Origin of the sequence: Xanthomonas sp. NCPPB 1062 (genome assembly GCF_041481705.2) — a bacterium.
GTDB lineage: Bacteria > Pseudomonadota > Gammaproteobacteria > Xanthomonadales > Xanthomonadaceae > Xanthomonas > Xanthomonas euvesicatoria.
Map to the genome: position 1 here is coordinate 1,990,667 of NZ_CM192987.1, position 115,343 is coordinate 2,106,009.

At 64.3% G+C, this 115,343-nt stretch carries 81 protein-coding genes, 2 tRNA genes and 5 pseudogenes (2 of these 88 running past the window's edge); 56 read left to right on the forward strand and 32 right to left on the reverse strand.

Translation table 11 applies throughout. The features are described 5' to 3' along the window. From ACCQ16_RS08945 to ACCQ16_RS08960, 4 genes are all read right to left on the reverse strand, one after another. A protein-coding gene (locus ACCQ16_RS08945) for a PhoH family protein (RefSeq protein WP_008574750.1) crosses the window boundary here: on the reverse strand, positions 1-153 show its start. 1,245 nt of this gene lie to the left of the window's left edge; the window shows 153 of its 1,398 coding nt (coding positions 1-153); it begins with the start codon at positions 151-153; the stop codon falls past the left edge of the window. 82 nt (positions 154-235) lie between these two features. Further along, positions 236-718: a peroxiredoxin gene (locus tag ACCQ16_RS08950; RefSeq protein WP_008574748.1), complete on the reverse strand. Its 483-nt coding sequence runs from the start codon at positions 716-718 to the stop codon at positions 236-238. Positions 719-754: 36 nt separating this feature from the next. Continuing rightward, positions 755-1,105 carry a ribonuclease E inhibitor RraB gene (locus ACCQ16_RS08955; protein ID WP_136733773.1) on the reverse strand — a complete coding sequence of 117 codons (351 nt, stop codon included), beginning with the start codon at positions 1,103-1,105 and terminating at the stop codon, positions 755-757. Between the two features lie 11 nt (positions 1,106-1,116). Next, positions 1,117-1,743, reverse strand: coding sequence for a glycine cleavage system transcriptional repressor (locus ACCQ16_RS08960; RefSeq protein WP_002813792.1), 627 nt, complete (start codon positions 1,741-1,743; stop codon positions 1,117-1,119). 93 nt (positions 1,744-1,836) lie between these two features. Between ACCQ16_RS08960 and dapA the strand changes: the two genes are divergently transcribed. Both dapA and ACCQ16_RS08970 read left to right on the forward strand, forming a co-directional pair. Next, complete coding sequence (gene dapA, locus ACCQ16_RS08965; RefSeq protein WP_011347123.1) at positions 1,837-2,745, forward strand: 4-hydroxy-tetrahydrodipicolinate synthase; 909 nt, start codon at positions 1,837-1,839, stop codon at positions 2,743-2,745. Between the two features lie 16 nt (positions 2,746-2,761). Continuing rightward, positions 2,762-3,280, forward strand: coding sequence for a hypothetical protein (locus ACCQ16_RS08970; RefSeq protein ID WP_008574742.1), 519 nt, complete (start codon positions 2,762-2,764; stop codon positions 3,278-3,280). 119 nt (positions 3,281-3,399) lie between these two features. Here ACCQ16_RS08970 and fdxA read toward each other — a convergent pair whose 3' ends face one another. The 5 genes from fdxA to ACCQ16_RS08995 form a co-directional block, all read right to left on the reverse strand. Beyond that, complete coding sequence (fdxA, locus tag ACCQ16_RS08975) at positions 3,400-3,723, reverse strand: ferredoxin FdxA (RefSeq protein WP_003481917.1); 324 nt, start codon at positions 3,721-3,723, stop codon at positions 3,400-3,402. Between the two features lie 83 nt (positions 3,724-3,806). Then, positions 3,807-4,685, reverse strand: a complete 879-nt coding sequence (locus tag ACCQ16_RS08980; RefSeq protein WP_008574741.1) for a 2-dehydro-3-deoxygalactonokinase — start codon at positions 4,683-4,685, stop codon at positions 3,807-3,809. After that, positions 4,682-5,593 (reverse strand): SMP-30/gluconolactonase/LRE family protein, encoded by a 912-nt coding sequence (locus tag ACCQ16_RS08985; RefSeq protein ID WP_277572923.1) that lies wholly within the window; start codon positions 5,591-5,593, stop codon positions 4,682-4,684. The genes ACCQ16_RS08980 and ACCQ16_RS08985 overlap by 4 nt, the downstream gene beginning before the upstream one ends. After that, the gene (gene dgoD / locus ACCQ16_RS08990) at positions 5,587-6,735 is read right to left on the reverse strand and encodes a galactonate dehydratase (protein ID WP_008574447.1); all 1,149 of its coding nucleotides are present in this window, start codon (positions 6,733-6,735) and stop codon (positions 5,587-5,589) included. The genes ACCQ16_RS08985 and dgoD overlap by 7 nt, the downstream gene beginning before the upstream one ends. Continuing rightward, the gene (locus ACCQ16_RS08995; protein ID WP_008574445.1) at positions 6,732-7,364 is read right to left on the reverse strand and encodes a 2-dehydro-3-deoxy-6-phosphogalactonate aldolase; all 633 of its coding nucleotides are present in this window, start codon (positions 7,362-7,364) and stop codon (positions 6,732-6,734) included. Before ACCQ16_RS08995 ends, dgoD begins: the two co-directional genes overlap by 4 nt. A gap of 414 nt (positions 7,365-7,778) precedes the next feature. On the opposite strand from ACCQ16_RS08995, the gene ACCQ16_RS09000 reads away from it, so the two are divergent. The 12 genes from ACCQ16_RS09000 to ACCQ16_RS09055 all read left to right on the forward strand — a co-directional run bounded on the left by ACCQ16_RS09000 (position 7,779) and on the right by ACCQ16_RS09055 (position 32,738). Next, the gene (locus tag ACCQ16_RS09000) at positions 7,779-8,750 is read left to right on the forward strand and encodes a LysR family transcriptional regulator (protein WP_007966740.1); all 972 of its coding nucleotides are present in this window, start codon (positions 7,779-7,781) and stop codon (positions 8,748-8,750) included. A 254-nt stretch (positions 8,751-9,004) separates the two neighbouring features. Beyond that, positions 9,005-11,941 (forward strand): TonB-dependent receptor, encoded by a 2,937-nt coding sequence (locus ACCQ16_RS09005; RefSeq protein ID WP_014089998.1) that lies wholly within the window; start codon positions 9,005-9,007, stop codon positions 11,939-11,941. A 338-nt stretch (positions 11,942-12,279) separates the two neighbouring features. Further along, positions 12,280-15,000, forward strand: coding sequence for a TonB-dependent receptor (locus ACCQ16_RS09010; RefSeq protein ID WP_218539630.1), 2,721 nt, complete (start codon positions 12,280-12,282; stop codon positions 14,998-15,000). Between the two features lie 111 nt (positions 15,001-15,111). After that, complete coding sequence (locus ACCQ16_RS09015; RefSeq protein ID WP_277572924.1) at positions 15,112-17,367, forward strand: WD40/YVTN/BNR-like repeat-containing protein; 2,256 nt, start codon at positions 15,112-15,114, stop codon at positions 17,365-17,367. Positions 17,368-17,455: 88 nt separating this feature from the next. Further along, positions 17,456-19,372 carry a sialate O-acetylesterase gene (locus tag ACCQ16_RS09020; RefSeq protein ID WP_218535558.1) on the forward strand — a complete coding sequence of 639 codons (1,917 nt, stop codon included), beginning with the start codon at positions 17,456-17,458 and terminating at the stop codon, positions 19,370-19,372. 11 nt (positions 19,373-19,383) lie between these two features. Beyond that, entirely contained in the window at positions 19,384-21,126 is a 1,743-nt protein-coding gene (galD, locus tag ACCQ16_RS09025; protein ID WP_033478848.1) for a GH35 family beta-galactosidase GalD, read from the forward strand. A gap of 101 nt (positions 21,127-21,227) precedes the next feature. After that, positions 21,228-24,131 (forward strand): TIM-barrel domain-containing protein, encoded by a 2,904-nt coding sequence (locus ACCQ16_RS09030; RefSeq protein WP_372380318.1) that lies wholly within the window; start codon positions 21,228-21,230, stop codon positions 24,129-24,131. A 91-nt stretch (positions 24,132-24,222) separates the two neighbouring features. Then, positions 24,223-26,595, forward strand: a complete 2,373-nt coding sequence (locus ACCQ16_RS09035) for a glycoside hydrolase family 95 protein (protein WP_218559829.1) — start codon at positions 24,223-24,225, stop codon at positions 26,593-26,595. Continuing rightward, entirely contained in the window at positions 26,592-28,085 is a 1,494-nt protein-coding gene (xylB, locus tag ACCQ16_RS09040; RefSeq protein ID WP_071118199.1) for a xylulokinase, read from the forward strand. Before ACCQ16_RS09035 ends, xylB begins: the two co-directional genes overlap by 4 nt. 46 nt (positions 28,086-28,131) lie before the next feature. Continuing rightward, the gene (gene xylA, locus ACCQ16_RS09045) at positions 28,132-29,469 is read left to right on the forward strand and encodes a xylose isomerase (RefSeq protein WP_277572926.1); all 1,338 of its coding nucleotides are present in this window, start codon (positions 28,132-28,134) and stop codon (positions 29,467-29,469) included. An 85-nt stretch (positions 29,470-29,554) separates the two neighbouring features. Then, positions 29,555-30,982, forward strand: coding sequence for a sugar porter family MFS transporter (locus tag ACCQ16_RS09050; RefSeq protein WP_008571269.1), 1,428 nt, complete (start codon positions 29,555-29,557; stop codon positions 30,980-30,982). 256 nt (positions 30,983-31,238) lie between these two features. Then, on the forward strand, positions 31,239-32,738 hold the full coding sequence (locus ACCQ16_RS09055) for an MASE1 domain-containing protein (protein WP_277572927.1): 1,500 nt from the start codon (positions 31,239-31,241) through the stop codon (positions 32,736-32,738). On the opposite strand, the gene ACCQ16_RS09060 is transcribed toward ACCQ16_RS09055, so the two are convergent. Beyond that, positions 32,722-33,156, reverse strand: coding sequence for a hypothetical protein (locus ACCQ16_RS09060; protein ID WP_029819235.1), 435 nt, complete (start codon positions 33,154-33,156; stop codon positions 32,722-32,724). The two genes, ACCQ16_RS09055 and ACCQ16_RS09060, sit on opposite strands and share 17 nt — an antisense overlap. Before the next feature lie 703 nt (positions 33,157-33,859). Here ACCQ16_RS09060 and ACCQ16_RS09065 point away from each other — a divergent pair. Then, positions 33,860-35,035, forward strand: coding sequence for an N-acetylmuramoyl-L-alanine amidase (locus tag ACCQ16_RS09065; protein ID WP_277572928.1), 1,176 nt, complete (start codon positions 33,860-33,862; stop codon positions 35,033-35,035). 36 nt (positions 35,036-35,071) lie between these two features. Beyond that, complete coding sequence (gene folE2 / locus ACCQ16_RS09070; RefSeq protein WP_277572929.1) at positions 35,072-35,989, forward strand: GTP cyclohydrolase FolE2; 918 nt, start codon at positions 35,072-35,074, stop codon at positions 35,987-35,989. 487 nt (positions 35,990-36,476) lie between these two features. Here the strand turns inward: folE2 and ACCQ16_RS09075 are convergent. Further along, positions 36,477-36,551: transfer RNA gene (locus ACCQ16_RS09075), tRNA-Glu, on the reverse strand. 49 nt (positions 36,552-36,600) lie between these two features. On the opposite strand from ACCQ16_RS09075, the gene pcnB reads away from it, so the two are divergent. The 8 genes from pcnB to ACCQ16_RS09115 all read left to right on the forward strand — a co-directional run bounded on the left by pcnB (position 36,601) and on the right by ACCQ16_RS09115 (position 43,340). Continuing rightward, the gene (gene pcnB, locus ACCQ16_RS09080; RefSeq protein WP_008571264.1) at positions 36,601-37,968 is read left to right on the forward strand and encodes a polynucleotide adenylyltransferase PcnB; all 1,368 of its coding nucleotides are present in this window, start codon (positions 36,601-36,603) and stop codon (positions 37,966-37,968) included. A 3-nt stretch (positions 37,969-37,971) separates the two neighbouring features. Continuing rightward, positions 37,972-38,457 carry a 2-amino-4-hydroxy-6-hydroxymethyldihydropteridine diphosphokinase gene (folK, locus tag ACCQ16_RS09085; RefSeq protein ID WP_277572930.1) on the forward strand — a complete coding sequence of 162 codons (486 nt, stop codon included), beginning with the start codon at positions 37,972-37,974 and terminating at the stop codon, positions 38,455-38,457. A gap of 35 nt (positions 38,458-38,492) precedes the next feature. After that, positions 38,493-39,308 carry a 3-methyl-2-oxobutanoate hydroxymethyltransferase gene (gene panB / locus ACCQ16_RS09090; RefSeq protein WP_029819238.1) on the forward strand — a complete coding sequence of 272 codons (816 nt, stop codon included), beginning with the start codon at positions 38,493-38,495 and terminating at the stop codon, positions 39,306-39,308. Next, on the forward strand, positions 39,305-40,147 hold the full coding sequence (gene panC / locus ACCQ16_RS09095; RefSeq protein ID WP_011347142.1) for a pantoate--beta-alanine ligase: 843 nt from the start codon (positions 39,305-39,307) through the stop codon (positions 40,145-40,147). The genes panB and panC overlap by 4 nt, the downstream gene beginning before the upstream one ends. A gap of 175 nt (positions 40,148-40,322) precedes the next feature. Then, on the forward strand, positions 40,323-40,703 hold the full coding sequence (gene panD, locus ACCQ16_RS09100) for an aspartate 1-decarboxylase (RefSeq protein WP_008571260.1): 381 nt from the start codon (positions 40,323-40,325) through the stop codon (positions 40,701-40,703). After that, positions 40,700-42,214, forward strand: coding sequence for a glucose-6-phosphate isomerase (gene pgi / locus ACCQ16_RS09105; RefSeq protein ID WP_031422349.1), 1,515 nt, complete (start codon positions 40,700-40,702; stop codon positions 42,212-42,214). The genes panD and pgi overlap by 4 nt, the downstream gene beginning before the upstream one ends. Positions 42,215-42,368: 154 nt before the next feature. Continuing rightward, the gene (locus ACCQ16_RS09110; RefSeq protein ID WP_014090016.1) at positions 42,369-42,713 is read left to right on the forward strand and encodes a type II toxin-antitoxin system prevent-host-death family antitoxin; all 345 of its coding nucleotides are present in this window, start codon (positions 42,369-42,371) and stop codon (positions 42,711-42,713) included. A 3-nt stretch (positions 42,714-42,716) separates the two neighbouring features. Then, a complete protein-coding gene (locus tag ACCQ16_RS09115) occupies positions 42,717-43,340 on the forward strand; it encodes an ATPase (protein WP_277572931.1) in 624 nt (207 codons plus the stop codon). A 215-nt stretch (positions 43,341-43,555) separates the two neighbouring features. Here the strand turns inward: ACCQ16_RS09115 and ACCQ16_RS09120 are convergent, their stop codons facing one another. After that, complete coding sequence (locus tag ACCQ16_RS09120) at positions 43,556-45,511, reverse strand: PhoX family protein (protein WP_014090018.1); 1,956 nt, start codon at positions 45,509-45,511, stop codon at positions 43,556-43,558. 434 nt (positions 45,512-45,945) lie between these two features. On the opposite strand from ACCQ16_RS09120, the gene ACCQ16_RS09125 reads away from it, so the two are divergent. From ACCQ16_RS09125 to ACCQ16_RS09135, 3 genes are all read left to right on the forward strand, one after another. Continuing rightward, entirely contained in the window at positions 45,946-48,558 is a 2,613-nt protein-coding gene (locus tag ACCQ16_RS09125; RefSeq protein WP_039419191.1) for a glycoside hydrolase family 3 protein, read from the forward strand. Between the two features lie 41 nt (positions 48,559-48,599). Then, a complete protein-coding gene (locus ACCQ16_RS09130) occupies positions 48,600-48,734 on the forward strand; it encodes a hypothetical protein (protein WP_008571254.1) in 135 nt (44 codons plus the stop codon). Positions 48,735-48,814: 80 nt separating this feature from the next. Further along, positions 48,815-50,377, forward strand: a complete 1,563-nt coding sequence (locus ACCQ16_RS09135; RefSeq protein ID WP_136733163.1) for a sodium/sugar symporter — start codon at positions 48,815-48,817, stop codon at positions 50,375-50,377. Between the two features lie 202 nt (positions 50,378-50,579). Here the strand turns inward: ACCQ16_RS09135 and ACCQ16_RS09140 are convergent, their stop codons facing one another. Next, a complete protein-coding gene (locus ACCQ16_RS09140) occupies positions 50,580-52,436 on the reverse strand; it encodes a putative bifunctional diguanylate cyclase/phosphodiesterase (RefSeq protein WP_277572932.1) in 1,857 nt (618 codons plus the stop codon). Positions 52,437-52,889: 453 nt separating this feature from the next. Between ACCQ16_RS09140 and ACCQ16_RS09145 the strand changes: the two genes are divergently transcribed. Next, a complete protein-coding gene (locus ACCQ16_RS09145) occupies positions 52,890-53,876 on the forward strand; it encodes a cellulase family glycosylhydrolase (protein WP_029819244.1) in 987 nt (328 codons plus the stop codon). A 177-nt stretch (positions 53,877-54,053) separates the two neighbouring features. On the opposite strand, the gene ACCQ16_RS09150 is transcribed toward ACCQ16_RS09145, so the two are convergent. Both ACCQ16_RS09150 and ACCQ16_RS09155 read right to left on the reverse strand, forming a co-directional pair. Next, positions 54,054-54,620: a response regulator transcription factor gene (locus tag ACCQ16_RS09150; protein WP_011347151.1), complete on the reverse strand. Its 567-nt coding sequence runs from the start codon at positions 54,618-54,620 to the stop codon at positions 54,054-54,056. After that, positions 54,617-55,843: an ATP-binding protein gene (locus ACCQ16_RS09155; protein ID WP_008571249.1), complete on the reverse strand. Its 1,227-nt coding sequence runs from the start codon at positions 55,841-55,843 to the stop codon at positions 54,617-54,619. Before ACCQ16_RS09155 ends, ACCQ16_RS09150 begins: the two co-directional genes overlap by 4 nt. A 323-nt stretch (positions 55,844-56,166) precedes the next feature. Here ACCQ16_RS09155 and ispG point away from each other — a divergent pair, with 323 nt between their 5' ends. Together ispG and ACCQ16_RS09165 are read left to right on the forward strand one after the other, a co-directional pair. Beyond that, positions 56,167-57,432, forward strand: a complete 1,266-nt coding sequence (gene ispG / locus ACCQ16_RS09160) for a flavodoxin-dependent (E)-4-hydroxy-3-methylbut-2-enyl-diphosphate synthase (protein WP_277572933.1) — start codon at positions 56,167-56,169, stop codon at positions 57,430-57,432. Continuing rightward, the gene (locus ACCQ16_RS09165) at positions 57,413-58,144 is read left to right on the forward strand and encodes a phosphatase PAP2 family protein (protein WP_277572934.1); all 732 of its coding nucleotides are present in this window, start codon (positions 57,413-57,415) and stop codon (positions 58,142-58,144) included. The genes ispG and ACCQ16_RS09165 overlap by 20 nt, the downstream gene beginning before the upstream one ends. Here ACCQ16_RS09165 and ACCQ16_RS09170 read toward each other — a convergent pair. From ACCQ16_RS09170 to amaB, 8 genes and pseudogenes are all read right to left on the reverse strand, one after another. Next, positions 58,141-59,423 (reverse strand): annotated as a pseudogene (locus ACCQ16_RS09170) (MFS transporter). The gene ACCQ16_RS09165 and the pseudogene ACCQ16_RS09170 sit on opposite strands and share 4 nt — an antisense overlap. Positions 59,424-59,616: 193 nt before the next feature. Next, entirely contained in the window at positions 59,617-60,321 is a 705-nt protein-coding gene (locus ACCQ16_RS09175; RefSeq protein WP_029819247.1) for an aspartate/glutamate racemase family protein, read from the reverse strand. 139 nt (positions 60,322-60,460) lie between these two features. Beyond that, positions 60,461-61,372 carry a DMT family transporter gene (locus ACCQ16_RS09180; protein ID WP_029819248.1) on the reverse strand — a complete coding sequence of 304 codons (912 nt, stop codon included), beginning with the start codon at positions 61,370-61,372 and terminating at the stop codon, positions 60,461-60,463. Continuing rightward, positions 61,366-62,418 carry a UDP-N-acetylmuramate dehydrogenase gene (gene murB, locus ACCQ16_RS09185; protein WP_277572935.1) on the reverse strand — a complete coding sequence of 351 codons (1,053 nt, stop codon included), beginning with the start codon at positions 62,416-62,418 and terminating at the stop codon, positions 61,366-61,368. Before murB ends, ACCQ16_RS09180 begins: the two co-directional genes overlap by 7 nt. Then, entirely contained in the window at positions 62,415-63,470 is a 1,056-nt protein-coding gene (locus ACCQ16_RS09190) for a quinone-dependent dihydroorotate dehydrogenase (RefSeq protein ID WP_005923429.1), read from the reverse strand. The genes murB and ACCQ16_RS09190 overlap by 4 nt, the downstream gene beginning before the upstream one ends. Before the next feature lie 5 nt (positions 63,471-63,475). Continuing rightward, on the reverse strand, positions 63,476-64,243 hold the full coding sequence (locus ACCQ16_RS09195; RefSeq protein WP_008571242.1) for a class I SAM-dependent methyltransferase: 768 nt from the start codon (positions 64,241-64,243) through the stop codon (positions 63,476-63,478). Positions 64,244-64,245: 2 nt separating this feature from the next. Further along, on the reverse strand, positions 64,246-64,530 hold the full coding sequence (locus tag ACCQ16_RS09200; protein WP_011347158.1) for a DUF4190 domain-containing protein: 285 nt from the start codon (positions 64,528-64,530) through the stop codon (positions 64,246-64,248). 494 nt (positions 64,531-65,024) lie between these two features. Continuing rightward, positions 65,025-66,557, reverse strand: coding sequence for an L-piperidine-6-carboxylate dehydrogenase (gene amaB / locus ACCQ16_RS09205; protein ID WP_127167743.1), 1,533 nt, complete (start codon positions 66,555-66,557; stop codon positions 65,025-65,027). 131 nt (positions 66,558-66,688) lie between these two features. Between amaB and ACCQ16_RS09210 the strand changes: the two genes are divergently transcribed. Continuing rightward, a tRNA-Arg gene (locus ACCQ16_RS09210) sits at positions 66,689-66,765 on the forward strand. 284 nt (positions 66,766-67,049) lie between these two features. On the opposite strand, the gene ACCQ16_RS09215 is transcribed toward ACCQ16_RS09210, so the two are convergent. Continuing rightward, positions 67,050-67,601: a CPBP family intramembrane glutamic endopeptidase gene (locus tag ACCQ16_RS09215; RefSeq protein WP_218561287.1), complete on the reverse strand. Its 552-nt coding sequence runs from the start codon at positions 67,599-67,601 to the stop codon at positions 67,050-67,052. A 297-nt stretch (positions 67,602-67,898) separates the two neighbouring features. Continuing rightward, positions 67,899-68,539: pseudogene (locus ACCQ16_RS09220) on the reverse strand (VOC family protein). Between ACCQ16_RS09220 and ACCQ16_RS09225 the strand changes: the two are divergent. The 6 genes and pseudogenes from ACCQ16_RS09225 (at position 68,447) to ACCQ16_RS09250 (ending at position 88,998) form a co-directional block, all read left to right on the forward strand. Then, positions 68,447-69,328: an AraC family transcriptional regulator gene (locus ACCQ16_RS09225; protein ID WP_240495957.1), complete on the forward strand. Its 882-nt coding sequence runs from the start codon at positions 68,447-68,449 to the stop codon at positions 69,326-69,328. The pseudogene ACCQ16_RS09220 and the gene ACCQ16_RS09225 sit on opposite strands and share 93 nt — an antisense overlap. A 784-nt stretch (positions 69,329-70,112) precedes the next feature. Then, complete coding sequence (locus ACCQ16_RS09230) at positions 70,113-71,813, forward strand: ShlB/FhaC/HecB family hemolysin secretion/activation protein (RefSeq protein WP_277572936.1); 1,701 nt, start codon at positions 70,113-70,115, stop codon at positions 71,811-71,813. 70 nt (positions 71,814-71,883) lie between these two features. Further along, a complete protein-coding gene (locus ACCQ16_RS09235; RefSeq protein WP_372380320.1) occupies positions 71,884-85,899 on the forward strand; it encodes a two-partner secretion domain-containing protein in 14,016 nt (4,671 codons plus the stop codon). Beyond that, complete coding sequence (locus tag ACCQ16_RS09240) at positions 85,900-86,811, forward strand: hypothetical protein (protein WP_372380321.1); 912 nt, start codon at positions 85,900-85,902, stop codon at positions 86,809-86,811. 248 nt (positions 86,812-87,059) lie between these two features. Then, positions 87,060-87,827 (forward strand): annotated as a pseudogene (locus ACCQ16_RS09245) (hemagglutinin repeat-containing protein); the annotation flags it as partial. Between the two features lie 68 nt (positions 87,828-87,895). After that, positions 87,896-88,998 (forward strand): IS3 family transposase gene (locus tag ACCQ16_RS09250; protein WP_094030629.1). Its coding sequence is split into 2 segments (ribosomal slippage): positions 87,896-88,154 and positions 88,154-88,998, totalling 1,104 coding nucleotides; the frame shifts between segments, so codons are not numbered across the junction. Between the two features lie 31 nt (positions 88,999-89,029). Here ACCQ16_RS09250 and ACCQ16_RS09255 read toward each other — a convergent pair. Next, positions 89,030-89,644: pseudogene (locus ACCQ16_RS09255) on the reverse strand (IS1595-like element IS1595 family transposase); the annotation flags it as partial. Positions 89,645-90,105: 461 nt separating this feature from the next. Here ACCQ16_RS09255 and ACCQ16_RS09260 point away from each other — a divergent pair. The 6 genes and pseudogenes from ACCQ16_RS09260 (at position 90,106) to ACCQ16_RS09285 (ending at position 97,519) form a co-directional block, all read left to right on the forward strand. Next, a complete protein-coding gene (locus ACCQ16_RS09260; RefSeq protein ID WP_277573478.1) occupies positions 90,106-90,360 on the forward strand; it encodes a hypothetical protein in 255 nt (84 codons plus the stop codon). 702 nt (positions 90,361-91,062) lie between these two features. Then, positions 91,063-92,457, forward strand: a pseudogene (locus ACCQ16_RS09265) (hemagglutinin repeat-containing protein); the annotation flags it as partial. Positions 92,458-92,598: 141 nt separating this feature from the next. Continuing rightward, positions 92,599-92,883 carry a hypothetical protein gene (locus ACCQ16_RS09270; protein WP_223866278.1) on the forward strand — a complete coding sequence of 95 codons (285 nt, stop codon included), beginning with the start codon at positions 92,599-92,601 and terminating at the stop codon, positions 92,881-92,883. 28 nt (positions 92,884-92,911) lie between these two features. Beyond that, complete coding sequence (locus tag ACCQ16_RS09275; RefSeq protein WP_209260800.1) at positions 92,912-93,412, forward strand: TspO/MBR family protein; 501 nt, start codon at positions 92,912-92,914, stop codon at positions 93,410-93,412. A 589-nt stretch (positions 93,413-94,001) separates the two neighbouring features. Continuing rightward, complete coding sequence (thrA, locus tag ACCQ16_RS09280) at positions 94,002-96,509, forward strand: bifunctional aspartate kinase/homoserine dehydrogenase I (protein ID WP_277573143.1); 2,508 nt, start codon at positions 94,002-94,004, stop codon at positions 96,507-96,509. Further along, the gene (locus ACCQ16_RS09285; protein ID WP_011347177.1) at positions 96,506-97,519 is read left to right on the forward strand and encodes a homoserine kinase; all 1,014 of its coding nucleotides are present in this window, start codon (positions 96,506-96,508) and stop codon (positions 97,517-97,519) included. The genes thrA and ACCQ16_RS09285 overlap by 4 nt, the downstream gene beginning before the upstream one ends. A 74-nt stretch (positions 97,520-97,593) precedes the next feature. Here ACCQ16_RS09285 and ACCQ16_RS09290 read toward each other — a convergent pair whose 3' ends face one another. Next, entirely contained in the window at positions 97,594-97,908 is a 315-nt protein-coding gene (locus ACCQ16_RS09290; RefSeq protein ID WP_039419324.1) for an EthD family reductase, read from the reverse strand. 155 nt (positions 97,909-98,063) lie between these two features. Here ACCQ16_RS09290 and thrC point away from each other — a divergent pair, with 155 nt between their 5' ends. After that, positions 98,064-99,374, forward strand: a complete 1,311-nt coding sequence (gene thrC / locus ACCQ16_RS09295; RefSeq protein ID WP_372380322.1) for a threonine synthase — start codon at positions 98,064-98,066, stop codon at positions 99,372-99,374. Positions 99,375-99,475: 101 nt separating this feature from the next. Then, complete coding sequence (locus tag ACCQ16_RS09300) at positions 99,476-100,219, forward strand: murein L,D-transpeptidase catalytic domain family protein (protein ID WP_014090040.1); 744 nt, start codon at positions 99,476-99,478, stop codon at positions 100,217-100,219. Between the two features lie 85 nt (positions 100,220-100,304). Here the strand turns inward: ACCQ16_RS09300 and ACCQ16_RS09305 are convergent, their stop codons facing one another. After that, the gene (locus ACCQ16_RS09305) at positions 100,305-100,970 is read right to left on the reverse strand and encodes a Crp/Fnr family transcriptional regulator (RefSeq protein ID WP_008571434.1); all 666 of its coding nucleotides are present in this window, start codon (positions 100,968-100,970) and stop codon (positions 100,305-100,307) included. A gap of 203 nt (positions 100,971-101,173) precedes the next feature. Here ACCQ16_RS09305 and hisS point away from each other — a divergent pair, with 203 nt between their 5' ends. The 11 genes from hisS to ACCQ16_RS09360 all read left to right on the forward strand — a co-directional run bounded on the left by hisS (position 101,174) and on the right by ACCQ16_RS09360 (position 112,045). After that, positions 101,174-102,610 (forward strand): histidine--tRNA ligase, encoded by a 1,437-nt coding sequence (gene hisS, locus ACCQ16_RS09310; RefSeq protein ID WP_136733172.1) that lies wholly within the window; start codon positions 101,174-101,176, stop codon positions 102,608-102,610. A gap of 214 nt (positions 102,611-102,824) precedes the next feature. Continuing rightward, complete coding sequence (locus ACCQ16_RS09315) at positions 102,825-103,151, forward strand: YerC/YecD family TrpR-related protein (RefSeq protein ID WP_014090043.1); 327 nt, start codon at positions 102,825-102,827, stop codon at positions 103,149-103,151. Positions 103,152-103,160: 9 nt separating this feature from the next. After that, positions 103,161-104,075, forward strand: a complete 915-nt coding sequence (gene hisG, locus ACCQ16_RS09320) for an ATP phosphoribosyltransferase (protein ID WP_014090044.1) — start codon at positions 103,161-103,163, stop codon at positions 104,073-104,075. Continuing rightward, positions 104,072-105,367 carry a histidinol dehydrogenase gene (gene hisD, locus ACCQ16_RS09325; RefSeq protein ID WP_372380323.1) on the forward strand — a complete coding sequence of 432 codons (1,296 nt, stop codon included), beginning with the start codon at positions 104,072-104,074 and terminating at the stop codon, positions 105,365-105,367. The genes hisG and hisD overlap by 4 nt, the downstream gene beginning before the upstream one ends. Beyond that, the gene (hisC, locus tag ACCQ16_RS09330) at positions 105,364-106,455 is read left to right on the forward strand and encodes a histidinol-phosphate transaminase (protein WP_277573142.1); all 1,092 of its coding nucleotides are present in this window, start codon (positions 105,364-105,366) and stop codon (positions 106,453-106,455) included. The genes hisD and hisC overlap by 4 nt, the downstream gene beginning before the upstream one ends. Then, positions 106,452-107,579, forward strand: a complete 1,128-nt coding sequence (gene hisB, locus ACCQ16_RS09335; protein ID WP_277573141.1) for a bifunctional histidinol-phosphatase/imidazoleglycerol-phosphate dehydratase HisB — start codon at positions 106,452-106,454, stop codon at positions 107,577-107,579. The genes hisC and hisB overlap by 4 nt, the downstream gene beginning before the upstream one ends. After that, positions 107,576-108,178, forward strand: coding sequence for an imidazole glycerol phosphate synthase subunit HisH (gene hisH, locus ACCQ16_RS09340; protein ID WP_209260806.1), 603 nt, complete (start codon positions 107,576-107,578; stop codon positions 108,176-108,178). Before hisB ends, hisH begins: the two co-directional genes overlap by 4 nt. After that, on the forward strand, positions 108,175-108,909 hold the full coding sequence (gene hisA, locus ACCQ16_RS09345; RefSeq protein WP_071117286.1) for a 1-(5-phosphoribosyl)-5-[(5-phosphoribosylamino)methylideneamino]imidazole-4-carboxamide isomerase: 735 nt from the start codon (positions 108,175-108,177) through the stop codon (positions 108,907-108,909). Before hisH ends, hisA begins: the two co-directional genes overlap by 4 nt. Beyond that, entirely contained in the window at positions 108,903-109,679 is a 777-nt protein-coding gene (gene hisF, locus ACCQ16_RS09350; RefSeq protein WP_008571446.1) for an imidazole glycerol phosphate synthase subunit HisF, read from the forward strand. The genes hisA and hisF overlap by 7 nt, the downstream gene beginning before the upstream one ends. Then, positions 109,669-110,289, forward strand: a complete 621-nt coding sequence (gene hisIE / locus ACCQ16_RS09355) for a bifunctional phosphoribosyl-AMP cyclohydrolase/phosphoribosyl-ATP diphosphatase HisIE (RefSeq protein ID WP_008571447.1) — start codon at positions 109,669-109,671, stop codon at positions 110,287-110,289. Before hisF ends, hisIE begins: the two co-directional genes overlap by 11 nt. A gap of 169 nt (positions 110,290-110,458) precedes the next feature. Further along, a complete protein-coding gene (locus ACCQ16_RS09360) occupies positions 110,459-112,045 on the forward strand; it encodes a calcineurin-like phosphoesterase C-terminal domain-containing protein (protein WP_277573140.1) in 1,587 nt (528 codons plus the stop codon). A 461-nt stretch (positions 112,046-112,506) separates the two neighbouring features. Here the strand turns inward: ACCQ16_RS09360 and ACCQ16_RS09365 are convergent, their stop codons facing one another. The 4 genes from ACCQ16_RS09365 to ACCQ16_RS09380 all read right to left on the reverse strand — a co-directional run. Then, positions 112,507-113,583: a C13 family peptidase gene (locus ACCQ16_RS09365; protein ID WP_057680759.1), complete on the reverse strand. Its 1,077-nt coding sequence runs from the start codon at positions 113,581-113,583 to the stop codon at positions 112,507-112,509. A gap of 184 nt (positions 113,584-113,767) precedes the next feature. Beyond that, positions 113,768-114,466 (reverse strand): acireductone synthase, encoded by a 699-nt coding sequence (gene mtnC, locus ACCQ16_RS09370; protein WP_008571450.1) that lies wholly within the window; start codon positions 114,464-114,466, stop codon positions 113,768-113,770. Between the two features lie 2 nt (positions 114,467-114,468). Next, on the reverse strand, positions 114,469-115,035 hold the full coding sequence (locus tag ACCQ16_RS09375) for a 1,2-dihydroxy-3-keto-5-methylthiopentene dioxygenase (protein WP_008571451.1): 567 nt from the start codon (positions 115,033-115,035) through the stop codon (positions 114,469-114,471). Positions 115,036-115,070: 35 nt separating this feature from the next. Beyond that, positions 115,071-115,343: the 3' portion of a methylthioribulose 1-phosphate dehydratase gene (locus ACCQ16_RS09380; RefSeq protein WP_029819274.1), read on the reverse strand. It continues 381 nt past the right edge of the window; 273 of the gene's 654 nt are visible here — the last part of the coding sequence; its start codon lies beyond the right edge, outside the window; its stop codon occupies positions 115,071-115,073.

Here is a 115,343-nt window from a genome sequence, read left to right on the forward strand (position 1 = left end):
GCTGACTTCGGAGGTGCCCTTCTTGGCGTTGTCGAGCTCCTCGATCACCTGCATCGGCAGGAACACATCGTGTTCCTCGAACTTGAACAGCGCGGTGGGATCGTGCATCAGCACGTTGGTGTCCAGCACGTAGATGCGCTTGCCTCGGGTCATTGGGTCTTCCAAGTGATGGAGCAGGGGCGAGCCATCACGCCTGCAGCTGCAGGGTGATGGAGGACGCGGGAAGCGAGGGGTGTCACTGTTTGGCGTGCGCCTTTACTGCGGCCAGCACGGCCTCGGCATGGCCGGCGACCTTGACCTTGCGCCATTCCTGCACGACATGCCCCTCGGGCGACAGCAAGAAGGTGCTGCGCTCGATGCCGAGCACCTGTTTGCCGTACATGTTTTTTTCCTTGATCACGTCGAAGGCGCGGCACAGCGCTTCATCGCTGTCGCTGATCAACGGGAAGGCGAAGCCTTGCTTGGCGCAGAAGTTGTCGTGCGACTTCACCGAATCGCGCGAAACGCCCAACACCATCGCGCCCGCTTTTTTGAACTGCGGCAGCAAGGCATTGAAGTCCAGGCCTTCGGTGGTGCAGCCGGGCGTGCTGTCCTTCGGGTAGAAGTACAGCACCAGCCATGTGCCGGCATGGTCGCGCAAGGTGGTGTGGGTGCCGCCGGACAGCGCCAGCGGCAGGTCGAAGGTTGCAGCGGGTAATTCCAGCACAGCGTCGGTCATCGTTGCTCAGCCCAAAGTGGAGGGGCGACGGCGCGGTCAGGCCGGGCCGACGTCCATCCCATCATAAGCAGCCACATGGAAGCGTTTGGCAAGTGCGTCGAACTGCACATTGCGCTGATTCAGCGACTCGATGGTGTGGTGTTCTTTCTTGTCCACATGCAGGAAGTACGACTCTTCGTCATCGCCGTCGTCTTCGTCGCGTTCGCCGAGGAAAATGTCGATGACGCGATAGCCGTCCTGGTTCAGTTGCTCGGCGAGCTTCTGCAGAGGCTCCTGCGCAGGATCGGCGAAGAAGTATTCCCAGCGCAGCGGGCCGTCGAGATTCCAATCGGTCTCGGAGCGGATGTGGTCGAACATCTGTTTTAGCGCAGAGATCGCGATGGCCATTGATGGGTGCCTCAGAATTTCATCGGGTCCATGATCGCGTCGAGATTGAGGTGATCACAGAATTCCAGGAAATCATCGCGCAATGCGGCGATGTGCATGTTGGCCGGCACGCCGATCGTCACCTGCGCCGAAAACATCTCCGCGCCGGTCTGCATGGCGCGGTAGCGCGTGCTCTGCAGGTTTTCGATGGTGATGCCCTGGCGGTCGAAGAAATCGGCCAGCTGGAACAGGATGCCCGGCTTGTCGGCGGCGATCACTTCGACGATGTAAGGCAGCAGGTTGGACTGGGTCTGCTTGGGGCCGGTGCGATACCACACCAGTTTCAATCCTTCTTCGCGTTCGAGCCGGGTCAGCATGGCTTCGAGCTTGGCGACCGAATCCCAGGAGCCGGTTGCCAGTGCGGTGACCGAGACGTCGCGCCCCACCGTGGCCAGACGGGCGTCCACGAGATTGCAGCCGCTGTCGGCGATGCGGCGAGTGACGGGCAACAGGGGGGACTCCGGATGCGTCGTGTAGGCGTTGATCAGGAGGTGATTTTCGGTCGGCGAAGGCCGGGGTGTAGAGTCGGTCAAAGGGGCTTCCGGCATTGCATCAGGCTGAATGGCCGCCCGGGCAGGCGCCCTGGCGGTGACCAGCATACTTGCCCGTGGTTTCGCGCCGCAAGTAACATGCAGGCGGTCGCAACCCGCGTGCGCGCGGGCCTTTTCCTGTCACGTAAGAGCAGCAGAATCTTGTCCCTTTCCGGCATCATCACCGCGCTGGCGACCCCCTTCGGTCCCGATGGCGCACTCGACCTGGATGCCTGGCGGCGGCTGCTGGAGCAGCAGTTGCACGGCGGCGTGCAGGGAATCGTGGTTGCCGGCTCCACCGGTGAAGCGGCCGCACTGAGCGACGACGAATACGACACGCTGCTGCGCGCGGCTGTGGCACAGGTCGCCGGCCGGGTGCCGGTGCTTGCCGGCACCGGCTTGTCCGGCACGGCAAAGACCATTGCGCAGACACGTCGCGCTGCGGCGCTGGGCGCGCAGTACGCGCTGGTGGTGACGCCGCCGTATGTGCGTCCGACCCAAGCCGGGTTGAAGGCGCACTTTCTGGCGGTGGCCAACGAAGGTGGCCTGCCTGTGGTGCTGTACAACGTGCCGGGCCGTACCGGCTGCGACCTGCTGCCGGAGACGGTGGCCGAGCTGGTGGGTCATCCGAACATCGTCGGCATCAAGGAAGCACGTAGCGAGCCCGAGCGCATCGCTGCACTGGTGGCGCTACGCAGCGACAGTTTTGTGGTGCTCAGCGGCGACGATGGCAGCGCGGCGCACGCGATGTTGTCCGGCGCTGCCGGGCTGATCTCGGTCGCTTCCAATGCCTTGCCGGCGGCGTACCGGCGCCTGTGCGATCTGGCCCGCGATGGACAGCGCGATGCTGCCACCGCCTGGGACGCGCGGTTGAGCGAATACCACAGCTTCTGCGGAATCGAATCCAATCCCATTCCGGTCAAGGCGCTGCTGCAGCGCGCCGGGATCGGCCACGGCCTGCGCTTGCCGCTGCTGCCTCTTTCTGCGGCGCACCAGCCTGCTGCCGACCGCCTTGCCGCCGACGCCATTGCGTTGGAAGCGCTTTCCAGCCGCGAAATGCTCGCGGCCTGACCCAGGAGATCTATCGATGCGTCATTCCGTTTCCCCCGTCCGCGTGCTGTCGCTCGCGTTGCTGGCGACCGCCACTGTCGCTGCCACGAGCGGTTGCAGCTGGTTCCACAAGGGCGCGCGCGGCGACTATGCGCTGGCGCCGGAAGCCCGTCCGCTGGAAGTGCCGCCGGACCTGAACCTGCCCGACACCTCCGGTGCGATGAAGGTGCCGACGCTGGCCTCCACCACGCAGCAGAACAGCAACACGCCGCCGTCGGCGAGCGCCAACAGCGGTTTCACCGTGCCGGGCGAGCGCGACGAGGTGTTTGCCAAGGTGGGCGCGGCGCTGGCCGATATCCCGGGCCTGACCATTGCCAGCAAGGCCCAGATGCTCGGTTCCTACGATGTGAGCTACGAAGGTTCCAGCTTCCTGGTGCGCGTGGTCAAGGTCGATGCGGGCAGCTATGTGTCGGCCGTGGACCCGCGCGGCATGCCGGCCACGGCGGCTGCGCCGGTGGCGGTGATCTCCTCGCTGAAGAGCAAATTGGGCGGCTGAGGCCGGTTCGGTTTGCTGGATGGCAAACGGGCGCCTTGGGCGCCCGTTTTGCGTTAGTGCCGAGTGCACTGTGAGGTGCGTGCAGCGGTGTAGCTCCGGGCCGCGCCCGGTCGTGCAGCTCAGCGCTGCAGCAGCGGCAACTTGTTGGGCTTGCCATCCCATTCGGCGGCATCCGGCGCCGGCTCCTGGCGCACGGTCAGCACCGGCCAGGCCTTGGCGAGTTCGGCGTTGAGTGCCACGAAGGCTTCCTGGCCCGCCGGCACGTCGTCTTCGGGGTAGATCGCGTTGGCCGGGCATTCCGGCTCGCACAGGGTGCAGTCGATGCACTCGTCCGGGTCGATGACCAGGAAGTTCGGGCCGACGTGGAAGCAATCCACCGGACAAACCTCGACGCAGTCGGTGTATTTGCACTTGATGCAGTTTTCGGTGACAACAAAAGGCATGGCGGAATCCGGCGTTTAGCCTTCCAATTCTAAAGCAGTCGCGTGATGGGTGTGGAATTGTCGGCGCTTTTCGTGCCGGGCTGTCAGGCCAGTCCGCGCTGCCTGGCCAGCGCGAACAACCCTGCTGCAGCCAGATCTTCCGGATGCAGCCGGCTTTCGACGCCCAGGTGCTGCAGTGCCAATGCGTAGCGTTGCGCCAGCGCAGGGCTGCCGACCAGATGCACGATGGCGTGGGCGCCGCGGTGCGCGCGCAGTTCGTGGCCGATCAGCACGCCCGAGAGGTAGGACGGCAGCGCCGCGGAGGACAGGCGTTCGAACAGGCCGAGCGTGCGGGTGCCGAACAGGTGGTGGCTGAGGCCGCCGGGGTCGTTGCTGCGGTCGACACCTTGGAGGAATGCGTCAGCGTCCAGCGCGGCATGATCGTCGTCCATCAGCTTGCCCAGGATGCTGTGCTGACGCAGCACGGCGTACAACTCGCCGGTCATGACGGTGGCAAAACCCGTCAGCTGGCCGTTGGCGATCTGCGCCCATTTGCTGTGCGTGCCGGGCAGGCAGGCGACATGCGCGCCGTCGCCGAGCGCGGCGATCAGCCCGACCAGTTGGGTTTCTTCGCCACGCATCACATCGGGCACGCCGGCCTGTTCGCCGGTGCTGACGCCGGGCACGAACCACAGTGCGCGGCCGGGCAACAGGGCGTCGTAGCAGCGCATCGCCTGGGCGAGCGCGGCGGTGTCGGCCGGGCAGGGCAGGTAAGGTTGCTCGACCCAGCCATTGCGGCTGCCGATCATGCCCGAGAGCAGCAGTGGGCCGTCCCAGCCGTCGACCAGGCCAGCCAGCACTGCGTCGAAGCGGCCCTGGCAGGCCAGGATGCCGTCGCTACCGCGGCGCTGCGCAACGACCTTGCCGTCGGCATCGAGCAGATAGCCACGCAGGCTACTGGTGCCCCAATCGATGGCGATCATGCGCTCGCCACCCGGCTTTCGGGCAGGCCCGCGATGGCGAGGTCGCAGACAAACAGGCTGCCGGCTTCGGGCATGCGCGCGAGTTCGTCGGCGCTATGGTCCAGGCGCGAGCTGATCACATGCAGGCGGTCCAGTGCCGCGCCGCCGAAGGCGCTGCAGGTGGGATGCTTGATCGGCAGCTGCACGATGCGCTCCACGCTGCCGTCGGGGCGATAACGCACTACGCGCGACGCACGCCATTGCGCGTTCCACAGGTGGCCTTCGCTGTCGATGATCGAGCCGTCCGGCTCGGCGTCATCGCGATCGAGGGTGGTGAACACACGCGTGTTGGTGGTTTGCGCCGTCTGCGGGTCGTAATCGCAGCACAGGATCTGCGGGCGCACCGAATCGCAGTAATACATGGTGCGGCCGTCGAGGCCGAAGCAGATCGAATTGGGGATCGAAACGCCCGGCAGCGGCAGGGCGCGCAAGCCGTGCTTCAGCGAAAATTGGTAGAACGCACCGCGTGCGGCCTTGCTGTCGTGCTCGTCCATGGTGCCGAACACCAGGTTGCCATGCCGGTCGACGCGGCCATCGTTGCTGCGCGTGAGCGGGTTGTCCGCTTCCACGTCGGCCAGTTTTTCGAAGGGCAGCGCGTCTTCTTCGACGCTGTCCGGATCGACAATGCCGATCGCCTTGGCCAGCGCGACTAGCACGCGGCCGTCGTCCATCAGGCCGATGCAGCCGGGGCGGTCGGGCAGCGTCCAGTAGCGCGACTGCGCGCTGGCCGGGTGGTGTCGCCACAGGCGTTTTTCGCTGATGTCGACCCAGTACAGCGCCTGGCGCTGCTCGCACCACAGCACGCCTTCGCCATGCGTGCAGCGACTGTCGACCGCCAGCACGGCGGTGTGTTCGGGCGTGCTTACCATTCGGCGATGCTGCCATCACTGTGGCGCCACACCGGGTTGCGCCAGTCCGGCGGATTTTCGTTTGCGCGCTTGAGCATCTCTTCGTCGATCTCCACACCGAGCCCGGGTTTGGGCAGGGCCGCAATGCTGCCATCCACGCAGTGAAAATCGTCTTTGTTGATGACGTAATCGAGCAGGTCGGCGCCTTCGTTGTAGTGGATGCCGATGCTCTGTTCCTGCAGCACGGCGTTGTGCGAAACGAAGTCCACGTGCAGGCACGCGGCCAGTGCGATCGGGCCGAGCGGGCAGTGCGGGGCAAAGCCCACATCGTAGGCTTCGGCCATTGCGGCGATCTTGACGCATTCGGTGATGCCGCCGGCATGCGACAGGTCCGGTTGCACCATGCCGATGCCGCCGGCGCACAGCACGTTCTTGAATTCGAAGCGCGAGAACATGCGCTCGCCGGCGGCAAGCGGAATGGAAGTGCTGGCGGCCAGGCGTGGGTAATACTCGGCCTGTTCGGCCAGCACCGGTTCCTCGACGAACAGTGGCTTGAACGGTTCGAGCTCGCGCAGCAAGGCCTTGGCCATCGGCGCGCCGACGCGGCCGTGGAAGTCGATGCCGAAGTCGATGCTGTTGCCGAAGGCCTCGCGAATTTCCGCCACCTTGACCACCGCCGCATCGACCGCGCGCGCGCTGTCGATCAGCTTCATTTCTTCGGTGCCGTTGAACTTGAAGGTGTCAAAGCCCAGCGCGCGATAGTCGGTGATCTGCTGGATGATGGCGCCGGGGCGGTCGCCGCCCACCCAGCGGTAGGTCTTCATGCGGTCGCGCACCAGCCCGCCCAGCAACTCGTACACCGGCACGCCCAGCGTCTTGCCCTTGATGTCCCACAACGCCTGGTCGATACCGGCGATGGCGCTCATCAGGATGGCGCCGCCACGATAAAAGCCGGCGCGGTAGAGGGTCTGCCACAGGTCGTTGATGCGCGCCGGATCCTTGCCCACGACATAGCCGGCCAGTTCGTGCACGGCGGCCTCCACCGAACGCGCGCGGCCTTCGATGACCGGCTCTCCCCATCCGGTGATGCCCTCGTCGGTCTCGACCTTGAGGAACAGCCAGCGCGGCGCGGCGTGGTAGGTGGTGAGGCGGGTGATCTTCATCCTTGCAGTTCCTGGTAGGCCTGCACGAAGGCGCGTGCATGCGTCTGGGTTGTCTGGAGCGATTGGCCGGGCTTGTACAGTTCGCCACCGATGCCGGCGCCGGCAGCGCCCTGGGCGATAAAGCCGGCCAGGGTCTGCGGGCTGACGCCGCCCACCACGTAGACCGGGATGTGCGTGGGCAGCACCGAGCGCAGCGCGCGCACATGCGCGGCGCCATAGGTCGCGGCCGGGAACAGCTTGAGAATGGTTGCGCCGGCGTCGATGGCGTCGAACGCCTCGCTGGCGGTGGCGAAACCAGCCACCACGGTCAGGCCGCGCGACACCGCGTGACGGATCAGGCTGGGGCGCGTATTCGGGGTGACGATAAAGCGCGCGCCGATCTCGACCAGGGTGTCGACATCGTCATTGCGCAACACGGTGCCGGCACCGATCCAGGCGCGCTCGCCATAGGCCTGTTGCGCCAGCGCGATGCTCTGCTCCCAGCGCGGCGAGTTGAGCGGGATTTCGATCGCATCGAAGCCGGCGTCGATCAGTGCGCCGACATGGTCGAGCGTCTCTTCCGGCGTGATGCCGCGCAGGATGGCGACCAGGGGCAGGACGAACGGGCTGGCGGTGGTATCTGAAGTCATGCGGTTACTCGCGGTAGAGCGGAAAGCGGCGGTTGGCGACCGGGTGGCCGGCAACGTCGGGGGAGGCTGCGCGACTGCGGGTCGTGGCATGGCGGCCGATGCGCAATATGGCAAGAGAGCGTGTAACGACGAAGGCGATGGATTCCGACCTTGAGGGAGCGCCGCCTGGACACGCGTGCGCCGTCCTACGGCCTGCAATCGGCGGGCATGATGCCGTCATCGTTCTCCACCTCCGCATATTTGGCCGCGTGTTGCCGCCCGCGGACGGGCAGGTCACGTCTGTTCTGACCGCGCCCGGGAGGTAGGGGCTCCTGCTGCGGCGTTCGATAGCCTCGCGCGGGGAGATATGTGCTGCAAATGAAATTTTCGGCATATTCTATTCCTCCGACGAATACACGGCCGCAACCGCACGCTATGGCAAATTCCGGTACTCCCTGGTTCAACGCAGCCCGGCTCAAGACGCGCCAGCTCCTGCTGCTGCTGCATTTGCACGAACAGCGCTCGGTATTGCGCGCGGCTGAGGCCGCTAGCATGACGCAACCGGCCGCGTCCAAGCTGCTGGCAGAAATGGAAGACATGCTGGGGGTGAAGTTATTCGAGCGGCATGCCCGTGGCGTTGAGCCCACCTGGTATGGCCATGTGCTGATCCGGCGCGCGCGCGCGGCCATGTCGGAGATTGGGCGGGCGCAGGAAGAAATCGCCGCGCTACGCGCCGGGCGCATGGGCCAGGCTTCGATCGGCACGGTGGTCAATCCGGGCACCAACCTGGTGCCGCAGGCCATCGCCGAGGTCAAGCGCGAGTTTCCGGACATCCTGGTGCGTGTGGAAATGGACTACAGCCGTCCGCTGGTGGCCAAGTTGCTGGACGGGCAGCTGGACATCGTGATCGGGCGCATCCTCGGCCCGGAAGGGGTGGGCGAACTGGAGTTCGAACCGCTGGCCGACGAGCCGCATTCGGTGATCGCGCGTGCCGGGCACCCGCTGGCCAGCCGCGCCGGCCTGCAGCATGCCGATCTGGTACGGCATGGCTGGATCTTGCCGCCCGCCGACAGCGTGTTGCGCGCGCGCCTGGATTCGATGTTCATGGAGCACGGCGTGCAGACGCCGACCAATGCCATCGAAACCTCATCCCTGCCGGTCACCTCGACCCTGCTGCGCGGCACCGACATGCTGACCGCCCTGCCGGTGGAATCGGTGGCGCCGTTGATCCAGGCGAAATTGCTCACCGTGCTGCCGATCGAACTGGGCGTGCGGATGGAATCGTTCGGCATCATCCGACGACGCGACTACATCCTGCCGCCCGGTGCCGAGCGCATCTTGCAGGCGTTGCGCACCACGGCCCGACGTCTGTATCCCGCGCTACGCGTGCCGGACTCCCTTGCCTGACCAATGCGTCCCTCGCTATTCCGCAGCGGAATAGCAGCCTGTGAAATTTTCATTGGCTGGCGCTGCGTGGTGCGCCTATACGTGTGAGCCAGATCGCATGCTGAAGCGCACGTAACGTCGGGCACGCGATCGGCGGCCAAGCCGCCTGCTGGAGGGAATTGACGGGCGACATCGCCCGTTTTTTGCGTGATCACGCCGCGCGTCTGCGCGGCGACAACCCGTTTCAATCGTCTTGCGTCCTGGGAGGGATTCAGATGTACCAGTGTTCCAGCCATGCCTCGGCAGGTACGGGCGTGTTCGCCCGTCGTTTGCCTTCGTTGCGCCGTTCCGCCATGGCCATCAGCATCGGGCTCTTGCTCGCTGCGCCGGTCTATGCGCAGCAGGCGCAGTCGTCCCAGAATGCTTCCTCGAGCACCGCGAGCAAGGCCACCGACCTGGATGCGGTCGAAGTGCGCGGCGTGCGCGCCAGCCTCATCAAGTCGCAGTCGATCAAGCACGATGCCGAACAGATCGTCGATTCGGTCAGTGCCGAGGACATCGGTGCGTTGCCCGACCGCAGCGTCACCGAAACCCTGCAACGGGTGAGCGGCGTGACCATCGATCACTTCATGGCGCGTAACGATCCGGACCACTTCTCTGCCGAAGGCAGCGGCGTGATGATTCGCGGCATGACCCAGGTGCGCGGCGAGCTCAATGGCCGCGACAGCTTCAGCGCCGCTAGCGGCCGCGGTCTGAGCTTCGAGGATGTGCCGGCCGAACTGATGGCAGGCGTGGACGTCTACAAGAACCCGTCGGCCGAGATCATCGAAGGCGGTCTGGGCGGGACGGTCAACCTGCGCACGCGCATGCCGTTCGACCAGCCGGGCCGGGTGATCGGTGCGACCGCCGACGTGAACTACGGCGATTTCAGCAAGACCTACAAGCCATCGGGCTCGTTTCTCTTCAGCGATCGCTGGAACACCGGCCTCGGCGAGATGGGCTTGATGGTGGATGTGGCGCATTCGGAACTGGCCACGCGCAGCGATGGCATCCAGGTCGAGCCGTTCGTGCGTCGCACCGATGCGGCGCTGCTGGAAGGCACCAGCTTCGACAAGGTCTACGTGCCTGGCGGCGTCAACTGGCGGCAGCTCGATTTCGAGCGCAAGCGCAATGGCGTGGCCGGCGCGTTCCAGTGGCGGCCTAGCGACGACACCGAGATCTACGTGCAGTACATGCGCTCCAGTTACGACATGAACTGGCAGGAGCGCGCGGCGTTCTTCAACGACGACACCAACGCGATTGGCCCGGCCCCCGGAACGCAATTTACCTACGATGCCGACGGCCGCTTCGTCAGTGGCTCGCCGGCATCCAGTTCCTGGCGCGGCAACGTCACCGGCAACGATGGCGTGCGCTTCTACACCAACAACCGCTACGCGCAGCAGAGCACGACCACCTCGGATTTGTCCGGCGGCTTTACCCACAAGCTCACCGGCAACCTCACCGTGCGCGGCGATATGCAGCTGGTGCGCTCGGAAAGCGATTCGCTGGACTTCACCCTGTTCGATTCGATCTACCTGCCGGGCCTGACCTTCGATCTGAGCGGCAAATATCCATCGGTCGGGATTGCCGACAGCACCTACACCAGCAACCCCTCCAATTATTTCTGGAGTGCGGCCATGGACCATCTGGCGAAGAATCGCGGCCGCGAACTGGCCACGCGCTTCGACCTGGAATACGCATTCGACGACAGTGCCTGGCTGCGCACCTTCCGTGCCGGCATCCGCGCCACCGACCGCACCCAGATCAACAAGAACTCCGGCTACAACTGGGGTGTGATCAGCGATAACTGGGCGCAGATTCCCGACACCGCCAATGGGACCGGACTGGCCGATCTGGCCACCTACATGACCGGCACCTCGCAGCTGTATTCGTATTCCAATCTGTTCCGCGGCAAGATCGATGTGCCCAACAGTCTGTATTTTCCGAGCAACGCCGCAGTCAAGGACTACGCCGGTACCTCGAAGATGATCGAGCAGATCGTGGCGCTGCGCGGGTCGGGCTGGGCGCCGGACAAGTACCAGCTGCAGGACATCAACCGCCAGTTCGAACGCACCCAGGCCGCCTACGCGGTGATGTACTTCGGCAACGACGAAGCGCTGGGCGTGCCGGTGGACGGCAATATCGGCGTGCGCATCGTGCAGACCAAGACCGAGGCAAATGGCTACGGCCAGTTCCCCGACCTGTCGGGAAGCGCGGGTTCGGAAGAGCTGCGCGAGCAGTACACCGGGCAGTACTTCGCCAACAACGCCAAGGGCAGCTACACCAACGTGCTGCCGAGCTTCAACATGCGCTTCAAGTTCTCCGACGCGCTGCAGTGGCGTATCGCCGCATCCAAGGCGATGGCGCGCCCGGACTACACGCAGTTGCAGCCGTACCTGCTGCTTGCGGCAAACACCGAGTCCAACGGCACCGTTTCCAGGTGGACCGGTACTGCCGGCAATCCGAATCTGCAGCCGATGAAGGCCAATCAGTACGACACCGCGCTGGAGTGGTACTTCGACACCAGCGACATGATGTACCTGACGTTGTTCTACAAGAGCGTCAAGGATTACTTCTCCAACCAGACCGTCACCGAAAATTACGGTGGGCAGGACTGGCTGGTGACGCGTCCGTACAACATGGACAAGGGGCGCATCCGCGGCTTCGAATACGGCTACACGCAGTTCTTCGATTCTTGGCCGGGTTGGCTGAGCGGGTTCGGCGTCAATGCCAACTTCACCTTCGTCGACAGCAGCGGCGGCGCGAACACCGCCACCGACCCATACACCCAGACCACCGTCACCGGTGTGAGCCTGCCGCTGGAAGGCTTGTCGCGACGCAGTTACAACCTGGCCGGCATCTACGAAAAAGGGCCGCTTTCGTTGCGCCTGGCCTACAACTGGCGTTCGCGCTATCTGCTCACCGCCAGCGACGTGTCGACCAAGTTGCCGACCTGGTCGGACGATTACGGCCAGCTCGACGCCTCGGCGTTCTATCGCTTCAACCCGCATGTGCAGCTCGGCGTGCAGGCCAACAATCTGACCAACACGGTGACCAAGGTGTTGATGGGGCCGACGTCCTACACGGGGGGCGAGGTCGATAACCATCTGTATACGCGCAGCTGGTTCGTCAACGATCGGCGCTACTCGCTGGTGCTGCGCATGAACTGGTAAGTGCGGGCGATCACGCAGGCGACGTGCGCGGGCTCTCAGAGTTGAGCCCGCCACGTTCAATCTTGCGCCGTCACCCTGCGATGCCAGAGTTGCCGGGTTTTCTGGGGTTGTTATAGTTTTAGCGAATACCTTTCCAGGAATATTTCATTGGTCTGGCATGACGGCCGCGCCCTATGCTCCGGCCGCAGCTACCAGGTAAGCCCGCTCGGGTTTACACCGCATCTACGCAGCCACGGTCTTGCCGTCGGCAGATGCCAAGCCAGCACCAACGACGGGTCGGGCGCTCGCGCACCGGCCCGCTAAAAACTAGAAGTACATGCGTCCTGGGAGGGAGCACCATGTCAGTGCAACATCGCCACATTCCGGCAGGCCGGACTGTGGGTCAGCGTTCGATCCGTGATTTCCGCCGCTCCGTGATGGCCATCAGCGTGGCCACGCTGCTGAGCGCGCAGGCCTATGCGCAGGATGCGACCACCACCGCTACGCCGGCCTCGGCTGCGACCACGCAACAGCTGGACACCGTGCAGGTCACCGGTACCCGCAGCAGCGTGACCAAGGCGCAGTTGGTCAAGCAGAACGCAGAGCAGATCGTCGATTCCATCGTTGCCGAAGACATCGGCAAGCTGCCCGACAACAATGTGGCCGAAGCGCTGCAACGCATCTCCGGTATCCAGATTTCGCGCAACTATGGCGAAGGCAGCGCGATCGCCATCCGCGGCCTGACCCAGGTACGCACCGAACTCAATGGTCGCGACATCTTTACCGCCAACGACGGCCGGGGCCTGAGCTTCGAAGACGTGTCTGCCGAATTGCTCGGCGGCGTCAACGTCTACAAGAATCCGTCTGCCGACATGATCGAAGGTGGCCTGGGCGGCACCGTGGACCTGCGCACGCGCCTGCCGTTCGACTACGACGGCCGCAAGATCGCCGGCAGCGTGCAATACAACTATTACGACCTCGCCGACGACGGCAAGCCGGCGTTCTCGGGCCTGTTCAGCGATCGCTGGCAGACCGGCATCGGCGAGATCGGCATCCTGGTGAACTACTCGCAGCAGAAGAGCCCGTTCCGCCAGGACACCATTTCGATCGAGCCGTGGTACACCCAGACCGATCTGCCGGGCTACGAAGGGCAGGGCGTGTCGGTGCCGCACGGCGCCGGCATCAACACCACCGTCGGCGAGCGCGAGCGCAAGACCGGCGCCTTTGCGATGCAGTGGCGTCCGAACGATGCAGTGGAGGTCTATACGCAGGTGCTGCGTTCGGACTACGACTTCAGCTGGCACGATTATTCGTTCTTCGCGCTGACCGGCGCCAACCCGATGCAGGGCTTGCCTGGCATCCAGGTCAATAACCGCAACGAGTTCGTCAACGGCTCGTTCCAGAATGTGCCGACCGAATCCAATACCAGCCTGACCGAGCGCCACTCGGTGACCACCGATTACTCGCTGGGTGCCAAGTGGACGGTCAACGAAAAGCTGACCCTGAGCACCGACTTCCAGTATGTCGATGCCACCACCACCGGCACGCGCTACATCCTGTCCACCGGTCAGGTCACCAGCCCGCAGTTCAACGTCGATTTCCGGGGCGATCTGCCGCGCTTGTCGGTGACCGATGCCAGCGGTGCGGAAGGCTACCTGGCCGACGTCAACAACTACAACGGCTGGCGCTATCACCTGGACAACAAGGACGACAACAAGGGCACCGAATTCGCCTGGCGTTCGGATATGGATCTGGCCTTCGACAGCGACTTCGTGCGCAGCTTCAAGGCCGGCGTGCGTTACACCGACCGTGATGCCGAGACCAAGGGCAACATCTATCGCTTCATGTGCATCAACAACTGCGACGGCGCACCGTTTTCGCAGTACCCCGGCATCGGTGTGATGACCAATCCGATCACCGACTTCTTCCGCGGCCAGAGTCATGCCTTCGGGCCGACCCTGACGGCATCCGATGCGGCAGTGGCGAACTATCAGCAGACCCTGGCTGCCTTCGGTGCCAGCCCGCTGGAATTTGCCCCCAACAACATCAACACGCAGAACGAGAAGACCTACGCGGCGTATGGCGTGCTGCGCTTTGGCGTGGATGGCGACATTCCGTTCGATGGCAACATCGGCGTGCGCGTGGTGCGTACCGAAGTGGGCTCGCAAGGCGTGCGCACCGGCACCGATGCCGAAGGTGGTGGCCTGATTCCGGTGGATGCGCAGCAGACCTACACCGACGTGCTGCCCAGCTTGAACCTGCGTTGGATGCTGAGCGATCAGCTGCAGTGGCGGTTTGCCGCCTCGCGCGGTATTTCGCGTCCGACCTTCGACAAGCTCAACCCGAACCTGAGCCTGAGCACCGGCACCTCGAACGGCGCTTCCACTTTCACCGGCACCGCGGGTAACCCGAGTCTGGAAGCGGTCAAGGCCGACCAGTTCGACACCGCGCTGGAATGGTACTTCGGCCAGGGCTCGATGATGTACGGCACCCTGTTCTACAAGAAGGTGGAAGGCTTCATCGCCAACGCCGTCTTCAACGAGGTGTACGACGGCCAGGTGTGGCAGATCACCCGTCCGGTCAATGGCGATTCGGGCAAGATCCGCGGCGCCGAACTGGGTTACACGCAGTTCTTCGACTTCCTGCCGGGCTGGTTGAGCGGCTTCGGCCTGCAGACCAACTACACCTACGTCGACAGCGAGGCGCCGAGCCCCACCGCCACCGACACCAACGGCCAGTCGCTGACGGTGCCGCTGGAGGGCCTGTCCAAGAACAGCTACAACGCGATCCTCAGCTACGAAACGGCGCGCTTCCAGGGCCGTGTGGCCTACAACTGGCGCAGCGACTGGCTGGTGACCACAGCGGGCAACGGCACCGGCAACCTGCCGGTCTACAACAAGGGCTTCGGCCAGCTGGATGCCTCGCTGCGTTTCAACATCAATGATGTGTGGTCGATTTCGCTCGATGGCGTGAATCTGCTCGATACCCGTCGCGAAAGCTATCTGGGCACCGAGTCGCGCTACCGCGATTTCGTGATCAACGATCGTCGGTATGGCCTGACGTTGCGGGCCAGCCTGTAGAACGCGCCGTAGGAAGTGCGTCGCCGGTCCGGCGAGCTGTGCAGGCAGCTCGTTGGGCCGGTGTTTTTCCTATCGATGGCCAGGCCATCGATCGCGAGGGGAGCCGGAGGAATGATCGCCGTGATCGATCCGCCTACTAAGCGCCGTTTTTCCGCAGCACATGCGTGGCTGACTGCTGTCTGCCTGACGCTGGTGGTGCTCTTCATGCCGTCCGAGGGATCTGCGGACGAGCCCGGCACGCCGGCACCGTATCAGTGGCACAGCGTGGCCATCGGGGGGGGCGGTTTTGTCACCGGCGTGCTGTTTCATCCCGCCGAACGCGATCTTGCCTATGCACGCACCGATGTCGGTGGTGCCTATCGCTGGGACGCGCAGGCGCAGCAGTGGGTCGCGCTGACCGATTGGTTGGGGGCCGACGACTGGAATCTGATGGGAATCGACGCCTTTGCGGTCGATCCTGCCGACCCGAACGCGCTGTACCTGGCTGCTGGCACCTACATGCACGAACGCGCCGGCAATGCGGCTGTGTTGCGTTCGTTCGATCGCGGGAAGCATTTCGAACGCGCCGATCTGCCGTTCAAGCTCGGTGGCAATCAATTGGGCCGCGCCAATGGCGAGCGGCTGGCGGTGGACCCGCACGACGGCCGTGTGCTGTTGCTTGGCTCGCGTGATGCAGGCCTGTGGCGCAGCGACGATCGCGGCGCGCACTGGACGCGGGTGGAGACCTTTCCAGCCGATGCACTGGCAGGGGCCACGGCACGCAACCATGTCGGAAACGAACAGGCCGTGGGCATCGCCTTCGTCGTCTTCGACGCCGCCAGCGGCCGTGCTGGCAATCCGACACCACGCATCTATGTGGGCGTTTCCACTGCGCAAACCAGCCTGTACGTCTCCGAAGATGCGGGGCGCACCTGGGCGGCCGTGGCCGGGCAACCCAAGGGGCTGCGCCCCAACCACATGGCCGGTAACAACGCTGGGCAGTGGTACCTGAGCTATGGCGATCACCCTGGCCCGGATCTGATGGCCGGTGGCGCGCTGTGGAATTACGACGCGACGCAGGGCCGCTGGCGCGAGATCAGCCCGATCCCGCAACCGGCGAGTGGCGATGGCTTCGGCTGGGGGGCGGTGGCAGTGGATCCGCAACATCCGCAGGTGCTGCTGACCAGCACCTTCCGCCGCCGCGCGCCGCGCGATGAGGTGTTCCGCAGCGATGACGGCGGGCGCAGCTGGGTTCCGCTGTTGGCGGGTGCGCAGTTCGATCACAGCGCCGCGCCGTGGACCGCGCACGCAACGCCGCACTGGATAGGCGCGCTGGCGATCGATCCGTTCGACGGCAACCACGCCCTGTTCGTCACCGGCTACGGCATCTGGGCCTCGCGCAACCTGCAGACGTTTTCAACGCAGCCGCCGCTGCAGTGGTGGTTCCAGGACCGTGGGCTGGAAGAAACCGTGCCGCTGGATCTGCTCAGCCCGATGGCCGGTGCGCACCTGCTCAGCGCGCTGGGCGATATCGATGGCTTCCGGCATGACGCGTTGGACACCGCACAGTTGCAGTATCTGGGCCCGCGCCTGACCAATGGCGAAAGCATCGACGCCGCCGGCCAGGCACCGCAGTGGGTGGTGCGCAGCGGCACCGTGCGCGATCGCCGCAACAACGAGATCCGCGCGCTGTATTCGCAGGACGGTGGCACGCACTGGGCTGCATTCGCCAGCGAACCGCCGCGCGGGCAGGGGGCAGGCACCATTGCCATTGCCGCCGATGCATCGCAAGTGGTGTGGGTGCCGGACCAAGGCGGGGTGTGGCGCACTGGCGATTTCGGCAAGCACTGGCAGCGCGTGCAGGGCTTGCCCGATACCGCGGTGGTGGTGGCCGACCGCGTCGATGCGCAGCGCTGGTATGCGGCCGATCGGGTGAGTGGGCGCCTGTACGAAAGCAGCGATGGTGCGGCCAGCTTTCGCGATACCGGGCAGCGGGTCGGCACCCCGGCGCGCGATGAACGTGCGCGCCCGCAACTGCGGCCCGACCCATGGCGTGCGGGCGTGGTGTATCTGGCCAGCCCGACGCTGGGCGTGATGCGTTGGCAGAACGGCCAGTTGCGCACGCTTTCCAAACCCGATGAAGCGCGCTCGTTGGGCATCGGCAAGGCGCTGCGTGCCGGCGCGCCGGCGGCCCTGTATTTGGCCGGGCGCGTGGCGGGCGTGGATGGCATCTTCCGCTCCGACGACGAAGGCGCCCATTGGCGACGCATCAACGACGATGCCCATCGCTTCGGCAAACCGTATGGCGTGACCGGCGACCCGCGGATTGCCGGCCGCGTGTACTTTGCCACCGGTGGCCGTGGCATCTTCTATGGCGATCCACGATGAGCGCCGCGTCGCTGCGCGCGTCATCGCGCTGTCTTACCGTGTACGGCGCTGCGCGCCGCCTGGCTGCGCCGACTTTGGAGATCACTGCATGACCGCTTCTTTCGTTCGTCGTGGCTGCCTGCTGGGCCTGGTGCTGGTCAGTCCGGCGGCCTGGGCGGTGCCAACGCTGCCGCTGCTGTTCGCCGATGGCGCCGTGCTGCAGCGCGATCAGCCGATGCCGGTATGGGGCTGGTCTTCGCCCAACGCCGCGATCACGGTCAGCTTCGACGGCAAGCGCGCCACCGCCAAGGCCGACGCAACAGGGCAATGGAAGGTCAGGCTGCCTGCGCACGCTGCCGGTGGCCCCTACGTGCTGCGTGTGCAGGGCGACGGGGGGGAGCTGCAGGTGCGCGAGGTGCTGGTCGGCGATGTGTGGCTGGCCAGCGGGCAATCGAACATGGAATGGCCGCTGGCCCAGGCCAGCGACGGCCCGCAAGCGGTGGCCGCTGCCAACGATGCGCAGCTACGGCATTTCAAGGTGCCCAAATCGTGGTCGGTGCAGCCGCAGACGCGCCTGACCGGCGGCGAGTGGAAGGCCGCAACGCCTGCCAACGCCGGTGAATTCACTGCGGTTGGCTATTTCTTCGCCAAGGAGCTGCGCGCCAGCACCGGCGTGCCGATCGGCATCGTCAACAGTACCTGGGGCGGCAGCGCGATCGAAGCGTGGATGGACGCTACGTCGTTGGGCCTGAGCGCCGATCAGAACAAGGGCGCGATCGAGGCGATCAAGCAACGCGACGCCGCAGCGCAGGCCGCCACCGGCAAGCGCATCGCGCGTTGGCCCAAGGTGGAAGGCGAGATGCCGCAATGGCGCGAAGCGGCGTTCGACGACAGCGACTGGGACAGCATCCCGGTCACCAAGCAATGGGAATCCAGCGGCTACGACGGCATGGACGGCATCGCCTGGTATCGCACGACCATGACGCTCAGCGCTGCCGAGGCCAAGGCCGGCATCACCTTGGGCGTGGGCCAGATCGACGATTCGGATACCACCTACGTCAACGGCCAGCAGGTCGGCAGCACCGAAAAGCAATGGAACCTGCCACGCGTATATCAGGTGCCGGCTGCAGCGCTCAAGGCCGGCGTCAACCACATTGCGGTCCGCGTGGAAGACCTCAGCGGCGGTGGCGGCATGCATGGCCCGGATGAACAACGCTTCGTGCAGACCAGTGCCGGTGCCAAGCGTGCGCTGGGCGGCTGGAAATTCCGCCCGGCCGCGGTACGGGTGTCGTTGACCGACAACAAGAATCAGCTGCCCACGTTGCTGTACAACCAGATGATCCATCCGCTGCAGCCGTTCCCGGTCAAGGGCGTGATCTGGTACCAGGGCGAAACCAATGCCACCGACACCGGCGCGGTGAAATACCGCGAGCAGTTCGCAGCGATGATCCGACAATGGCGTGCCGAGCGCGGCGACAAAACGCTGCCGTTCCTGTGGGTGCAGCTGGCCAACTTCAAGGCCGGTGGCGACACGGGTGAGCTGAGCCCGTGGGCACTGTTGCGCGAGTCGCAGTCCAAGACGCTGGCGCTGCCGGCAACCGGGCAGGCGGTGATCATCGACATCGGCAACCCCACCGACATCCATCCCACCAACAAGCGCGATGTCGGTCATCGCCTTGCGCTTGCTGCACGCCATGTGGCGTACGGCCAAACGCTGGTGTACAGCGCGCCGGTATTCAAGCGCGCGCGCTTTGACGGCGGCAAGGCGGTGCTGAGCTTCGACTTGCAGGGCAGTGCGCTGCAGGTGCGTGGCGGCGGTGCCGTGCAGGGATTTCGTATTGCCGGCGCCGATCACCGCTTTCACCCGGCCAGCGCGCAGATCGAGGGCGACCGCGTGATCGTGCGCAGCGATGCCGTCGCCACACCGGTCGCGGTGCGCTACGGCTGGAGCGAAAACCCGGACGACGCCAACCTGATCAATCGCGACGCCCTTCCTGTTTCCCCCTTCCGCACCGATACCTGGTGACACGGAGTCTTATGTCCATGCATTCCCCCGTTGCACGTGCCATGTCCCATTCCAGCGCACGGCGTTGCCTGCGCCCGCTGCTGCTGTCCGCGCTGACGCTGGCCCTGGCTGGCTGCCAATCTGGCGACAAGGGCGATGCCGGCAAACCTGCTGCAACCAACGCTGCTGCAAGCACCGCTGCGGCAACGCCGGACAACGCGCAGGCGCCGGCTGCACAGACGCCCATGCCGCAGTTCGTCAGCAAGGACGGCAAGCATGCGTTGATGGTCGACGGTGCGCCGTTCCTGATCCTGGGCGCGCAGGTCAACAACTCCAGCAACTACCCCGGCATCATGGACAAGGTGTGGCCGGCCATGCAGGTGCTCGGCCCCAACACCGTGCAGGTACCGATCGCCTGGGAACAGGTGGAGCCGGAAGAAGGCAGGTTCGATTTCTCCTTCGTCGATACGCTGCTGGGCCAGGCGCGCGAGCACAAGGTACGCCTGGTGCTGCTGTGGTTCGCAACCTGGAAGAACAATGGCCCACAGTACGCGCCGCATTGGGTCAAGACCGATAACCAGCGCTTCCCGCGCGTGGTCACCCGCGAAGGCAAGTCGATCGGTTCGTTGTCGCCGCATGCGCAGGCCACGCTGGATGCCGACCGCAAGGCGTTCGTCGCCTTCATGCGGCACCTGAAAAAGGTGGACCCGCAGCACACCGTGATCATGATCCAGCCGGAGAACGAGGCGGGCACCTACGGCAGCGTGCGCGACTTCTCGCCGATGGCGCAGGAGCTGTTCGACGGCGCAGTGCCGGACGAGTTGATCAAGCGCATGAACAAGCAGCCGGGCACCTGGGCGCAGGTGTTCGGTGCCGATGCCGACGAAATCTTCCACGCGTGGTCGATCGGCCGTTACATCGACCAGGTAGCCGAAGCGGGCAAGGCCGAGTATCCGTTGCCGATGTACGTCAATGCCGCGCTGCGCGGCCCGTTCAATCCAGGCCAGCCCGGCCAGTACGCCAGCGGTGGCCCCACCGACAACGTGCTGGATGTCTGGAAGGCGGCCGGCCCGCATATCGACCTGCTGGCGCCGGACATCTACATGCCCGAATACCGCATGTACACCACGGTGCTGGAACGTTACGCACGCCCGGACAACGCGTTGTTCGTGGCCGAAACCGGCAACCGCCCGGAATACGCGCGCTATCTGTACCCCACGCTGGGCCATGACGGCATCGGCTGGTCGGCCTTCGGCATCGACTACACCCGCTATTCCAACTATCCGCTCGGTGCCAAGCACGTCAACGAAGAGACGCTGGCGCCGTTCGCGCTCGGGTTTCAGGCGGTCAGCATGGGCATGCGACCGTTCGCCAAGGCCGCTTCCGAAGGCAAGCTGCATGGCACTGCCGAAGAACCCGGCCAGGCCGTGCAGGAGCTCAAGCTCAACGACCGTTGGAGCGCCACCATCACCTATGGCGTGCCGCAGTTCTGGTTCAAGGGTGACCCGCCGGGTAACCCCGAACCGATCGGCGCCGCGTTGATCGCCGAGCTGAGCCCGGACGAATTCCTGGTGACCGGTTATCACGCGCGCGTGACCCTGCATCCGGCCAGCGATGCCACCGCCAACATGATCTACGACCGTGTCGAGGAAGGTGTGTACGAAGGCAACGATTGGAAATTCCAGCGCAACTGGAATGGCGACCAGACCGATTACGGCGTCAATTTTTCCAGCGTGCCGCAGCTGCTCAAGATCAAGCTGGCAACCTACAAATAATCGCGCCTGCCACAACGCCGCGATGCCGCGACGGCATCGCCTCGCCTTACCCATGCGCTGCCGCCGCCGCGGCACCGTTTCGTCATTCAAAGGGAGTGATCATGCAAACCACCATCCGTTCCGCCGGTGCAGTGCCTGCCAACCGACGTACGCCACTGGCCCAGTGCCTGGCCTTGTCGCTGGCCCTGTTGGCAAACGCCGCGCATGCGCAGGAAGTACGCAAGGCCGCCGATGGCGTCACCGTGGTGCCGAGCGCCAAGGGCGCCGCGCCGGTGCGCCTGCAAGTGGTCGACAGCGGCATCATCCGCGTCAGCGCAGACCCGGACGGCGATTTCGCGCGCAGCCCCAGCCTGATGCGCGTGCCGGTGCAGGGCGACACCGCGTTCCAGATGGCCGAGCAGGGCGACAGCGTGCAGCTGAAGACCGGCAAGGTCACTGCCAGCATCTCCACCGTCGATGGCCATGTCAGTTTTGCCGATGCCAACGGCAAGCCGGTGCTGTCGGAAGTGGCCGGCGGGCGCAGCTTTGCGCCGTTGAAGGCCGAGGGCAAGCAGTACCTGAGCGTGCGCCAGCGCTTCCAGTCGCCCGCTGACGAAGCGCTGTACGGCTTCGGCCAGCATCAGCAGGGCTGGATGAACCAGAAGGGGCGCAACGTCGAGTTGCAGCAGAACAACATCGACATGGCGGTGCCGTACCTGGTGTCCAGCCGCAACTACGGCCTGCTGTGGGACAACAACTCGATCACCCGCCTGGGCGACCCGCGCGGCCTGCAGCCGCTGCCGAAGACGCTGAAGTTGTACGACGCCAAGGGCAAGGCCGGCGCACTGACCGCGCGCTATGCGATCAACGGCAAGCAAATCCTCGAACGCCGCGAGAGCGAGGTGAACTACCAATACCTCAGCGATCTGCCCAAGTACCCGAAGAAGGCGATCACCAAGGACAAGAACAGCCGCATGCAAGTGACCTGGGAGGGCGAGATCGAAGCGCTCACCGGTGGCGAACACACCTTCTCGCTGTATTCGAGCGAATACGCCAAGTTGTATGTGGACGGCAAGCTGGTGATCGATCGCTGGCGCCAGAACTGGAACCCGTGGAACCACGAATTCAAGCTCGATCTCGAGCCGGGCCAGCGCCACACCGTCAAGATCGAATGGGACCTGATCGACCCCAGCTACATCGCGCTGCTGCATCGCGACCCGCTGCCGGCCGCCGAAGCGAAGGATCTGTCGTTGTGGTCCGAAGCCGGCCAGATGATCGACTACTACTTCGTCTCCGCCGATTCGTACGACCAGGCAGTGGCCGGCTATCGCGAACTCACCGGCAAGTCGACGATGCTGCCCAAATGGGCCTACGGCTTCTGGCAGAGCCGTGAGCGCTACAAGAGCCAGGACGAGCTGGTGGGCGCGGTGGCCGAATACCGCAAGCGCAAACTGTCGTTGGACAACATCGTGCTCGACTGGTCGTACTGGCCGGAAGACGCCTGGGGCTCGCACGATTTCGACAAGCAGCACTTCCCGGACCCGGACGGCATGGTCAAGGCCGTGCACGACATGCATGCGCAGATCATGATTTCGATCTGGCCCAAGTTCTATCCCACCACCGCCAACTACAAGGAGCTGGACGCTGCCGGTTTCATGTTCAAGCGCAACGTGGAAGTGGGCGAACTGGACTGGATCGGCAAGGGCTACAAGAACTCGTTCTACGACCCGTATTCGGAAAAGGCGCAGGCGATCTATTGGCGCCAGATCAACGAAAAGCTCAACAGCAAGGGCTTCGATGCCTGGTGGATGGACGCCGACGAGCCGGACGTGCATTCCAACCTGGACATCGCCGAGCGCAAGGCCCGCACCACGCCCAACGCGCTGGGCTCGTCCACCGAATACTTCAACTCCTACCCGTTGCCGCACACGCATGGCGTGTACGTGGGCGACCGTGCGGCCGACGAGAAGCGCGTGTTCATCCTCTCGCGCAAGGGCTATGCCGGCACCCAGCGCAATGCGGTGGCAGTGTGGAGCGGCGACATCGTGTCGCGCTGGGACGACATGCGCGACCAGATCTCCGGTGGCGTGAACATGGCCCTGTCGGGCCTGCCCAACTGGACCTTCGACATCGGCGGCTTTGCGGTGGAGAAGCGTTATGAAGACCAGGATCCGGCCCACCTGCCGGAATGGCGCGAGCTCAACACGCGCTGGTTCCAGTTCGGTGCGTTCGTGCCGATCTTCCGGTCGCACGGCCAGTTCCCGTACCGCGAAATCTGGAACATCGCACCGGAAGGTACGCCGTTCTACGAGAGCATGGCCTACTACAACCGTTTGCGTTATGCGTTGCTGCCGTACATCTATAGCCTGGCCGGCGACACCTACCAGCGCGATGGCGTGATCATGCGCGGCATGATGATGGACTTCCCGAACGACCCCAAGGTCCGCGACATCAACGACCAGTACCTGTTCGGGCCGGCGTTCCTGGTCGCACCGGTGACCCGCTTCGGCGCCACCTCGCGGCAGGTGTATCTGCCGGCCGGCAGCAGCTGGCTGGATTTCGCAACCGGCAAGCGTTACGAGGGCGGCCAGAGCATCGAAGCTGCCGCGCCGATCGAGCGCATGCCGTTGTTCGTGCGTGCCGGTTCCATCGTGCCCACCGGCCCGGTGCAGGAATACGTCGACCAGGTGCCGGATGCACCGCTCACCGTGGTGGTCTACACCGGCGCCGATGGCCAGTTCTCGCTGTATGAAGACGATGGCAAAGGCTACGGTTACGAGAAGGGCGAGTTCAGCCGCATCCCGCTGGTCTGGAACCAGGCCAAGGGCGAGTTGAGCATCGGCAAGCGCGAAGGCAGCTGGACCGGCATGCAGGCCAAACGCACCATCAACGTGCGCTTCGTCGACGGCCCGCGCGCCGATGCCGGTGCGCTGGAACCTGCGACCGACACCAGCATCCAGTACGACGGCAAGCCGGTCAGCGTGTTGCAGCGCAAGATTGCGTCGGGCAAAGCGCGTCGTCGATGATCGCAGGCTGTCTTCAGTCAATGAGCACCCAGATGCCGGAACGCCGCAAGGCAGGCGCGCGCGGTTCCGGTCAGTCAGCACGGCGGTTGCCGTGCTGAGCCGTCGTGAGCTGTGCAAGGCAACCGGGGCCGCCATTGCGGTCCTTGGCGCCGTGCCGGCGGCTGCACAGGCCGCGCAGGCTTCGAAAAAAACCGCGCTCCCGCCCGTCGCGGCAGCGCAGGCCCTGCAGCTGTGGTATCGCGAGCCGGCCAATCAATGGGTGGAAGCCTTGCCGGTCGGCAACGGGCGATTGGGCGCGATGGTGTGGGGCGGTATCGCCCACGAGCGCCTGCAGCTCAATGAAGACACGCTGTATGCAGGCGGGCCCTACGATTCCACCAGCCCTGACGCACTGGCCGCGTTGCCGCAGGTGCGTGCGCTGATCTTCGCCGGGCGCTACGCAGAGGCCGAACAACTGGCCGATGCCAAACTGCTCTCGCGCCCGCTCAAGCAGATGCCGTACCAACCGTTGGGCGATCTGCTGCTGGATTTCGATCGCGCCGACGGCATCAGCGACTATCGCCGTCAGCTCGATCTGGACACGGCGGTGGCCACCACCACGTTCCGCTCCGGCGGCGCGGTGCATCGGCGCGAGGTGTTCGTCTCTGCGCAGGCGCAATGCATCGTGGTGCGGCTGTCGTGCGACCGCCCCGGCGGTATTTCGGTGCGTGTGGGCATCGATAGCCCGCAAACCGGCGAGGTCACCGCCGAGCAGGGCGGTTTGCTGTTCAGTGGTCGCAACGGCAGCTTTGCCGGCATCGAGGGCAAGCTGCGATTTGCATTGCGGGTGCTGCCGCAGGTGCGCGGCGGCAAACTCAGCCAAGTGCGCGACCGTCTACGCATCGACGCGGCCGACGAAGTGGTGTTGCTACTCAGCGCCGCGACCAGTTACCAACGTTTCGATGCGGTCGATGGCGATCCGCTCGCATCGACCGCCGCATGCCTGCGCAAGGCTGCCAAGCTGGATTTTCCCGCGTTGTTGCGCGCGCACCTGGCCGATCATCAACGCCTGTTCCGGCGCGTGGCGATCGACCTCGGCAGCAGCGCGGCCACGCAGCTGCCTACCGACGAACGCGTGCAGCGGTTCGCCGAAGGCAATGATCCGGCACTGGCTGCGCTGTATCACCAATACGGACGTTACCTGCTGATCTGCAGCTCGCGGCCCGGCACCCAGCCAGCCAACCTGCAGGGCATCTGGAACGACCTGATGCAGCCGCCGTGGGAAAGCAAGTACACCATCAACATCAACACCGAGATGAACTACTGGCCCAGCGAGGCCAACGCATTGCACGAATGCGTTGAGCCGCTGGAAGCCATGCTGTTCGATCTGGCCCAGACCGGCGCGCGCACCGCCAGGGCGATCTACGACGCGCCGGGTTGGGTGGTCCACAACAATACCGATCTGTGGCGCCAGGCCGGCCCGATCGACGGCGCGCAATGGAGCCTGTGGCCGCTGGGCGGCGTATGGCTGCTGCAGCAACTGTGGGACCGCTGGGATTACGGCCGCGACCGCGCGTACCTGAGCAAGGTCTACCCGTTATTCAAGGGCGCCGCCGAATTCTTCGTTGCCACGTTGATGCGCGATCCGCAGACCGGTGCGATGGTGACCAATCCGTCGATGTCGCCGGAAAACCAGCATCCCTTCGGTGCGGCCGTGTGCGCCGGTCCCAGCATGGACGCGCAGCTGCTGCGCGATTTGTTCGCGCAATGCATCGCCATGAGCAAGTTGCTCGGCATCGATGCGGAGTTCGCCCAGCAATTGGCCGCCTTGCGCGAGCAGTTGCCGCCCAACCGCATCGGCAAGGCAGGGCAGTTGCAGGAATGGCAGCAGGACTGGGACATGCAGGCGCCGGAGATCCACCACCGCCACGTCTCGCATCTGTACGCCCTGCATCCTTCCAGTCAGATCAATCTGCGCGATACCCCGGACCTGGCTGCGGCCGCACGCCGCTCGCTGGAAATTCGCGGCGACAACGCCACCGGCTGGGGTATCGGCTGGCGGCTGAACCTGTGGGCGCGGCTGGCCGACGGTGAGCATGCCTACCGCATCCTGCAACTGCTGATCTCGCCCGAACGCACCTATCCGAACCTGTTCGACGCGCATCCGCCGTTCCAGATCGATGGAAACTTCGGCGGCACCGCCGGCATCACCGAGATGCTGCTGCAAAGCTGGGGCGGGAGCGTGTTCCTGCTGCCGGCCTTGCCCAAGGCCTGGCCGCGCGGCAGCGTGCGCGGTCTGCGCGTGCGTGGCGGCGCCAGCGTGGAGCTGGAATGGGAGGGCGGTCGCTTGCAGCAGGCACGCTTGCACAGCGATCGTGGCGGGCGCTATCAACTGTCCTACGCAGGGCAGACCCTGGACCTGGAACTGGGCGCAGGCCGCACCCAGCAGGTGGGACTCAACAACAACCGATTGGTGACGCAATGAGCTTGTATGTAGGACTGGATGTGGGCACGCAGAGCGTCAAGCTGGTGGCCTACGATCCGCAGGATCGCGCCGTGGTCGCCACCATCGCCGCGCCCATGGAGCTGATCAGCCGCGACGACGGCACCCGCGAACAACAGGCGCAGTGGTGGATCGACGGCATCGTGCATTGCTTTGCGCAGCTCGATGGCGAACAGCGTGCACGCGTGCGCGGTATTTCCGTCTCCGGCCAGCAGCATGGCTTCGTGCCGGTGGCCGCCGACGGCAGCGTCACCGCGCCGGTCAAGCTGTGGTGCGATACCAGCACTGCGCTGGAATGCGATGAAATCATGGACGTCGTCGGCGGCGCCGCAGGCAGCGTGGCCGCAGCAGGCAACCCGATCATGGCCGGCTATACCGCCTCCAAATTGCCGTGGACGCGCAAGCATCGCCCCGAGGCGTATGCCGCGATGACCACGGTGATGCTGCCGCACGACTACATCAACTTCTGGCTCACCGGCGAGCGCTTTGCCGAAGTGGGCGATGCCTCCGGTACCGGCTGGCTCGACGTGCGTACGCGGCAGTGGTCCGAGCGCATGCTGAGCGCAGTGGATGCCCAACGCGACCTGCGCGATGCGTTGCCACCGCTGGTGGACACGGGCGCGGTCTACGCGTTGTCCGATGTCGCCGCCCAGGCATTGAATCTGCCCGCCGGCGTGCGTGTCACCACCGGCGGCGGCGACAACATGATGGCCGCCATCGGCACCGGCAACGTGGTGCCCGGACGTCTGACCATGAGCCTGGGCACCTCCGGCACCTTGTTCGCCTATGCCGATCATCCGGTAGTGGACGATGAGGCGCGCTGGGCCGCGTTCTGCTCCTCCAGCGGCGGCTGGCTGCCCTTGATCTGCACGATGAACTGCACCGTCGCCACCGAGGCGGTAATGCGCATGTTCTCCATCACCCGCGACCAGACCGAAGCGATGATCGCCGACACCGCGCCGGGCGCCGACGGTCTGGTGTTGCTGCCGTTCTTCAACGGTGAGCGCACCCCGGATCTGCCGGCCGCGCGCGGCTGCCTGTTCGGAATGGATCTGCACAACACCACCGCCGCGCATTTCTATCGCGCCGCGATGGAAGGTGCGACCTACAGCCTGCGCAACGGCTTCGATGCCTTCGTTGCTGCGGGGTTGCAGTTCGATACCATCCTGCTCACCGGCGGCGGCAGCAAGAGCGCGCAGTGGCGGCAGATGGTGGCCGACATCTTCAACCTGCAGGTCGTCGTGCCGACCCAGCCCGAAGGCGCTGCGTTCGGTGCCGCGCTACAGGCATTGTGGGCCTGCGAGCGCGCCGATGGCGGCGATGCCGCGTTGGCCGACGTGGTGCTGGAGCACCTGCAGGTGGACGATGGGCTTGCCGCACAGCCCAACCCGCAGCGCGTGGCCCAGTATCAGCAGCACTACCAGACCTTCCTCAAGCACCTGCATGTCGTCAGTCCGCTCTATGCCGGTTGATCGATAGTTTTCTACAACTCCCCCAGCAGCAAGGACTTCACACCCCATGAGCAACACCGTGTACATCGGCGCGAAAGAATATTTTCCCGGCATCGGCAAGATCGGCTTCGAAGGCCGCGATTCGGACAACCCGCTCGCGTTCAAGGTCTACGACGCCAACAAAACCATCGGCGACAAGACCATGGCCGAGCATCTGCGCTTTGCCGTGGCCTACTGGCACAGCTTCTGCGGCAATGGCGCCGACCCGTTCGGCCCGGGCACGCGTGCGTATCCGTGGGATGCGGGCACTACCGCGTTGAACCGTGCCGAAGCCAAGGCCGATGCGGCGTTCGAGTTCTTCACCAAGCTCGGCGTGCCGTATTACTGCTTCCACGACATCGACCTGGCACCGGATGCCGACGACATCGGCGAGTACGAGCGCAACCTCAAGCACATGGTGGGCATCGCCAAGCAGCGTCAGGCCGACACCGGCATCAAGCTGTTGTGGGGCACGGCCAACCTGTTCTCGCATCCGCGCTACATGAATGGCGCATCGACCAACCCGGACTTCAATGTCGTGGCGCGCGCCGCCGTGCAGGTCAAGGCCGCGATCGATGCGACCGTTGAACTCGGTGGCGAAAACTACGTGTTCTGGGGCGGCCGCGAAGGCTACGCCTGCCTGCACAACACGCAGATGAAGCGCGAGCAGGACAACATGGCGCGCTTCCTCACCCTGGCGCGCGACTACGGCCGCGCGATTGGCTTCAAGGGCAATTTCCTGATCGAGCCCAAGCCCATGGAGCCGATGAAGCACCAGTACGATTTCGATAGCGCCACGGTGATCGGCTTCCTGCGCCAGCATGGCCTGGACCAGGATTTCAAGCTCAACATCGAGGCCAATCACGCCACGCTGTCCGGCCATAGCTTCGAGCATGACCTGCAGGTGGCATCCGATGCCGGCCTGCTCGGCAGCATCGACGCCAACCGCGGCAACCCGCAGAACGGCTGGGACACCGACCAGTTCCCGACCGATCTGTACGACACCGTCGGCGCCATGCTGGTGGTACTGCGGCAGGGTGGCCTGGCACCGGGCGGTTTGAACTTCGATGCCAAGGTGCGTCGCGAATCGTCCGACCCGCAGGACCTGTTCCTGGCCCACATCGGCGGCATGGATGCGTTCGCACGCGGGCTGGAAGTGGCCAACGCGCTGCTGACCACCTCGCCGCTGGAACAGTGGCGTGCCGAGCGTTACGCCAGCTTCGACAGCGGCGCCGGCGCGGACTTTGCCGCAGGCAAGACCACGCTGGCCGATCTGGCCAAGCATGCGGCCGGCAATGCGCCCCTGCAGCTCAGCGGCCGCCAGGAAGCGTATGAAAACCTGATCAATCAGTATCTGACGCGTTGATGTCCCGTGGCCGGCGGCGCATTGCGTCGCCGGCCGATGGCGGCCACCCCCGTGGACGCTCCCTTGCACGTTCCCAGGTGAACCCATGTCCAGTGTTTCCATTGACGGCGCCCCCGATGCCGGCGAGAACACCCGTTTCATCATCCTGATTAGTTGCGTGGCCACGATCGGTGGCTTCCTGTTCGGCTTCGACAGCGGCGTGATCAATGGCACCGTCGACGGCCTGAAACAGACCTTCCAGTCCACCGCCGCCGAGACCGGCTTCGAGGTCGCCTCGATGCTGCTGGGCTGCGCCATCGGCGCCTTCTTTGCCGGCCGCCTGGCCGACCGCTGGGGCCGCCGCGCGGTCCTGATCATTTCCGCTGCGCTGTTCCTGCTCTCGGCCATCGGCGCCGGTGCTTCGCACAGTTCCGGTTTCTTCATCTTCGCCCGCGTGATGGGCGGCTTCGCGGTGGGGGCGGCCAGCGTCATTTCGCCGGCCTACATCGCCGAGGTCGCCTCCGCGCGCTATCGCGGCCGGCTGGCCACGATGCAGCAGATCGCCATCATCAGCGGGCTGTTCTGCGCGTTTCTGAGCAACTACCTGCTGGCCAACGCCGCCGGCGCTTCCACCGAGCCGCTCTGGGCCGGGCAGGCCGCCTGGCGTTGGATGTTCTGGATGCAGGCGGTTCCCTCCATCCTGTTCCTGTTGCTGCTGCTGGTCATCCCGGAAAGCCCGCGCTACCTGGTGGTCAAGGGGCGCCGCGAGCAGGCGCTGGTGGTGCTCAAGCGCCTGTACGGCAACGCCGCCGCGCAGACCAAGCTGGGCGAGATTTCCGCCTCGATGGCGGCCGACCAGCACAAGCCCAAGTTCTCCGACCTGATCAACAAGGCCACCGGCAAGATCCGCCCCATCGTCTGGATCGGCATTGGCCTGGCGGTGTTCCAGCAACTGGTGGGCATCAACGTGGTGTTCTACTACGGCGCGGTGTTGTGGCAGGCAGTGGGCTTTTCCGAGCAGGATGCGCTGTTGATCAACGTGCTTTCCGGCGGCCTCAGCATCGGCGCCTGCCTGGTTACGGTGATGCTGGTGGACAAGATCGGCCGCAAGCCGCTGCTGTGGATCGGCTCGGCCGGCATGGCCGTCTCGCTGGCCTTGGTGACCTACGCCTTTGCCACTGCCTCGCTGGATCCCAACGGCAAGCTTGCGATGTCCGATGCCATGGGCATGCTCGCCCTGGTGGCCGCTAACGTCTACGTGGTGTTCTTCAACGCCTCGTGGGGCCCAGTGATGTGGGTGATGCTGGGTGAAATGTTCCCCAACCAGATCCGCGGCTCGGGCCTGGCCATTGCCGGTGCCGCGCAGTGGACGTCCAACTTCGCCATCACCGTCAGCTTCCCGATCCTGCTCGGCAGTATCGGTCTGGCCGGTGCGTACGGCATCTACACCGTCGCCGCCTTCATCTCGGTGTTCTTCGTGCTCAAGTACGTCTACGAGACCAAGGGCAAGGAGTTGGAGCAGATGGAGGGCTGATGGCATTTATGCCGATATCGGCATCGAAAACAAAGAAGGCCGCGCACTGCGCGGCCTTCTTTGTTGAGTGAGTCAAGTGAGAGGCGAGGTAACGACAGTCACCAATCGCACCACTGAAGTGCAAGAATATTGGGCAGGGATGGCGCAAAGAGCTGTTGCGCTTATCACTCTCGCGATCTGTGCGCTTCAGCTATACGCGGCGTGGCAAATGGCTTCACACTAGACAAAATTCGTCGACGAACCAGGGAGTGGTTGTATGGCAGTAGCAAGAGAGCTGGCTGAAGGGCTTCTGCTCAGTCTGGGTTATTGCGTTGTCTACTTGCTTGTCTGGCATCTGTCTGTTGATCAATGGTATCTACCGGCTGGCCTGAGGGCTGCGTCGCTTTTATTCATGCCATACCGTCGTTGGCCGTTTCTCTTAGTGGGCGATGCCGCCGCAATGCTCTGGTTGCGTGTCCCGATGTTGGAGACAAGGGATTACGCCCCGATTTGGGCATACCTGAGTCCTTTCCTATTCGCGCCTGCGGTCGCCCTCGCTGTGTCGGGAATTCGCCGTCATACACCAGACGTCATTACCCGTAATCGCATTCTTCCCATCATGGCGATTCTCGCTTTGTGGAGTACGCTGTGTGGCATGGCGTTGAATGTCACGCTTGGTGGCCCGATAGCTAGCTCTCCCCTTGAGATTCTGTTGAGGACTTGGCTGGGTTCATACCTCGGAATTTTGATGTTTTTGCTGCCGGGTTTGCTTTGGTACCGGCGTGCTGAAAGCTATCTTCGCGACGATTTGGTGCGTGACAGTGCAGTTGCCGGATTTGCGATGGCAGCATTGTTTTGCACCGCCAATGTTGTCCCTGAGCCACTCCTGCGACAGGTTTTGATGGCGTCGCTTACTGGGCCAGCAATCGTTCTGACGCTCCGTCATGGCTGGCGGGGAGCCGCGGCTGGCGCCTTGCTGGCAAACCTGATTGCAGCGTTGTCTAGGTCGAAGTACGGAATCGCCGCATATGACTCCGAATTGTTCAGTGTTCAGCTACTGATTGCAGTGATTGCGACGGGACTCTTTGTCCTCGGTTCACGGTTGGCCTCCGCATACACGCAGGCAGGGAGCCAGGAGCAGGCACAACTGGCCGCATTGCAGTTTGCTCAGGCGGGCTATCTGGCTGCAGAGCGCACCCTTCGCAATCGCGTTGTGGATTATTCGGATATAAATGTTCATATAAACCGGTTACGCAAGGATTGTGTCGCTCAACTGCGTGAGCGTGGGCATCACGCAGCAGCCATGGAAATGACCAGAGCAGGAGTCATCGAGTCGCGATTGCTGCATGAGTATGTCGGGGGATTATATCCGCTAGAAATCGAAACGCATGGGGTGTACCAGGCGCTGCGCTCACCCGTACTGGCACGGTTTTATAACACTGAGATCCATCACGCGCTGCGTGGTAATTGTGGCGATCTATCACTTGGCTTGCAGCTGGCAGCGTATAGGTGCGCTCTCAACGCGTTCGAAATGCTTCCCCAAGCTAAGCGGCACCTTGTGCAAGCTCGCACATGGAAAAGTGGTGGTTCACAGGGCGTTGTTATCAGAATCTTCGCTGACAGTTCATTGCTGGATGTAGTGCAGCGCGACACAACTGAAGCGGGTGCCGAATTGCGGGCGCGACTGAAAGCGCATGGCGGCATGTTTCGCCGCCGCCATACGCGAGCCCTGAGTCTGCTAGTCGCCGAGCCCGTCTCGATCACTTCGTCCGTGTGACAATCCAGCGCTCTCCAGCAGTGCCCGGGATGAGATGCACCGTGAAGTTATCGGTCTGATAAACCAATTTTGCGAGCGTTGGTCCCGTCAACGTCGAAACCATCACACGATTGACGTCCTTACCCATCGGCAGCACCCACAGAGCCTCGCCTGCGCGACCAACCGCGCCACGCACTACGCCAGCTGCATCGTTGATCTGTAGATACAGCATGCCCTCGCGTTGAAATTCGTAAATCCGCCAGGTTGGATCTACTGCAAGATTGGTTGCGTCGGGCACGGACTCGCCCAGGCCCGTGGCAGCCAGCGTGGCAACTGTTCCATCGCCTGGGCAGCATGCACTTGCTGAACCGGTAACCGCCAGCATCGCGATGGCGGCGGCGCCTAGGGTCTTAAATGCCAGCTTTGCCTTCACTTCCATGACTTCGCCTTCTCCCGTTCACGGGAAACATTCGCCTGCAATTCAGGCATGCCTACGGTACGTGTTTCTCCGTAGTTTCGTGAGTGACTAAGTCAAAAGTTGCTGCACTTGCCTTGCGTCAATGTGTTGACGCTATCTGGGTGTCAACTCTCCTGGTTGACTTCCATAATTCTTGCTACCTTTTATTTGTATACTGTGGAATGCCGAGAGCTGACAGGATTCGTCATACATTGTGTGTCCCCACTTGCATGGACTTGATGCCACGGTTGTAGAAATTGAGAAGGCAGGTTTTTAAAGTCATATAACTCTGTGGCAAGTAGCGGTTTATTCGAAATGCGTAACCCGCCCACCTGGAAATTATTAGGTTTGCCATTTAAATGCACGATAGTCGGCGAGTCGTCTCGGATCGAATGGGTCACCGGGGTGCATAAGCGACTCATTGCAGTGCTAAAGAAATCGAGTGTCGCGGGTGGTGCGCGCCTTCCGGTTGTGGGACAAGAAGATGAACGCAAGCGCGCAGGATAGGAAGAGCTGACGTTCTTTCGCGGAATTAATGTTACTTTATAACAAATCATCGCCGCCGCGCAGTCTTGCCTCCCGTGTCCTATCTCCCGTTGTGTTGGATGTGTTGTCTGGAATCGCGCCGCAGTCAGTGCTGCGGTCTGCGGTGTCCGGTCGATTGCTCGGGTCTTGAGGTGCGCGCATGAAGCGCCGTCACCTCCTGCAGGGCGCCGCTGCAGTGTTGATGCTTTCGCCGGCGTTGGGGTCTGCACAAGGACTTCCCGTCTTACGGGCATGCAGCATGCGGCAGCAGGGCGAGCTGCTGCGCCTTCGGTTGGAGCTGGGCGCACAGGTTGTCTATCGCAGTTTCCGGTTGACCGATCCGGAGCGGGTGGTCATCGACCTCTCTGGCGTGTCGCCGCAGTCCCCGCGCATCGATGCGATGCCTGCCGGTGCTGCGGTGACCCGCATACGCAGTGCGCCGCATCTGGATGGCCTGCGCATCGTGCTCGACCTGCAGCAGCCATGTTCGACCAACCTGCATTGGGAAGCCGGCGCGCTGGTGCTGGAGCTTGCCGCTATGCCTGGCAGCGTAGTGTTGTCCACGAGCGATGGCGCGGCAGCAGCAACGGCGATGGGGCAGACAGAGCCACCGCAGCCGGCTCATTCACGCCTGCGCCCTTACGTGGTCGCGATCGATGCCGGCCACGGCGGCAAGGATCCGGGGGCGGTCAGTGCCGATGCGCGTTACGAAAAACATGTCGCCATGGCGGTCGCCGGGCGGTTGCATCGACGCCTGGCGTCCGATGCGCGCTACCGGCCGACCATGATCCGCAGCGATGACCGCTTCGTGCCATTGCACGAGCGCGTGTTGATCGCCCATCGCCACAATGCGGACCTGTTCGTCTCCATACATGCCGATGCCGCACCATCGCGCCAAGCGCGGGGCGCCTCGGTGTTTGCGCTGTCGCAGACTGGCGCCAGCTCCGCACTGGCGCGCTGGATCGCCGATAGCGAAAACGCTGCCGACGACATGGGAGACACCGCGCGCCGGCTGCGGGTGCCGAGCAATCCGGTGTTGTCGCAGGTGCTGGCCGATCTGTCGCTGAGCGGCACCATCGCCAGCAGCCTGGCATTCGGCACGTTGATGTTGGAACGCCTGCAGCAGGTGACGCGCCTGCATCAGAACCAGGTGGGGCAGGCCGGTTTTGCGGTGTTGAAGTCGCCGGACATTCCGTCGCTGCTGGTGGAAACCGGCTTCATGAGCAATCGCGACGATTGCAGCCGCCTGTGCAGCGATACGCATCAGGACGAACTCGCGCAGACATTGCATGCGGGAATCGACGACTACTTCGCTGCGTTTCCTGGTCGCGCCTGAGGCGCGGTCGTCACCTTTATCTTCGACGAGATCCCGATGTCCGCTACGCTTCCCGATGTTGCTGTGACCGAACCATCAACGCTGAGCGCGCCCCTGCGATGGGTGGGCATGCAGGACATCGCCATTCCCGTGCAGTTGGAGGCCGGTGGCGGCCAGCTTGCCTCACGCGCCAGCGTGCAGGTCGATCTGCCGCGGGCAGAGCTGAAAGGCATCCACATGTCGCGGTTGTACCGCCTGCTGGATACGCAGCTGCAGCAACCAGTGTCGCCGGCCATGCTCTCGGGGTTATTGCAGGCGCTGATCGACAGTCATGCCGATTGCGCGAGCCGCGCCGCTCGGCTGACGCTGAGCTTCGAACTGATGTTGCGCACGCCGGCATTGCGCAGTGAGGGGCTCAGTGGCTGGCGTGCCTATCCAGTGCACATCGCCGCGCAATGCAGTGCAGGGCGCACCACGATCCAGCTCCAGGTGGAGGTGTTGTACGCCTCTACCTGCCCCTGTTCGGCAGCGTTGTCGCGGCAGCTGCTGAGCGATGCATTCGTGCAGCAACATGCCGGGCGCGATGCGCTGGCGCTGGACGAGGTTGCGCAATGGCTGCAGGACCACGGTTCCTACGCCACGCCGCATAGCCAACGCAGCGTGGCGCAGGTACGCGTTGAGCTGCCCGCCGATGCGCAGCGCTTGGCCATCCGGCAACTGGTCGGTCTGTGCGAGCAGGCGTTGGCGACGCCGGTGCAGGCTGCAGTGCGGCGACCCGACGAACAGGCATTTGCGCGCTTGAATGGCGCAAACCTGATGTATGTCGAAGATGCAGCGCGACGCCTGCGCCAGCAGCTGGCAGAGCACTACGCGGCCTTCCATGTGGCGGTACGCCATCTGGAAAGCCTGCATGCCCACGACGCCGTCGCCGAAACCGACAGCGACGACGCGGTGCTTGGGCCGACGACCATGTGAGCAGACGCGATGCACTGCAAATTCCCAGGGCGGCCGGCACGCATGCTGCACGGGCGAAACACCTCCACTCACGTCACCGCGCAGCGAATGCGTACCGGCGAGCGCGCAGCGATGAGGCCCGTCCTCTGTGTGCTGATGTGGCTGCTCTGAGCTGCGTCCCTGAGATCGACACATCGTCTGACGCTTGCCGTGCGATGCCGCGAATCTGCATGCGTGTTGGCTGGGGCGCGTTGGGGGCCTTGGCCGTATTGCATCCCGACAACGCACTGCCGCATTGCGGATTTTTGAGATGGAATCCGGCGCCGTGGAGGTGGCAACCAACCTCGACCAATCCCGGGCCCCTGCGGTCCTGACCGGGCTAGATGCGAGGCGGAGATGGTCGCGGCCTGCGCGATGGCACGCAGGCCAATGCACATGCAAAGGGCCTGCGCCACAACGCAAAAGCCCCGCATTGCGGGGCTCTGGCGTCTAGCAGTCAGACCGATCGTGGTGCTCCCTAGGGGACTCGAACCCCTGTTTTAGCCTTGAGAGGGCCACGTCCTAACCATTAGACGAAGGGAGCGCTTTTGTCACGTCTTGTGCAGCGCGCTAGTATAGTGAGGTAATAGCCGTTGGGCAATCCTGCAACACAAGACGGAAGCGCCATCATCGAACCCTCAGTTACATCTCCGTTCACGCTGCGCGTCATTCCACGCGACCAGCACACCATCTCGCGCAAGGACATCAGCCCCAACGCGTTGCGCGTGTTGTACCGCCTGCGCGAGTCGGGCTTTGGCGCCTATCTGGTCGGCGGTGCGGTGCGCGACCTGCTGGTCGGCGGCCACCCGAAGGATTTCGACGTGGCCACCGATGCGACGCCGGAAGAGGTCAAGGCGCTGTTCCGCAACTGTCGTCTGATCGGCCGCCGTTTTCGTCTGGCACATGTGGTGTTCGGTCGCGAAATCATCGAAGTGGCCACCTTCCGCGCCAACGTCGACGATGGCAGCGGCGACCGCGAACTCGATAACGGCCGGCTGGTGCGCGACAACGTATACGGCACCATCGAAGACGACGCGATCCGCCGCGACTTCACCTGCAATGCCCTGTATTACGCCATCGAGGATTTCTCGGTGCGCGATTACTGCGGCGGCTTCGAAGACGTGCAGGCGCGCCTGATGAAGTTGATCGGCGACCCCGAGTTGCGCTACCAGGAAGATCCGGTGCGCATGCTGCGCGCGGTGCGCCTGGCGGCCAAGTTGAATTTCGACATCGAAGCCGGCACCGCCGAACCCATTCCGCGTCTGGCCGGGCTGCTGTCCGAAGCTGCGCCTGCGCGGTTGTTCGAAGAAATCCTCAAGCTGTTTCTGTCCGGGCACGGTGTGGCCAGCTTCGAAGGCCTGGAGCGCTATGGCTTGCTCGGCGTGCTGTTTCCCGAAAGCGCGGCGGCATTGAAGTCCAATCGCAGTGGTGCGTTGCGCGCCATGGTGCTGGAAGGCCTGCGCAATACCGATGCACGCGTGGCCAACGACGAGCCAGTGTCGCCGGCCTTCCTGTTTGCATTGCTGCTGTGGCCGGCGTTCTGCCGCACCCTGATGGCTCTGCAGGCGCAAGGCGTGCAACCGGAAGATGCGCAGCGCCGTGCGGCCGATCGCGTCACCTTGCATCAGCTGGAGCGCGTCGCGTTGCCGCGCCGTTTCTCGCTGCCGATGCAGGAAATCTGGTTGCTGCAGACGCGCTTCTCCTCGCGTCAGCGCAAGCGGGTGTTCCGCACCTTGTCGCATCCGCGCTTCCGCGCGGCGTTCGATTTCCTGGTGCTGCGTCAGTTCGCATCGCCCGATCACGCGGCCGATGTGGAGTTCTGGCGCGAGGCGCAGAAGTCGTCCGGCCAGGAGCTGGTGGATGCGATCGAATCGGCGCAGGCCGACCAAGACGGCGATGAGGGCGCACCGCGCAAGCGTCGCCGACGCCGCCGTCGGACCGGCGCGCCCGCAGGCGAGTAGGGCATGCAGACCGCCTTTGTCGGCCTGGGTGCCAACCTGGGCCAGGCCGAGGCCAGCGTGCGCGCGGCCATCGCCGCGCTGGGCGTCGTGCCGCAGACCACGCTGATCGCCGCTTCGCGTTTGTATCGCACGCCAGCCTGGGGCCGCGAAGACCAGCCCGATTTCATCAATGCCGTGGCCCAGCTGCGCACCGATCTTGCGCCGCTGCCGCTGCTGGAGGCCTTGCTCGGCATCGAACAGGCGTTCGGCCGCGAGCGTCGCGCCGGCGAGCGCTGGGGCCCGCGCACGCTGGACCTGGACCTGCTGCTGTACTCCGATCAGGTGATCGACCTGCCGCAGTTGCAGGTGCCGCATCCGCATCTGCACGCGCGCGCCTTCGCCCTGCTGCCGCTGTCGGAGCTGGCGCCGGAGGCGATCATTCCGGGGCATGGAACAGTGCGGCGCGCCCTGCGCGCCATCGATACCTGCGGGCTGGAGCCGATTGGGTAGATAATGGCCGGCTTATCACCCCACGTAATGACTTCATGAGCAGCCACGCCGACAGCAAGCCCTGGACCGTGCCCGCCTTGGCGCAGGCCAAGCGCGAGGGTCGAAAACTGGTCATGTTGACCGCGTACGACGCCGGTTTCGCGCGCACCTTCGACGCCCATGGCGTGGACCTGATCCTGGTCGGCGATTCGCTCGGCATGGTGGTGCAGGGACACGATTCCACCTTGCCGGTGACCACCGCCGACATGGTCTACCACACCGCCGCGGTGGCCCGTGCGCTCGATCGCGCCTTGCTGGTGGCCGACCTGTCGTTCCAAGCCGATGCCACCCCTGAACGTGCATTGGATGCCGCCACCCAGCTGCTGCAGGCCGGCGCGGAAATGGTCAAGATCGAAGGCGCCGGGCACAAGCTGGAAGTCATCCGTTACCTGGTCGAGCGCGAGATCCCGGTCTGTTCGCACCTGGGCCTGACGCCGCAATCGGTGCTGCGGTTTGGCGGCTACAAGGTGCAGGGCCGCGGCGAAGCTGGCGAGCAGCTGCGTCGTGACGCCCAGGCGGTGGTCGATGCCGGTGCGAGCTTGTTGGTGCTGGAATGCGTGCCGACACCGATCGCCACGCAGATCAGCGCCGAGCTTAGCGTTCCCACCATCGGCATCGGTGCCGGCCCCGGCTGCGACGGCCAGGTGCTGGTGATGCACGACATGCTTGGGCTGGACAGTGGCCACCGCCGGCCCAAGTTCGTCAAGGATTTCCTGGCCGAAGGCGGCTCGGTCGCCGGCGCGGTGCGCGCCTATGCGCAGGCCGTGCGCGACGGCAGCTTTCCCGATGCAGAGCACGCGTACGCCGCATGATCCAGACCCTGACCGATCTTTCCGCATTGCGCGCCCTGGTCAATGGCTGGAAGCGCGAGGGCCTGCGCGTGGCGCTGGTGCCCACCATGGGCAACCTGCACGCCGGGCATTATTCGCTGGTGATGCTGGCGCGCCAATACGCCGACCGCGTGGTCTCCAGCGTGTTCGTCAACCCGACCCAGTTCGGCCCGAATGAAGATTTTGCCCGCTACCCGCGCACGCCCGAGGCCGACCTGCGCGGCCTGGAAGATGCCGGCTGCGATGCGCTGTGGCTGCCGGATGTGGACACCATGTACCCGCTCGGCACCGCGCTGGCCACGCCGATCCACGCGCCCGGTGTCAGCGATGTGCTGGAAGGCGAGTGCCGGCCAGGGCATTTCGATGGCGTGTGCACCGTCGTGGCGCGCTTGTTCAACCAGGTGCAGCCGGACGTGGCCGCCTTCGGCAAGAAGGATTACCAGCAGTTGGCGGTGATCCGGCAGATGGTGGCCGACCTGGCGTTTCCGATCGAAATTTTGGGCGGCAGCATCGTGCGCGAGGCCGATGGCCTGGCGATGAGTTCACGCAACCAGTATCTGTCGGCGGAAGATCGCCCGATCTCGGCCACGATCCGCAAGGTGCTGTTGCAGATGCGCGACAGCTATGCCGCCGGCACGCCGCGTGCGCAGGTGGAAGATGCCGCCAGCCAAGCGCTGGAACAGGCCGGTTTCCGGGTCGATTACGCGGTGGTGCGGCTGCCTGACCTCAGCGAGCCGGGCGACAGCTACACCGGCGCGCGCGTGGCCTTGATCGCGGCTCGCCTGGGCAACACGCGTCTGATCGACAATCTGGAATTCTGAGCAGGCCGACGCTGCGATGCGGCGTCTGAGCGGTCCGGAGCGCCAGCGAACGGGGGCGCGCGTTTGTTCGCGCTGCGCGGGCCTGAAGCCCTCACCACCGGCGGCCGCGCGAACCGGTAGGGGCGGGCGCTTTCCGCTAAAATGCCGGCTTTCCTTTTGTCGTTGCCTTCCGTCCATGCATCTGTCCCTGCTGAAAGCCAAGATCCACCGCGCCACCGTCACCCATTCCGAGCTCAACTACGAAGGCTCGATCGCCATCGACGGCCTGCTGCTGGAAGCGACCGGCATCCGCGAATTCGAACAGGTCCATATCTGGGACGTCACCAACGGTGCGCGTTTCAGCACCTATGCCATCCGCGCAGAAGAGGGCAGCGGCATCATGTCGCTCAACGGCGGCGCAGCGCGTCACGTGCAGGTGGGCGATCTGATCATCGTGGCGGCGTTCGCCAGCATGAGCGAAGACGAAGCCAAGACCTTCAAGCCCAATCTGGTATATGTGAACGCGCACAACGCGATCTCCCACACCAACCACAGCATCCCCACGCAGGCCGCATGACACAGACCAACGGATTCGACGCGCTTCACGCCCACGCCCAGCGCCTGCGCGGCGCTGCCATCCCCGCATTGCTTGCCGCCGAGCCGCAGCGGCCCACGCAGTACGCCAGGCAAGTCGGTCCGTTGTATTTCAACTTCGCGCGGCAGAAGTACGACCGCGCCGCGCTCGATGCCTTGTTCGCCATCGCGCGCGAGCGCGATCTGGCCGGCGCGTTCCAGCGCCTGTTCCGTGGCGAGCAGGTCAATGTCACCGAACAACGCGCGGCCTTGCATACCGCATTGCGCGGCGATTTGACCGACGCGCCCGTGGCATCGGAGGCCTACGCCACCGCTGCAGAAGTGCGCCAACGCATGGGTGCGTTGATCCAGCAGCTGGAAGCGACCGAGGTCACCGACATCGTCAGTGTCGGCATCGGTGGCTCGGACCTGGGTCCGCGTCTGGTGGCCGATGCACTGCGTCCGGTGAGTGGGGCGCGGTTCCGCGTGCACTTCGTCTCCAACGTCGACGGTGCGGCGATGCAGCGCACGCTGGCCACGCTGGATCCGGCACGCACCGCCGGCATCCTGATCTCCAAGACCTTCGGCACCCAGGAAACCCTGCTCAACGGCAGCATCCTGCATGCCTGGCTCGGTGGCAGCGAGCGGCTGTACGCAGTCAGCGCCAACCCCGAGCGCGCCGCCAAGGCCTTCGATATCGCACCGGGCCGCGTGCTGCCGATGTGGGATTGGGTGGGCGGGCGCTACTCGCTGTGGTCGGCAGTGGGTTTCCCGATTGCATTGGCCATTGGTTTCGAACGTTTCGAACAACTGCTGGAAGGCGCCGCGCAGTTCGATGCACATGTGCTCAACACGCCCCTAGAAGAAAACGTCGCGGTGCTGCACGGCCTGACCGCAGTGTGGAACCGCAACCTGCTCGGTAGCGCCACGCACGCGGTGATGACCTACGACCAGCGCCTGGCGCTGCTGCCGGCGTACCTGCAGCAGCTGGTAATGGAGAGCCTGGGCAAGCGCGTCAAGCTCGACGGCTCGGCGGTGGACAGCGATACCGTGTCGGTGTGGTGGGGCGGCGCGGGCACCGATGTACAGCACAGCTTCTTCCAGGCGCTGCATCAGGGCACCAGCGTGGTGCCGGCCGATTTCATCGGCACCGTGCACAACGACGACCCGTACGCGGAAAACCATGTCGCGCTGATGGCCAACGTGCTGGCGCAGACCGAGGCGCTGGCCAACGGCCAGGACAGCAGCGACCCGCACCGCAGCTACCCGGGCGGCCGCCCGAGCACGGTGATCCTGCTCGATGCGCTCACCCCGCAGGCGCTGGGCGGGCTGATCTCGATGTACGAGCACAGCGTCTATGTGCAATCGGTGATGTGGGGCATCAATGCGTTCGACCAGTTCGGCGTGGAGCTGGGCAAGCAGCTGGCCAGCCAGTTGCTGCCGGCGCTGAAGGGCGAAGCGGCCGATGTGGCCGACCCGGTGACTCGCGAGCTGCTGAGCAAGTTGCGCGGCTGAGCAGTTGCGCATCGTACAGACAGAGAACGGGGCCTGCGGGCCCCGTCTTGTTTTGGACGACGTGGCCGACTGCGTTGAGGTCAAAATGGACAAATTTCCTAAATTGGGAATTGGAGAGTAGGCTGATCGCCAACACTCCGCCCGGACTGCCCCCATGTCGCGCTTCCAGGATCTGCCCGATCTCGAAAAATCCCCCGCTGCCGACATCAAGGTAAAAGGTTGGCCCAGCCTGATGCGCAAGGTGCGCTCGCACGGGGCGGTGGTGATCACCAACCACAATCATCCCGAAGCGGTGGTGGTGGATGCCGAGGCGTATCGGCGCCTGGTCAATCAGGCGAGTGCGGCGGCCGCAACCTCGGCGCGCGCGCAGTCGCTGCAGGCATTGCAGGCGAAGTTCGACGCGCATCTTGCGGCAGCGACCGAGAGTGCGGGCGTGGCCAGGGCGATCGCCACGCCGGCACGCCGCGGCCGCAAGGTCGCCTTGGGCCCGTCGCTGTAAGCGATGGGCAATCTTCTGGTGCTGGCTGGCGTCAATGGCGCAGGCAAGAGTTCGTTACTGGGTCGTTTTCTGCAAGAGGACGGCGCCACCTGGTTCAACCCGGACGCCTTCACCAGGGACTTGGTGGAGCAGGGCTGGGCGCCTGCAGAGGCGAACGCGCAGGCCTGGCAGGAGGGCGTACGGCGGCTGCGCCAGGCCATGGCCGATAACAGGGATTTCGCCTTCGAAACCACGCTGGGCGCGACGACCATTCCGCGCCTGCTGCGCGAAGCCTGCGCCCAGCACACGGTGGCGGTCTGGTTCTGCGGGTTGGCGACGGTGGAGCTGCACATCGAGCGCGTGGCGGCGCGGGTTGCGGCTGGCGGACATGCCATTCCCGAACACAAGATCCGCGAGCGTTACGATGCCTCGCGGGCCAACCTGATCGCGTTGCTGCCCGATCTGGCCGTGCTGCATGTCTACGACAACAGCGCACCGGCCGATGCCGCGGGTCAGGCATCGCCCATGCTGGTACTGGAACTAGACCGCAGCGGCCTGCAATACCCGCAGACGCCGGACGAATTGGCGCAGGTACCCGATTGGGCCAAGCCCATCGTGATGACGGCGCTGGAGTTACGGCAGTGCTGAGCGGCGCACTCAGGCACGTGCGTCAGATCCGTCTCACCGACGTAGCCAGAGACCCATCGACCGTACCCGTAGGAGCGCACCGGCGCGCGACAGGCACATCGGCAACGCTCCTCGTGCCCGGGCGCGCTCCTACCGGTCTGCGACAGCAGCGGGAATGCCCCGCTGCACGCGTCGGCTGTAGCGTCACTCAGGGCCGTAACTGGAAACGGCAGCGCTTACGCCTTGCTCAACTGCACGGCCACCGGGTCGCCGGTGAGATAACCCACCGCTCCACCGAAGCGGTCCTTGTAGTTGGCGCGGACCAACGGATCCAGCGTGGCCTTGACGGTGTCGTGCAGCGGGCTTTCCCAGTCGCCGGGATGCTGGAAGTTGCTCATCACGTAGGTCCAGCCGTGGATCTCGTCGACGGCGTGCAGGCCGGTCGATTCGGCGCCGGCCGGCACCGACAGCACGCGCGTCAACGTGCCGCTGTCCACGTTGTAGGCCCACAGGAAATTGTTGACGTGCAGGCTGCTGTCTTCGCCGATGAACAAGGTGCGCAGCGATTCGGAGAACTTGAGATTGTCCGGGTTGGCGATCCGTTCGGGGTCGGCCAGGTTGCCTAGTGCGTCGGCCTTGGCCAGGTTGTGGCCGGTGAGGGCAGCCGGGGCGGCCATGTCGATCGGCACCCAATCGCTGTGGATCGGGGCGCCCTGGCTGTCGCGCTGGCCGCCACGCAGGTTCAAGGCGTACACCGCGCCAGCTTCCGGACCCTGCACTTTCACATCGCCCGAGCCGTTGAGCATGCTGGTGACGATGTAGGACATCGCCATGTAGGCGACCTTGTCGCGTGCGTTGACGGTGGTGCCTTCGAGCTTGGTGAAGCCCAGGCTGCCGCCGGCCAGCGCGGCATAGCGATGGGTTTCCAGATACGTGGCAGCCTTCTCCATGCCGGGTTTGATGCGGATCCAGTTGAAGGTGCCGTTGAACGGAATCTTGGTGAACGAGGCATCGCCCGGGTCGCTCAGGTGCACGTCGAGGATGTCGGCGGCGGTAAGGCGGTCGGCCATGGCCTGGATCTCGGCACTGGTGGCGTGGCCGAGCTTGATCCAGCGCAGCGTGGCCGCGCCCGGGCCGATGCCCGAGGTCTGGTGCCACTTGCCGACATACAACGTGCCGGCGGAGAGATCGGCCTTGCGGTCGGCGATGAACATGAAGAGCCCGCCGTTGGTCGCGTCGTCGCCCATCAGCACGGTGCGCTGGTCGGGCATCACCTGCACCAGCTCGTGCGAGATGCGGCCCAGGCAGTAGTGCTTGCGCACGCTGCCGGTGCCGTCCGGGTGCACGGTGATTTCCGGCAGATGGCCGTAGTGGTACGGATTGGCTTTATTCGGGTCGCCGTACAGATGCGTGCTGTAGCTGCGGAACTGGGTGTTGCCGGCCAATGCCGTGGCATCGGGCTCGTATTCTTCGCTGGACAGGTGGGTATTCCACGGCGACAGGCTGGCGCCGCAGGTGGTCCACAGCCCATGGACCGGTGCGGTGTCGACGTTGTGGTACTTCACCAGCGAGAGCTTGCCGGTGGCCGGGTCCTGATCCAGCGTCAACACGGCGATCGGCGCAGGCAGGTGACGGTTGGTGTCGTTGCCGGCCTGGTCGCGGGTGGTGTATTCGAACTGCACCACTGCGAACACGTGGTTGCCCTTGACGCCCGGCACCTTGGCATTGGGCAGGGTCAGTAGCGAGGAGCCGTCCGGGCAATCGGAAAAGAACGGACGTTCGGCACCGGGTTTGGAGCGGTCGATGATCGGGCGATGCTGGATGTCGTAGTACCCGCCAGCCAGCACGGTGCCGCCGTTGCCGTCCGGCACCTGATCGCCGGTGATGAAGAACGGGTGGTAGGCCAGTGCGTAGCGCTGCGTGCTGCCGTCGCTGCGGGTCACGCTGAGTGCCGAACCGACCGTGGTGGTGGCCATTGCCGCCGGGTCGGCCAGGCTCGGCGCCGGCATGCCGTGGAAGGTGGCCGAGACCAGGCGGGTCGGGTTCTCCGATGGCCGCAACGGGCGCGCGGCCCACGCCGCACCGCCAAGCTGTTGCAGGGCGGCAGCGCTGGCGTTGCCGAGCGGCAACAGGGGAACGGCCGCCAGCAATTGCATCAGGCGACGACGGGAGGGGTCGGGGGAGGGGGACATCGAAACTCCAGGCAAAGGCGACGATCGACGATGGCAATGGCGCATCGGCAAGCCGGTCACGCTAGGTCGCTGGTATGACACTTGTTTGACAGCAGGCTCACCCGTTGGCCTGGGTTCGGACACATCGTGGCAAGCGAGCGCTGCCAGGTTCCCTTGACACGCCGATGCTGCGCATTGGTCAGACCGGCGGGTGGTGCGATGCAGCAAAGTGCATCTGCTCGCGCTGTCAGACGCGGCAGCGGATTGGGTGGTTTTGCGCGGTTTCACAGGTGCTGCCGGTATTCCAATGCTATAGCCGCGGCCAATAAGTTGCCCGGTATTCGGCATACGGGCAGCTGTGGTTGACAGGGTAGGGGAATCACGCAAGCGTACGCCGCCTAATGGCCTGCGGCGCAACGCATCGCCGTGGGAGAACCACCCTGGAGAAACGAATCTTGGACAAGCTGCTCCGTCGTACCGCCGCGCCCGTCGCGCGTCGCGCCCTCTGCCTGGCCACCGCTGCGGCGGTGCTGATGCTGGCCGCCTGCCAAGGCAAGGACACTGCTGCCGAAGCGAGCAAGACCGCCCCGGCTGCCGCACCTGCCGAGGCGTCGACCGCCATCCATCCGGACCAGTGGCCGTCGCCGAAGTGGCCGTTCCCGCAGGACGCGGCGCTGGAGCAGCGCATCACCGATGTGATGGCCAAGATGAGCGTGGAAGAGAAGGTCGCCCAGACCATCCAGGGCGATATCGCCAGCATGACCCCGGATGACGTACGCAAGTACCGCATCGGCTCGGTGCTGGCCGGCGGCAATTCCGATCCGGGCGGCAAGTACAACGCCAGCCCGGCCGAATGGTTGAAGCTGGCCGACGCGTTCTATGAGGCGTCGATGGACACTTCCAAGGGTGGCAACGCGATTCCGATCATCTTCGGCATCGATGCGGTGCACGGCCAGAGCAACATCGTCGGCGCCACGCTGTTCCCGCACAACATCGGCCTGGGCGCCACGCGCAACCCGGACCTGATCAAGAAGATCGGCGAAGTCACCGCTGCCGAAACCCGCGTCACCGGCATGGAGTGGACCTTCGCGCCCACCGTGGCCGTGCCGCAGGACGATCGCTGGGGCCGCACCTACGAAGGCTATTCCGAGTCGCCGGACGTGGTGGCCAGCTTTGCCGGCAAGATGGTCGAAGGCGTGCAGGGCGTGCCCGGCACGCCGCAGTTCCTGGACGGCAGCCACGTGATTTCCTCGGTGAAGCATTTCGTCGGCGATGGCGGCACCACCGACGGCAAGGACCAGGGCGACACCAAGGTGTCCGAAGCCACCATGCGCGATATCCACGCTGCCGGTTATCCGCCTGCGATTGCCGCTGGCGCACAGAGCGTGATGGCCTCGTTCAACAGCTTCAACGGCGAAAAGATGCACGGCAACAAGGTCATGCTGACCGACGTGCTCAAGGGCCGGATGAATTTCGGCGGTTTCGTGGTCGGCGACTGGAATGGCCACGGCCAGGTCAAGGGCTGCACCAACCAGAACTGCCCGGCCTCGTTCATTGCCGGTGTCGACATGGCGATGGCCGCCGACAGCTGGAAGGGTATCTACGAAACCGAACTGGCGGCGGTGAAGTCCGGCCAGATTTCGGCCGAGCGTCTGGACGATGCCGTGCGCCGCATCCTGCGTGTGAAGATGCGCCTGGGCCTGTTCGAGGCCGGCAAGCCGTCCAAGCGCCCACTCGGTGGCAAGTACGAATTGCTTGGCGCACCCGAACACCGTGCGATCGCCCGCCAGGCGGTACGTGAGTCGCTGGTGCTGCTGAAGAACCAGGCCGGCATCCTGCCGCTGAATCCGACCAAGCGCGTGCTGGTGGTGGGCGATGGCGCCAACGACATGGGCAAGCAGTCCGGCGGCTGGACCCTGAACTGGCAGGGCACCGGCACCAAGCGCAGCGACTACCCCAACGGCACCACCATCTGGGAAGGCCTGGACAAGCAGATCAAGGCCGCCGGCGGCAGCGCCGAGTTGGCCGTGGACGGCGCCTACAAGACCAAGCCGGACGTGGCCGTGGTGGTATTCGGCGAAAACCCGTACGCCGAATTCCAGGGCGATATCGCCACCTTGCTGTACAAGCCGGGCGACGAAAGCGAACTGGCCCTGATCAAGAAGCTCAAGGCCGACGGCATCCCGGTGGTGGCGGTGTTCCTGAGCGGGCGTCCGCTGTGGATGAACCAGTACATCAACGCCTCCGATGCGTTCGTCGCTGCCTGGTTGCCGGGTTCCGAAGGCGAGGGCATTGCCGACGTGCTGCTGCGCAAGGCCGATGGCTCGGTGCAGAACGACTTCAAGGGCAAGCTCAGCTTCTCCTGGCCCAAGACCGCGGTGCAGTTCGCCAACAACGTCGGCCAGAAGGACTACGACCCGCAGTTCAAGTTCGGCTTTGGCCTGACCTATGCCGACAAGGGCGACCTGGCGGCGTTGCCGGAAGAGTCGGGCGTGTCCGGCGAGCAGTCGGTAGGCGGGATGTACTTCGTGCGCGGCAAGCCGGCACTGGGTATCGCGATGCAGCTGTCCAACGCCGGCCAGGCCAACATGCCGGCAACCACGCTGCCGGTGGGCCTGTCCGATGGCAGCCTGAAGATGAGCGCAGTCGATCACAAGGCGCAGGAAGATGCGCGCCGCCTGGTGTGGTCCGGCAGCACCGCCTCCAGCGTGTTGCTGGTGTCCGCCAAGCCGGTGGACGTCTCGCGTGAGAGCAACGGCGATGTGCAGTTGCAGCTGACCCTGCGCCGCGACAGCGCCGTGACCGCGTCGGTGTGGCTGGGCGTGGGCTGTGGCGACAAGTGCGGTGGTCGCGTGGATGTGCGCAAGACCCTGGCCGCGCTGCCGCAAGGCCAGTGGAAAGTCGTCGGCGTGCCGCTCAAGTGCTTTGCAGTGGCCGGTGCGGATGTGAGTAAGCTGACCCAGGTCGCCAGCATCGAAAGCGCCGCCGCGCTGGACCTGTCGGTGTCCAAGGTGGCGCTGGGCGCGCTCAACGAAGCCGAAGTTACCGTCGACTGCCCGGTCAAGTAAGCAGCATTCCCGCAGGCGTAGTCGCGCCTGCGGGGGATCGGATGAAACAGGCGCGTCGCCAGTGCTGGCGGCGCGGTATAGCGGCCACCCTGATCGGTGGTGTCATCAGCCGCCGCGGGACGCGCGCGTCGATCGGCCGGGATGGCCTGCAGCTGCGGTTCGCCGCGCTGCCGTGACGCACGCCGTGCGTTGCGGCGGCATTCTGCAGGCCTGTCTGGCGTTCGATGCACATCCCAGAGCCAGACAGGAGAGTGCAGTGGGTTTGGCGACGTTGGATATCGTGATCGTGCTGGTCTACCTGACCGGCATCTTCGTGCTTGCGCAGTGGGTCTCGCGCGAGAAGGCAGGCCACAGCAAGAGCGCCGAGGATTACTTCCTGGCCAGCAAGTCGCTGCCGTGGTGGGCGATCGGCGCCTCGCTGATTGCGGCGAACATTTCGGCCGAACAGATCATCGGCATGGCCGGTTCCGGCTATGCGATCGGCCTGGCGATCGCCTCCTACGAATGGATGGCGGCGCTGACGCTGCTGATCGTCGGCAAGTTCTTCCTGCCGATCTTCCTGCGCAATGGCATCTACACCATGCCGCAGTTTCTGGAGCAGCGTTACGGCAAGTGGATCCGCACGCTGATGGCGGTGTTCTGGCTGCTGCTGTACGTGTTCGTCAATCTCACCTCGATCCTGTGGCTGGGATCGATCGCGGTCAGCCAGGTCACCGGTATGGACCAGACCCTGGCGCTGGCACTGATCGGCGTGTTTGCGCTGGTCTACCAGCTCTACGGCGGGCTGAAGGCGGTGGCGCTGACCGACATCGTGCAGGTCACCCTGCTGGTGCTGGGCGGGCTGCTGGTGGCCGGGTTGACCCTGGCGCGGATCGGCGACGGTGCCGGCGTGCTGGCCGGCTTCCAGCACCTGTGGAGCGCGCACCCGGAGCACTTCCACATGATCCTGACCAAGGACAACCCGTTCTACAAGGATCTGCCGGGCCTGAGCGTGCTGCTTGGCGGGCTGTGGGTGATGAACATCAGTTACTGGGGTTTCAACCAGTACATCATCCAGCGCGCGCTGGCGGCCAAGAACATCGGCGAGGCGCAGAAGGGCATGGTGTTTGCCGCGTTCCTGAAGCTGCTGATGCCGTTGGTGATCGTGGTGCCGGGCATTGCCGCGGTGGTGCTGGCGCCGGATCTGGCCAAGCCCGATCAGGCCTACCCGACCATGATGCAGCTGTTGCCGACCGGCATCCTGGGCCTGGTGTTTGCCGCGTTGGTTGCGGCGATCGTGGCCTCGCTGGCCTCGAAGATCAATTCGGTGGCGACGATCTTCACCCTGGATTTCTACGCCAAGTTCCGCCCGCAGACCGGGCAGAAACAGCTGGTGCGCGTAGGCCGTATCGTGGCCGCGCTGTCGGTGCTGATCGGCATCCTCACCGCGCGGCCGTTGCTGGGCAACTTCGATCAGGGCTTCCAGTTCATCCAGGAATTTACCGGCTTCTTCACTCCCGGCGTGGTGGTGATCTTCATGCTCGGCCTGTTCTGGAAGCGCGCCAACGAAGCCGGCGCACTCACCGCGGCGATCGGCTCGGTGGTGCTGTCGTTCGCGCTCAAGTTCGCCTGGCCCGAACTGCCGTTCATGGACCGCATCGGCGTGGTGTTCGTGGCCGCGCTGGTGTTGGCGGTGGTGGTGTCGCTGCTGACGCCGGCCACCCAGGCACGCGATCTGATCCGTACCAACGACGTTGCCTACGGCACCACGCTGAGCTTCAAGATCGGCGCGGCGGGCGTGATCGCAATTCTGATCGTGCTGTACACCGTGTTCTGGTAAGCAGTTGATGTCTTGAAGCGCAGCGCGGCGCGGCACCTCGGTGTCGCGCCGCGCTGCGTTGACAGCCTGCCGTTTCGGCGGCGCGAGCCCTCGTCAAGCGCGTTTGGATGGCCCGCAGCAGCCACTGCGCCCGCGTGGCAGATGCCACTCAAGTACCGCCTGCGCCGCCGAGTGGTGGACGCGGTTGGTGTGCTGGCTGCGCTTAGACGCGTGCCGCGGCCAAGCTGGCGGCAAGCAGGTTGACCGGCGCGGCATGTTGCTCGTGCCACGGCGTTTCCAGCCAGGTTTCCAGCGCGGCGGCCGGCATCGGTTTGGCGATCCAGTAGCCCTGGCCTTCGTCGCAGCCCCAGGCGCGCAATTGCGCGTACGCTTCCGCCGATTCGATGCCTTCGGCCACCACGCGCTGGCCCAGACTGTGGCCAAGCTGGATCATCGCCGGCACCAGGGTGCGGTCGGTGCGGCTGTCCGGCAGCGAACGGATGAAGGATTGATCGATCTTCAACGAACTGGCCGGCAGCTGCTTGAGATAGCTGAAATTGCTGTAGCCGGTGCCGAAGTCGTCGATGGCGATATGCACGCCCAGCGCTGCAATGGCGGCCAGTTGTTCGGCCAGGTGGTCGGGGTGGCGAATCATCGCGCTTTCGGTGAATTCGATTTCCAGCCGGCGCGGGTCCAGCTTGTGACGATCCAGGCCGCGCCGCAGCAGGCCGGCAAAGCCGGGGCGATCCAGATCGGCGGCCGACACGTTCAGGGCCAGGTTGAAGTCCAGGCCTTGCTGCTGCCAGCGCGCTGCCTGCGCGATGGCGTTGTCGATGACCCAGGCGGTAATGCGGTTGATCAGCGCGGTTTTCTCGGCCATCGGAATGAAATCCGACGGCACCACCGGGCCGATCATCGGGTGCTGCCAGCGCAGCAAGGCTTCCACGCCGACGCAGCGGTGGTCGTGCAGATCCACGCGCGGTTGAAAATGCAGGCGCAGCTGGCTGGCGCTGTCCAGGGCCGCGGGCAGGGCGGCGAGCAGGCGGAAGGTATTGCGCTGGGCAACATCGTGCTTGCGTTCGTACAGGCTCCACGGCAGGCAGCGCTCGCGCGCAATATCCACCGAGGTGGTCAGCGAGCGGATGGTATCGGCGGCGCCGTAGCTGGACTGCAGCGAGACCGCGCCGATCGAAGCCACCGCGGTGTGCGGGATGCCCTGATGTTCCAAGGGCTCGGTGAACGCCTTGGCGACCTTGGTGCATAGCGTGGCCAGACGCTGGCCTTCCGCCTGCGCCAGGAAGCCGAAGGTCGTCGGGTCCAACCGATACAACAGGGTGCCGCCGGGCAGATAGGCGGCAAGGCGACGCTGTGCCAGGGCGACGTAGCCGTCTGCGTATTCCCAGCCCAGCGCCTTAACCATATCGCGGAAATAATCGCTGCCGCAGACATCGATGGCCACCGCCGTGGTGGCCGGTGCAGTGTCGCGTTGCGACAGCCAGGTATCCAGGTCTTCGCTAAAGCGCGCGCGGTTGGGCAGCCCGGTCGGACCATCGCGGTAGGTGGTACTGCGCAGGTTTTCCACGCGCAGCACGGCCAGGTCGCGCAGGCCTTCCAGTTGCGTGATTGCCGCTGCATCTAGTTCCTCGCGCGGGCTGGTGCCGATCACGCACAAGGTGCCGATGCTATGCCCATCGCGCAGCTTCAGCGGTGCGCCGGCATAGAAGCGAATGAACGGCGGCCCTAGCACCAGCGGGTTGTCGCAAAAGCGCGGATCCAGCCGCGCATCCGGCACCACCATCACTTCGTCCGAGCGGATCGCATGCGCGCAAAATGCCTGACTCCGCGGCGTTTCGCGCGCTTCCAGGCCAATGCGTGCCTTGAACCACTGGCGGTGCTCGTCCACCAGCGATACCAACGCAATTTCCGCGTCCAGGCTGCGCGCGGCCATGGCGGCCACGGTGTCGAACACCGGGTCTGGCGGCGAATCCAGCAGGCACAGGCCGCGCAGCACTTCGAGCCGGGTGGACTCGTCGAGCGTGGGCGGAAGAAGAGACGCGACAGAGGCAGGCAGGGAAGGCATGCGCTCGTATCGGCCTGAAGCGTGATCCCTTGATTGGCGTTGATTGGCGCCGTTCAGTTGCAGCACGCGGCCCAGGCCGCGTTGGGACGCTTGAACAGTGCCGTGTCCGCGCCAGACGCGCGTCGCACGCGATTCCAAGGCCAGCTGCGCGGCGCTGTCGCAGGCCGTGCGCCGTCTGCCGGGGCTGGAATGCGTGCCAACACCCACGCGCAAGGCGCATGTGTGGTCCGGTGGCAGCGCCTAAATATCCCGCGCGCGCTGCCGATCACCTTTTGACCGCAGCGGTGCCGACGCAACGCAACCATCTGCATCGCGCATGCAACCAATGCTCTTTCGCCGATGTCTGCTTTTGTGATGTGCATTCGCCTTATGCGTGTCACGAATTGACACAGTCTTCACTCGCGCTGTGAGTTTCGCCATCGCGGCTCTTGTCATTTCTATTTTGGAATCATCGTGAATTCATTGCTGTCTTTTGCACAACGCACGCTCCTCGTCGTCGCCGGTCTGGCGCTGTCGTCTGCCGCCCATGCAGGGCTTACGGTGTCCGGTACGCAGTTGCGCGAGTCCAATGGCAACGCATTGGTGCTGCGCGGCGTCAACCTTCCGCATGCCTGGTATGCGGGCCGCACCGATGCGGCTTTGGCAGCCATCGCGGCCACCGGCGCCAACAGCGTGCGCGTCGTGCTCAGTTCCGGCTACCGCTGGACGCGCACACCGGAGGCCGATGTGGTCCGCATCATCGCGCGCTGCAAGAGCCTGGGCTTGATCGCCGTGCTGGAGGTCCACGACACCACCGGCTACGGCGAAGACACCGCCGCTGCGAATCTGGTCAATGCGACCAATTACTGGGTCGGCATCCGCAAGGCGCTGATCGGCAACGAAGACCATGTGGTCATCAATATCGCCAACGAACCGTTCGGCAACAGCCTGACTGCCAGCGAATGGGTCAACGGCCATGCCACCGCCATCGCCACCTTGCGCAAGAATGGATTGACCCACGCCTTGATGGTGGATGCGCCCAACTGGGGCCAGGACTGGCAGTTCTACATGCGCGACAACGCCGCTGTGCTGCTGGCCCGCGACAGCCGCCGCAACCTGATGTTCAGCGTGCACATGTACGAAGTGTTCGGCAGCGATGCCACGATCAACAATTACTTGCGTGCCTTCAACGATAAAAAGCTGGCGCTGGTGATCGGCGAATTCGGTGGCGACCATCGCGGTGCACATGTGGACGAAGCGGCGATCATGCGCCGCGCGCGCGACTACAACGTTGGCTACATGGGCTGGTCATGGTCGGGCAACGACAGCAGCACGAAGTCGCTGGATATCGCGATCGGCTGGAATGCGGCACAACTGAGCACCTGGGGGCGCAACTTGATCCTGGGCGCCGACGGCATCACAGCAACCTCGCGTCGGGCAAGCGTGTTCGGCCCGTTGTGAGATGAAGTCCTGCAGTCGGCCGCGGTAGTTTTTCGGCACGCACAAGGGCACTGCAACGCGGTCTGCGCGCCGCTACAGGGCCGGCGCACGGGCGCGGAACGCGCTTGCAGGTGCGTCCTTGTCAGCCTCCCCACCCAGCGTCCATGCCGCGTGGGGTTCGGCGACAGGGCGGAACGGCTAGCGTAACGGCCCGGGGCTCGGGCGCTTGGTCAGCTTGCGCTGCAGCGATCGGCGATGCATGCCGAGCAGCCGCGCGGCCGCCGACACGTTGCCGCCGGTTTCGTGCAGCGCCTGCTGGATGTGCTCCCACTGCAAGCGGCTGAGCGGCGTCATCATTTCCTGCGCGCTTTCTTCTTCGTCCGGCTCTGGCAACTCGTCATCCTCTTCGCCCAGCGCGCGCATGATGGTGGGAATATTGGCCGGCTTGGGCAGGTAGTCATCGGCGCCGAGTTTGATCGCCTCCACCGCCGTGGCGATGCTGGCGTACCCTGTGACCAGCAGGATGCGCATGTCGGTGCGGATCTCGCGCAGCGGCTGGATCAGGCTCAAGCCGGAATCGTGGCCGAGCTTGAGATCGATCAATGCAAAATCCGGCATCGCGCTGCGTGCCGTGGACAACGCACTGGCCGCATCGGTGGCGGTAAGCGTTTCTACGCCGCGGCGTGCAAGGCTGCGTTGCAGCGTGCGCAGGTACAAGGTGTCGTCGTCGACCAGCAGACCGGTACGGATCGGGGGACTTGTCATGCGAGTGCCTCGTGGTCGGAGAGGGGCAGACGGAAACCGACGCGCGCGCCGCTGCCTTCGGCGGGCAGCATCCACAACTCGCCCTGCAGGCGTTCGACAGTGGCATGCGAGAGCGCCAGTCCCACGCCCATGCCGTCGTGCTTGCCGCTATTGAACAGCGTCCCAGGCAGCATCGCTTGCGCGGTGTCGAAGCCGGGTCCGTAGTCGCGTACTTCGCCGCTGAGATGGTCGTGTTCCACCCGCAGCGTCAGATCGATCTGCGGGCGCCCGACACGTTCGCCGGCATCGGCGGCGTTGTTGAGCAACACCATCAGCAGGTGGCTGACGCCGGGCTGCAGCATCAGGCGCATGGGCGCGTCCTCGTTGCGGCGCAGTTCGATGGTGGGGCGCACCAGGCGCCATTGTTCCAGCACCTCTTTCACGGCCACCTCGCGGCTCAGATGGCCGTTGTCGGCAGGTGCCGCCAAGGCCAGGACGCGTTCGTGGCACTGCACCAGCAGCTCGCGCAAGGTGTCCAGGTCTTCGCGCAATTCGCCTTGCTCGCACTGGTCGGCGATGTCGTCCACCAGCAGGGTCATGGTGGCCAGCGGCGTGTTCAATTCGTGCGCCACCGACGCCGCGTGCGTGGCCAGCGCCACGATGCCTTCGTTGCGCGCAAAGCGCTCACGCAAAGTGGAGATCTCGCGTTCGCGCTCGCGCATCGAAAAAGCCAGCCGTGTCGCGAACGCCAGCACCACCACGGTGGACAGCAGGAAGTTGGCCGCCATGCCCCACATGTGCAGGCTGAGCGGGTCGAAGCCACCGTAGGGCAGCGGCAGCCCGAACGCTGCGCTGATCACATAGCCGGCCACGCACGATGCCGCCACCGCCATCGCCCAGCTCAGCGGCAGCGCCAACGCGGCCAGCGCAATCAGCACCAGGAACAACGAACCGAACGGGTTGGCGATGCCGCCGCTCCAGCCCACCATCCAGGTCAGGACCGTCACGTCGACCAGGATGTGGCCGAACTCGGTGGCCGGGCTCACCGCGCCGCGGTGCGCCACCCGCAGCTGCGCATACAGGTTGAAGACCGCCAACGCGGCTACGCCGGCCCACAGGGGTTGCTGCGGCAGGTTCAGGCCCATCAGCCCGGTGGCGACCAGAATGGTGGCGGCCTGGCCGGCGGTGGCCAGCCAGCGCAGGCTGCAGAGGGTCCGCAGGAAGGAAGCGTCGGAGCTGTTCATCACGGCAATGCTATGCGCTTGGGAAGATGGTGGCCTGCGACAAACCGTCGCATCGGCCTGGAGCGTGTGATGCACGTTGAGATGAGATGCGTTGGCCGCCCGCTGCGTGCCGCTGGCGGCCAAGCCTCCGGGAAGCGTCCTGTGGCGCGCCGATACCGCGTTGCGCGCCTTGCCCAGGCGGCCATCCTGGGCCGCAGCGCACGCCCTGTCTCGACGCGCCACCGGACGCTTCGCACTCACCTCAACGTACATCACACGCTCTAGAGATCGGTGCGCCTCTCGCTTCAGCTGTGAGCGCACGGCGGACAGGCTAAAATAGCGCGATGCATGACGCCGTGACCCGCCCAACCCCTCCCGCCGACGCCACCGCCTGGCCGCGTCGCATCACCCAGGCCGTCAAGATCGGCAGCGTGACCGTGGGCGGGGGCCATCCGGTCGTCGTCCAGTCGATGACCAACACCGACACCGCCGACATCGCCGGCAGCGTCAAGCAGGTCGCCGATCTGTGGCGCGCCGGCTCGGAAATGGTGCGCCTGACCGTCAACAATGCCGAGTCCGCTGCCGCCATTCCGCGCATCGTCGACAAGCTGCGCATGATGGGCATCGAAGTGCCCTTGATCGGCGACTTCCATTACAACGGCCATCAACTGCTCGCTGCCGAGCCGGCCTGTGCCGAGGCGCTGGCCAAGTACCGCATCAATCCGGGCAATGTCGGGTTCGGCAAGAAGAAGGATCTGCAGTTCGGTCAGTTGATCGAGTTCGCCATCAAGTACGGCAAGCCGGTGCGCATTGGTGCCAACTGGGGCTCGCTGGACCAGTCGCTGACAGCGCAGCTGATGGACGAAAATTCGCAACGCGACACCCCGTGGGACGCCGGCCGGGTGCTGCGCGAGGCGCTGATCCGCTCGGCGGTGGATTCGGCCGAGCGTGCGGTGGAGCTGGGCCTGCCGCGCGAGCGCATCATCCTGTCGGCCAAGGTGTCCGGCGTGCAGGAGCTGATCGCGGTGTACCGCGACATGGCCAGCCGCTGCGATTTCGCGCTGCATCTTGGCCTGACCGAGGCCGGTATCGGCAGCAAGGGCATCGTGGCCTCGGCGGCGGCACTGAGCGTGCTGCTGCAGGAAGGCATCGGGGACACCATCCGCATCTCGCTGACGCCCGAGCCTGGCCAGTCGCGCACCCAGGAAGTGATCGTCGCGCAGGAACTGCTGCAGACCACCGGCCAGCGTGCGTTTACCCCGATGGTTACCGCCTGCCCGGGTTGCGGCCGCACCACCTCCGAGTTCTTCCAGGAGCTGGCCGGCGTGGTGCAGAACCATGTGCGCGCCAAGATGCCGGAATGGAAGATCACCAACCCCGGCGCCGAAAACATGACCCTGGCGGTGATGGGCTGCGTGGTCAACGGGCCGGGCGAATCGCGCCACGCCAATATCGGGATTTCGCTGCCGGGTACGGGCGAGGCACCATCGGCACCGGTGTTCATCGATGGCGAAAAGAGCGTCACCTTGCGCGGCGAAAACATCGCCTACGAATTCATTGAATTGATCGATCAATACGTCGAACGTACCTATGTCCGCCGCGCCGGCTGAATCGCCGGCCGGGTTCAAGGGATGGTTGCGTAGCAATGCGTGGCGCATGGCGTTGCTGTTTGCCGGGGTGCTGCTGCCGCTCGGGCTGTTCGTGGACCTGGCCGATGAAGTCCACGCGCTGGAAAATGTCTACTTCGACGAGCCGCTGCTGTGGAGCATGCGCAGCATCGCCACGCCCGGCCTGGATGCGTTCTTTGGTGCGATCTCCAAGGCGGGCTACCAGTACGGCGTGATTCCGGCCGATATCGCCATCGTGCTGGTGTTGCTGGTCTTGCAGCGTTGGCGCGAGGGCACGTTTGCCGCGCTGGGATTCAGCGGCTCGGCGCTGTTGAACATGGGCGCCAAGCAGTTTTTCCAGCGCGACCGCCCCAGCTTGTGGGAATCGATCGCGCCGGAGAGCACGTTCAGTTTTCCCAGCGGCCACGCGATGGGCTCGATGACATTGGCAGCGGTGGTCATCGCGCTGGCCTGGAACACGCGCTGGCGCTGGCCGGTGACCATTGTCGCCAGCGTGTTCGCGCTGCTGGTGGGCATCTCGCGCATCTACCTGGGCGTGCATTACCCGTCCGACATCCTGGGCGGCTGGTCGGCCGCGCTGGTATGGGTGGTCGGGCTGTATCTGGTGATGTTCCGCGGCGCGCGGCGGCCGCATTGGCGCACGCCGGCTGGAGCGGTGGCGGAGCAGCCCGGGCGCGTGCCGTTTGCCGATTAACCGCGGCCGATCCGCTCCCGTTGCGATAACCGGGCGCCAACCATGGCGCCGATGGAAGCCAGCAAGATGACGTAGTACGCCGGCCCCATCGGGTGCTGCTTGAGCAGCATCACCACCAGCAGCGGAGTCAGGCCGCCGAATACGGCATAGCCCAGGTTGTAGGCGAACGACACGCCGGACAGCCGAACCACCGGTGGAAACGCCTCGACCATCACGCGCGGAATTGCACCCAGCACGCCCAGCGCAGCGCCGAGCAGGGCATAGAGCGGAAACAGCAGGCGCGGGTCGCCCGCAAAGCGGTAGAACAGCCATGCGCTGATACCCAGAAGCACGCTGCCGGCCAGCAGCACACGCCCGTTGCCCCAACGGTCCGAGAGTGCCCCGGCCACCACCGAGCCGATCGCCTGCAGCAGCACTGCCAGAAGATTGGCCTGCAATGCCACCGGTGCCGGATAGCCGTACGCACTCTGCAGCAGCGTGGGTGTCATCAGCGACACCACCAGCACTGCAGCGGCGATCACCCAGGTCAGCCAGAGCGACATTGCCAGACTGCGCGGGTGATCGCGCAGCACCACCTTCAGTGGCGTCTCGCGCGCCAACGCGCGCATGGCGACCAGTTCGGCGAACACCGGCGTTTCATGCAGCCATCGCCGCAGGTACACCGACAGCAGGCCGAAGATGCCGCCGGCCAAAAACGGCAGGCGCCAGGCGTACTCGGCGATTTCCTCCGGAGAAAACGCACGATTCAGTGCGCCGGCACTCAGCGAACCAAGCAGCACGCCGGCAGCCAGGCCAGCGGTCAAGGTGCCGCAGGCCAGCCCTGTGCGCCGCGCGGGGACGTGCTCTGCCACGAACACCCACGCACTGGGCACTTCGCCACCGATGGCTGCGCCCTGCAGCAGGCGCATCGTCAACAGCAGCAGCGGCGCGGCCAGGCCGATCTGCGCGTAGGTCGGCAGCACGCCGATGGCCAGTGTGGGCAGCGCCATCAATCCGATGCTCAGCGCGAACATGCGCTTGCGACCAAGCAGATCGCCAAAATGCGCCATCACAATGCCGCCCAACGGCCGGATCAGGTAGCCGGCCGCAAAGATGCCGAATGTCTGCAGTTGCCGCGTCCACTCCGGAATGCCGGGCGGAAAGAACAGTCGCCCAGCACCTTCGCGAAAAAAATGAAGATGATGAAGTCGTAGAACTCCAGCGCGCCGCCCAGCGCGGACAAGCCCAGGGTTCTGTAATCGCTGCGGGTGAGCTGCGTCGGTGGGGCATGGGTGGTCATGCAGTCGCATCCTGTCGCGGGTGGCGCGCATTGCCATTGAAGCCTGCTGATGCGCCGAGCAGGCAATGCTAGCTGCCGGGCGGGGCCGTCGCTACGCCGTTTCGCCAATCAATTGCCGATGGCACCCATCAGGCCTGGCGCAAACACGCCTGCGGGCTTCGGTTACCGCGCGCGTTCGGGCGTTCGCTGCGCATCAGCCGGATACGCTCGCGAGCGCCGCTGCCTCGGCGTGCAGTGCGGTGGTGTCGAACAACGGCAACTGTGCATCGGTGCTGTCCACCAGCAGCGAAATCTCGGTGCAGCCCAGGATGATCGCCTGCGCACCGTGCTGGCCGAGCTCGCCCATGACTTTGCAGAAGTATTCGCGCGATTCGGGCTTGATCACACCCTGGCAGAGTTCGTCGTAGATCACGCGATGCAGTTGTGCGCGTGCCTCCGCCGGCGGCACCAGCACGTCCAGGCCGCGTGCCTGCAGGCGCTGGCGATAGAACGGCTGCTCCATGGTGAAGCGCGTGCCGAGCAATCCGACCCGGCTGATGTCAGCTGCGACCAGCGCGTCGGCGGTGGCATCGGCGATATGCAGCAGCAGCAGTGGCGTCGCGGCGGTAATCGCGTCGGCAACGCAGTGCATGGTGTTGGTGCACAGCACGATGAAGTCGGCGCCTGCTGCCTGCAACGCACGCGCGGCTGCTGCCATCGCCTGGCCAGCGCCATCCCAATCGCCGGTATGCTGCAGCCGCTCGATCTCGTGGAAATTGACGCTATACAGCAGCAGCTTCGCCGAATGCAGGCCGCCGCATGCATGGCGGACGCGCTGATTGATGATGCGGTAGTAGGGCAGCGTGGATTCCCAGCTCATTCCACCGATCAAACCGATTGTCTTGCTTGGAACCGGCATGCGAACTCCATGATACGACAGCGGATGAGGTTGCCAGAGCTACGCCACGCAGCGTGCGCTGCGCTTGGGACTGGAGTGTATGTCGGCGTCCGGACCAGATGTATTCGCGATCATGCCCAGGCAGGTCGGGATGCCGGGTTCACTCGCCCGGCTTGGCGCCTTCCACTGGTGCATGCGTAGCGGCGCGACGCGCCAGCACCGTTTCGCGATGGGCGATATAGACGTTGGCGCCGATGATGATGGCCGCACCGATCACGGTGTGGCGTTCGATCGCCTCGCCGAACAGCCACCAACCCAGCAACGCCACCAACGGCAGCTGCATGAAACTGATCGGCTGCAACGCAGAGACTTCGCCCAGCTTGAGTGCGCGCGTCCAGAACAACTGCCCGGCGGTGCCGAAGATGCCGGTGGCCACCAGCCATACCCAGCCGATGCCCTGCGGCCAGTTCCATTGGAACAGCGCCGGAATCAGCGACATCGGCACCCAGAACACGTAGGTGTAGAAGACCACCGTGTCGGAGTCGTCGCTGCGCGAGAGCTGTTTGATCTGGATCGCGACGATGGCGCTGATGACCGCAGCCAACAGCGCAATCAGCAAGCCGGGCGTGAACGTGGACGAGCCGGGTCGCAGGATCACCAGGACGCCGATAAAACCCGCCGCCACCGCCAGCCAGCGCCGCAGCCGGACCTGCTCATGCAGCCACACCACGGCCAGCACGGTGACGAATAAGGGCGTGGAGTAGGAGAGCGAGATGGCCTGCGACAGGGGCAGATGGCCGATCGCCCAAAACCCGCACAGCATCGAGGCCAGGCCGATCAAGGTGCGGGCGAAATACTGCGGCAATTGTCGCGTGCGCGGCAGCGGCTTGCCCGGCCGCACGATCAACGGCAACAACGCCAGCAACCCGAACGCATTGCGAAAAAATGCGATCTCGGTCGTCGCAATCGTGCTTGAGGCCAGGCGGATGGTGATTGCCATCAACCCGAAGGCGAAGGTACTGGTGAGCATCCACAGCGCGGCTCGCCGCGATACCTGCGCTGGGGTCACCAATGCGCCCCGATGATGCGCGGTTCCGGTTCCAGGATCACCGAATAGCGCTCGCGCACCGACTCGGCAATGCGCCGCGCGAAATCCAGCAACTGCGCGCCCGTGGCGGTGCCGTAATTGACCAGCACCAGCGCATGCTCGGGCGACACGCCGGCATCGCCCTCGCGCCTGCCTTTCCAGCCGCATTGCTCGATCAGCCAGGCGGCCGACAATTTGCCCTGGCCGGCCTGCTCGCCCGGATACACCGGCATGTCGGCAAAGTTGGCCTGCAAGGCGGCAATCTGTTCGCTCGGCAGCAATGGGTTCTTGAAGAAGCTGCCCGCATTGCCCAGCACATCCGGGTCCGGCAACTTGCGGCGCCGGATGTTGATCACCGCCTGCGCCACATCGGCCGCGCCCGCCAGTTCGGCGCCCATGCGCGCCAGTTCCTCGCGAATGCCGGCGTAGTCCAGTCGCAGTTCGTGCAGCAGCGGTAGATTGAATTCCACCGCCACGATCAGATAACGCTCGGGCTGCTGCTTGAACACGCTGTCGCGGTAGCCGAACGCGCAGTCGGCCGCATCCAGCCGCACGAACTGCTGGCTATGCCGGTCGAAGGCTTCCACCACGTGGATGAAGTCGCCCACCTGCGCGCCGTACGCGCCGATGTTCTGGATCGGGCAGGCGCCCACGGTGCCCGGAATCAGTGCCAGATTTTCCAGCCCCGACAAGCCCTGCTGCAGCGAGTACAGCACCAGCGCATGCCAGTTCACGCCGGCGCCGGCCCGCACGATGGCGTGGTCGGCACGGTGCGCGATGATGGAAGTCTGGCGGTTGTCGAAGCACAGCACGCAGCCGGGCGGATCGCCGGCCAGCAAGACATTGCTGCCGCTGCCCAGCACCAGCAACGGTTGTCCGGCGATCTCGGGCGCGGCCAATGCCTGCGGCAATGCCTCGGGCGCGTGGACGTTGAGCAACCAGCGCGCGGTGGCCTCCACATGGAAGGTGTTGAGCGCGCGCAGCGGCGCCTGTTCGCTCAGCTGCCAGTCTGTGTGCACTGCATCGCTCATAACGGCGACACCGCACCGCCGCTGGGTGCTTCGCGACGGCGTCGGATGGCGTTGACGCATTCGCCGATGAGCTGCGGGCCGCGGTACACCAACCCGCTGTAGCACTGCACCAGGCTCGCACCGGCTGCCATCTTGGCCACCGCATCGGCGCCGGAGTTGATGCCGCCTACGCCAATCAACGGAATCGATTCGGGCAGGCGCGCGCGCAGGCGCCGCAGCACCAACGTGGATTGCCCCAGCAGCGGCGCGCCGGACAGACCGCCGGCTTCGGCAGCCAGCGGGTGATTGGCCACCAGCGTGCGCGTCACCGTGGTGTTGGTGGCGATCACGCCATCCACTGCCAGGTCGGCCAGCACGCGTGCGGCGGCATCGATGTCGCGGTCGTTGAGGTCCGGCGCCACCTTGACCAGCATCGGCACCCGTTTGCCGTGTTGCGCGCTCAGCGCTTCCTGGGTTTCGCGCAAGTCGGAAATCAGACGGCGCAGCGATTGCTCTTCCTGCAACTCGCGCAAGCCCGCAGTATTGGGCGAGGAGATGTTGACCGTGATGTAGTCGGCCAGCGGATACACGCGCTCCATGCAGTAACGGTAGTCACTGGTGGCCTCCTCGTTGGGCGTGTCCTTGTTCTTGCCGATGTTGATGCCGAGCAGGCCTCCCGTGCGGCGTGCGCGCTGCACGTTGGCCACCAGCGCATCCACGCCCAGATTGTTGAAGCCCATGCGGTTGATCACCGCCTGGTATTCCGGCAATCGGAACATGCGTGGCTTCGGGTTGCCCTCCTGCGCGCGCGGCGTCACCGTGCCGATCTCGACAAAGCCGAAGCCCAGCGCAAACAACGCATCGATGTGCTCGCCGTTCTTGTCCAGCCCGGCACCCAGCCCGACCGGGTTGGGGAACATCAGGCCGAAGGCCGGAGTAGGCAGCGGCACCGGGCGCCTGGCCAGCAATGCCGTGGTGCCGGTGCGGTAGGCGGTGTCGATGGAGCGCAACGCCAGCGCGTGGGCGCGCTCGGCATCCAGGGAAAACAGGAAGGGGCGGGCAAGCGAATACATGCGGGTCAGTTCAATCTCCCGGCGAACACGCGGGTTTGGTATTGGAAGTCGATCAGCCCATCGTGCGCATATGCATCGAACAACGTGCGGAGTGCGGCGAGCATCGGGGCATGACGTGGGTCGTGCGCAAGCGGGGCGTACGAGGACGATAGCAGGCGGCCGCGCAAGCTCTCGAAGTCCAGCCGCTGCACGTTCGGAAAGCGCGCCATCGCGCAGAAGCCATCGCCGAACCACGCCTGCATAGTGGCATCGTCTTGATACCGCTCGGCCACTGCGGAATAGTCGGTGCCGTAATCCAGCAGCAACTGCTCGTAGCCGCGCAGGAACGCGGTGCTGTCCAGTTCGCGCGAATTCCAGTACACCACCGCCAGCCCGCCGGGCTGCAGGATGCGCGCCCATTCGGCGTGCACGGCCTGCATGTCGAACCAGTGGAAGGCCTGCGCCGCAGACACCAGGCCCACGCTGGCATCGGCCAGCCCGGTGGCTTCGGCGGTGCCGTCGATCGCCTGAAACTTGGGAAATTCCGCCAACCACTGCAGCGCCGCGTCACGCATGGCCTGGTTGGGCTCCACCGCCGTCACCGCATGCCCGGCTTCCAGAAACAGGCGGCTGGAAATGCCGGTGCCGGCGCCGATGTCGGCCACTGCCGTTGCGGGCGTCACGCCCAGTTCGTCATGCAGCCAACGCAGCAGCTGCGGCGGGTAACTGGGCCGGTAGCGCACATAGGCCGCTACGCGGTCGTTGAAGCGCTGGGCGGAGGAGGGCGTGGCCATGCTCAACTGTTGGCGGCCGCAAGCCAGGCCATGCCGCCAAAGAACAGCAGGAAAAACGCGATTCCCACCACCCAGAGCGCCACCGCCAGCCAGCCCATGATGAGGCCGCCGATGGCCAGGCCGTCGCCGTCCAGACCCTGGGGATTGCGGCGGATTTCCGCGCGGGCCAGATGCCCGGTAATGATGGCGCAGATGCTGCCCAGGAACGGGATCAGCGTCCAGCCGAGAATGCCCGCAACCAGGCTGACGATCGCCATGGCGCTGGTCTGTCGAACGACAACGTTCATCATGAACTCCTTGAAAGGCGGGCAGCCGAAGGCTGGCGTCGCATGATTATCCCAGAGCCGCCGGGCAAAAGGCGTGCCGTTTGCGGCCAAACGTCGTTGCGGGGCTGGTTTTGCGGGCGGGAGCGGCTGAAATGGCTGCTCGTGCGGGTAGGGCGTGGTCATGCCCGTCGAGACGCGTCCTGCCGGACGCTGGCTGTCGGTGGTGCCGAACGGGCGCCATGTGGCCCGGCGGGTTCAAGCCGGGCCGGTGCCACGGGGCGCCTGCGTTGTATCGCCGGCGGACGCTGCGCCCCGTGCAGAGGTGGCGTACGTTGCACAGAGCCGGATCGGCGAACGTCGGCTGCCGCCGCCGGCGCTTCCTGGCTGCCACTGCCGCTGCGATGGCGAGAACCACCGGATTGTGTGCGTCGGCTACGCAGCGCGGGCCGCTGCAACAGGCTCGTTGCGACCATGCGGCGCGCCGAGCATATGCCCGGCGCGCCATGCAATCTCGATCAAAGATCGAACTTGATGCCCTGCGCCAGGGGCAGCGAATCGGAGTAGTTGATGGTGTTGGTCTGACGACGCATATACACCTTCCACGCATCCGAGCCAGACTCGCGCCCGCCGCCGGTTTCCTTCTCGCCGCCGAACGCGCCACCGATCTCCGCACCCGAGGTGCCGATGTTGACGTTGGCGATACCGCAGTCGCTGCCTGCCGCCGACAGGAACTTCTCGGCGGCCTTGAGGTTCTGGGTGAAGATCGACGACGACAGGCCCTGCGGCACGCCGTTCTGCAGCTCGATCGCCTCATCCAGCGTGCTGTACTTCATCACGTACAGGATCGGCGCGAAGGTCTCGTGCTGCACCACTGCGTCGCTGTTCTGCAGCCCCGTGACAATGGCCGGCAGCACGAAGTTGCCCGGGCGATCGATCGCCGTGCCGCCCACTTCGACGGTGCCGCCGGCCGCCTTGGCCTTGGCGATCGAGTCCAGGAACTGCGCAACGGCGCCCTGGCTGTTGAGCGGGCCCATCAGGTTTGCCGGGTCGGTGGGGTCGCCGATCTTGCTGTCGAGCTGCTTGTACGCCTTGACCAGCGTCGCCAGCACGGTGTCATAGATGGAGGCGTGCACGATCAGGCGGCGCGTGGTGGTGCAGCGCTGCCCGGCAGTGCCGACGGCACCGAACACGATGCCCGGGATGGCCAGCTTCAGATCGGCGGTTTCGTCCAGGATGATGGCGTTGTTGCCGCCCAATTCCAGCAGGCAGCGGCCCAGGCGACGGGCGACTTTCTCTGCCACCACGCGGCCAATCTGGGTCGAACCGGTGAAGCTGATCAGCGGCACGCGGGTGTCTTCGACCAGCTTTTCCGACAGCGCCGTGCCGGCATCGTTGATCAGGAAGAAGATGTCCGGGAAGCCGGCGTCCTTCAGTGCCGCGTTGCAGATCTTCATCGTCGCGATCGCGGTCAGCGGCGTCTTGTTGGACGGCTTCCAGATGCAGATATCGCCGCAAATCGCCGCCAGAAACGCATTCCAGGCCCACACCGCCACCGGGAAGTTGAACGCGCTGATGATGCCCACCAGCCCCAGCGGCTGGTACTGCTCGTACATGCGGTGGCCGGGGCGCTCCGAATGCATGGTGTAGCCGTAGAGCATGCGGCTTTGGCCCACGGCAAAGTCGGCGATGTCGATCATCTCCTGCACTTCGCCGTCGCCTTCTGGCTTGCTCTTGCCCATTTCCAGCGCCACCAGCGAACCGAGCGCATCCTTGTGCGCACGCAGCGCCTCGCCGCACAGGCGCACGGCCTCACCGCGACGCGGCGCCGGCGTGGTACGCCACACCTTGAAGGCTGCCTGCGCGCGCCGGACGATCAACTCATAATCTTCCGGCGTGGTGGCCTGCACCTCGGCGATCACCGCATTGGTGGTCGGATTGAGCGGCTGCAGCACCCCGGCGCCGGCGGCCTGCGACCAGGTCGCCTCGCCAAGATAGGTGCCGGAATTGGACGCAGCGAGGTCGAGCGCCTTGAGCAGGTCAGCGGACATGGGATCTCCTGGAAACAGTGGCGGTCACGGTGGCCGAGCCATCCGCAACACGGTAGCCGGCGATTTTAGCAGGCTCCGCCGGCCACCTACCGGCTTGGCAATCGCAACGATCGTGCGACAATGCCGCCCTTGGCCCCGTAGCTCAGCTGGATAGAGCGTCCCCCTCCTAAGGGGAAGGTCGCCCGTTCGAATCGGGCCGGGGTCACCAGCAATCGATGGCTGATGCGCAAGATGGGAGCACATTCGTAGGAGTGGTCGGCTGGCATCGAGCAAGTCAACTCTCGCCTCGCCCAGGTGGGCCACGGTATCCGGCAAGGTGCTGCTCTGGTCGAGGGCGCCGCCGCTGCCGCGCTTGCTCGCTCGCTCGAAGTTGATAGGCCATGCCGCCATGCACTAATGGCAATACCGAGCCCGACGTCGCAGCCGTTGGCATGATCGAACGGTCCAGTGCCGCAGCCTGATTTACCGCGCGGGCATTAACGCATGCGGCAGTCAATACCACCCAAGATAGAGCGTCGTCACGCCCCAGGTATCGACGAGTCCGTGCGCCAGGATGAGCGCCAACAGATTGCGGTTTGAGCGCAGATACGCATAGCCGAATGCTGCGCCGACGATACCCGTCAGCGCGATTCCCGAGATGCCTTGGCTCGCATGCATGGCGCCAAACACGACACCGCCAGCAATGGCTGCGGTGAGGCGACCTAGACTGCTGCGCTTGAACAAGGCTTCCAGTTGATGCATCAAAAATGCCCGAAACACCAACTCCTCACCGATGGCTGCGCTGATCCATGCAGAGCCGATTAGCTGCAGTGCAGCCGGTGCGTTATGACGAAGCGCGCCATAGGCGCTGTAGTCGGTCTTCGTGTCTGTCAGATAGTCGATGAGCGGCTGAAAGATTGGCGTGATGAGAGCGGTGACCAGCAGCACCAGGATAGCTGTCCACCCAACTGTTGGACCAAACCGTTTCCAGCTCAGGCCGCAGGCCCAACGGCTGCGGGTCTCTTGCCACACAAGTGCGGCCCCCATCAGGCCAACCGCTGGCATGCGCCAAGGAAAGGGCATCCAAGGGAAGTAGGCGAGCGCCATCACCACGCAGATCATCGCCAGCCTGGCGAGTGGATGGCTTAGAACGGACGGGGCATTGCGACTAGCAAGAGCAGACCACTTTGATTGAGACATGTCGACCAGATACGTCACGGGCATCCGATAGTAGCGAGCTGTCGGTCGGCAAGACCGTGCCAAACGACACGATGACTTTTCAGCACTTGTCTCAGCGCGGACTTGGTATATGCAAGATCGATGCGCACTCCGATCTTTTTTTTTCAGTGATCTCGCCAGCTCTCAAATCGCTTGCCACAATTCCGCTTTATTGCCGTCCGGGTCGATGACCCAGGCAAACAGGCCGAATTCGGACTTCACAATCTTCTCTGACACGCGGCAGCCCGCAGCTTTGAGCTTGGCAATCAGCGACTCCAGGTCGTCGACCCGGTAATTCACGATGAACGGGGCGGTGGTGTTCTCGAATTGGGCGCTTGTTTCGTCCTGAACAGCCCAGGCCAATGCGTTTTCAGCGCCTTCCACACCCGCGCTGGTGTCGAACACTGTGCCTCCCCACGTTTGCACCTCGATCCCCAGCTGCGCCGCGTACCACCGTTGCAATCCAGGCGCGTCCTTGGATTTGATGATGATTCCGCCGATCCCTGTCACTCCGTGCATGTCTGATCCCTTGCCAGCCTTCGTCAGTGGATTGAATGGCAGGCAACGCTGCCAACCCTGATGGAAAATGCATTGCCCACGGGATCAAGATATAGCATCGTCACTGCCGCCACTTGTCGGATCTTGCGCACATGCCGATCAGCGAAACGGTGCCCCTTACCGTGGTCCAGAGCGTGAACCGTGCGCTGGACTACATCGAGGTCAACCTTGCCGGGCAGCTGTCGCTGTCTCTGATCGCAGGTGCGGCTTGTGTTTCGCCGTTCCATTTTCAGCGCATGTTTCGCGCCGTGATGGGCGAAACCCCGCATGCATTCGTGCTGCGCCGACGGCTGGAAAATGCGCTGGGCGATATTTCCCAAGGCAATCGTCAACCTTTGACAGACATCGCGTTGGGTCGGGGATTTTCGTCGTTATCGGATTTTTCCAGGAACTTCCGAAGACACTTTGGATGCTCTCCAAGAAAACTGGATCTGGAGACGTGCCTGGCCGGCCGTCGGCGTGCGCTGGACGACACCTTGGCAGGTGTATCGGGCCTCGGTGGTAGTGCTGCAGACGATGCACAGGAATTTTCGGTCACGCTGCGCGATCTCCCGGAGCGCACGGTCCAGTACCTTCGCGTGCACCGCCCCTTTGAGGAAGGCTCCGTCCAAGCAGCAGCCATGCGCTTGGTGGCATGGGCACAAGACGCCGGCGTCGAGCATCATCAGTGGTTGGGCTACCTCTGGGATCAACCTCGTCTGGCATCTGCAGGGGATTGCCGGTACGACGTCGCGGTGGAGGTCACGCATGGGCGTCATTGCGGTGAGATCGGCGTTTTCCGATTTCCACCCATGAAGGTGGCCGAGGTCGTGATACGGGGAGGACTGGCGCTGGAAATGCGCGCGTTTGGTTGGTTACGCGATACATGGCTGCCTGCCAGCGGATATCTGCCGAAAGACCTGCCAGCGTTCGAGGCATGGTTGGGTCTTCCTTACGCGCACGGTGCCGAGCATTTCGAATTGGCATGTCAAATTCCCATCCGTGTCCCAACTGCGCCGGGCGGATGGGATCAATGACAACGGACTGGGACACCCAGCTCTAGTGAGTCAGATTCAGAAGTGAATTCTTGAAGTTCACAGCGGTCCCAGCGGCCGCATCCTCACCACTTTTCAAGCCTGGCCAGCGGTTATTGCCGCCGCTTGATCTGCAGCAAGCGGCGCGACGCCCAGCTCGCTGGGCATGAGGCTGTGCATTGTGCTGGCCCCTTGGTCGCGCGGGTTGGCAAGCAAGACTTGTTCGTAGATGGCTGGGGCGTCCGTGTAGATCTGCTGGCCGCGTCGTTGCTCGGTCTAGGCGAATGGGGTAAGCGGTGTGAAGGCACGATTCAGTGCAGGCCCAACTTCAGCGCGATGCGCCTGGGCCACGCATGCGGCGAACGAAGCGAACTAAAGTAGGCCGGCTGATCCCTCAGATCCAATGCGGCATTGCCCACTTCATCAAAATTCAACCAAGTGGCGACGCGCGTAGTCCTTCATATGCCTCACAGGACATCCGAGAGCGCATCCAATTGGCGGCACGATAGAAGACGTTGAGGCCAAAAGTGCTGGCTTTTTACGACATAACTCGGAGCCTTCACAATCAATGGATCCGTTTTTTTAGTGATTTTCATCACAAAACACTGACGCTCGGGTTTTTCTTACAGGGTTTCCCCGACACTACGCATTGACCGTTTTTTAACATTCCGTCACAGTCGCACCGCACTCAGCGTGCTCAAGGGTGGCGCCGCCGTTTTGGTGGCCAGGCACGCTGATGCGGGTGACGGCGTGCAGTAGCGCGACCGCCGCACAGGGGGCATGACAGATGTGGATGCGATCGGCGCCCTTGGCGCTGGCGGTTTGCCTGTGGGCGGTCGCCGGGCTGGCGGCTGCACAACAGTCGGCACCGACAACGCTGGATCGGCAGGAGCAATTGCGCCAGGCCGAGGAGATTCAGCATCGCCAGGAACAGGAGCGCCAAGCGCCCTTTGCCGGCCCGCGCGAGGACGCCGACCGCGTGGACGCGCGCAGCACCGTGCTGCCCAAGGAAGACCTGTGTTTTTCGATCACCCGCTTGCGCCTGTCGGGCGCAGGCGATGATGCAACGCGCTTTGCGTGGTTATGGAAGTCTCTGCGCCGTTACCAAGGTCGCTGCATCGGGCGTGCCGGCATCGACATCATCCGGCGCCGCGCCTTGGATCAGTTGGTCGCACGCGGATTGGTCACCACGCGCATCGGCGTTCCGGAACAGGATCTGTCGCGTGGCGAACTCCGTTTGGAACTGCTGCCCGGCCGCTTGCGCGAGGTGCGCGTGGTGTCCGACACCGAAGGCGCGCACTGGAAAACGGCATTGCCGCTCCGCAGGGGGGACTTGCTGGATCTGCGTGCCATCGAGCAGGCGGTGGAGCAGTTCAAGCGTCTGCCGTCGCAGGACGCAAAGATCGATATCGCCCCGGGCGAAGCACCAGGCGAATCGGATCTGGTGATCACCCTGCAGCATGGGCGACGCTGGCGCGGTGTGGCTAACGCCGACGATTCCGGTGTGGAGGCTACCGGCCGTGTGCAAGGTGGGTTGGACGTTTCGCTGGATAACCCACTGGGGCTCAACGATCTGCTCAGCATTGGCTACAGCCATGACCTGGCCACACGCGACGAAGAACGCGGCACACGCGGCAACAGCCTGAGTTACAACCTGCCTTGGGGATGGTGGACGTTCGCGCTGTCGGCATCGTCGTACCGCTATCACCAGCGCGTAGACGGTTTTTTACAAACCTTCCAGTCCAGTGGCGAGTCCAGCAATGCGCAGCTGGATATTCAGCGCGTGCTGCATCGCGACGGCACCAGCAAGACTTCGGCCGGTGTGGTGATTGGCCGTCGGCGTGCGCGCAGCTATCTGGATGGCGTGGAGATCGGCATCCAGCGCCGTGATACCAGCAGCGCGGAGTTTTACTTCACGCATCGGCGCTATCTGGGCGCGATGCAGCTGGACATGCGTCTGGCGCATCGGCGCGGCACCCCGTGGTTCAACAGCCAGTGGACCGGCTACGACCCGCAGATCGGCTTCCCAACGTTTCGCTATGCCGTGACCACGCTGGACGTGAGCACGGCGCTGCCGTTCAAGCTGGGCCCCGTGCCGATGGCGTGGGAAAGCAGCCTGCGTGCACAGACCGCCGGCGAACCGCTACTGGGTTCCGAGTTCGTCACCATTGGTGGCCGTTACAGCGTGCGTGGTTTCGACGGTGAAGCGACGCTTGGCGCCGAAAAAGGCGCGTACTGGCGCAATACCTTGAGTTTCCCAGTGCAGCAGATTGGGTTGACCCCGTATCTGGGCCTGGACGCCGGCCGCATCGATGGCACCAGCGCCAGCGGGCTGCGCGGTCGCAGTTTGGTGGGCGGCGCGGTGGGCCTGCGTGGCGGTTGGTTCGGTGCCAGCGTCGATGCGTTTGCCGGTTGGGCGATCCACCGCCCCGACGGATTTGCAAGTGCGCAGCCGGCCTATGGCGTGCGTGTGATCTACCAGTTCTGACACGGATCGCGTCGCCAGCCGGCTACGCGTTTGTTGATTGATGACGCCAACAGGCGGCGAGAGAGAAACGATGGATAACGAAGCGATGCGCGTGCGTGGTTACCTGGCCGAGCAGGGCAAGCGGGCGCTTGCACTGTTGCTGTGCTGCACGATCACCTGGACATCGTTTCCGGCATGGGCGCAGGTTGCGCCAACCGCCAACCCTGGAGGGCAAACGCCAGGCCAGCAGGTTGCTGCCAATGGCGTGACGGTGGTGGACATCGTCGCGCCCAATGCGCGCGGCATTTCGCACAACCGCTACAGCAACTTCAATGTCGGCCCGAATGGGTTGATCCTCAACAACAGTGCGCAGATCTCCAAGACCGAGCTGGGCGGTTACGTTGCCGGCAACAACAACCTGCAGCGTAGCGGTGCCGCGTCGCTGATCCTCAATGAAGTCACCTCGGCCAGCAGCCGACTGCAGGGCTATACCGAAATCGCCGGTGCGAAAGCGCAGCTGGTGATCGCCAACCCCAACGGCATTTCCTGCGATGGCTGCGGCTTTCTCAATACCTCGCGCGTCACCCTGACCACCGGCACGCCGAACCTGGGCAGCGATGGTGCGTTGAACGGTTTCAGTATCACCGGCGGTGCGCTGAGCATCGGTCGCAACGGTCTGGACGCATTCAATGTGGATCGCCTGGATCTGCTGTCGCGTCAGCTCAGCGTAGACGGCTCGATCTGGACCAAGGAGCTGGTCGCCGCCGCTGGTGCCGGACGGGTGAGCTACGACGGCATGCTGCTGGACGTCCTGCCAGGTGCCGACGGCGGCCTTCCTGCGATCGGCATCGATGTGGCGCAATTGGGCGGCATGTATGCCGAACGCATTCGCCTGATCGCAACCGAAGCCGGGGTCGGCGTGGTGAGCCGCGGCACATTGGCTGCGCAAAGTGGCGATCTGCAGATCGACAGCGCAGGGCAAGTGAGCCTGGGAGGCACCACCGTCGCGCGGGATGCTGTGAATGTGCGTGCCACCGGCGCGCTCGATCAGCGTGGAGTGCTTGGCTCGCAACAAGGCGACGTGCGCCTGCGTGCTGCAAGCATGACGCTTGCAGGCGACCTGGTGGCCGCCGGTGCACTGGATGCGCAAGCCGGTGGTGGGGTGACCCATGTTGGCCGCAGTAGCGCGGGGTCGATCCGTCTGTTCGGCTCGGAATTGAATGCCGATGGCAGCCTGCACGCCGCCGGCGCCCTGGATCTAGGCGCCGATGGGCTCTTGCGCAGTGGTGGCGTGGCCTATGGCGGCGCGAGCGCGAATCTGCGCGCAGCGCAGATTGCGTTGTCCGGTACCTTGCAGAGCGGCGCGACGATTGCACTGAACGCCAATACCGTCGACGCACTGGGAACGCTGGATGCGGCAAGTGCGCTGCAGATCAACGGCAATGGCAACGTGCGTGTGGCTGGATTGGCGCAAGCCGGGCAGGGGGCTGATGTGCGCGCGGGTGGGCGCCTGGAACTGCAGGGAAAGCTGATCGCAGCCGATGCGCTTGCGTTGAACGCAGCGTCGATCGACATCGCACAGCGCGCTGCGGTGTCTGCAGGCAACGATCTGGACCTGCGTAGCGCCGGTGCAGTCAACAACGCAGGCAGTGCGTATGCCGGCCGCGATCTGCGGCTACAGGCTGCCAACCTCACCACTGCGGGTAGCCTGTCTGCGACACGCGATGCGCAAGTGGTAGCTACCGGCCAGCTGCTCAACAGCGGCACCGTTGTCGCAGGCGACGCATTGACCGTGGACGCTGCGCAGCTGGCAAGCAGCGGCGATATCGGCAGCCAGCGTGGCGATGCCACGCTGCGCAGTCGCGGCAATCTGCGCCTGAGCGGCAATACCGTCGCAGGCGGCGCATTAGCAATGGATGCCGCAAGCGGCGCCCAGGTGTCTGGTACCGTGAACGCGGCCAGCGTCGACTTACGTAGCGGCGGTGATGCCAGCTTCTCCGGCACGCTGCAGAGCACGCGTGGCGCGCTGACGGTTGTCGTGGCAGGTGAGCTTGCAAGCGATGCCGTCGTACGTTCGGCAGGCGCGCTCGATCTGCAGGCCGATGGCGCGCTGCATCAGCGCGGCCAACTGCACAGCGATGGCGCGTTGCAACTGCGTGGCGGCAGTGTCGCCCACGACGGCGTCATCGATGCTGGCGGCGACCTGCGCATCGCCAGCGCTGGGGCGTTGGCATTGGACGGCACCGTGCAGAGCGCAGGCAGTACTACCTTGCAAGCGGTCGGCGCGCTGGATAACAGCGCAAAGGTGATCGCTGCTGGTCCACTGGAGGTGGATGCGGCCAGCCTGCGCAACGCGCAAGGCGCGGCATTCTCGTCTGGCGCCGATGCGCAGCTGCGTACTGGCGGCGTGCTTGAGAATGCCGGCAGCCTGTACGCTGCCAACGCATTGCAGATCAATGCCGATTCCTTCACCCAGGGTGGAAGCGTCAGCTCCGGCAACACGCTTTCCGCAAGGGTTGTCGACACGTTCGACAATACCGGCAATGTGGTGGCCCGCAATGCGCTGCAGATCGATGCTAGTCACTTGCGCAGCAGCGGCCAGCTCGGCAGCGAAGCTGCAGGCGTCGTATTGGGCAGCCAGGGCGATATCGCATTGCAAGGTGTGGTGGCTGCCGCAACCAACTTGCAGGCCACCGCCGCGGGCGATCTTCAGCAAGCCGGCTCGCTGAAGGCGCAATCGCTGGCGTTGCGTGCCGGTCGCGACCTCACCGCGAGCGGCACGCTGCAATCTGCCTCGACTTTTGACCTACAGGCGCAACGAGCATTGACCTTCGCTGCGCAAGGCCAGGCTGGTGGCGACATCAGCATGCGTGCTGCCACGCTGACGACAAGCCAGGATGCGGTGTTGCAGGGCGCCGGTGCGATTGCATTGGATAGCGGCACGATTTATAGCCGCGGCAAGCTCGATGCAGGCAGCGGTCTGCGTGTGCGTAGCCTGGGCGACCTGACGCTGGCGGGCGTTGCGCAGGGCAGCGGCGATGTTGAGCTGACGGCTACCGGGGCGCTGACCAATGCAGCGCAGGTCTTCGCCGGGCGCACCTTGACCGCGCAGGCACATAGCCTGGAGAACACCGCTGCCGGCGTATTGGCGGGCGATGGGGATGTGGCACTCACCGCGGCAGCACAGTTGAACAACGCCGGCCGCGTGCAGGCAGCCTGCGACCTGCAGATGACGGCGGCAGGTCTCGATCAAAGTGGCAGTGCATCTGCCGGCAGGATCTTGCGCGGCACAGTCGCCGGCACGCTGGACAACCGCGGCAACCTGATCGCCAGGGACGCGCTGCAGATCGATGCAGGCACGTTGCGCAGCAGCGGCCAATTGGGCAGCGAGCTGGCCAGTGTTGCATTAAGCAGCCGGGGCGCGATGCAGCTGGACGGTGTGGTCGCCGCCGCGACTGCCTTGCAGGCATCGGCTGGCGGCGACCTGCAGCAAGCTGGTTCGCTCAAGGCGCAGTCGATTGCCTTGCAGGCCGGGCAAGACCTCACTGCCAATGGCAGCCTGCAGTCTGCATCCACGCTGGATCTGCAGGCACGACGCACGCTTGCATTGAACGGCCAGGCATCCAGTGCTGCCAATGCCACGCTCAATGGTGCAAGCATCACGACCAGCGCTGCGGCGGTGCTGCAGGGCGGTGCGTCGATCAGCTTGGCAGGCGACAGCATCGAGAGCCGTGGCGCGCTCGATGCAGCGAATGATCTGACTCTACGCAGTGGCGGCGACTTGATGCTGGGCGGCGTAGCGCAGGCCGGCCGCGACATTGCGCTGACCGCAGCAGGTAACTTGAACAACGGTGCCCAAGTGATCGCCGCGCGCGATCTGAGCGTGCAGGCTGCCAGTGCCATGAATGCGTCAGACGCAACCCTGGGCGCCAAGCGCGATCTTCGTGTCGACGTTGCCGGGGTATTGGACAATCATGGCAGCCTGCATGGAGAGCAAGGCCTTTCGCTCAATAGCGGGTCGCTGCTGCAGCGCGGTCGTGTCTATAGCGGCGACGCGCTGTCGATCGCCACTACCGGCGCATTCGAGAATGCAGGCCAGTTGGTCTCCGGCAAGGATTTGAGCATCACCGCGGGCAGCATTGTCAGTAATGGCCAGCTGGGCTCGGTGACCGGCGCGCTGACACTGGCCAGCCAGAACGACATCGCGTTGCAGGGCGTGGCATCTGCCGCGACCACGTTGCAAGCCGCTGCAGGGGGCGACCTTTCACAGGCAGGGACGCTCAGCGCACAGATCGTCGCGCTGCAGGCCGGCCGTGATCTCGTTGCCGGTGGCACCCTGCAATCGGCTTCCACGCTGGCCTTGCAGGCACAGCGCACGCTAAGCTTGAGCGGCCAGGCGCAGGCTGGCGCCGACGCCAGCTTGCGTGGCAACAGCATCGCGACCGCTCGCGATGCGGTGCTGAAAAGTGCTGGCGCCATCACCCTGGACGGTGCGGCAATCGATAGCCGCGGCACGCTGGATGCTGGCACTGACCTTGCGGTACGCAGCGCCGGTGATCTTTCCCTGGCGGGTGTTGCGCAAGCCAATCGCGATGTCGTGCTAAGCGCCAGCGGTGCCTTCGGCAACGCCAGCCAGGTCTTCGCGGGCCGCGACCTCTCGCTACAGGCAGGTTCGATCAACAACGCAGCAGCTGGTGTACTTGCCGCAGCGGGGGGCATCACGCTGGCGACAGGTGCACTGCAGAATGCAGGCAGCCTGCAGAGCGGCGACGATTTGCGTATCACCGCAGCCAGCATGGACCAGAGCGGCACTGCCGTCGCCGGCAAGGCGTTGACTGCCACAGTCACTGGCATGTTGGACAACCGCGGCAGTCTCATCGCCAAGGATGCAGTGCTGGTGGAAGCGGACACGTTGCGTAGCAGCGGCCAGCTCGGCAGCGAAGCGGCGAACGTGACGTTGACCAGCCAGGGCGATATGACCTTGCAGGGCGTGGTCGCAGCAGCCACCACGCTGCACGCCACCGCAGGCGGCGATCTGCAACAGGCCGGTTCGCTCAAGGCGCAGTCCGTCGCGCTGCAGGCCGGGCGCGATCTCGCTGCTGAAGGCACGCTGCAATCGGCATCGCAGCTGGATCTGCAGGCGCAACGCGTACTCACGTTGAACGGCCAGGCGGTATCCGCAGCGAACGCAACCCTGCGTGGCGCGCAGATCGCGACCGGGCAAGCGGCAGTGCTGCAAAGCGGCGCCGCGATCAGCCTTGACGGCGCAGCGATCGACAGCCGTGGTGCACTCGCTGCCGCCACCGACATCAATCTACGCAGCACCGGCGATCTGGCGGTTGCCGGTGTGGTGCAGTCAGACCGCAACGTGGTGCTGAGCGCAGCCGGTGCGTTGACCAACGCCGCGCAGGTCGCGGCCGGTGGCAGTCTGACTGCGACTGCTGCCAGTGCGAGTAACACCGCGACGGGCGTGCTGCTTGCGCAAGGCGATGCCACGCTGTCCATCGCTGGCCTGCTCGACAATGCCGGTGCCGTGCGCGCCGGCAACCAACTTTCGCTTGGTGTCGGATCGCTACGCCAGACCGGTCAGGCCTATGGTCTGCAGCGGCTTGGCGTTACCGCCAACGGTGCAGTGGATAACCGCGGCGATCTGATCGGCGGCGATGGTTTGCGTGTGGAAGCAGGGCAGCTGAGCAGCAGTGGCCAGTTAGGCAGCGAGCGTGGCGATGTGGCATTGATCAGTCGTGGCAACCTGCAGCTCGATGGCCGCTTGGCCTCAGCAGGGGCGCTCACGGCACAGGCCGATGGTGCGCTGACGCAAAGCGGCAATCTGAGCGCGGCCAGCACACTCGACCTGCGCTCCAAAGGCGACCTGACGGTTGCCGGGCAGGTCGCGGGCCAACAACTCACGCTGGTCAGTGATGCGCTCGTACGCCAGCAGGGCACTGTCAGCGGGACGACCGTCGCTGTGCAAGGTGCGCGCATCGACAACGCCGGGCAAACCACCGCAGCAGGCAATCTAAGCCTTCGCGCAGGCGAGATCGGCATCACCGGTACGGTGGGTGCCGGCATTAACGCAGACGGCAGCCTGGGTAGCGGAAGCACGCTCAGCCTGCTTGCCGATCGTCAGCTCACTGCCTCCGGCACACTGCTGGCAGGCGGTAATCTCACCGCGCAGGGCAGTCAGCTGCAGTTGGCTGGCACCACCACGCGTGCCACCGGCAATGTCGCACTCTCTACTGGCGGTAGCCTCGATCATCGTGGCGGCAACCTGCTCGCGGGCGGAACGCTCACCGTGCAGGCCGCCGGCGCTATCGACAATGGCCGCCTCAACACTGTCGGCGGGCAACTTCAGGCTAACCAGCTGAGTATCGACGGCGGCAGCCTCAGCAATGTCGGCGGTGGTCTGGTGCAGAGCGGCGCGGGTGCGACGCGCGTGGTGATTGGGGGTGCCATCGACAACACCACCGGCACGCTGGCCAGTAACGGTCAGGATCTGACCATCACCGCTGCCAGCATTGAAAATGCGCAGGGCCGTATCGAGCATGCCGGCGCAGGCACGCTGTCGGTGACCAGCCGCGGTGCACTCGGCAACGGCGGCGGACGCATCCTGACGCAGGGCCAGTTGACACTCGGCGCCAGCGGCGCCCTGAACAACCAGAATGGCGCCATCGCTGCGGCAGGCGACGCAGGCGTGAGCGCAGCCAGTCTCAATAATCTGGCCGGCTCGGTGTCGGCCCGGGCATTGAACGTGCAAACCAGCGGCACGGTCGATAACCGTAACGGTCTGCTTCAGGCCAGCGGCGGTGCATTGACCTTGCGTGCCGACAGCCTCAGCAATGCTGGCGGTACCGTGCAGGCGATTGCCAATGCGGGCGTGGGCGGGGGGCTACGCGTTGAATTGAACCGCGGTCTGGACAATGGCAATGGCACGATCGGTGCCAGTACCGATGCCGTGATCACTGCAGAAAACATCAGTAGTGCCGGCGGCAATCTGCAGGCCGGCCGCGACCTCGGCATCACTGCACGGGGCCAGTTGGACAATCATCAAGCCGGCAAGCTCAGCGCCGGCCGTGATCTGAATGTGGCGGTCACCGGTGCCTTGCTCAACAGCGGTGGCCAGCTCGATGCGGGCAACACCTTGACTGCATCCGCTGGACGGATCGACAACACCCAAGGCAGCATCGTCAACAATGGCGGTGGCCTGACCCGCATCACCACCGGCGGCGCATTAACCAACACCAACGGCAATCTGGGTGGGCGCGGCAGTGTGGTGATCGATGCGGCCAGCATCGCCAACACGAGCGGCCAGTTGGTGGCAGGCGGCGACCTGATCGCCAATACCAATGCCTTGAACAACCAGGGCGGCAGCGTTTATGCCGGCGCCAACTTCCTGTTGCAGCGCGCAGGTGCCACGCTCGATAACCAGAACGGCAAGATCAAGGCCGAGCAATCGGTTCGCCTGAATCTGCAAAACCTGAGCAATGCCGGTGGCCAGATTGGCGCAGGCAGCGTCACCGGCGGTGCCGGCGATGTGGTCATCGACACGGTCGGTTTCGACGGTGGCGGCAGTATTCTCGCGCAAAACCTACTGGATCTGACCCTGCGCAGCGATTACACGCACCGCGCCGGCGCCGACCTGGTCAGCAACGGCAATTTCAACCTGCGTGTGGGTGGCAACCTGGTCAACGAGTCCACGCTCAAGGCGGCGCGCACACTCGATATCATCGCCAGCAGCATCACCAACCGCGGCGGCGCCAACATCGTCTCCAACGATACCCGCCTCAACGGCGGCAACGTCATCGACAACGCCGGCAGCATTTCCGGCAACGGGGCGTTGTCGCTTGTTGCCAACAGCGTCTACAACACCGGCAGCATCGTCGGCGGCAATGTCTCGGTGAATACCGGTACGTTGGTCAATGGCGCAGATTTTGGCGGTGCGACGGGCAACGCTGCCTACGGTTCGGCATTGCTCGGCTCCACCGGCAATATGAACCTGATCGTGCGCGATCAGCTGCTCAATCGCGATGCGCGCATCTTCAGCTTGGGCAATATCGCCATCGGTGGTGCGCAGGATGGTGGTGGCACATTGGTAGCGCGGACCGGGATGGTGAATAACCTCTCGGGTAGTATTGAGGCTGATGGCAGTATTTTGATTGCGGCCCAGCAGCTCAATAATCGGCGTCGCGTGATTAACACCACCAGCGTCTCTACCGATCCCGGCAACGACGGCGTGTATTCGGGTGGTGAACTCATCCAAGGCAAAGCGATTAGGAACCTCCAGGGAGCCCGGGCACCTTATCCTTACAAGGGGCTCGCGCCGGGAATTTATCGCAACTATCAGGTCATTCAACAGGAGCAATTGTCTTCGGCAAGCGCTGAGGGACGCATCGCGGCGGGCGGGAACATCCTGTTGTCGGGAAGCGTCACGAATAATGCCTCGACAATCGCTGCGGCAGGCCTGTTCGCTGCCAACCAGCGAGGTCTTGGCGGACTCTCGGATGGGATGATCTTGGGAAGCGAGCAGCTGCTCAACCAAGCGCTGGCCTTGAATCAAACGGTTCGACAAAGCGATGTGGAACATATCGTCACCGCGATCACCAATGACTGTATGCAGCCTGTTGGGCAGAAGGTCGTTTGTTATTACGAAGAAGAAGACCAGAGGCTGAGCTCCTCAACGACCAATAGCAGCTATATCGCCCTAGGCGCCAGCATGACCGGCAACCAAGGCGTCAGCATCAATGGCGCCAATATCAGCAACGGCGCTGTCGGAAGCGATGGTCGCGTTATCAGTGGCGCTGCACTGCGTGGTGTAGGCGCACAAGGTGGCTTGAATGGTCGCACCGCGCAAAGCGCCGGTGGAGTGGGCGGCCAGGCAGTGGGCGGCCGTGCCAACGGCGGCGCGAGCAGTATCCAAGTTGCCACTGGCACCAGCGGCAGCGCAGGCACGCACATCGGCGCCAACACGCAGGACGCCACGCTGGCCACCTCGGGCGGCATCGTCAAGATGTCGGTCGCACCGGTGATGTCCAACGACAGTGGCCTGGTGCGCAGCAGCGTCGATCAGACAACTGTGCAAGCCACCACAGCTGGTAGCAGTGTCACGGCAGGTGCAAACGAAACCCGCACGCGTGTCGACCCCGCCACCATTCCCGTCACCAACATCGTTGGCGGCGGCCAGACCTCGCTGACGCAGATCGATCTGCCCATCGGCGGCCTGTATCGCCTGTCCAACGGCGCGGCCACCGATCGCACCGCGATGGGCCGCGCAGCAATCGGCCTGGGCGGCATCAACGCGTGGCGCAGCAACGGCCCGGGCCGTCGCTACCTGATCGAGACCGACCCGCGCTTCGTCAATTACGACAACTTCATCAGCAGCGATTTCCTGCTGGACAAGCTGGGCGTGGACCCGGAGTGGACCCAGACCCGCCTGGGCGACGGCTTCTATGAGCAGCGCCTGGTGCTGGACCAGATCACCCAGCTCACCGGTCGTCGCTACCTGAGCAACTACGCCGATGGCGTGGCGCAATACCGCGCCTTGCTCGAGTCCGGCGTGGCCGCTGCAGGCCAGCTGCAGCTGAGCATGGGCGTGGGCCTGACTGCCGCCCAGGCCGCTGCACTGACGCAGGACATCGTGTGGATGGTGGAGCAGGAGTACCAGGGCCAGACCGTGCTGGTGCCGGTGGTCTACCTGGCGTCCAACTCGCTGCAGCTGCGTGGCAACGGCGCGCTGATCGCCGGCGGCAACGTCGAACTCAACGCCACCAACGCCCTGAGCAACCAGGGCGTCATCGCGGGTGCCGATGTCAGCGTCACCGCCGGCAACCTGCTCAACCAGGGCCGCATCAGCGGCACCGGAACTGTGTCGCTGCAAGCGCGCAACGACCTGCTCAACCAGGGCCAGATCCAGGGCCGCGATGTCGCGCTGGCCGCTGGCAACAACCTGGTCAGCGAAGCGTCCAGGGCCATCAATGGTGCGGGCATCCTGTCGGGCATCAGTGCGGGCAACGCCCTGCAGCTGTTCGCCGGCAACGACATGACCCTGACCGGCACCCGCGTGCAGGCGGGCGGCAGCGCGGCCTTGATCGCGGGCAACAACCTCAGCCTCACGCCAAGCGCCTTGCGTGACGACAACGGCCTGCTGCGTGGCGGTGACGCCGTGTCGGTGACTGCGGGCAAGGACCTGATCGTCTCGGCCGGCAACGATCTGCAACTGCATGGCGTGACCATCAAGGCCGGCGGCAGCGCGGCACTGCAGGCGGGCAACGACCTCTCGCTGACGCCGGCCACTGGTCTCGACGGCAAGCCCACCACCCGCACCAGCATCAGCACCGGCGACAGCCTGCAGCTGACCGCCGGCAACGACCTGACCATCCGCCAGGCCGAGGTCAAAGCCGGCGGCGACCTGATCGCTGCCGCGGGGAACAATCTCAACGTCGTGTCCGTCCTCAACGAGACCGAAACCGATAGCTACAAGAGCCGCAACGGCAAGACCCGCGTCAGCACCACCACGACCACCCAAACCATCGACCAGCAGGAACTCACCGCCGGCGGCAACCTGATCCTCAGCGCCGGCAACGACGTCAACCTGGTCGCTGCAAAACTCGATGCAGGCAAGGGGCTGGGCGTCAGCGCCGGCAACGACATCAACGCCAGCACCCTGACCACGGTGGACACCAGCGATGTCCTGGAGACGCGCAAGCGTTTCAGGCAGACCACCAGCACCCGCGACGAAACCGTCCACGGCACCGAGTTCACCGCCGGCGGCAACCTCGCCATGCAGGCGGGCAACGACATCACCCTGACCGCCGCATCGGCCGCCACCAAGGAAGGCGGCATCACCCTGGCCGCCGGCAACGACGTCAATCTGCTCGCCGCCAGCGAGCAGCACGATGCCGTGCAGGACATGACCAAAAAGAAGAAGGGCACGTTCAGCAGCAAGACCACCACCACCCATGATGCGTGGCAGGACACCGTGGCGGTCACCACCACGCTCAGCGGCGACACGGTGCAGATCGCGGCAGGCAACGACCTGCTGTCGCAAGGTGCGCAGGTGGCCAGTACGGGCGATGTGGTGCTGGCCGCCGGCAACAACCTCACGCTGGACACGGTGCAGAACACGCACAGCGAGGAACACGAAAAGACCGTCAAGAAGTCCGGCCTGTATGGCGGTGGTGGATTCAGTGTCGCCTTGGGCGTGACCAAGAAGACCGACGGCCTGGATGTCACCGAGGTCACCAACACAGGCAGCCTGGTCGGTAGCACGGATGGCTCGGTGACGATGACGGCCGGCAACAAGGTCGCCATCACAGGGAGCGACGTGCTGAGCGCCACCAGCACCACCATCGTGGGTAAGGACGTCACGATTGCCGCGGCGGAAAACACTGTGGACACAGTGCAGACGTCCAAGCAGCAGAGTGCAGGCATTACATTGGGTATCAGTGGAGGCGTGGTCGATACCGCATTGGCGGCCTATGGTGCAGCCAAGCGGATTTCCGATGTGGACGACGATAGGTTGAAAGCGCTCTATGCGGCGCGTGCTGCTTATGCGACAGGTGCGACGGTCAATCAAGCCCAAACCACGCCCGACAACTTCCTGGCTGGATACGACGGGCAAGCAGTTGGTGGAAATGTGGCCAAGCCTGGCAAGGACCCAGCGAGTGGCCTTGAAGGCGCGGGCGCCGCAACCGGCATGAGCTTTCGTGTGGGTATCGGCGCCAGCAGTTCGTCAAGCAAGACCAGTACACACGAAGAAAGCACGGGAGGTAGCCGCATCATCAGCAACGGCGATGTCACCATTGCCGCGACCGGCGGCGATCTCAACGTCATCGGCAGCAAGATTGCCGGCAACAACGTTGCATTGGCCGCAGCAAACAACCTCAACCTGCTCAGCAATCAGGAAACCAACACCACCAAATCGGAAAACAAGAATGCCGGCGGCGAGATCGGCATCAGTGTCGGTGCGGTCACGGGCTATTACCTATCGGTGTCCGCTGGCAAAGGCAGCGCCAAGGGAAATAGCGATCTGCGCACCGAAAGCGTGGTTACTGCCAATGACACCTTGACCTTGGTGAGCGGCAACGACACAACGATCCAGGGCGCACAGGCCGTGGGTAATAAGGTGCTCGCCAATGTCGGCGGCGACCTGCTGATCAAAAGCGAGCAGGACACCAATGAGTACAAAAGCAAGCAGCAACAGGCCAGCCTGACCCTGGCGACCGGCTCTGGTAGCGGCGGCAGCTATAGCCAGCAGAAGGTCAACAGCAGCTACACCAGCGTGACCGAGCAAAGTGGCATCCAGGCCGGCAATGGGGGCTTCGACATCACGGTAGGCGGCAACACCAAGTTGGTTGGCGGCGCTATCGCAAGTGCGGCCGATGCCAGCCTCAATCGGCTGTCTACGGGGAGCCTGACGGTCGAGGACCTGCAGAACAAGGCTGATTACAAGACCAGCGGCGTCTCGGTGGCTGGTGGCACGGGCAGCAGCATGGCCAGCATGGCCATCGGTACGGGACTGAGCATGCTGGGCAATTCCAGCGATAGCTCGAGCAGCACGACCAAGAGCGACATCGCCGCCGGCACGATCCAGATTCGCAATGGGGACCAATCCGCACTAGCAGGGTTGGATCGCAGTGCCACCGAGTTGCAGCAGTCTGGGCTGAAAGAGATTTTCGATCAGAAGAAGATCGAAGATCAGAAAGAGCTGATGGGGCTGGCTGGGGAGATTGGATTCCGGGTAGCGGGTGATGTTGCCTCGGCTATGTATCAGAAAGCCCAGCTTGATTTGGCTAGCGCACCGGATGAAGCGTCGAAAGCTCAGGCACTGGCACGTCTGGACGCATGGAGCGATGGGGGTACGAACAAGATTTTGCTGCATGGCCTGACAGGTGCGGCGATTGCGGCACTCGGCGGCGAAAACGTCCTGCAAACAGCAGCTGGTGCAGCGGGTGCTGAAGCAGCCAAGGTTGCGATGTCGGATTATTTGGTCAAGAACGGCGTTACCGACCCAGCCACTTACAACGCACTTATGGAGCTAGGAAGTGCGGCGCTTGGTGGTATTGCGGGTGGGCAGGTTGGCGCAACAACCGCGCTGGCGGGAGATCAGTTTAATCGGCAGCTGCATCCTGATGAAGTGACATGGATTCGCCAGAACGCTGAAGCTTTCGCATTGCAGGAAGGCATTAGTGTCATTGAAGCGAAGCAGCGTCTGACTGTGGAAGCTGCGGCGCAAGTGGATGCAGTGATCGCAAAGAAGGTCGGTATCGAAAATATCGACACAGAAGCGCTAGCGTTTCTGAATTCCAATAAAAATCAATACAAGTGGGGTCAGGCCTTCAAGGCAACTGATGACGAGTATGCGAACTTCCACCAATATGGAAATATTCTTGCGAATAATCCTGATCAGTTTCGCGAGTTATATAACGCTCTTGGCGCATCTGGAATAGCGAAGGACTCCTTACAGCAGGTGTATCAGAGCGAGCTGTTGGCTTGGTCTACTGCGACGCGTGGGTCGGACGGTGTGGCCATGCTCGAGACGTTTACCGGTGATGTAGGGATGGCGGCAGGCATCATCCGTAATATTGCACAAGGCGACACCCAGGCTGCCGGCACGAGCATCGCTCTTGCGGCGATGCCGACAATTGTAGGCAAAACAGTTGGTCCCCTGTTGCGCCCACTGGCGAAGGCGGCTGATGAGACGCTCTGGCTAAATGGTCAAGTAATTAGTAGTACTTGGATGAATGCCAAGAATGAGCTGACTTGGATCAATCCACTAACTGGTGTGAAGGAAGCGGTGCCTGCAACGGCTAAAATTCATGTTGATCACGTCTTGCCACAAAATGCTATTCGGCAAATTGAAGGTTTTGATTCTTTGCCAAAAAGCGTTCAGAATGAGATTCTGAAAGATCCTGCGAACCTGCAACCAATGATCAAATCAGCGAACTGTTCAAAGGGGTGTAAGGTAGAGGCCGAGAGTGCGGGGTGGATGACGTGGAATGGAAAGCCGGTTAGTGAAAAGTACAAGATGTACTTGGAAGAGGCGCAGCAAGATTTTCGGACGAAAGTTTCAAAGATTATTGATGATAATAATGCGTTAAAAGGAAAGTAAATGAAGAATTTGTCGGGTCGAAGCGATCGGCCATGGGAGTTGATGGGTGTCTTCAAAGATGAGTTTATTTTAGAATTCAATGGGGGTATTTATTCTGATGTGGATGGTATTTGTGATAAATATAATTTTTTGCATGAGCGAGATGGTGCTGGATATAGAAATGTTGACTATTCTGGATTGCTTTTAAATGGTAAGAGCTGGATTCTAGAGCCTTTGCGGCTGCTCCAGCCGAACTCCTATCAAGCTTTTCAAGAAGCTGCGGAGCCATTGTTGCTCGGTGTTATGTTAATCGAGGATTTGAGGAACCCAGGAGGTCCTCCGATGGTTCGGCCAATTTTGTTCCTAGAGGTGCATGGTAGGATGGTGGAAGTCTTCGCAACGTTCCCAAGCTCGACTTACGAGGACGGTAACGACTGCTTCGGTTCTTTGCTCAGCTTGCCGGATGGCTTGGCGAAGTCCTGGTTGTGGCGAACCGACGGATGGCGTATTCCAGGAAGTGTAGGTGAAGGTCCTATGACCAATCGTCAGTTGATTGGGCATCCTTCATCAAGGTGGCGGGATGCGGATACTTATTTGGATAGCCTGGGTAAAGGGTGGAAAAAGAAGTATTTACCGAAAATAAAAGAATTATTCCCTGATGCGGTGACTAATGTAAATGGCGTAAAAAGAATTAAGTTTAGATGCTTTTTGGATACAAGGCCGGTAGGCGTCGGTGGTCCAGAGGGAGATCAATTCTTCGTTTGCTCGACCCGTCAGGATCAGGTGGTCTACCATGTCCATGAAGGGGATGTTGAAAATTTACGCGTGTTGCGTAATCCGGAGGATGCGATAGATCGTTACTGCGCTCATGTACTGCGCCGCAAACCGGGTCAATTTGATTTCATCGATTGGAGCGAGCCATTTCGTCCTTGATAGTGAGACGGTGGTGGATTTGATATTGGTTAGATATGGAATTCATAGTGCTGGACCCAGCAAGTAAAGTTCCTCCGAAATTTGATCTTTGAAAATTTAGTAATAGCCAGCTCAAAATTATGATCGGTGGGTGTGGTTATGATCGGTACGGCTCTAGCCATCAATCTGATCGCTGAGGCCGGAGTCTGTAAATTGCAGCCTCCGTTTGCGGCGCGTGCATTGACCACTTGGCACCGATTTCACCGCAAATGGGCCGCGCGGCCACCCGCCTGGGTGGCATCAACGCGTGGCGCAGCAACGGCCCGGGCCGTCGCTACCTGATCGAGACCGATCCGCGCTTCGTCAACTACGACAACTTCATCAGCAGCGATTTCCTGCTGGACAAGCTGGGCGTGGACCCGGAGTGGACCCAGACCCGCCTGGGCGACGGCTTCTATGAGCAGCGGCTGGTGCTGGACCAGATCACCCAGCTCACCGGTCGTCGCTATCTGGGCAATTACGCCGATGGCGTGGCGCAATACCGCGCCTTGCTGGAATCCGGCGTGGCCGCTGCAGGCCAGCTGCAATTGAGCATGGACGTGGGCTTGACGGCCGCGCAGGCCACTGCACTCACGCAGGACATCGTGTGGATGGTGGAGCAGGAGTATCAGGGCCAGACCGTGCTGGTGCCGGTGGTGTACCTGGCTTCGAACTCGCTGCAGCTACGTGGCAGCGGCGCCTTGATTGCCGGCGGCAGCGTCGAGCTCAACGCCACCAACGCCCTGAGCAACCAGGGCGTCATCGCCGGTGCCGATGTCAGCATCACCGCCGGCAACCTGCTCAACCAGGGCCGTATCAGCGGCACCGGCACCGTGGCATTGGAAGCGCGCAACGACCTGCTCAATCAAGGCCAGATCCAGGGTCGCGATGTCGCGTTGGTGGCCGGCAACAACCTGGTCAGCGAAGCGTCCAAGGCCATCAATGGCGTCGGCATCCTGTCGGGCATCACTGCCAGCAACACCTTGCAACTGATGGCCCGACGCCCCCCCGATTTTGAGTAGCACCTCAGTTTGGAGTCCAATTCCCTAACTCGAGGAGATTGGACGTGAAGAAGCGTTTTTCTGAAGAACAGATCATCGGCTTCCTGCGCGAAGCTGATGCCGGTGTGGCGATCAAGGACCTGTGCCGGCGGCATGGCTTCAGCGAGGCTTCCTATTATCTGTGGCGCAGCAAGTTCGGCGGGATGAGCGTGCCCGATGCCAAGCGGCTCAAGGACCTTGAGTCCGAGAACGCGCGGCTGAAGAAGTTGCTGGCCGAGCAGCTGTTCGAGAACGACCTGATCAAGGATGCACTGCGAAAAAAGTGGTGAGCGCACCGGCGCGTCGCATGCTGGTGCGCGAGTGGATCGGGCGTGGTGCCAGCGAGCGTCGTGCGTTGGCAGTGATCGGCATGAGCGCCAGTGCGCTGCGATATTGCCCGCGCGAAGATCGCAACGTCGAACTGCGCGAACGCATCTGTGCGTTGGCGCATCGCCATCGCCGTTATGGTGTGGGGATGATCTATCTCAAATTACGACAGGAAGGACGCATCGTGAACTACAAGCGTGTGGAGCGGTTGTACCGCGAGCAGCAGCTGCAGGTCCGGCGCCGCAAGCGCAAAAAGGTGCTGATAGGAGAGCGTCAGCCGCTGCTGCGGCCATCGCAGGCCAATCAGGTGTGGTCGATGGATTTCGTGTTCGACCGCAGCGCCGAAGGCCGAGTGATCAAGTGTCTGGTGATCGTGGACGATGCAACCCACGAAGCGATCGCCATCGAGGTGGAGCGCGCAATCTCGGGCCATGGCGTGACACGCGTGCTGGATCGGCTGGCGCACAGTCGCGGCTTGCCACAGGTGATCCGCACAGATAACGGCAAGGAGTTTTGCGGCAAAGCGATGGTGGCCTGGGCACATGCGCGTGGCGTGCAGTTACGGCTGATCCAGCCTGGCAAGCCAAACCAGAACGCCTACGTCGAATCGTTCAATGGCCGGCTGCGCGACGAATGCCTCAACGAGCACTGGTTCCCAACCCTGCTGCATGCGCGTACCGAGATCGAACGCTGGCGACGCGAATACAACGAGGAGCGACCCAAGAAGGCCATTGGCGGCATGACGCCATCTGCGTATGCCCAACAGCTGGCCAACACCGATATCATCAACCCCGGACTCTAAACCCGGCCGCTACTCAGAGCGGGGGGACGTCGAGGCGACGGGCAATCCAGTCCTGCAGCGAGGTGTTGTCGAAGCTGCGCACCGGCTCAATCACCACAAAGCGCGGCGCGGTGAAGGTGGCATCGGTCTGCACCGCAATCAGGAACGCTTGTTTGTTCTCTGATCCGCGTCCGGCCTTGCCACCGTTACGCTCGCCGCCGAGATAGGCATCGTCGATCTGCACGAAACCCGCCAATTTCCGCGTGGCTTCACGCTCGGCCATGACCTGCATGATCTTGTGCTTCATCCGCCAGGCCGTCTTGTAGTTAACCCCCAGATGACGCATCAGCTCCAGTGCGGCCATGTTGGTTTTGGTCGAGGTCAACAGGTGCAAGGCCAGCATCCAGGTGCGCAGCGGCAGTTTGGTGCCTTCGAACATCGTGCCTGCCATCAGACTGGTCTGATGCCGGCACGCGCTGCATTGGTAGTAGATCGCAGCACGCCGCTTGAAACGCGAGCGCACGCGCCCGGCACAAACAGGGCAACGAAAGCCCTGCGGCCAACGCCACGTGTAGAGCGCGCGATAGCACTTGGCCTCGGTGCCGTAGAACGCGAAGAACTCAGGCATCGACAATCCAGCCTGGAACTGCACCGCATTGATGCTCATCACGTCACCTCGTTGGCTTCAGAGTGACAGCAGCATCCACCCAGCGCGGCGCAGATCCTGCGACTGGCGGCTGAAGGTCAGGGCTAATCAGGAGGTTGTTTGGGTTGACGAAAAGGCGTCGATGAGTCCCAAAGCACGCGATTATAATGACTCTGCCCCAGGCGCGCGATCAAATGTGGAAACCCAAGCATCGCAAGCGCCTTCAATCACGAGGACTATGCCAGATGGAACGGAACGCCCTGTAAAATTCGACGGTGTTGACGCAGATGTGTTGGTGGATCGTAAAATATCAGTAGTTACCACGCCAAAGGCGAAAGATCAGGCGTTACGTCAATCTCAAGCTTTGTCAGAACAGGGTTAACTGGTCGCTGGGAAGTGCCCACACAGGCGCAGGCTAATCGTGCAAAGAAAATGTTCGAAGAGCTTGGTATTAAAAACATAACTGTAGAGGTGGTTAAGCCGTGAGTGAAGTTAATAAAACTTTTGCCAAAGTTATAGCTAATTTTTGTAATTTTCTAGAGTTTTCTGGTGCTAAAATTGTCGATCAAGATGCGGCTGTTCAGATGATGGAGCAGTTGGCCTTTGAGCTGCAGGAACTTCCTGATATTGAAAGGGTTCTATTGTGTTCTGATTTGGTTTCGGAATCCTTAAATTATGAGGGTGAGGTTGCCGATTTTGTGAAAAATCTTCCAAGCTCACTTGGTCTGAATGAGTAGAAATCAGATCATCAGGATCATCAGGGACGGAGATAATTAAGCGGCGGTCCTGACCGCCAGCCTGGCCTGCAGCAAGGCGCAGCATCAGCGGCAGCGCGCTCAACGGCATCGGTCGGCGCGCAAGGTGGCCTGAGCGGCCGCGGCAGGCAGAGCGCAGCCAGCGCGGGTCAGCAGGCCGTGACCGGGCGCGCCAATGGCGGCGCCAGCAGCATCCGGGTCGCCACGGGCACTTCCGGCAGCGCGGGTGCGCAGGTCGGTGCGAACACCCAGGACGCCACGCTGGCCACCTCCGGCGGCATCGTCGCGGTGTCGGTCGCGCCGGTGATGTCCAACGACAGCGGCCTGGCGCGCAGCACGGTCGATCAGGCCACGGTGCAGACCACCGCGGCCGGCACCGGCATCGTCGTGGGTGCCAACCAGGGCCGGGTGGGTGTCGATCCATCGAGCATCCCGGTAACCGAGCTTGTGGGCGGCGGCCAGACCTCGCTGGCGCAGATCGATCTGCCCATCGGCGGGCTGTATCGCCTGTCCAACGGCACCGCCACCGACCGCACCGCGATGGGCCGCGCGGCCACCAGCCTGGGCGGCATCAACGCCTGGCGCAGCAACGGCCCGGGCCGTCGCTACCTGATCGAGACCGATCCGCGCTTCGTCAACTACGACAACTTCATCAGCAGCGATTTCCTGCTGGACAAGCTGGGCGTGGACCCGGAGTGGACCCAGACCCGCCTGGGCGACGGCTTCTATGAGCAGCGCCTGGTGCTGGACCAGATCACCCAGCTCACCGGTCGTCGCTACCTGAGCAACTACGCCGATGGCGTGGCGCAATACCGCGCCTTGCTCGAGTCCGGCGTGGCCGCTGCAGGCCAGCTGCAGCTGAGCATGGGCGTGGGCCTGACTGCCGCCCAGGCCGCTGCACTGACGCAGGACATCGTGTGGATGGTGGAGCAGGAGTACCAGGGCCAGACCGTGCTGGTGCCGGTGGTCTACCTGGCGTCCAACTCGCTGCAGCTGCGTGGCAACGGCGCGCTGATCGCCGGCGGCAACGTCGAACTCAACGCCACCAACGCCCTGAGCAACCAGGGCGTCATCGCGGGTGCCGATGTCAGCGTCACCGCCGGCAACCTGCTCAACCAGGGCCGCATCAGCGGCACCGGAACTGTGTCGCTGCAAGCGCGCAACGACCTGCTCAACCAGGGCCAGATCCAGGGCCGCGATGTCGCGCTGGCCGCTGGCAACAACCTGGTCAGCGAAGCGTCCAGGGCCATCAATGGTGCGGGCATCCTGTCGGGCATCAGTGCGGGCAACGCCCTGCAGCTGTTCGCCGGCAACGACATGACCCTGACCGGCACCCGCGTGCAGGCGGGCGGCAGCGCGGCCTTGATCGCGGGCAACAACCTCAGCCTCACGCCAAGCGCCTTGCGTGACGACAACGGCCTGCTGCGTGGCGGTGACGCCGTGTCGGTGACTGCGGGCAAGGACCTGATCGTCTCGGCCGGCAACGATCTGCAACTGCATGGCGTGACCATCAAGGCCGGCGGCAGCGCGGCACTGCAGGCGGGCAACGACCTCTCGCTGACGCCGGCCACTGGTCTCGACGGCAAGCCCACCACCCGCACCAGCATCAGCACCGGCGACAGCCTGCAACTCACCGCGGGCAACGACCTGACCATCCGCCAGGCCGAGGTGAAGGCAGGCGGCGATCTGATCGCCGCAGCGGGCAACAACCTCAACGTCGAGTCCGTGCTCAACGAGACCGAGACCAACAGCTATAACAACCGCAACGGCAAGACCCGCGTTACCACCACCACGACCACGCAGAGCATCGATCAGCAGGCGCTCACCGCTGGCGGCAAACTGATCCTCAGCGCCGGCAACGACGTCAATCTGGTCGCCGCCAAGCTCGATGCAGGCAAGGGTCTGGGCATCAGCGCCGGCAACGGCATCAACGCCAGCACGCTGACCACGGTGGACACCAGCGATGTCCTGGAAACGCGCAAGCGCTTCAAGCAAACCACCAGCACGAGCGACGAAACCGTCCACAGCACCGAGTTCAGTGCCGGCGGCAACCTCGCTATGCAGGCGGGCAACGACTTAGCAGTCTTCAACAAGGCGCAAAGTATGGGGCAAGATGCCTGGGCCAGATGCAGGCTAATCGTAGCGTTCGTCTTACAGGGTGGTAAGGAAATTCCACTGCCCTGGCAGTGTTAAGGTTGTTGGCGTCGACGGAAATTGGCAATGAACACAGATTGGTTTAAAGAGAACTTCTTATCTTTTATGAAAGGTTGCGAATTTATCTACAGTGAATTCAAGAATGGTGATTTCGGAGATCTTCAGAGAGTGGAGGTTGAAAGTTTTAACAAAATGGGGGCAGTTGAATTTTGGTCCTCAGGCTGGGTAGGAATTGATCTTGTCGATTGCGTTTCTGGAACCCAAGAAATCAGTGTGCTGCTTTCTCCGGAACAGCGAGATCTCGTTGATGGTGAGTTAAGAAGATTTTCCGACCTGATGGCGCGACGCTGACCAACGCTGATGCGAGGCTACAGCAGTCATGACCCAAGATCGTTTCAAAAAATCGCAATGGTTCGGCCTTCTCGGCTGGTTGGTGCTTTGCTATGCCGCAGCCGCGCTGGGCGCAACTGCATCGATCCAGGCCGCCAGCTTTTATGCGCAGCTGCAGCGGCCGGCATGGGCGCCGCCGGGGTGGTTGTTCGGGCCGGTGTGGATGGCGCTGTACGGGATGATGGCGCTGTCGGCGTGGTTGGTGTGGCTCCGTGGGCGATGGGCTGGCGCGCGTGTGGCGCTGACACTTTTCCTGGTGCAGCTGGCGCTCAACGGGCTGTGGAGTTGGTTGTTCTTTGCATTGCACTTGGGAGCGTGGGCGTTTGCGGACATCGTGGCGCTGTGGCTGGTGCTGGCGGCGACCATCGGTGTGTTTGGGAAGAGGCAAGCTTCGGCGGCGTGGTTGTTGGTGCCATATCTGGCGTGGGTGAGCTTTGCGGCGGCGCTCAATTTTTCGGTCTGGCAACTCAACCCTCGGGTGCTTGGCTGATCTGCGCTGCTGACCTTGGTTCGCACCGATTCGGGGTTGCGATAGCGACGATCTGTTGCTTGATGCGAAGTTGTCTGTTGCTTGATGCGACGTGCTGCCTGCAGCGATGTGATGCATCGAGTGCTGGCCATCCAGTCAGCCTATCGCGTCGGCCGAGCACACGACTCGAGCAATGAAGGTTAGAAAGCTGCGCAGCATGGCTCTGCAAGGCCGATCCAAAAGTTTCCATAGCAATCAATTGCTTGCACGCACAGTGCTTAAATCCCTGAGCAAAAAGGATTTCTGTTCCGTGCGCCCAACGCATGCGCCTGCCCATTCACGCAATGCTTGACAGGCCTCGGCCCGGTGATGTCTTTTGCATGCATGGGTAACGCCTCCGCCACCGCTTCGCTTCTCTGCCAGCCGCTACTGCGGGCAGGTGCGGGCGTGGCCGGCATTACCACCATCATTACTACCGCCACCATTCGCCCGGTGCGGTCCGTCGTCTTCGCGTAACTTCCGAAAACAACGGCCCCGCACCCGGACCAGGATGCGGGGACTTCCCTCTCTCATCCGATGCGGACGGGGCCTCCCCTAACGAGGTCTGTCGATGTCATCGCCCGCTGTTTCGTTCGAACCCGCTTCTGTTCTTGCGTCCTCTGCGCGCACTATCGTGCACAAATTCGGCGGCACCTCGGTGGCCGATGCCGAGCGCTATCGGCATGTGGCGCAGCTGCTGCTTGCCCGCAACGAGACGGTGCAGGTCACCGTGGTCTCGGCAATGAAGGGCGTCACCGATGCCTTGATCGAACTGGCCGAACTTGCGGCGAAAAATCGCCCCGAATGGCGCGAGCGCTGGCACGAAACACGCGCACGCCATCGCGGTGCGGCAGTGGCGTTGCTCGGCGAGCATTCCGGGCCGACGGTGGAGTGGCTGGACGAGCGCTTCGAACATCTGTCGCAGATCCTCGGGGCCCTGGCGGTCATCGGCGAATTGCCGCGCGAAGTGCTCGACCGCGTACAGGGCCTTGGCGAGGTGTATTCGGCGCAGCTGCTAGGCGATCACTTTCGCGCGATCGGCGAGGACTGTGCGGTGCTGGACGCGCGCGACGTGCTGGTGGTCAATCGCGGCGAACTCGGTGTGGATGTGGACTGGGAGGCGAGTGCGCAACGTCTTGCAACCTGGCGGCAGGCGCATCCACAAACGCGCGTGGTGGTCACCGGATTCGTGGCGCGCGACCGCGCCGATCGCATTACCACGCTGGGCCGCAACGGCAGCGATTATTCGGGTGCCATCTTTGCCGCGTTGTTCGATGCCGACGAACTGCATATCTGGACCGACGTGGACGGCGTGCTGTCGGCCGACCCGCGCGTGGTGCCTGAAGCGGTGCAACTGGAAACGCTGAGCTACGACGAGGCCTGCGAGCTGGCGTACTTCGGTGCGAAGGTGGTGCATCCGCAAACGATGTCGCCGGCGATCGAACGCGGCTTGCCGATCATCATCCGCAACACCTTCCAGCCCGAGCATCCCGGCACGCGCATCACTGCCAGCAGTGCGGTGAGCGGGCCGATCAAGGGGCTGACGTTGAGCCCGGATCTGGCGGTGCTGAATCTGGAAGGCACCGGTCTGATCGGGGTGCCGGGCACGGCCGAGCGCGTGTTTGCAGCGCTGCGCACCGCGCAGGTGTCGGTGGTGATGATCTCGCAAGGTTCCTCGGAACATTCGATCTGCTGCGTGGTCAAGCAGCGCGAGTCCGAGCGTGCACGCAATGCATTGCTGCAGGCGTTCGCGCATGAACTCACGGTCGGCCAGGTGCAGCGCGTGCAGCTGACCACCGGCATCAGCGTGCTGGCAGCGGTGGGCGATGGTATGGCCGGCCAGCCGGGTGTGGCGGCACGGCTGTTCGAATCGTTGGGCCGCGCGCAAGTCAATATCCTGGCGATTGCGCAGGGCTCGTCCGAACGCAACATCTCGGTGGCCATCGATGCGGCGCACGCCACCAAGGCCTTGCGGGCGGCACATGCAGGTTTCTGGTTGTCGCCGCAGACGTTCTCTGTGGGCGTGATCGGGCCGGGCAATGTGGGCGCAGCGCTGTTGGATCAATTGCGCACTGCGCAGCCACAGTTGCTGGGCAAGGCCAATCTGGATCTGCGCCTGCGTGCGGTGGTCTCACGCGGTCGCATGCTGCTGGACGAACGCGGCCTGGTCGGCGACTGGCGCGATGCGTTTGCATCGGCCGCCACGCCCACCGATCTGGAACGCTTCACCACGCATCTGCTGTCTGCGCATCTGCCGCATGCGGTGATCATCGATTGCAGCGGCAGCGCCGAAGTGGCCGACCGTTATGCGGGCTGGCTGGCCGCCGGCATCCATGTGGTCACGCCGAACAAGCAGGCCGGTTCCGGCCCGCTGGCACGTTATGAGGCGATCCGCGCAGCGGCCGATGCCAGTGGGGCGCGCTTCCGTTATGAAGCCACCGTGGGCGCCGGGTTGCCGGTGATCACCACGCTGCGCGACCTGGTCGATACCGGTGACGCGGTCACCTCCATCGAAGGCATCTTCTCCGGCACGTTGGCGTGGTTGTTCAATAAATACGACGGCAGCGTGCCTTTTGCCGAACTGGTGACGCAGGCACGCGGCATGGGCTACACCGAACCGGATCCGCGCGACGATCTGTCCGGCGTGGACGTGGCGCGCAAGTTGGTGATCCTGGCGCGCGAAGCAGGGCGCTCCATCAGCCTGGAAGATGTGCAGGTTGAAAGCCTGGTGCCGGAAGGGCTGCGTCAGGCTAGCGTGGACGATTTCATGGCGCGGCTCTCCGAAGTGGATGCGGTGTTCGCGCAGCGCCTGCGCGATGCGCGTGCGCGCGGCAACGTGCTGCGCTATGTGGCGCAGCTGCCGCCGGACCGCGCGCCCAGCGTGGGCCTGGTGGAATTGCCCGCCGATCACGCCTTCGCCAATCTGCGCCTCACCGACAATGTGGTGCAGTTCACCACGCGTCGCTACTGCGAGAACCCGCTGGTGGTGCAAGGCCCGGGCGCGGGGCCGGAAGTGACCGCGGCAGGCGTGTTCGCCGACCTGCTGCGCGTGGCGGCAGGCGAGGGCGCGCGACTATGACGCAGACTGTTGTCAGCCATGCCGGCGTGAGCCAGGCAGCGGTGGCGCAGGCGCATCGCTGCGATCGCGCATCTTTGGACAAACACGGCCTGCACGAAGCGCGCGCCTTCGCACCAGCATCGGTTGCCAATGTCGCGGTGGGATTCGATCTGCTCGGCTATCCGATCGATGGCATCGGCGACACCGTGACCGTGCGCCGTATCGAAGCGCCGGTGGTGCGCATCGCTGCGATTCGCGGCACGACGGTGGCGCTGCCCCTGGATGCCGAGCGCAACACTGCAGGCGCTGCACTCATTTCGCTACGTGCCGCCTTGCAGCTGCCTTATGGGTTCGAAGTCGAGATCGACAAAGGCATCGCGCTGAGCTCGGGCATGGGCGGGTCTGCCGCGTCATGCGTCGCGGCCCTGGTTGCGGCAAACGCGCTACTGGCCTCGCCATTGGATCACCACCAGCTCTACCAATACGCGCTCGATGGCGAAGCGGTAGCCAGCGGCAGCCGCCACGGCGACAATCTGGGGCCGCTGTTTGTAGGTGGTTTGGTGTTGTGCACGCTGGAACGCCTGGTGCCAATCGCGGTGCCACCCGCTTGGCATAGCCTGCTGGTGCATCCGGATGCAGTGCTGGAAACGCGGCGCGCGCGCGAAGCCTTGGCGGGCAATTATCAATTGCGCGAGTTCGTCGCGCAGAGCACCAATCTGGCGTTGGTGTTGGCCGGTTGCCATGCCGGCGATCCAGACCTGGTACGCGCAGGCCTGCGTGATGTCCTGATCGAACCGCGTCGCGCCCCATTGATCGCCGGCTTCGCAGACGCCAAACAGGCAGCGCTGGACCACAACGCCCTCGGCGCCAGCATTTCCGGCGCCGGGCCAAGTGTGTTTGCCTGGTTTGAATCGCGTGCCGCTGCAGAGGCTGCGGCAACCGCAGTGCAGGCCGGGTTTGCGGCTGCAGGGTTCGATAGCCAGGCCTGGGTCTCGCCAATCGCAAGTCCTGCGGCGCGGTTACTCGGATGAATCGGGACGCATGCAATGAAAACGCGCCGCAGGCAGCAGGCAGCAGGTCTGGCCTGCAGCTCGCCAGGCGCTGTTTAGTCGACGACGACTTCGCTGATCTGCATCACCGGGGTCAGGTCGGTGTAGTTGGCGATGTCGCCCAGGATCTCGCCCGCATGCGGGCCGAAGCTGGCATTGAAGGCTTCCTGCGACGCGCAAAAGATGTGGCACATCCCGATGAACGCCGGCGGGCTGCCGGCCTCGCCGCCGCTGATGCCTTTGTCCACCGTATATTTCAAACAGGCCGGCCCCATGCGCGCGCTCACCAGCGGCATGTGCTGGTCGCGGTAGTAGGCGTGATCGAAGCGAGCGCCGTCGCGGTACGGGTACATCACACTGACCTTGATCATCTGCCGACTCCACGGAAGGGTGCGCGCAGCATAGCCCCGCGCCATCGACCGTGCGCACCCCTTCGGCCAAATGCCGGCGCAGCCCGACGCCCGGCTCCGTCACACGCGGCACCGCTTGTCATGGGTACCGCCCAGCCTTCGCTTTATCTGGAGTCATGCTGATGTTTATCTCCACCCGTGGCGGTGCCCCCGCCGCAAGCCTGAGCCAGGCCATCGCCGCCGGGCTGGCGCCCGATGGCGGCCTCTACGTGCCGCAGACCCTGCCGCCTGCGCGTACGCTGGTTGCGGGCGCCGGCCTGGCCGACACCGCCACCGTGCTGCTGCAGCCGTTTTTCGAAGGTGATGCGCTGGCCGCCGAGCTGCCCGCCATCTGCGCTGAAGCCTTCGACTTCCCGGCACCGCTGGTTGAGCTGGGTACGCCGGGCGATTACGCGCTGGAGCTGTTTCATGGCCCCACCGCCGCGTTCAAGGATTTCGGTGCGCGCTTCCTGGCCGCCTGCCTGACCCGCCTGCGCCGTGCCGAAGATCGCCCGCTCACCATCCTGGTCGCCACCTCCGGCGACACTGGCGCCGCCGTGGCCGCCGCGTTCCATCGCCAGCCCGGCCTGCGCGTGGTAGTGCTGTATCCGGACGTCCGCGTGTCGCCGCGGCAGGCGCATCAATTGGGGTGTTTCGGCGACAACATCCAGGCCCTGCGCGTGGCCGGCTCGTTCGACGACTGCCAGGCAATGGTCAAGCAGGCCTTGAACGATGCCGCATTGCAGGCGCAGGTGCCGCTGAGTTCGGCCAACAGCATCAGTCTGGGCCGGTTGCTGCCGCAGATGAGTTACTACGCACATGCCGCGCTGGAACACCATGCAGCCTCGGGCAGCGCGCTCAACCTGGTCGTGCCTACCGGTAACCTGGGCAACGCGCTGGCGGCGATCATCGCGCGCGCGCTCGGGGTGCCATTGGGCCGCATCGCGCTGGCGTCCAACGCCAATCACGTGCTGCCGGACTATTTCGCGGGAGATGCCTACGCACCGCAGCCCAGCGTGGCCACGCTGGCCAATGCGATGGACGTGGGCGCGCCGAGCAATTTCGAGCGGCTGCGTTGGCTCTACAACGGCGACGATGCCGCCTTGCGCGAGGAATTCCGGGCCTTGTCGGTGGACGATGCGGCGATTCGCAACACCGTGCAGCAGCGCTTCGCCCGCTACGGCGAGGTGCATTGCCCGCATACCGCCACCGCGGTGCATGTGCTCGAACAACTGCGTGCCGAAGGCGCGGAGGGCGGCACTGGCGACTGGGCGGTAGCGGCCACCGCGCATCCGGCCAAGTTCGAGGGGGTGGTGGAGCCATTGATCGGCCGCGCGGTGGAGGTTCCGCCGGCGCTGGCCGCGCTGCTGCAGCGCCCGGCGCATGCCGAAGCACTGGCGCCGGACTACGCAGCCCTTCGGCAGCGCTTGCTTGCCGATGCCGCCTGACCCAACGCGTTCAGACACCGGGGTTGGAAAGTGGCCCGCATGCGGCTATTTCTAGCCGGGTGCGGCCCCGTCGTGGCGCCGCGTCCGCTGTGGGTTGTTGCATGTCTTATCGAATGATCGCCGTTGCCGGCTTCTTGTGCGGGTGGGCAGCGGCTGGTGCGGCCAGTGCGGCCGATGCATTGGCTGGATCACCGGTCGCGCCACTGGGCGCTCCGCGTGTGGGTCTGGTCGAGGCGCTGGCGCGCCAGGCGCCGTCGCTGGACCGTCAGGTGCTGGCCCTGGCCACCGAGGCGCTGCAATGCGCCCGCCAGCGCCAGCAGGTGGGTGCCGAACGGGTGCTCAGCGTCATCGACTACAGCCGCCCCTCGACCGAGCGCCGGCTCTGGGTGTTCGATCTGGATAAGCAGCGCCTGTTGTTTCGCGAATGGGTCGCGCACGGGCGCAATACCGGCGAGAACCTGGCGGCGAAGTTCTCCAATGACGATGGCAGCTTCCAGTCCAGCCTGGGCGCGTTCACCGCGCAGGAGTCGTACACCGGGCACAACGGTTACTCGTTGCGGCTCAAGGGTCTGGAGCCGGGATTCAACGACCACGCACGCGATCGCGCCATCGTGATCCACGGCGCGCCCTATGTCAGCGAAGCCATCATCCGCAGCCAGGGCCGGCTCGGCCGCAGCCTGGGCTGCCCGGCGGTGCGGCCAGCGGTGGCCAAGCAGTTGATCGATACCTTGCGCGACGGTGCGTTCGTGTTTGCCTACTACCCGGACCGGGCCTGGCTGCGCCAGTCGCGGCTGCTGAGTAGTGGCTGTGGCGGTGCGGCAGCGCGTGCAGTGGCCGGGCGCTGAGTGATCGCGCGTCACCGACCCGGCCGACTGCGTCGACAGCCACGCACCGACGCATCAATGAAATCCATCAATCAGCCGCCAACCCTTACACCGTATCGCCGGCCAGGCGGCGCAGTGCGGCGTAATCCAGGATCTGCACCAGCTGCAGTTGCGGTAGCGCGATCAACTGCTGCTGCCGCAGCTTGGTGAAGGTGCGGCTCACCGTTTCCACGGTCAGCCCCAGATGGTCGGCAATATCGCCGCGGCTCATCGGCAGCGCCACGGTGTCGCCGCTGGCGCCGGGCTGGGTGGAGCGAGCGGCCAGCCGCAGCAGGAAATGCGCCAGCCGTTCGCTCGGTTGCAGGCGTGCCAGCAGCAGGCCGGTGTCCTGCGCTGCAGCCAGCTCCATGCTGGCACGTTGCAGCAGCTTGCGTTCCAGCTGCGGGTAGCGCTCGCGTAGCTGGCGCATTTGCGCCATCGGCGTGCGGCACACCCGGCTGTCGACAATGGCTTCGATATCGTGGCGGTGCTGCGCGGTTTCGGTGAGCCCGACGTAGTCGCCGGGCAGCACGAAGCCGGTGATCTGGCGGCGCCCGTCGGCCAGCGTGCGCACCATGCGCAACGCACCGGAGGTCACGGTATAGACGTTGTGCCGGGTCTCGCCCGCACGCACCAGGGTGCTGCCGGGCGCGTAGGCCGCCGCGTGGGTGACCTGGTCCAGCGCGTCCATCTCCTGCGCCGACAGCGCCGCACAAATGGCCCGGCCGCGCACGGCGCAAAGGGCGCAATCTGAGTTGGGCGTGCCACTGGCGGATGCCGTGCTGGGCGCCGGGCAGGTCGCGCTGGGGTCGGAAAGCTGCCGGTACATGGGCCATGCACTGCTGGGACGCATTGAATGATACGCCATGCGGTCAGCGCGGCCGCCCAGCCGGTAGAATTGTGCGTTCGCCACATTGTCCTGCAGGAGTTTCGCTCGTGATCAAGCCCCGTACGCCGCCCGGCATCATGGAATTGCTGCCGCGCGAGCAGATCGCGTTCCAGCGCATGCTGGACGTCATCCGCCGCAACTACGAGCGGTTCGGGTTCCTGCCGGTCGAGACCCCGGTGTTCGAGCTGTCGGATGTGCTGCTGACCAAATCCGGCGGCGAAACCGAGCGCCAGGTGTATTTCGTGCAGTCCACCGGCGCGCTGGCCAATGCTGCTGCGGCAGCCGATGCGGGCGCCGAGAACGGTGGCCTGCCCGAGCTCGCGCTGCGCTTCGACCTGACCGTGCCGCTGGCGCGCTACGTCGCCGAGCATGAGCACGAGCTGAGCTTCCCGTTCCGGCGCTACCAGATGCAGCGCGTGTATCGCGGCGAACGTGCGCAGCGCGGGCGCTTCCGTGAGTTCTACCAGTGCGATATCGACGTCATTGGCAAGGATGCGCTGAGCATCCGCTACGACGCCGAAGTGCTGGCGGTGATCCATGCGGTGTTCGCCGAGCTGGGCATCGGCGATTTCAAGGTGCAGTTGAACAACCGCAAGCTGCTGCGCGGCTTCTTCGAAAGCCTGGGCGTGGCTGAGGGCGAGTTGCAGCTGGCCGTGCTGCGCGAAGTCGACAAGATCGACAAGCGTGGCGCCGATTACGTGCGCGACACGCTGGTGGGCGAGGGCTTCGGCATCGCCGCCGAGCAGGTGGCCAAGATCCTCGCCTTCGTGGCGGTGCGCTCTGACGGGCATGCCGATGCGCTGGCGCAGTTGCAGGCGCTGGAAGCCTCGGTCGGGGCCAGCGCGACGCTGGGCGAGGGCATCGCCGAGTTGCGCGAAGTACTGGAGCTGGTCAAGGCCCTAGGCGTGCCGGAGAGCGCGTACTGCCTGAATTTCTCCATCGCGCGCGGGCTGGACTATTACACCGGCACCGTCTACGAAACCACGCTGATCGACCACCCGCAGATCGGCTCAATCTGTTCGGGCGGCCGTTACGAGAGCCTGGCCAGCCACTACACCAAGTCCAAGCTGCCGGGCGTGGGCATTTCGATCGGCCTGACCCGCCTGTTCTGGCAGCTGCGCGAGGCCGGCCTGATCCAGGGCATCGCCGAAAGCAGCGTGCAGGCGATGGTGGCGCTGATGGACGAGACCCGCCTGGACGACGCGCTGGATATCGCGCGCCGGCTGCGCATCGGTGGCATCAACACCGAGGTGCAGATGGAGCCGAAGAAGGTCGGCAAGCAGTTCCAGTATGCGGCTCGTGCCGGCATCCGCTTCGTGGTGCTGGCCGGCGACGACGAACTGGCACGCGGCGTGGTGGCGGTGAAAGACCTGGTGCGAGAGCAGCAGTTCGACGTCGCCCGCGATGAGCTGGCCAGCACCTTGCAGGTGGAACTGGAACAGGCCAGGGCAATGCTGGTGGCTGGCGGCGTCCAGGGCGACTGATATCGTCAGTTTGAAGACGTCACAGGCTTGGTGACCATTTCGCCGGCGACCCACGTGCCGTAGCGCAGAACGCGCCCACTGACATCAGATGTCAGTGGGCGTTTTCGTAACAGGCAGGTGGGCGAGCAGTTTCTTCATGAATGCTTCGATGCGGTCGACTTGTCCCGAGGCCGGTGTTTGCGTTAATGTACTAACACGCTATTACATTAACGCAATGAAACAACGACCCGCCCCCCGCGAGAACACCGACATTGCGGCATCTCTGACGATGCTGGCCGACGCGCTGGCATGCCTGCGCGCGCCCGAGGCGGTCGAAGCGTTTCTGCGTGACCTCTGCACGCCTGCCGAGCTGGAAGCCATGGCCGACCGCTGGCGGGTGGTGCCGCTGCTGGTCAAGGGCGTGCCGTATCGCGAAATCCATGAGCTGACCCAGGTCAGCGTCACCACCATCGGGCGCGTTGCGCGCACCCTGGACCACGGTGCCGGCGGCTATGCCGCGGCCTTGCGCGAGCAGTCTTCGCGCCCTGACGCCTCCCATTGAGAGAACGAGATGAGTGCTTCCACGGCAGCGCCGGCACGTGACCGGCTGCGTATCGCCATCCAGAAGAGCGGCCGCCTGGCCGAGCCGGCGCGCAGCCTGCTGGCCGCCTGCGGGCTGAGCTGGCGGCAGAGCCGCGACAAGCTGTTCTGCTACGGCGAATCGTTGCCGGTGGACCTGCTGCTGGTGCGCGACGACGACATCCCCGGCCTGATCGCCGATGGCGTCTGCGATCTGGGCATCGTCGGCCAGAACGAACTGGAAGAGCAGGCCGCCGAGCGTCGCCGCAACGGCTTGCCGGCTGCCTATCACGCCGTGCGTGGGGTCGGCTTCGGCCAGTGCCGCCTGATGCTCGCCGTGCCGGAAGAATGGGACTGGCACGGCGTGGCGCAACTGGCGGGCAAGCGTATCGCCACCAGCTACCCGGCGATCCTGGCCGATTGGCTGGAGCGGCAGGGCATCGACGCGACGGTGGTGGAGTTGTCCGGTTCGGTGGAAATCGCACCGCGCCTGGGCACTGCCGATCTGATCTGCGATCTGGTCTCCAGCGGCGCCACCCTGGCCGCCAACCAGCTCAAGCCGGTCGAGCTGGTGATGGAAAGCGAAGCGGTGCTGGCCGGCGCAGTGCGCGAGCCGGCCGATGCGCGCGCCGGCCTGCTGGCAATGCTGCTGCGGCGCATGGACGGCGTACTCAAATTGCGCGACAGCAAGCTGCTGATGTTCCGCGCCGAGCAGACCAATGTCGATGCGCTGCGCCGCCTGCTGCCTGACGCCGACCCGCTGGTGCAGTTGCCCGACGATGGCAACGGCGCGCTGCGCTTGCAGACCATGTGCCATGGCGCGGTGACCTGGCAGCGCCTGGAAGAACTCGAACGCGCAGGTGCGCAAGGCTTGATGGTGTTGACGGTGGAGCGCTCGCTGGCATGAAGATTCTCGATTGGTCCCAACTCGACGGTGCCGCGCGAACCGATGCACTGACTCGCCCGGTACAGACCGTGGCCACGCAGACGCGCGACGCAGTGGCTGCATTGATTGCCGATGTGCGTGCACGCGGCGATGCCGCCTTGCGCGAGATCACCGCGCGTTTCGATGGCGTATCGCTGGAGAGCTTCGCCGTGAGCGAAGCCGACTTCGCTGCCGCCGAAGCGGCCGTGGCGCCGGAGCTGCGCCAGGCCATGCAAGATGCGGTCGCACGCATCGACGCCTTCCACCGCGCCGGCATGAGCGAGGGCTATGCGGTGGAAACCGCGCCCGGCGTGGTGTGCGAAAAGATCGTGCGGCCGATCGGACGTGTGGGTCTGTACGTGCCGGCAGGCAGCGCGCCGTTGCCATCAACCGCCTTGATGCTGGGTGTGCCGGCGCGTCTGGCCGGATGCCGCGAGGTGGTGTTGTGCACGCCGCCGCGCAAGGACGGCAGCGTGGACCCGGCGGTGCTGGTGGCCGCGCAACTCACCGGCGTGCGCCGCGTGTTCAAGCTCGGTGGCGCGCAGGCGATCGCGGCGATGGCGTATGGCACCGAGTCGGTACCCAGTTGCGACAAGCTGTTCGGCCCGGGCAATAGCTATGTCACCGAAGCCAAGCAGCAGGTGGCCCAGTCCGGAGCGGCGGCGATCGACATGCCGGCCGGCCCCTCGGAGGTCTTGGTGATCGCCGATGCGGGCGCGCAGCCGGCCTTCGTGGCTGCTGATCTGTTGTCGCAGGCCGAACACGGGCCCGATTCGCAGGTGCTGTTGCTGTCCGACAGCGACGGGTTGATCGATGCGGTGCAAGTACAGCTGGAAGTTCAGCTTGCGCAACTGTCGCGTGCCGACATCGCGCGCCAGGCGCTGGCGCAATCGCGGATGATCAAGGTGCAGGCGCTGGATGAGGCGTTTGCGATCAGTAATCGCTATGCGCCGGAGCACCTGATTCTTGCGCTGCGCGAACCGCGCGCGTGGCTGGCGCAAGTCGAAGCGGCCGGTTCGGTGTTTCTTGGCGATTACACGCCCGAAGCGCTTGGCGACTACTGCAGCGGCACCAATCATGTGCTGCCGACCAGCGGTGCGGCGAGCGCCTACAGCGGGGTGAGTGTGGCCAGCTTCCAGAATATGGTCAGCGTGCAGGCAGCCAGCAAGGCCGGCATCGACGGCATCGGTCAATGCGCATTGATCCTTGCCCGCGCTGAGGGGCTGGATGCGCATGCCAACGCGGTGGCGCTGCGCATGGGAGTGGCGGCATGAGCGCGTCGTCGATTCTGGATCTGGTACGCGAAGATCTGCGTGCATTTGCGGGCTATTCGTCGGCGCGCACCAGTGCGTTGCAGGGCGATGTGTGGCTCAACGCCAACGAGTCCGCGTGGGCGAATCCCGCCGATCCCGACGCCAGCACGCGGCGCTATCCCGACCCGCAACCCAGGGGCCTGCGCAGCGCGCTTGCGGCGCTGTACGGTTGCGCGCCGGAGCAGCTGTTGATCGGCCGCGGCAGCGACGAGGCGATCGATCTGCTGGTACGCGGCCTGTGCGTGCCAGAGCGCGATGCAGTGCTGGTGACGCCGCCGGTATTCGGCATGTACGCGGTGTGCGCGCGGTTGCAGAACGCACCGTTGGTGGACGTGCCGCTGGTCGATGGGCCAGATGGTTTCCATGCAGATATCCCTGCAATAGTGGCGAGGGCATTGGCCTCGAACGCCAAGCTGGTGTTTCTGTGTTCGCCATCCAATCCCGCTGGTTCGGCCATTGCGCTAGACCAGATCGAACAAGCGCTGCAGGCCTTGCAAGGCAAGGCGCTGGTGGTGGTGGACGAGGCCTATGGCGAATTTTCCGATGTGCCTTCGGCGGTCGGTCTGCTCGGGCGTTACGACAATCTCGCGGTGTTGCGTACGCTTTCCAAGGCGCATGCGCTGGCGGCGGCGCGTATCGGCACACTGATCGCCAATGCCGAGTTGATTGCCCTGCTGCGCCGCTGCCAAGCGCCGTACCCGGTGCCCACACCATGTGCAGCCATGGCCGAGCAGGCCTTGTCTGCGCCGGCGCTGGAGGTGACCCGCCGGCGTATCGCCGAGGTGCGCAGTGAGCGCGAGCGCGTGCACGAGGCGCTCGCGCAGCTGGCCGGTGTGCGGCAGGTCTATCCCTCGCAAGGCAACTTCTTGTTGGTGCGTTTCGATGATGCCGAGGCGGCGTTCCAGGCGTTGCTCGATGCCGGTGTGGTGGTGCGCGATCAACGCGCAGTGCCGCGCCTGGCCGACGCGCTGCGCATCACGCTGGGCACGCACGAACAGAACCAACGCGTGCTGAGCGCGCTGCAACGCATGCAGGAGGCCGCCCCATGACCCCGATTCTTTTTGTCGACCGCGACGGCACGCTGATCACCGAGCCGGCCGACTACCAGATCGACGCGTACGAGAAACTGCGCTTTGTCGATCACGTGATTCCGGCGATGCTCAAGCTGCGCGATGCCGGCTATCAGTTCGTCATTGTCAGCAACCAGGATGGGCTGGGCAGCGAGAGCTACCCACGCGCGTCCTTCGACGGCCCGAACAACCTGATGCTGCAGATCTTCGCCAGCCAGGGCATCGAATTCCGCGACGTGCTGATCGATTGCAGCTGGCCTGCCGACAATGCGCCCACGCGCAAGCCCGGTATCGGCCTGATGGTGCCGTATCTGCAGGACCGCAGCATCGATTGGGCGCGCTCGGCGATGGTGGGCGACCGCATCACCGACATCCAGTTCGCGCACAACCTCAACATTCGCGGGTTTCAGCTGCGCACCGACGAGTTCGGCGGCGAGTGGGACTGGCCCGGCATCGCCCATGAACTGGCCGACGCACCGCGTCGCGCGGTGGTCCAGCGCAACACCAAGGAAACCAGGATTAGCGTCGAACTGGATCTGGATCGCGTGGCCGAACCGAAGACCGCCACCGGTCTGCCGTTCTTCGACCACATGCTGGAACAAATCGGCAAGCACGGCGGTTTTGCGCTGGAGATCCGGGCCGAAGGCGATCTGCATATCGATGAGCACCACACCATCGAAGACACCGGCCTTGCGCTGGGTCAGGCGCTACGTGAAGCGCTGGGCGACAAGCGTGGCATCGGCCGCTATGGCTTCGATCCGGAAAGCAGCCCCTGGCGCGTCGCCGGCGACAAGGCGCAGCATGGCTTCACGTTGCCGATGGACGAAACCATCGCAAGCGCGGCGCTGGATTTCAGCGGCCGGCCGTATTTCGTCTTCGACGGCGAGTTCAAGCGCGAGCGCGTCGGCGACATGCCGACCGAGCTGGTGCCGCATTTTTTCCGCTCGATCTGCGATGCGTCCGGCTTGAATCTGCATCTGACCGTGCGCGGTGAGAACGATCACCACAAGGTGGAAGCCTGCTTCAAGGCCCTGGCGCGTGCATTACGCCAGGCGATCCGCCGCGAAGGCACCGCGTTGCCGACCACCAAGGGTGCGCTATGACCGATGTTGCGTTGATCGATGCCGGTGGCGCCAACCTGGGCTCGGTGCGCTATGCATTGGAGCGCTTGGGCGTGGACGCACGCGTGGTGCGCGATGCGGCAGGTCTGCACAGCGCACAGCGCGTGATCCTGCCCGGCGTCGGTGCGGCGCCAGAAGCGATGTCGCGTCTGCGCACGCAGGGCTTGGTCGAGCCGTTGCGCGCGCTGCAGGTGCCGTTGATCGGTATCTGCCTGGGGATGCAACTGCTGTTCGAACATTCCGAAGAAGGCGATGTCGAGTGCCTGGGCCTGCTGCCGGGCATCGTACGGCATATGACGCCGGCACTCGGTATCCGTGTGCCGCACATGGGCTGGAACCAGCTGGTGCCGATGCGCGAATCCGCGTTGCTGGCCGGTCTGCCCGAGCGCGCAAGTGCGTATTTCGTGCATGGTTACGCTGCGCCGGTGACCGCCGACACCGTGGCCGCCTGCGATCACGGCGGGTTGTTCACTGCCGTCGTGCAGAACGGGCTGCGCTGCGGCGCGCAATTTCACCCTGAGCGTTCGGCCGACACCGGTGCACGCATCCTGCGCAATTTTCTTGAGATGAGCTTCCCATGAGTTTCACCGTTTACCCGGCGCTGGATATCCGCAACGGCCGCGTGGTGCGCCTGCTGCAAGGCGATTACGCGCGCGAGACGCAGTACGGCGACGACGTGCTGCCGCGTGCGCAGGCGTTCGCCGATGCCGGTGCGCAGTGGATGCATCTGGTCGATCTGGATGCGGCCAAGGCGGGCGGCTACACCTTGGCCGGCACGCTCGGCGAGATCGCGCATGCCACCGGCTTGCGCGTGCAGACCGGCGGCGGTGTGCGCTCGCGCGAGGATGTGGCGCGCATCCTCGATGCCGGCGCCGCACGCGTGGTCATCGGCTCGTTGGCAGTGCGCAATAGCCAGATGGTGGTTGGCTGGCTGCAGGAATTCGGTGCCGACCGCCTGACCATTGCACTGGACACGCGCCAGGATGCCAATGGCATCTGGCAGTTGCCGGTGCACGGCTGGACCGAAACTGCAGACGCTACGCTGGATCAATTGGCCGTGCGCTACGCGCAGGCCGGGCTGCAGCATCTACTGTGCACCGACATCGCGCGCGACGGCATGCTGTCCGGTCCCAACATGGCGCTGTATGCGCATCTGCGCGCGCTGACGCCGCAGTTGCAGGTGCAGGTCTCCGGTGGCGCGCGCAATCTTGCCGATGTCGCCGCGGCCAAGGCCGCAGGCTGCGCCGGCATCGTGCTCGGCAAGGCGCTGCTCGAAGGGCATCTGGATCTCGAAGAGGCACTGGCATGCTGAGCCGTCGCATCATTCCGTGCCTGGACGTGCGCGATGGCCGCGTGGTCAAGGGCGTCAAGTTCCGCGACCACATCGACATGGGCGACATTGTCGAGCTGGCCTTGCGCTACCGTGCGCAGGGCGCCGACGAACTGGTGTTCTACGACATCGGTGCCAGCCCGGAAGGGCGTTCGGTCGACTACACCTGGGTCGAGCGAGTGGCACGGCTGATCGATATTCCGTTCTGCGTGGCCGGAGGTATTGGCGATGTGGAAACGGCCCGAGCGGTATTGCATGCCGGCGCCGACAAGATTTCCATCAACTCGCCCGCGTTAGGCCGCCCGCAATTGATTTCCGAACTGGCCGATGCCTTTGGCGTGCAATGTGTCGTGGTCGGCATCGATTCGATTCGTGAGGAAGATGGTCAATGGCGCGTGCGCCGCTACACCGGCGACCCGAGCAAGACCCAGGCGTTGCCGATGCGTACACTGGACTGGGTGGCCGAAGCGCAGCGGCTCGGCGCGGGCGAGATCGTGCTCAATTGCATGGATAACGACGGCGTGCGCCGCGGATACGATATCGCCCAACTGCGCCAGGTGCGTGCGTTGTGCCGGGTGCCTCTGATCGCTTCCGGCGGTGCAGGCGAGATGCAGCACTTTGCCGACGTCTTCGACCAGGCCGATGTGGATGGCGCACTGGCCGCCAGCGTGTTTCACAGCGGCGCGATTCCGATCCCGGAACTCAAGCGATTCTTGCGCGCGCAACAGATCGAGGTACGCGATGGGCAGTGACGAAGTGGCGACGGGCGACGCGCTCGCAAGCCTGGATTGGAGCAAGGGCGATGGCCTGTTGCCGGTAATCGTGCAGGACGCCGACACCCTGCGCGTGCTGATGCTGGGCTACATGAATGCCGAAGCGTTGGCCGTCACCCGGCAGCGCGGTGACGTCACGTTCTTCAGCCGCAGCAAGCAGCGCTTGTGGACCAAGGGTGAGAGTTCGGGAAACGTGTTGCGCGTGGTGTCGATCCAGACCGACTGCGACGCCGACACATTGCTGGTGCAGGCGCGCCCGCATGGCCCGACCTGTCACCTGGGCCGCACCAGCTGTTTCCCGTCTGCGCCCGGGCAATTCCTGGGTAGCCTGGATGCCCTGGTGGCCGAGCGCGAGCGCGAGCGGCCGCACGGTAGCTACACCACCAAGCTGTTCGAACAAGGCATCCGCCGCATCGCGCAGAAGGTGGGCGAGGAGGGCGTGGAAACCGCGCTGGCCGGCGTGGTGCAAGACGATGACGCGTTGCTCGGCGAATCGGCCGATCTGCTCTACCACCTGATCGTGCTGCTGCGCGCACGTGGGCTGGGCCTTGGCGATGCAGTGGCGTTGCTGGAGTCGCGGCATCAATAACGTAGCCGCGTAGCAGCGCACCCGGGCGCGATTGGCGTCCTTGGTAACGCCCCGTCGCGCCCCGGTGCGCTCCTACGGATATGCGGTCATGCCTTCCGACCTGCGTACTCGCGCTGTGCGCCTCGCGATGGCATGTACAATTTCCGCGGATCTTCGCGCGGGAAAACGCATGCATCGTCGCTTCGCTTTGTTGGCACTGGGCTTGCTCGCGGGAAGCGCATACGCGCGCGACACCGCGGTCGATGGCATCGTCTACGAAGAACGCGACGGGCGCGCCGGCCGCAGCGCCGATGAGCCGGGGGTGGCCGATGTGGCGGTTTCCAATGGCGAGCAGATCGTGCGTACCGATGCGCAGGGCCGCTACCGCCTGCCGGTACGCGACGGGCAGACGGTATTCGTGATCAAGCCTGGCGACCGCCGCTTTTTGCCCGCCGCCGATGGCCTGCCTGCATTCTGGCGCCACTACGCACCGCGTGGCTCGGCCAAGCATCAATACGGCGGTGTCGCCGCGACCGGCCGCAACACGCACAACTGGGATTTCGCGCTGACGCCACGCGCAGACACCGCGGCCGATGGCTTCCAGATGCTGGTGTTTGCCGACAGCCAGACCGCCAGCCTTGCCGACGTTGGCTACTACCAGCGCGACATCGTGGAACCGATCATCGGCAAGACCACCGCCAGGCTGGGCACTACGCTGGGTGACATCGTCAGCGACGATCTGAGCTTGTATCCGGCCTTGAACAAGGTCACCACGCAGCTGGGCGTGCCGTGGTTCCATCTGCCGGGCAACCACGATCTCAACCTGGACGCGCACGACGATGCGCAGTCGCTCGACAGCTGGCACGCAGTCTACGGCCCGGACACCTATGCGGTGGAAGAAGCCAATGCCAGCTTCGTGTTCCTGGACGATGTGATCTATACGCCGGGCGGCAGGCAGGCCTACATCGGTGGCCTGCGCGACGATCAATTCGCGTTCCTGCAGAATTACCTGGCGCAGCTGCCACGCGACCGGCTATTGGTGCTGGGCATGCATATCCACCTGTTCGATGCAGTGCCGGGGCAGGAAACCTTTCGGCATGCCGATCGCCGCCGCCTGTTCGCATTGCTGAAAGAATTTCCGCATGTGTTGGTGCTCAGTGGTCATAGCCACACCCAGCGCCAGGTGGATCACGGTGCCGACGAGGGCTGGCAGGGTGCACGACCGTTGCACGAATACAACGTGGGTGCGGCCTGCGGCGCGTTCTGGTCGGGCGCCAAGGATGCCGACGGCATTCCCGATGCGACGATGAGCGATGGCACTCCCAATGGCTATGCGGTGCTGCAGGTTGCGCCCAGCGGTAGCTACACGCTGGCTTATCACGCTGCGCGCGCGGCCGACGATGCGCAATTGCTGCTGCACGCGCCCAAGGTACTGCGCAAGGGCGCGTATGCGGCGTGGGGCGTCTACGCCAATGTTTTCATGGGCCAGGACGACACCGTCGTCGAGATGCGCATCGATAACGGCCCATGGCAGCCGATGAAGCGTGTAGAGCGTGGCGATCCGCGTGTGCTGGCAGAGAATGTGCGTGATGATGCGGCCGACGCGTTGCGCGGTTACGACCGCTCGCCGGAGGCCACGCCGTCCACGCATCTCTGGCGCGGTGCATTGCCGACCACCCTGGCGGTGGGCGAACACACCGTCCAGGTGCGCGCAAACCTACCCACCGGGCAGTACAACGCCAGCACCGTGTATCGCCTGCAAACTGCTGAGCCCTGAGGCGGTTAACGATGTCGGTCGTCCAACGCCGCCCTTCTGGCACCGGGAGAAGGTGCTCACAGGGATGGATGAGGGTGCACACAGTGCCTGACATCGCCCAATACTGGGGTTGGGGTATCTGGCGCCAAGAAAATCTAGATCGCACCAAGCGATTGCTGGTGACGTTGTGTAGCGGCTCTTGAGCAACGATACGGAACCATGTCGTCGTGGTATCCGGCACGGGCAAAAGCGCGGCTGCGATAGCGCGACGGTCAAGCATGTGTCAGCTGCGCCGCAGTCTCCTGATCGCCACAAACACAAACGCCTCCACAAGGGAGGCGTTTTGGGATCCGGGCTGGCAGGCGTTGGCGCGCTGGCGAAGATCGTGCTGGCTGGCGGTTGCTGGCTGGCTGGCCGGGCGAGTGTAGCGAGGCCTGGTTGGTGCTGACGAAATGAGAATTAGTCTCAGCACCCGCTCTGGGTTATCGATTGGATGCTGCAGGTGCAGCTGGGAGCGTGCTTGAGGGCTTTGCGGTTGCCGGGGTATTCGAACGCGGCACGTCGCTCACCGGCGCAGCGTCCGCTGAGTCGGTTGAATCCACGCCCTGGTCCGACGCGGCATCCATCTCCACCGGCGGATACGGATACGCCACCGCCGGCCCCAGATGCACGCCCGCACGCCAACGCGCCAGCACCGGCGCGATGCGCTTGCCCAGCGATTGCTGCGGCAACGAGGGGAGCTCGCCTTCCTGCTTCTCGCGTGCGGTGATGGCGGCCTTGGCAATGTCGAATGCGGCCAGCGGGTCGTCGCTCTGGTTCATCGCATCGATCAACCACGCCTGCCCGAAATAGGTGGCGTTGGAGGTATTGCCGCAGCCGAACGAGGGCCGGTCGGCACGTGCAGCGGTGAGGATCAGCGTTTGCGGTGAACGCAGTGCGGGAATGAAACCTCCCGAATAGCAGGCCGACAGCACGATGATGCGATTGTCGATGCCGGCATCGTCCAGCGCCTGGCGCAGATCCTGCGGGCTGATGAAATCCTCTTCCTTGTCGTCGACCTGCACGTACAGGCTGTGGTCTTCGGTACCGTGGGTGGTGACGAACAGCAACAGCGCGTCTTCCTTGCGATCCATGCGCTTGCCGATCGCGGCCAGCGTGTCGTAGAGATTGTCGTAGGTTGCCAGCGGAGCGTATGGATGCTCGCCCAGATTGTCCGGGTTGTTGACCAGCGTGACCACGCGCCCGCGCGCATCGAAGCGTTGCTCGAACAGCTGTTTGAGGTAGAGCGTCTCGTTGCGGAAGACATCGTCGCTGGCATCGCCGGCAAAACCGACCACGTACAGATCGGTGACGCCGGGGCGCTGCGGTTGCAACGCTTTCAATGCGTGCGCCAGAGCGGCCTGATCGACCGGATCGCCTGCATCGTGGCTCTCGGCAGGCTGGGCCTGCAGCGCAGCACCAGCGTCCGGATGGCAGCCGGCCATCAACGCCACCACGACGATCAGCGTGGAAAGTCGTCGCCATACTGCATGTGGTGCGAAAGGGGAAGGCAGCGACATGGCGTGCGCAGAAGTCCAGGAAAGACGGGTGGGGTGGCCGAGCGCGGTGCCCGCAGTGCAGGCCATTATCCCGTCAGATAGCTGCATGCGGCGCGTCGCAGCCGGAGCATATCAGCGGCCTGCGCGGCGCCAACCACCGATTGCGCTCAAACGGCAACGAGCGCAATCGGCTTGCAGATCGTGCTTACAGCACCAACTGGCTAAAACTCTCCACGCGCTGGTGACTGCCGACATCGTCGGCCGAACGCGGCGTGGGATAGTCCTCCCGGCGGTCCAGAAGCGCGGTGCGCATGCCGGCACGCTTGGCGGCATCGAGCTCTTCGATCACATCCGACAGGAACAGGATCTCCGGTCCCGGCACGCCAATGCGCTCGGCGATGCGGCGGTAGCTGGCGCTTTCGCGCTTGGGGCCGACTTCGGTGTCGAACCAGTCGGTGATCAGTCCGCTCAGGTCGCCCGCGTCGCTGTGCGCAAAGAACAGTTTCTGCGCCGGCACCGAGCCGGACGAATACACATACAGCGGAATGCCTGCTGCGTGCCAGGCTTTCAACTGGATCGCCGCATCGGCGTAGATATGCGCAGTGAAGTCGGCCGTCTTGTAGCCGTCGCCCCAGATCAGGCCCTGCAAGGCCTTGAGCGCGGTGTGCTTGCGGTCCTCGTCGATCCAGGTCTGCAGCGTGGTGATCAGCACCTCGTCAGGCACGTCCTCGCCGATTTCATCGGCCACCTGGTTGAGCCAGTGGCGCACCTGCGGATGATTGCCGTGTTCGCGCACGTAGGCCGGCATGGCGCGGCGCGCATACGGGAACAAGACGTCCTTGACGAACGAAATGCTGCTGGTCGTACCTTCGATATCGGTGAGGATCGCTTGCGGTCGTGTCATCGTCAGCTGGCCTTGTGAGGTTTCTCGGGGGCGTAGCGGGGGAATTGTTTGGCGATTTCGGTGCCGGTGAAATGTCCGACCCAGCCGTCCGGCTCGGTGAAGAAGCGGATCGCCACAAAGTGCGGTTCCGGCCCCATGTCGAACCAGTGCAGGGTGCCGTCAGGCACGGCAATCAGGTCGTCCTTGACGCATTCGATCTCATAAACCTTGGCATCTACGTGCAGCGTAAACAGGCCTGAGCCGGCGACGAAGAACCGCACCTCGTCTTCCTTGTGGAAGTGCTCGTCCAGAAACTTGGCGCGCATTTCTTCGCGCTTGGGGTTATCCGGCGCGATGCTGACCACGTCCACGGTCTTGAAGCCGCGCTCGGCACTGATGCGATCGATATCGGCACGGTAGGCGTCCATCACCTGCTCGGGCGTGGCGCCCGGTTCGACCGGCGCGCTGGCATGCCAGCGTTCGAAGGTCACGCCAATCTTCTGCAACTGAGCGGCGATCGCATCGCCGTCGCGGCTATCGAACTCGGGAGTGGCGGGATTGGTGTCGGCAAAGATACGCAGTCGGCTCATGGCGGTCTGGCTCACGAATGGGGGACGGACAGTACTCAGCGCGTGCCGCGCAGTTTCAGCAGTTCGAGTTCGCAATGCAGCAGGAATTCGAACGCTTCCAGGTGACGACGTGCCTCGGCCATGTTGCGGCCCCAGGCATACAGGCCGTGTCCTTCGATGAGATACCCCCACATGCTCTGTTTGTCCAGCAAGGCATCGACCTGCGCGGCCAGCACCTGCATGTCCTGGGTATTGGCGAACACCGGCACTTCCACTGCGGTTTCGTGGGTGGTGTTGCCATCGAAGGCCTTGAGCAATTCGTAGCCTTC

Bases quoted from the DNA above. Each gene is read 5' to 3' on its own strand.
- ACCQ16_RS09140 (WP_277572932.1), bottom strand. From the start codon at position 52,436: ATGCCTTCCCTGCCTGCCTCTGTCGCGTCTCTTCTTCCGCCCACGCTC.
- hisC (WP_277573142.1), top strand. From the start codon at position 105,364: ATGAGCGCGTCGTCGATTCTGGATCTGGTACGCGAAGATCTGCGTGCA.
- ACCQ16_RS09365 (WP_057680759.1), bottom strand. From the start codon at position 113,583: ATGTCGCTGCCTTCCCCTTTCGCACCACATGCAGTATGGCGACGACTT.
- panD (WP_008571260.1), top strand. From the start codon at position 40,323: ATGCATCTGTCCCTGCTGAAAGCCAAGATCCACCGCGCCACCGTCACC.
- ACCQ16_RS09000 (WP_007966740.1), top strand. From the start codon at position 7,779: ATGGCAAATTCCGGTACTCCCTGGTTCAACGCAGCCCGGCTCAAGACG.
- ACCQ16_RS09015 (WP_277572924.1), top strand. From the start codon at position 15,112: ATGATCGCCGTGATCGATCCGCCTACTAAGCGCCGTTTTTCCGCAGCA.
- xylA (WP_277572926.1), top strand. From the start codon at position 28,132: ATGAGCAACACCGTGTACATCGGCGCGAAAGAATATTTTCCCGGCATC.
- hisB (WP_277573141.1), top strand. From the start codon at position 106,452: ATGACCCCGATTCTTTTTGTCGACCGCGACGGCACGCTGATCACCGAG.
- ACCQ16_RS09005 (WP_014089998.1), top strand. From the start codon at position 9,005: ATGTACCAGTGTTCCAGCCATGCCTCGGCAGGTACGGGCGTGTTCGCC.
- ACCQ16_RS09235 (WP_372380320.1), top strand. From the start codon at position 71,884: ATGGATAACGAAGCGATGCGCGTGCGTGGTTACCTGGCCGAGCAGGGC.
- ACCQ16_RS09375 (WP_008571451.1), bottom strand. From the start codon at position 115,035: ATGAGCCGACTGCGTATCTTTGCCGACACCAATCCCGCCACTCCCGAG.
- hisH (WP_209260806.1), top strand. From the start codon at position 107,576: ATGACCGATGTTGCGTTGATCGATGCCGGTGGCGCCAACCTGGGCTCG.
- ispG (WP_277572933.1), top strand. From the start codon at position 56,167: ATGCATGACGCCGTGACCCGCCCAACCCCTCCCGCCGACGCCACCGCC.
- hisD (WP_372380323.1), top strand. From the start codon at position 104,072: ATGAAGATTCTCGATTGGTCCCAACTCGACGGTGCCGCGCGAACCGAT.
- xylB (WP_071118199.1), top strand. From the start codon at position 26,592: ATGAGCTTGTATGTAGGACTGGATGTGGGCACGCAGAGCGTCAAGCTG.
- ACCQ16_RS09175 (WP_029819247.1), bottom strand. From the start codon at position 60,321: ATGCCGGTTCCAAGCAAGACAATCGGTTTGATCGGTGGAATGAGCTGG.
- ACCQ16_RS09130 (WP_008571254.1), top strand. From the start codon at position 48,600: ATGAAACAGGCGCGTCGCCAGTGCTGGCGGCGCGGTATAGCGGCCACC.
- ACCQ16_RS09165 (WP_277572934.1), top strand. From the start codon at position 57,413: ATGTCCGCCGCGCCGGCTGAATCGCCGGCCGGGTTCAAGGGATGGTTG.
- ACCQ16_RS09230 (WP_277572936.1), top strand. From the start codon at position 70,113: ATGTGGATGCGATCGGCGCCCTTGGCGCTGGCGGTTTGCCTGTGGGCG.
- ACCQ16_RS09120 (WP_014090018.1), bottom strand. From the start codon at position 45,511: ATGTCCCCCTCCCCCGACCCCTCCCGTCGTCGCCTGATGCAATTGCTG.
- ACCQ16_RS09190 (WP_005923429.1), bottom strand. From the start codon at position 63,470: ATGTATTCGCTTGCCCGCCCCTTCCTGTTTTCCCTGGATGCCGAGCGC.
- ACCQ16_RS08960 (WP_002813792.1), bottom strand. From the start codon at position 1,743: ATGCTGGTCACCGCCAGGGCGCCTGCCCGGGCGGCCATTCAGCCTGAT.
- ACCQ16_RS09200 (WP_011347158.1), bottom strand. From the start codon at position 64,530: ATGAACGTTGTCGTTCGACAGACCAGCGCCATGGCGATCGTCAGCCTG.
- ACCQ16_RS08985 (WP_277572923.1), bottom strand. From the start codon at position 5,593: ATGGTAAGCACGCCCGAACACACCGCCGTGCTGGCGGTCGACAGTCGC.
- ACCQ16_RS09030 (WP_372380318.1), top strand. From the start codon at position 21,228: ATGCAAACCACCATCCGTTCCGCCGGTGCAGTGCCTGCCAACCGACGT.
- hisIE (WP_008571447.1), top strand. From the start codon at position 109,669: ATGGGCAGTGACGAAGTGGCGACGGGCGACGCGCTCGCAAGCCTGGAT.
- murB (WP_277572935.1), bottom strand. From the start codon at position 62,418: ATGAGCGATGCAGTGCACACAGACTGGCAGCTGAGCGAACAGGCGCCG.
- ACCQ16_RS09275 (WP_209260800.1), top strand. From the start codon at position 92,912: ATGACCCAAGATCGTTTCAAAAAATCGCAATGGTTCGGCCTTCTCGGC.
- ACCQ16_RS09195 (WP_008571242.1), bottom strand. From the start codon at position 64,243: ATGGCCACGCCCTCCTCCGCCCAGCGCTTCAACGACCGCGTAGCGGCC.
- mtnC (WP_008571450.1), bottom strand. From the start codon at position 114,466: ATGACACGACCGCAAGCGATCCTCACCGATATCGAAGGTACGACCAGC.
- galD (WP_033478848.1), top strand. From the start codon at position 19,384: ATGTCCATGCATTCCCCCGTTGCACGTGCCATGTCCCATTCCAGCGCA.
- ACCQ16_RS09300 (WP_014090040.1), top strand. From the start codon at position 99,476: ATGTCTTATCGAATGATCGCCGTTGCCGGCTTCTTGTGCGGGTGGGCA.
- ACCQ16_RS09150 (WP_011347151.1), bottom strand. From the start codon at position 54,620: ATGACAAGTCCCCCGATCCGTACCGGTCTGCTGGTCGACGACGACACC.
- ACCQ16_RS09110 (WP_014090016.1), top strand. From the start codon at position 42,369: ATGTCGCGCTTCCAGGATCTGCCCGATCTCGAAAAATCCCCCGCTGCC.
- hisA (WP_071117286.1), top strand. From the start codon at position 108,175: ATGAGTTTCACCGTTTACCCGGCGCTGGATATCCGCAACGGCCGCGTG.
- ACCQ16_RS09065 (WP_277572928.1), top strand. From the start codon at position 33,860: ATGAAGCGCCGTCACCTCCTGCAGGGCGCCGCTGCAGTGTTGATGCTT.
- ACCQ16_RS09155 (WP_008571249.1), bottom strand. From the start codon at position 55,843: ATGAACAGCTCCGACGCTTCCTTCCTGCGGACCCTCTGCAGCCTGCGC.
- ACCQ16_RS09010 (WP_218539630.1), top strand. From the start codon at position 12,280: ATGTCAGTGCAACATCGCCACATTCCGGCAGGCCGGACTGTGGGTCAG.
- ACCQ16_RS09055 (WP_277572927.1), top strand. From the start codon at position 31,239: ATGGCAGTAGCAAGAGAGCTGGCTGAAGGGCTTCTGCTCAGTCTGGGT.
- ACCQ16_RS09240 (WP_372380321.1), top strand. From the start codon at position 85,900: ATGAAGAATTTGTCGGGTCGAAGCGATCGGCCATGGGAGTTGATGGGT.
- ACCQ16_RS09270 (WP_223866278.1), top strand. From the start codon at position 92,599: ATGAACACAGATTGGTTTAAAGAGAACTTCTTATCTTTTATGAAAGGT.
- ACCQ16_RS09215 (WP_218561287.1), bottom strand. From the start codon at position 67,601: ATGCCAGCGGTTGGCCTGATGGGGGCCGCACTTGTGTGGCAAGAGACC.
- ACCQ16_RS09060 (WP_029819235.1), bottom strand. From the start codon at position 33,156: ATGGAAGTGAAGGCAAAGCTGGCATTTAAGACCCTAGGCGCCGCCGCC.
- thrA (WP_277573143.1), top strand. From the start codon at position 94,002: ATGTCATCGCCCGCTGTTTCGTTCGAACCCGCTTCTGTTCTTGCGTCC.
- ACCQ16_RS08995 (WP_008574445.1), bottom strand. From the start codon at position 7,364: ATGACTTCAGATACCACCGCCAGCCCGTTCGTCCTGCCCCTGGTCGCC.
- fdxA (WP_003481917.1), bottom strand. From the start codon at position 3,723: ATGCCTTTTGTTGTCACCGAAAACTGCATCAAGTGCAAATACACCGAC.
- dgoD (WP_008574447.1), bottom strand. From the start codon at position 6,735: ATGAAGATCACCCGCCTCACCACCTACCACGCCGCGCCGCGCTGGCTG.
- hisG (WP_014090044.1), top strand. From the start codon at position 103,161: ATGAGTGCTTCCACGGCAGCGCCGGCACGTGACCGGCTGCGTATCGCC.
- folK (WP_277572930.1), top strand. From the start codon at position 37,972: ATGCAGACCGCCTTTGTCGGCCTGGGTGCCAACCTGGGCCAGGCCGAG.
- amaB (WP_127167743.1), bottom strand. From the start codon at position 66,557: ATGTCCGCTGACCTGCTCAAGGCGCTCGACCTCGCTGCGTCCAATTCC.
- ACCQ16_RS09290 (WP_039419324.1), bottom strand. From the start codon at position 97,908: ATGATCAAGGTCAGTGTGATGTACCCGTACCGCGACGGCGCTCGCTTC.
- ACCQ16_RS08980 (WP_008574741.1), bottom strand. From the start codon at position 4,685: ATGATCGCCATCGATTGGGGCACCAGTAGCCTGCGTGGCTATCTGCTC.
- ACCQ16_RS09115 (WP_277572931.1), top strand. From the start codon at position 42,717: ATGGGCAATCTTCTGGTGCTGGCTGGCGTCAATGGCGCAGGCAAGAGT.
- ACCQ16_RS09315 (WP_014090043.1), top strand. From the start codon at position 102,825: ATGAAACAACGACCCGCCCCCCGCGAGAACACCGACATTGCGGCATCT.
- ACCQ16_RS08950 (WP_008574748.1), bottom strand. From the start codon at position 718: ATGACCGACGCTGTGCTGGAATTACCCGCTGCAACCTTCGACCTGCCG.
- panC (WP_011347142.1), top strand. From the start codon at position 39,305: ATGATCCAGACCCTGACCGATCTTTCCGCATTGCGCGCCCTGGTCAAT.
- ACCQ16_RS09360 (WP_277573140.1), top strand. From the start codon at position 110,459: ATGCATCGTCGCTTCGCTTTGTTGGCACTGGGCTTGCTCGCGGGAAGC.
- pgi (WP_031422349.1), top strand. From the start codon at position 40,700: ATGACACAGACCAACGGATTCGACGCGCTTCACGCCCACGCCCAGCGC.
- ACCQ16_RS09020 (WP_218535558.1), top strand. From the start codon at position 17,456: ATGACCGCTTCTTTCGTTCGTCGTGGCTGCCTGCTGGGCCTGGTGCTG.
- hisF (WP_008571446.1), top strand. From the start codon at position 108,903: ATGCTGAGCCGTCGCATCATTCCGTGCCTGGACGTGCGCGATGGCCGC.
- folE2 (WP_277572929.1), top strand. From the start codon at position 35,072: ATGTCCGCTACGCTTCCCGATGTTGCTGTGACCGAACCATCAACGCTG.
- ACCQ16_RS09050 (WP_008571269.1), top strand. From the start codon at position 29,555: ATGTCCAGTGTTTCCATTGACGGCGCCCCCGATGCCGGCGAGAACACC.
- ACCQ16_RS09285 (WP_011347177.1), top strand. From the start codon at position 96,506: ATGACGCAGACTGTTGTCAGCCATGCCGGCGTGAGCCAGGCAGCGGTG.
- panB (WP_029819238.1), top strand. From the start codon at position 38,493: ATGAGCAGCCACGCCGACAGCAAGCCCTGGACCGTGCCCGCCTTGGCG.
- ACCQ16_RS08970 (WP_008574742.1), top strand. From the start codon at position 2,762: ATGCGTCATTCCGTTTCCCCCGTCCGCGTGCTGTCGCTCGCGTTGCTG.
- ACCQ16_RS08955 (WP_136733773.1), bottom strand. From the start codon at position 1,105: ATGGCCATCGCGATCTCTGCGCTAAAACAGATGTTCGACCACATCCGC.
- thrC (WP_372380322.1), top strand. From the start codon at position 98,064: ATGCTGATGTTTATCTCCACCCGTGGCGGTGCCCCCGCCGCAAGCCTG.